The organism is Vibrio ulleungensis (assembly GCF_016900875.1).
In the GTDB taxonomy this organism is placed as follows: domain Bacteria; phylum Pseudomonadota; class Gammaproteobacteria; order Enterobacterales; family Vibrionaceae; genus Vibrio; species Vibrio ulleungensis.
The window spans coordinates 115344-230686 of record NZ_JAFEUM010000004.1 but is presented as its reverse complement, the minus strand read 5'-3'; the positions used below and the strand labels follow the sequence as shown (position 1 = coordinate 230686).

The window sequence follows — 115343 nt, the reverse complement described above, 5'->3', positions numbered from 1 at the left end:
ATAGTGATTATCGTAAAGTCGGAGAAATAGCGATTGATGGAATAGGCCCGCATCAAATTGCACGTTTGTCTGGAGATCGGTTGGTGGTTGCGGTAGGTGGGATCCATACAAAGGGGCGAGAGAAAACCAATTTAGATACCATGTCGCCTAGCCTTAATTATTATCATTTCGACGGTACGTTCATTGAACGCCAAAGCTTAGATCTTTCGCAACTGTCTATCCGCCATTTAGATGTTGCCGCTGACGACACTGTTTTTTTTGCCGTTCAATATCAAGATAACGATCCATTGTTCGAGCCTCTTGTATGGTCGCATCAACTAGGGAAGAAGCCAATGCCGTTGTCTGCGAGCGCAACTCAATGGCTTGATTGTAAGGGATATATCGGTAGTGTAATGACCAATAAACACTCAGTCATTGCAACAAGTCCTGTGGGGAATCAACTGTTAGAATTTGACCGCGGGACGTTAGCAATCAAAAGAGTCATCCAGATCCCTGATGTGTGTGGAGTTGCGACTAACGAGACCCAAGGGTTTGTGTCAACGGGGTTTGGGAATGTTGAGCAGATCCAGCGCGGTGTGATGCGTACCGTTCACCACTCTGCACTGAAGTGGGACAATCATCTCATTTGGGTGTAAATTATTATATACACTCCGTGTAAACTTTACTTTTTGCTGTTTTATTGCCTTTTGACTAAAAAAGTGTTTGCACATCTTGTTTTAAGTGGTTAAGTTACGAGAAACAGATCACAAATGACCTAGTTAATTTGATCTGAGTACAATAATTGAGCGACTAACTAAAGGAAGCAGTGTAGATGTACCAAACCGATGACGTAAAAATTACCAGAATCAAAGAACTCTTACCTCCAGTAGCGGTTCTGGAACGATTTCCTGCAACAGAAACAGCTTCTTCTACTACTTTTAACGCTCGTAAAGCGATCCACAACATTCTCAATGATGAAGATGACCGACTGCTGGTTATTGTTGGCCCTTGCTCAATCCACGATACTGAAGCCGCTCTAGAATATGGCAAAAAGCTAAAGGTGCTGCGTGACGAATTAGGTGATCGCCTAGAAGTCGTGATGCGTGTTTACTTTGAAAAACCACGTACTACTGTTGGATGGAAAGGTTTAATCAACGACCCGTACCTAAACGATACCTTTAAAATTAATGATGGACTAAGAATTGGTCGCAAACTACTGCTTGACCTCACTGACATGGGTTTACCTACTGCCAGTGAATTTCTAGATATGATCACGCCGCAATACGTCGCGGATCTGATTAGCTGGGGCGCTATCGGTGCAAGTACTACCGAGTCTCAGGTTCACCGTGAGTTGTCATCAGGTATCTCTTGTCCAGTGGGCTTTAAAAATGGTACTGACGGTAACATCAAGATTGCAACGGATGCGATTCGCTCAGCAGAATCGTCGCACCATTTCTTGTCAGTAACTAAGTATGGTCACTCAGCAATTGTAGAAACGGCTGGTAACCCAGATTGCCACATTATCCTACGTGGTGGTAAAGAGCCGAACTACAGCGCGGCGCATGTTGCCGACATTAAACAGCAGCTAGAGGCGTCGAAACTACGCCAAAAAGTGATGATCGACTTTAGCCATGCAAACAGTTCTAAACAGTACCAGCGTCAACTGGTTGTGTCTGACGAAGTGAGTGAACAAATCGCATCAGGTGAGAACGCCGTGTTTGGTGTAATGATTGAATCTCACCTTGTTGAAGGTCGCCAAGATTTGGTGGATGGTAAAGCAGCAACCTACGGTCAGTCATTAACTGACGCATGTATTGGCTGGGATGATACCGAAAAAGTATTGCGCCAACTTGCAGATGCAGTGACGGCTCGCCGCAACAAGTAATTAGACAACAAAAGACAACTCGATACTGTCTTTAGAATCTCGCCGCTTTTGTAAGCATCATTTACAATGCGGCGTGATTTTTTTGTTTTTATTGCTGCACCACAGTTTTCATTTTAGAGGTATCGTATAGTCGCATTGCCGTTTTTAGGAGTGTGATATGTCTTTGACCCACCCATCGTTTTCTGTTGACCAAACAACATCTGTTCACTATCTACGTGACACCAATATAAGCCAATTTGAAGATCGACAGATCCGTCAACTTCTGAGAGTTTGCTTTAATGATGATGACCAAGCGTGTATAGAAGAGCGACGATTTTTCTTTGAATCTCCAATGCATCGATTTGTCATTTGGGACGACAGCAAACAATCTTTACTGGCTCATGCGGCTTTCCACGAAAAGAAATTGTATACCGCTTCTTCGTCATTTGTCATAGGTGGAGTAGCGGAAGTAGCCGTTGCACCTACGGCCCGAGGCCGTGGATTGGTGAAGCAATTGGTGACCGCGGCAGAGCAAAAAATGCTGCAGTTGGATATTCACCATTCGGTGTTGTTTGGCGACATTGAAGTGTATGGTTCGAGTGGCTACATTGCGAGCGAACGGGTGCATATTCTCTCAGACAGAAAACCCACTTCTGGGAAATGGGTTTCTGTAAAAACACTGCATAAGACGTTAAGCGGTCGCAGTTGGCCTGACTGTACTCTGTATTTAGCCGGAAAAACCTTCTAAGAGTTTAGTGATTAGCCTGGGTGTCCATCAACGCGAGGCTTAACCAGCATAGGCGCAATCTTGATCAAATAAAATCCATAGCCAATGATCCACAGCAGCGCAGAGATATCGACAATCACCAGTAGATTGGCGCTGAAGATACCCGCGCCATAGCTCCGAAGCAACGCGGCCACCAAAATGGACAAATAGCCAAGCGCTATAGAGGGCCCTTGGTAAATGGGAAACCCAGTATGTCCCATGCTTACCCTAGTGATCATCGCGAGTACAACCCCACCAAGCCCGCCTATGGCCAATAAATGCATGACGCTATGATTGAGCATGGGTGAGATATCAAGCGCGAGCGTGAGAAGCGTGAGTGGTATTGCTAAGTAGCCAAAGTGTAGCGACCACACCAATGGCTCGCTAAGGCTAATAAACGGTTTCCAACGCACCCAACGAATTAACTGAGCTACCGCTGCTATCCAGCAGATATAGATGGCTAATTGACCTTTAGCTACCGGGAAAAAGGCAAGCACCATTAGCAGAACAAATGGAAGGTTCGCTACAAAGTCTAACCATAAAATGGGTTGGTTTTTTTCGACTTGAAACTTCTTAGCGGTAAAAAACGGAATGACTCGACCACCCATGACAGAAAGTAGCAGTGCAAACCACCACAACATCGCTTCCCACACAGCGATAGGGGGAAAAGGCGGCATTCCTTTGATGGAAGCGTAACTTGCAAAGTTAGCAACAATAGCCACTGCGAAAAGCGGAATAAAAAATAGGTTCTTCCACTTTTTAGCTTTAATCACGCGAGCACCAATCTCAAACGCTGCAACGGCTAAGAATGCACATTCAATTGAGGAAATAAGCCAAAGCGGGGTGTCTGTCCAAAACAATATTCTGGGTAGGCACCATAGCAAAACGATGAATCCAAGCCGCCAACTTTTAACACTGGGTATTCCTGTCCAGGTTTGCACGGCAGTAAGTACAAAGCCCACAACAATAGCCATGGCAAAACCAAACAGCATTTCGTGTACATGCCACCAAATTGCTGGAACTTGCAATTGCGCAGGTTGACCGGTTCGAAATGCGATAACCCAAACCATAATAGCGATGATGGAATAAAGCGACCCAAGTAAGAAAAATGGTCGAAACCCAAGTCTAAATAGTGGCCAAATCGCCTCTTCTTTGGATTTGTCAGTAATATTGATCATGGTTATTTCTCAGTAAATAGGTACGGGAAAAGCGCCTGTTTTTGTTGGTCCGTTAACTCTGAGACCGTATCCATATTGGTTTCAGGAATGCTTTCAGGATCTTTAAACAGCTTCAGTACACGTTCCATACTGGCTTCACGGATGATATGAATTGTTGGGAAGGGGGAGCGATTGGTTAAGTTTTCGCTGTCTTCTTGGTGAGCGCCATGGAAACAATACTCAGGATGAAATGATGCGATCTGGAAAACGCCTTCCCACTGTTGCTGTTTTATCAACGCATCTACCCAATCCAGGAACATATTATAATCCCAGAAATCGTTAAGCATATGAGGGATAACCACTAAAGTTGTATCGCGCTCGGCAGCCGAAATCGAGTTCAGCTGCTTCATCTCTACCAATATATCTTCCAGCAAGCTCTCTTCTGTCGTGGCATTACTTTGCGCAATGTGAATTTGTTCTTTTTTGTAGGGTTTCGCAGCAAAAGGACACAAGTTTAAGCCGATGACTACGTCTAGCAACCATTTTTCTGTTTGTTCGATCGGGGTTTGGGACGACAAAAGCAATTACTCCAAAACTAGTTCTTGGAGTGGCCACCCCAAAATGTAACGGTATGTTAGCCAGTATGTTACCTCAGTTTTCGGTAAGGCTCATCATTAAAAAACCGCTAAAGGCCGCATTACTAGGGGTGAGGATGGGATCGACCAGCGTTTTCATCTGTTGTATCTGCCGACGGTACTCCTGATAAAATTCGTAACTTGGTGTGGGTTTGTAAGATAAGTTCTCTAACTCAAATAGACGAATCACCCCTTTTGCGGTGGTGGGCTTTACAAACACTTCATCGTCGGGTTTAACATAGTTGGGGATAATGGTCATTAACGACCACTTTGCCAGTTTCACCGGTAAGAGTAAGTCTCGCATGGTGTGAAAACCATACTCCTGATCCCCGTATAAAAAGTCTTTGAGCGAAAAGGCTAGCGCTTCTCGCTCATCGTGAGTCATCGCTTTGACATAATCTCGAAACTTGGGCTTTTCAAACAGTGAAACCATGGAAGAGCGACTGACCGAGCGCACCATGTCTTCTGCGATTTGCTGTGGGCGCGTAAAAGCTTCTTCTGCAAACATAGCTTGTGCATCTGCCACCATTTTGTCCATCTTGTGTTTCTTGGCGATTTGCTCCATTTCAGGTGACGAAAATCCTTGAGGATATCGGATCAGAAACTCATTTTCTGCGGCTTTTAATCGATCAATGTTCATTGAATAGTCGTGGTTGTCATTGGTTTATTGATACTATTAAACATAGCGTAATCGTACCTGTGTAGTGGAGTTATTTGTGCAACTTGGGAATACACCCGTGACTAATCATCAATTTTGTGGATTACATTTCTACTTAAAGCGTGACGATTTGCTGCATCCTCAATTTAGCGGAAACAAAGCCCGAAAGTTTCTCTCCCTGCTTGAACAGCCGCCACAAGACATCGAAAAAATCGTCGGCTATGGTTCGCCACAGGCTAATTCGCTCTATTCGCTCGCGGCGCTAGCGCATCTACAGAATTGGCATTTTGATTTTTATGTGGACCATATCGCATCGTATCTAAAGCAGAACCCCAATGGAAACTATGCCAAGGCGTTAGAACTCGGTGCGCGGATTATTGAGGTACCGCCTGAGTGGAAAGTAGGCACTGACAATACGGAGTCGGCACTAAAACGATATTTATGTGAATCTTCCGATGTACTGATGGTTGAGGAAGGCGGGAGAATGCCGATTGCTGAATACGGCATTAAAGGTTTAGCCAACGAACTCATTGACTGGGTAGCGTCGCAAACTAATTCTTGCGAAGACGGTCCCTTAGAGAGTCGGCAGCAGTGGGTTGTGGCGCTGCCATCAGGAACGGGTACTACGGCTTTTTATTTGCACAAGTATCTACAACCTTATGGTATCGAGGTGGTTACAACCGCTTGTGTCGGGGGAGAAGACTATTTAAAGGCGCAATTTTTGCAACTTTCTTCAACTCAGAGTCAGCCAACCATTTGGTCGCTAGATACTAAACATCATTTTGGAAAGCTGTATCAAGATGATTTTCAGATTTGGACAACTCTAATGGCGCAAACTGGAGTAGAATTTGAGCTGCTGTACGATCCGCTCATGTGGAGAGTACTGTTAATGCACAAGCAGAAATTATCTGGAAAGAATCTGTTGTACATTCACCAAGGCGGACTTTTGGGGAACGAGTCTATGCTACCAAGGTATCAGCGAAAATTTGCGAATTGCTAGCTAATTAATAGCAGTGAACAGCGATGAATCTGCTCATTAGTTGTGCAAAAATTGTCGCAAACCCTGATATTGCTCAGTTTTACGAATAAAACTGGTCAAGGATCGCTGTTTAGCTCTATCTTTTTAGATAAAGTTTTGATTTACTCGGCAAAGTTATCCGTAGGATGACAAGTTTTTACAGACGTAACGGACGATATCGGAGATGCCAATGAATACGGATTGGGATGACTACGCAGAAAATTGGGAAGCAGATCTAGCCACACATCAGTTTGCGGATCAGGTTTTTGATAGCTTAGTTCAACAGGTGTCTATCGACAAAAAGAACATTTTGGACCTTGGCTGTGGAACGGGTCTCCTTAGCTTGAGGATGTCACCCAAAGCGCGCTCAATTGTTGCTGTTGACGCATCGGAAGCGATGATTGAAGAGCTAGATAAGAAAATGCTGCCAAATGTAGAACCTGTTGTCGACATTCTGTCACGCGGTTTAGCCGCACAGCACCCAGCATTTCGTGGTCAATTCGATATCATTGTGGCTTCGTCGGTTTGCAGCTTCATTTACAATCTCACAGACACATTGATTGTCGCTCACTCTATTCTTGAAGAGGACGGTGTGTTTATTTCTTGGGATTGGCTGAAGCAAACTCCAGATGACCACGGCCTAACAGAAGCCGAATTGCAATCCAAACTCACCGATGCTGGATTCAGTGCGTTTAAAACACAAATAGCCTTTGAAATGCCAACTGCTAAAGGTACTGCGCCGGTGGTTATGGCCATCGCCTTTAAATAAATACTCTTGAAAGCAGTGCAATGAACCATATTGCGCTGCTCCTAATTCCTAACTTCTACATTCTCTCACTTCGAATACCTCCAATTACAAAGGCCGTTTTTACTGCGTATTTTCGCCGTTACTATGGTGATTACCCATCGCAATAATTCCTTGCTCACACTTTCCAACTGCATCAAAAGTGACAGATAGTTCGCAAACACTATTTTTGACCGCGAGCAAATATTTGGTCGATCCATCTACCCAAAATCCGATCAATGTCATGTTTATGTCGAAATGTTACAAACTGTACGTGATCTATTATGTCTTTTTTCATTTCATAGCTACCCTGTAACTTAGTGAAATACAAAACAGCCCTACGTTTAAGTACACAGGGAATACATAACAACATTTCACTAATTTCCGTCGATCTGAGCAGTACGGCGTAAGCAAACATAGAAGTGAACGGAAATAACTATTATGGATAAGAAAATATTAGCAATCGCAGTGGCCACAGCAGCAGTGGCAAGTCCAGCGTTGGCGCTAGATGTTTACGACAACAATGGTTCAACATTCTCAGTTGGCGGACATGTATCTGTCAATATTAATGGTTCGAGCGAAGGAGACCTCGCTGTCGGCAGTAACTCCCCTCGGATTAACTTTAATTTCACTCAGGACCTTGGTAACGGTTATACCGCTGATGCTAAAGGCGAGTGGGCGCTTAATATGTTGGATGGAGGCAGTAATTCATTTGATACGCGTCTTGGATATATTGGACTTACCAATGACGCTATGGGGCGTTTCGTATTGGGTACGCAGTGGGCGCCATATTACGATGTAGCAGGTGTTACCGATAAGCCCATCGCTTATGCTACCGATTTCTTGTACTCCAACCACGGCGCAACGGGTACTGGCCGTGCAGACAAGATGTTAAGTTACCGAAAAGGCTTTGATTTTGGTGGTTCAATGTTGTCGCTTGGTCTTGCTTGGCAGGGGGCTACAGGTGATCCTACGTTATTGAAGTATGATGATCGATTCCAAGTGACCTTAGCATATGATATCAGCGACTTTATGATTGGGTATGCCTTAAGCTCAGGTGATATTATCGAAGCTGGAGTCACTGACGGCGGTATGTCTCACGCGGTGAGTGCTAAATACGGTAACTTTGGTGATGGCTTGTATGCCGCAGCGGTATATACCATGAACGAAAAAGTATACGGTTACAGAACACCAAATGACTACGATGCCTATGATGAGTCAATTGCGTATGAAGTGTTGTTAGCCTATGGCTTAGGAAACGGTTGGAATTTCATTTGGAACCTAGAAAATCTCACTGAAGATGTTAATGATAAAACTACAGCAATCAATGAGACAGCCATCCAAGTCGAGTACTTTGTTACGCCAAACTTCGCGACTTATGCAGGTTACCAGGTTGATTTGGGTGATGATGAATCTGTAGATGATGACAAATATCTAATAGGTGCTCGTTACTTCTTGTAATGAGTTAATTGCTCTACTAAAAGCCACCTTAAAAGGTGGCTTTTTTGGGTCTTAAGCCCAAGACAATTCTAACGGCTCGTGATAATATTTTTCTAATTTCCCTCTCTAATTGAACCTATGTTAGTCGCAAAAAACCTAGAAAAAAGAGCACAAATCATCGAGTTGTCCCCAGGTGCTAAACCTGCAGAATTCAAGTGCGAAAAGTGCTTAAAATCACTTAATCCGATTCCTATTTCGGCGGATGATTCATTGATTGTCGAAGGACTCTACCGAAATGCATGCCCTTCGTGCAAAACCATCAATTACTATAAAGTTCAGTTTAAGTAGTCTGCAGCATCTAATATGAAATCAATTCCAAATGTATTAACCATTGCTGGCTCCGACAGTGGTGGCGGCGCCGGCATTCAAGCCGATATAAAAGCAATATCAGCAACTGGCAGCTATGCGTGCAGTGTGATCACTGCAATTACCGCGCAAAACACACTAGGTGTATCTGCTGTGATGCCTATTTCAACGCACATAGTGTCTGCGCAATTAGATAGTGTGTTTAGTGACTTAACGATTGACGCGGTAAAGATCGGCATGCTTGCGGATGCCGACATCATTAAAACTGTGGCAGACAAACTACGGCAATATCAACCTAAGCATATTGTTCTGGATCCAGTGATGGTCGCGACCAGTGGTGATAGCCTGATCCAAAGTGATGCGGTTCAAGCGTTAATTGATCAGCTAATATCATTGGCAACAGTGATCACACCGAACATCCCGGAAGCTGTAAAGCTTAACGGAAAGCAAACTGAACAAGGGTTTAATGCGGCAGAAACAGCAAAAGCTTTATTAGAAAATGGCGCTAACGCCGTCCTAGTGAAAGGTGGCCATTCGCAAGGCGCTAGCAGTGATGACATTTTGGTCACATCACAGGGGCAGCACCTTTATAGAGCCGAGCGTGTCGAGACCAACAATACTCATGGAACGGGATGTACGCTGTCTTCAGCTATTGCCTCGTACCTCGCACAAGGTTATGAGTTAGCACCAGCGTGTGATATGGCGAAGCAGTACATTACCAAAGCGATACGTGCCGCAGATCGACTCAATGTGGGTAAAGGGCATGGCCCAGTAAACCATTTCTATCAACTTAATCATTAGTAAACGAATTTCGTTGATTAGACTGAATACAGAGCTATTAGGCAAATGTGGCTAAATATATAGCGTTCTTAAAGTGTTTGTTCTAACCTTAGCGCTTGATTTATAAATATTAATCAAGGAAAACGTCAAGGATGAAAAAAACACTATGGATAGTGTTGGGTTTGGCTGCATTGCTTATTGCCGTCCCACCGTATTGGCTGGGCTTTTCTGTCTTTCAGTTAGGCCATACATTTCAAGTTGCGAGCAGTATGACGGCTAAGTTGGCGTGTTCTGCCAAGTTTGTTAGTGGGTTTAGCCAGCAACAAATCATCGATGATGTTGCCTCTTATTCATCGGTGACAAAATTGGTAGACATTGAGTATGACTTAGAGCAGCAAACCGTCCAAACAGACATGCTTGGGATCAGCCAAAGTACCGCTCAATATGTACCCGGTCTGGGATGTTATCTTACTCATTCGGATCTGCCTAAACTTGAGCTGACTCCGTCACTGTCCTTTCCGATGCAACAAAATGCACCTTGGCCAGCTGGCAGTAAAATAGATACTGATTTAAGTGTTCAGGCCATTACCGATGAGATCATTCGTCAAGATAACCTAGCAGGGCATAATACTCGGGCGCTGGTGGTGATCAAAGATGGTAAGCTCGTTGCAGAGAGCTACGCACAAAATACCCATGCTCTGACTCCGTTATTGGGTTGGTCTATGGCGAAAAGCGTTACGGCGATGACGTTAGGGCGCATGGAACAGACCCACTCTGTTAACATCAATCAAACTCACCTATTCCCACAGTGGAACGATGAACGTGGTGACATTCAACTCAAACAGTTGCTGACAATGACTAGTGGGCTAGATTTTTCCGAAAAATATGCGCCGGGAAGCGATGCCACCAAAATGTTGTTTAGTAGCGCAAGTGCAGCGTCGCTACCATTAGACAGCGCTGTAGCGTTTCCTGCCGGAGATCACTTTTCTTATTCATCCGGCACCAGTAACCTCCTAGCAGATTGGATACACACTGTACTGGGCGACTCGCTGCAAAGCAGTTACGACTATCTTCATTCGCAGATACTAGAGCCTGCAGCTATCCACAGTTTAGTATTTGAAACGGATGCTACAGGCGTAACCGTAGGCAGTTCTTATCTTTTTGCTACTGCGCGGGATTGGGCGAGGCTGGGGTGGATCATGGCAAACGAGGGTAGCATAAATGGTCATCAATTATTGTCTGAACAGTGGGTTAGCGATGCGCAGCAACCTAATAGCAGTGACAATGAAAAAGCGTATGGTTACCAATTTTGGTTAAATAGTGGTGATACTGAACTGCGCTGGCCGTCTCTACCGGAAGATGGGTTCGCGATGCTTGGCAGCAGGAAACAGTCGGTGATGATGATCCCATCTCAACACGCAGTTTTAGTCAGGCTTGGGTGGAGTCGCGGAGAGTACCCAATGGAGCAAAACTATCGTCGGATCTTGGACGAGTTTTAGCGAAATGCTGTCACTGCAAATTTGTGAACGGAGTATCCGTTGATGAATACTCCATCAACGGATACTTGGTGGACTTAGCGATTTTCAAATCGATTATAGTCTAATAGTCCAAACTCAATAGGCTGGTCGTTTTTGTACCATTCATGCAACTTATCGCTTAATGGCCAAAATTCTTCACTACTGCGACGGATTGCAAAGCGATCGAGCAGCGCAATATAGTCTTCTTCTGCATTGATAGAGCGTATCATGCGTGCCAATTCTCCAGCCTCACTCTCTTTAATACTGAGAAATGCTGCTGGGTAACTACCCACTATGCCTTTTACCAAAGTAATTCTATCGTATTGAGGATCGCGATTACTTTCTTCGTTAAACAAACTGGAAATATTAGTGTGTGCATTGTTGTGCAGCAGGCTAAAGAACTGATCTTCACCGTTTTCTAGCTCGACATGTAAAGAGATGATCTGCGGCACAGGCTCGAGCCCCGCACCGGTCACAAAGTTGATCTGCTTAAGACTATGCTCGTTTTGTGGAAGCATCCCTGTGTTGGCAATCTCGTAGCGCGGTATTAATGAAGGTGCAACGCGCGCTTTCAATAGAGATGTGAGCTCTTGCTTGGGGTTTATGGTCTTGTATTCGACGCCACTCTCTTGCAAAAACGGCTTCGCATTGCGTGTGAGGTAGTCCGAAAACTCGATAGACTGCCCTTGATACCAACTTGATAACGTTTGGTGGCGGTTATCCAAAGGTAAAAATGCGATGAATGCAGTCTCACCTTCAATGCGTAGCAAATCCATGTACATGCGTGTGATAAGTTGGTGACCAAAGTTTCCATAAACATCAAACCCAGCGACCAACAAGTAGTGAATTCGTTCTAATAACGCATAGTCAATGACCCAAGCAGTTTTGGGTTGATGACCCACTAAGCCTTGAACAACGCTGGCACTGTCAAAGTGGCGGAATATGGTCAGTGCAGCATTTGGGTTGCCTCCCCCTGTCCATATAGACTCTAAACCTAAATGCCGGTCGTCGGTGAATACCTCATTCATGAATGCCATTTTGTCGCTGAGGTACTTAGATTGGGCGCGAGAATACTTAACCCAGTTTAATAGAGGAGTGGTATTACTGTCGAGCTCCCCAGGCAGTCGCATATTGGGGGCTTGGGCACGATAGAAATCGCCAGCAAGCTCATTATCTAATTGCTCGGGATCGACAAAGAACACCCAAAAATGGTCGTTAATTACGTTGAGCGCAAGTTGACCTCTGCAGACAGGTCCTTTAATGAACGACATGATAGTGCTTTGCGCTTCATCGAGTAAGAACTTATAACGTGATTGAATAGGAATGTCGGCAAACGCCATTATTGGGTTACTTGCTACAATAGGACGGTAGCTTGGTAGCTCGGTGACGTCATATTCGGCGTCAAACCATTCGCTCCATTTGTCCATACGTTGCTGGTTAAACGCGTAGGGCATGTGCGTTTTGTCCACAATGGTTTCACGTTCTGGAATCAGTCGATAGTAGACTCGCTCAACGCCAGGGTCTTCATAAGGACGACGGGTCACTATGGGGTCAAATTCTTCTCCAGGAGGGGTTGTAGAGCGAACCAACTTGAAAAAGCGAAGAGTATTTTGCTCAGAAAAATAGATATGATTTAGGAACAAGTGCTCATAGATATAACGGCTGGTTAATTGACGCTTCAAATCGGGTTGATTAAGGTAGCTTTCCCACTTGTCGACAGCATTTTTCTGCTCGATTGTCAGTGGTTCAACATCCGACATTTTCGCACCACTGCGTAACCAACCTAACAGAGTGTTGTGCTCTGAGTTACTAAGAGCAGGCAACCCATATGGCATTCCCCAGGTGGGGTGCTCAGCACGATATTCGTCAATCGTGTCACTAGTTGGGCAAGTTTGGCTGCGATAGATGCCGAAGTCGAAATCATCCAATTGATCTTGTTGAGGTAAAGGGAACTGTTGTTTTTGCAGAAGTAATTGCGCCATGACACCTGCTTGGACATTAGCGTCGGAGCGCTGAACTCGTTCGTTCAATACCGGAAAGAAACCGGCGTCACGCCACTCTTGGGTATTATGAGCATCTTCATACAACCTAGTAGGCGTCGTAGCTGTGAGTCTAGAGCCTTGATATACCTCAGCCAAACTTGAGCCTCTGTCGATTCCCTCAGGGGAGGTCAACTTAAGCTGACAGGGAGCATCATAGCAGGCATGACAAACTACGCAGCGGTTGTCTAATATGGGTTTGACTTCATCAACAAAATATTGAGATTGACTGTGATCGTAGGGTTCTATGCGAGCTTGAACTTGTTCGGGGCCAAACAGTTCATCAAAATTAAGACCTGCGTAAGTGGCACAACCACCCGCAATCAAAAGCAGCGAGGCTAATAATACACGTTTCATCTATATCGATTTGTTGATTGAGATTATTGGTAAGTGTAGCGGAAATAGTAGAAAAACCAGAGTAAAAACAGCAAGAACGCTTTTAGTCCCTGCTAAATTAACCTCAAAGAGTTATACCGGCAGTTTAAACAAGCCTGCTTGTTGCTGGGGTAATTCGCGTAGGTTTATTTGCTCGCGATCGGTTACACAGAAGTTGTCCACTTGATCGGCAATCCAGTTATGAAATGCCGTGATTTTTTGGTAGCGGAAATACCCCTTTGGAGCACATAAAAAGTAGCTGTAGCGAGATTGAACCGCATAATTATCTATGCGCACCAGCTTACCTTCATTAATGAACCGCTGCGCCAAGCTATGTTTGACTAAAGCAACGCCCTGGGAAGCCAAGACACCTTCCATAACAAACTGAGACCCATCATAACGGATTGGACTTGGTGATTTTTCCTTGTCCAACATATCAAACCATATCTCCCAGTTCATATCCGGTAAAACGTCCTCAATGAGCTCCGCACGGACTAGATCATTCAAGGTATAGATACCATGTTGGCGTTGATAGTTGGGGTGACACACGGGATAGAGGATCTCGTTCATCAGCCAGTGGCTATCGAGATTTTCATAAACGCCGTGCCCATAGCGAACACAAACGTCAATGAGACCATCTTGAAAGTTTACTAGCTCATTTTTTGGATCAATAAGCAGCGATAAGTTTGGGTGTTGGGTGCGGAAACTGGATATACGCGGTATTAACCAGTGCTGGGCAAAGGTTGGGTGGGTAGAAATCGATAATCGGTTTGGATTCGGATCGCTGTTTAGCTTTCTTACCCCATCTTGTAAGTGACCAAAACCAAGTTTAGCCGATTCAAGCAACAATTCTCCTTCTGTGGTGAGTGTTACTTGTCGGTGCTGACGGATAAATAGCTCACATCCTAACCACTCCTCGAGCTGGCGTATTTGTTGGCTGATCGCAGCAGCGGAAACAAACAGTTGCTCGGCCGCTTGTTTAAAACTGCGATGTTCAGCGGCTACGAAAAAATAGTACAAACCTTGCAGGGGAGGGAGTCGCTCTTTCACTTAAGTTTTCCTTAACTAAGTATCGAAATTGATCGTTTGTGAACTTATCTGGCTTGTTTGATTATTAACCACTCAAACACCAAGTTCAAGGAGGACTTATGACAGAGTTTATTGTTAATTTACGTCGCTTACCTTTCCCTTCACTTGTCGTTGAACCTGCTAGGTTAGCTAAGAGATTCTTACTCGTGTTGCTAGGCTGGCATCGAAATTACCGCACGCGAAAACATTTAGACTCACTCCCGACTTATCTACTGGATGATATTGGTATTGACCGCCAAACTGCCAATCAAGAAGTGAGCAAACCTTTTTGGAAGTGAAGTCACCACTATTTTGATGGGTGATTTCTGTACAGCAGAGGTTGGTGATGGCACAGTAACCGCTAGAGGTTTTTGTGCTAACACCAACTAGGACGATTAAAGATGCAATGGATTGCAAAGCTTGAACACCCACAAATGCTTAAAGAACTAACGTCTCAGCGGCTCGAACAACCTTGCGTTGAAGTGCTAAACCCCGCAACGCAAGAATCGCTTGGCTGGTTAGCCGCTGATAGTTTAGAGCAGGTTGAGAGCAAAATTGTCGCCGCCACGCTCGCTCAACCAAAATGGGCGGCTCAAACCGCCAAATATCGCAGTAAATTATTGCGTAAATGGTTTGACCTCATAGAGCAACATCAGCAAGACCTAGCGCTAATATTAACTATGGAGCAGGGCAAGCCTTTGTCGGAAGCACTATCCGAGGTCGCTTATGGTGCTTCTTTCGTCGAATGGTTTGCCGAAGAAGCAAAACGGGCTTATGGAGTGACCATTCCTGCGACCTTCGATGGCAAATCTATACGCACTATAAAACAGCCAATTGGAGTTTGTGCGTCTATTACTCCATGGAATTTTCCAGTGGCAATGCTGACACGTAAACTCGCACCAGCGCTCTCTGCGGGCTGCGCGATGATCAGCAAACCTGCTGTAAATACGCCGCTATGCGCCATCGCCTTGCGACATTTAGCGCTTGAAGCTGGAATCGATGGTGAATTGCTTCCCGTTGTTATTAGTGAGCAAGCCAGCGATGTTGGGCTGAAATTTTGTACCCACCCAAGCATCAGAAAGCTTTCATTTACTGGCTCAACCGCTGTGGGTAAACAGCTTATGCAGCAAAGTTCACAGCAAGTACAGCGAGTGTCGATGGAGCTCGGTGGCAACGCACCTTTCATTGTGTTTGGTGACGCTGATATTAATGAGGCCGTAGCCGGCGCCATTGTGTGCAAATTTAGAAATGCCGGACAAACCTGCGTCTGTGCAAACCGTTTTTATATACATGACAGTGTATACGATGAGTTTGCTCAAAAGCTCCATGCGGCGATGAGTAAGCTGTCGCTAGGCGCAGGTGTCGATGGGCATGATATTGGACCGCTAATCGATGAAAAAGCGCTGCAAAAAGTTGACCAGTTGGTACACGCCGCGACGCTCGCTGGCGCAGAGTTGGTATGCGGAGGCAAGGTTGCGTCGGATATTGGTACGCTTTATTACCAACCGACATTACTTAGTAATGTTGCGCACGATAACCCTGTGATGAAGGTTGAGCAGTTTGGGCCCATCGCCGCACTGTGCAGATTCAGTGATGTTGACGAGGCAATACATTTTGCTAACGATACCGAGTTTGGTTTAGCCAGTTACTTTTTTACTCAAGACTTAACGTTGGCCGAGTATGTTTCGAACAAACTTCAGTATGGCATCGTCGGTATTAACGAAGGAATCATTTCGACGGAAGTAGCGCCATTCGGCGGTGTTAAACATTCTGGAGTGGGTCGAGAAGGCAGTGCACTAGGGCTAGATGAATATTTGGAGACCAAATACATTGCGGTTGGTGGGTTGCGATAACGCATTTAAAAGCTTGTGGTACATGAAACAGTTGCACAGGCAGTGATCTGCACGGAAGCAACTGCACTGTTTTGGGTCTATAACGGGTAAAAACTCACACTTTACTTGTCGCACACTTGAGAGCATAGGGAAGCCGATTAGACTGAAAGACACTGCTAATTATGAGGTGTATATGACTCAATTTACCGAGAACGGTCAACGCTTTACCCTAACGTCACCGACGTTGCTGCCTAATAGCGCTAGCTATTTGTGGAACGAGAAAATGATGCTTCACATGAATTGCCAGGGCTATGCCGTTGCTCAATACATGGATCCTGAACCTCGCAAATATGCTCACGTCCCCAATCTAGCGGCAACCAGTTTTATGCAGCCAGAGCAGCCGTACTTCGCGCACCATCCAGGCCGCTTTTTTTACGTTCGTGACGAAGACACAGGAGAGCTTTTTAGCGCACCCTTTGCGCCAATCAAACAACCCTTAGACAGTTATGAGTTTAAACCAGGCATTAATGATATTCAGTGGGTGGTGAAGCATCGAGACATTGAGTTAACTATTACTCTTAGTTTAAGCCCAACTCATGCATTAGAGCAGTGGTCTGTGACCATCTCTAACTTAGGCGTGTCAACGCGAAACGTTTCTCTGGTGCCTTATTTCCCTGTCGGATATATGTCTTGGATGAACATGGGGGCGCATTTTGATGATGAGTTGAACGCAATCGTGTGTACGTCAATCTCGCCTTATCAAAAACTCGAAGATTATCCGGAGATTAAAGAGCGTCAAGACATGACGTTCTTCGCCTGTAGCCATACGCCCGATCACGTCGAAATGAGTATAGAGGCATTTGAAGGGCAAAGCGGTTTGCACGCACCACACGCTCTCGTCTCTGGTAATCCACTTTCGGACAGAGAGGCGCATTATCAAATGCCTGCGTGTGCTGCGCAATATGAGCTGAGCTTAGAGCCACAAAAAACCGATTCGGTTCATTTTCTATTTGGCCCAGCTAAAGATAAATCTCAAATACAAGAGACTATAGCCGGACACTTTGACAAGGGAGCTATAGCTAACAAACACCAACTGGCTACTCAACCCATACTGTCTGTCAGCACACCTGACGCTAACCTCGATCACGTCATTAATCACTGGCTTCCAAGACAAGTTGCTTACCATGGTGAAACCAATCGACTGACAACCGATCCGCAAACACGTAACTATTTGCAAGATGGTATGGGGATGGCTTACCTTGCACCAGATGTGGCGAAACAAGTCATCGTGACGTCGCTGTCACAACAAAAGCGTTGTGGGGAAATGCCCGATGGTATTCTGCTGACGCCAGAAGCGACGCTAAAATACATCAACCAAATTCCTCATACTGATCACTCAGTTTGGCTGGTACTCATATTGGAAAGCTACCTCAATGAAACCAATGATTGGGCTCTGTTAGAAGAGGCGATTCCTTGGGCAGACAGTGAAGAGCGTTCTACGCTGCTAGAGCATATGAACCTTGCGATGCAGTCTATGGTTGAAGCGCGTGATGAACGCGGGTTGCCTTATATTCTCCAAGGAGACTGGTGCGATCCTATGAATATGGTCGGGCCAAAGGGGAAAGGGGTTTCAGGGTGGTTAACACAAGCGCTTTGCTTTGCATTGCGCCGCTGGAATCAAATAAGTAAACCGCTCAATCAAGCTAAATGGACCGCGCAATTTGACCAGATCGCGACAGAGCTTGAACAAGCTTGCCAAAAGCATTTTTGGACCGGTGGGTGGTTTGCTAGAGGTATCACCGACGATGACGTAACCTTTGGCGTCCCAGAGGACAAAGAAGGACGAATATTCCTAAATACCCAAAGCTGGGCGTTACTGGCTGACATCGCTTCACCGTCGCAGCAGACTCAACTGCTGAGTAGTGTGGACGAGCAGTTACTCACCCCCTATGGTGTGATGTTATGTGCTCCTGCATTTACCGCTATGCGTGAAGATGTTGGTCGAGTCACCCAAAAATGGCCTGGCTCTGGTGAAAATGGCTCGGTGTATAACCATGCAGCTGCATTTTATGCCGCAGGTCTTTACCACATCGGTGAAAGTGAGCGTGCCTATCACATCCTAAAAAGCATGTTGGCCGACCCTCAGTGTGAGACGTTTGAGCGACGAGGGCAATTGCCAACTTACATTCCCAATTATTATCGTGGCGCTTATCATCAATTTCCAGACACTGCAGGAAGATCGAGCCATCTATTTAACACCGGCACATCGGCTTGGTATTACCGATTGGTCATTGAAGAGTTATTTGGATTAAAAGGCACGCAGCAAGGGCTGAAAATTGCGCCAAACTTGCCTGTGGAGTGGGACAAAGCAGCGGTGAGTCGACACTTTAGAGGGGCTATCGTAAACCTGTCTTATCAACGACATGACGATGTACAGGAAATCACCATTTTGTGTGAAGACGGTGATGTTGTAGATGGAGAACTCCGCTCACCAGAACAAGGGAAAACGTATTCAGTCACTGTTTTATTGCCAATTGAGACTCACACACATGACGAATAGCATCTATTTAGTTATGGGGGTTAGCGGGAGCGGTAAAAGCAGCATTGCAGCTCAATTGGCACAGGCATTGGACGTGGCGTTCGTTGACGGTGACGACCTCCACCCACAAAGTAACATAGACAAAATGAGCGAAGGCATTGCTCTGGATGACAGCGATAGAGCGCCCTGGCTGGCGATTATTAACCAGCAACTAAGGGAGTGGGTTTCAGAAGGGCGTGGTGGCGTCATGGTATGCTCTGCGTTAAAACAGATCTATCGTGAGCAACTCAGGGCAGGGGTTGACCTGCAATTTGTGTTTTTGGACGCCCCTATAGACATTATTGCTCAACGCATGCAGAAGCGGCAAGGTCACTTTATGAAAGCCCATATGTTGGCCAGTCAATTTGACACCTTAGAGCGGCCAGACAATGAAGCTAATACTTGGATCATTGATTCTCGAGAAAGCGCTGCAACCGTTGTGCAGAATATTTTGAATTACATTGAGCATCAATAAAGGTCGTCGCAGATGTTAGCGGGGTGCAAATCAGTAAAACGAATATCGATGTGGTGCTTTGATTTGCACCACATCGTCAAACACCAGCTTGTTACTTGGCGTCTCGCACTAATCGAACCCAGTTTTCAATAGAGATATAATCTGACGCCATATCCGACGCAAGCTCATAGTCGGCAGGGTTACCTGATTTAGGGTCACTACGTTGCGCACCCGCACCGTGCCAGTCAAAGTATTCAGTAGCGTCTGAATTCTTTTTGCTCCACGCCTGTCCAAACGCCACGTACGCAGCTGTCCATTTGAAGTCGCCTTGAGTGGTGCTTGTCCACACGTAATAAGCATCTTCCATAGACTCAAATTTTGTCACGCTGGTTGTAAAGAACTCAGTATTGATCGCAGGGAAAGTGGTTTTTTCATAATCGACCAGAGATTGGAGCTCTTTAACGTTTGGTAAGCGCCAGTCACTGTATCCCGCGAGATCCGCTTTATCTGCATACTCTAGGGCATCAACCCAATCCATTTTTTGGCCACTGTCCGCCTTAGCCCACATCAGGTTTGTGGATTGGTCGGTAACGGTACCATCACTGTTATCGACATAGTCCATATCGTATAGGGTTGTTGTGCCACGCACGGCGCGGACAAAACAGCCTGGAACCATAATGCCGTCACTGTCAGCGATTTCGGTGCCATCGATGTATAAGCCGGTTTCGTATGATTTTATGTGCCCATCAGAGAAGTTAAATCCGAACGCACCCTGCAGACCACCGTGTTGGGTATAAGTTTGCACGCCGTTTTTCACATAAGTGGTGCTTGACCAGAACTGCCCAGCAAACGGCAAGCGCTTGTCATACTCATGTTCAAAATAGTCAGTATTGATGTAGGGTTTACTTTCGCCACCGTCTTCTGGCTTAAGCAGTTCACCATCGAAATTCGCTAACGAGTAGAGCTCTTTGATCGTAGGAACACGCCAATCTGTATGGCCAGCCAATGTCATCTCTTCAACGTGTTCAACGGTTTCGGCCATATTACGTCCTGTATAGTCGTGTGCTTTTTGCCACATCAACCCGGTATTAAGGTCAGTGACCGTGCCGTCACCATTATCAAGGTAGCGCGGAGCATTGCCTTGTATCGACGCATCTTGTCCGGTGTAGAAGCTAGAGTCTGAAGCCGCCAACACATCACCATTAGTATCGTATTGAACGCTTTGTCCTGAATCAGGAAGAAGCGGTGTCTCGACGGAAGTGGCATTTGCCATTGGGATAGTTACCGCCAAAGCAGCGCTGGTTAATGCTGTTGCGATTGCTGTTTTATGAGTTGTCATGTACGTGTTCCTTGTCGTTGCATGCCGTCACTATGGTGGAACTTTGTGCAGGAAATGTGGAGACAATATGGAGTTTAGTCACAAACTGGGCATTGCGATGTTTTGTACAAGGGGAAATAACCCTACAAAGATTATACCTTAGTCGTAATTGTCGACAATATTGTTGTTTTTTGCCCTGTAATGGCGTAAAAAATAACCACAAACCTATTATTGTCGACAATGTAAATGCAAAACGTTCATGCACTTCCCAGTAATGAAAATAGTGAAAACACCAAATCTGCAAGCCTAACCGAGCGGCTTGTGGACGCTATTGTGGCGGGTACCATTCGACCAGGCAGTAAAATTTCTGAACCAGAACTGGCTAAGCGGTACCAAGTAAGTCGAGGTCCATTACGTGAAGCGATTATGCGTTTAGAGGGCTTAGGGCTAATTGAGCGCACCCCCCATGTTGGCGCAACCGTAGTTGAATTTAATGTCGATCGACTTATTGAGCTGTATGACGTGAGGGAAAGTCTCGAAGGGATGGCGGCTCGATTGGCAGCCACTCACATTACTGAGGACCAACTGTCTGCTTTAGAGGCACTTATCGAACAGCACAGTGCGTATTTAAACCAAAGCGCTGCCACCAGTAAAACCTACGCCGCTCAAGAAGGTGATTACGACTTTCATTACCAAATTATTCAGGCCAGCGGAAATCAAAAGCTAATATCACTGCTGTGCGATGAGCTTTACCACTTGATCAGAATGTATCGCCATCAGTCGCGCACAGCACGAACCGATCCCGCGACCGCGCTGCAAGAACACCGCTTTATTTTAGACGCGATTCGAAACCGCGATCCAGAGCTGGCTGAGATGCTAATGAGAAGACACATTTCTGGCAGTCGCAAGCTCATTGAAAAGCAGCTTCGCCCAACTGCATAAAGACACTTAGAAAAACGGATAAAAGAACGGAGAAAGACCATGTCCCAAGGATTGAAATTTAGACAGACCGTAGCCGAGCACTCCCCTCTACAAATCGTCGGAGCCGTCAATGCCTATAGTGCAATGATGGCCAAAAACAGTGGTCATCACGCCATTTACCTATCAGGTGGTGGCGTGGCCAATGCGTCGTATGGTTTACCTGATCTCGGTATTACATCACTCAATGATGTGCTGGTGGATGTAGACCGAATTACTAATGCATGTGATTTGCCTCTGCTGGTCGATATCGACACGGGGTTTGGTGGCGCATTTAATATTTCTCGCACCATCAAATCGATGGAAAAAGCAGGCGCTGCGGCAGTGCATATGGAAGACCAAGTGGCACAAAAGCGCTGTGGCCACCGACCCAATAAAGCCATTGTAACGCAGCAAGAAATGGTTGATCGCGTCAAAGCGGCTGTGGACGCACGCATCGATGAACAATTTGTGATTATGGCGCGTACCGATGCACTAGCAGTAGAAGGAATAGAGCGCGCCATCGAGCGTGCGGTTGCTTGTGTTGAGGCTGGAGCAGACATGATTTTCCCTGAAGCCATGACCGAGCTTAGTCAGTATCAGCTGTTTGCCGATTCATTACGTGAAGCAACAGGTAAGTCGGTGCCAGTTTTGGCCAATATCACCGAATTTGGCCAAACCCCGCTATTTAGTAAACAACAATTAGCTGAAGTGGATGTCGATATGGTGTTGTACCCGCTCAGCGCATTTAGAGCGATGAATCAAGCGGCTGAACGCGTGTACAACCAAATATTACAAGACGGTCACCAGCAAGCCGTTGTCGACAGTATGCAAACGCGTAAAGAGCTGTATGCGCATCTCAATTACCACGCTTACGAGGATAAATTGGACCAGCTGTTTTCTGGCTAGTCGCACTGTCGCGTAAGTGAAATTTAATAACTTAAGTTCGAATACAACATTAATCAATAACGTGAAATCAAAGTCAACGCGGCGAAAACCGACTCACAAAGAGTAGGGCGCACCTACCAAACACGGTTATTCGCTACGCGTGACAGAAAAGGAGTTCAATATGCCAAATAATCAACCTATCGGCGGAGCCGGGCTGCGTGGCCAAAGCGCGGGTGTTACCTCTTTATGTACTGTTGGAGTGAGCGGAACTGGGCTTACCTATCGAGGCTACGACATTACGGATCTTGCCCATCATGCAGAATTTGAAGAGGTGGCGCATTTATTACTTATTGGTCACCTTCCAAATCAAGCTGAACTGGACAACTATAAGACACGTCTAATAGGCCTACGCGGACTTCCGCAAGCATTGAAAGAGGCGTTAGAGCTTATTCCAGCGGACGCGCACCCAATGGACGTTATGCGGACTGGCTGTTCAGTGTTAGGTAATTTAGAGCAAGAGCAAGACTTCTCAGAGCAAGGAGGCGCAACAGAGCGCATGTTAGCGCTGTTTCCTGCGATCATCTGTTACTGGTATCGCTTCAGCCACGATGGGGTCAGAGTCGATACCGAAGATCACAGCGAAGACTCGATCGGTGGCTACTTCTTAAAATTATTGACCGATAAAGCGCCATCCGAACTGCACAAAAAAGTGATGCACTGTTCGTTAATTTTGTACGCAGAGCACGAGTTCAACGCGTCAACTTTTGCCGCGCGCGTGTGCGCTTCAACATTGTCGGATCTGCACTCGTGCATTACCGCCGCGATTGGCACGCTACGTGGCCCTCTTCACGGCGGAGCTAACGAAGCGGCCATGGCGATGATTGAAGATTGGCAAACACCCGATGAAGCTGAAGCCAACATCCTTACAATGCTTGAAAACAAAGACAAGATCATGGGCTTTGGCCACGCGATATACCGCGAAAGTGATCCTCGCAATGCATTGATCAAGCATTGGTCAAAAGAGCTTGCAGAGCAAGTGGGTGATACTCAATTGTACGCGGTGTCCGAGCGGGTTGAAGCGGTGATGAAACGTGAGAAAGGACTGTTCTGTAACGCAGACTTTTTCCACGCATCGGCGTACCACTTTATGGATATTCCGACCAAATTGTTTACTCCAATATTTGTGATGAGTCGTTTAACCGGTTGGGCTGCGCACGTGTTTGAGCAGCGCGCCAATAACCGTATTATTCGCCCAAGCGCGGACTACGATGGCCCAGAGGCTCGTGATTGGTTGCCGATTGACAAGCGTTAGGAGTGACGTATGACAAAGCCCAACGAAAGTACACACAAAGACCCTATCCATCAAAATGCATTTGCAAAACTATTACCTAGTGGTGCGTATTACATTGACGTTGAAGCTGCAGTAAATTCAGTGCAGCAAGGCGCCTACGAATCTTTGCCTTACACCTCTCGAATTCTTGCCGAGCAGTTGGTTAGAAATTGCCCCGAAGCAGAATGGAAAGCAGGTCTAGCCCAAATCGCCAGTGGCGCTCAGCAGCAGGACTTTGCATGGTATCCGGCTCGCGTTGTTTGCCATGACATTCTTGGACAAACAGCTCTTGTTGACCTAGCCGGTTTACGTGATGCTATCGCAGACCAAGGGGGCGATCCTGCGCGTGTGAACCCAGTCGTAGAGACGCAACTTATTGTTGACCATTCGTTAGCGGTTGAGCACGGTGGTGACGATCCCGAAGCCTTTGAGAAAAACCGCGCCATTGAAGACCGACGTAATGCCGATCGATTCCATTTCATCGAGTGGTGTAAAACAGCGTTCGAAAACGTGAGTGTTATTCCTGCGGGCAATGGCATCATGCATCAGATTAACCTCGAGAAAATGTCACCAGTGATCCAGTTTAAGCACGGTGTTGCCTATCCGGATACTTGCGTAGGAACCGACAGCCATACCCCCCACGTAGACGCGTTAGGTGTGATTGCGCTTGGGGTGGGCGGTTTGGAAGCTGAAACCGTTATGTTGGGTCGCCCTTCAATGATGCGTCTTCCCGATATTATCGGCGTTAACTTAACCGGAAAGCGTCAACCTGGGATCACCGCAACGGATATCGTATTAGCTCTGACTGAGTTTTTGCGTAATCAACAGGTTGTTTCTAGCTACTTAGAGTTTTTTGGCGAGGGAGCGGCAAACCTGACCATTGGCGATCGCGCAACTATCTCTAACATGACCCCAGAATATGGGGCATCTGCAGGTCTTTTCTACATTGATCAGCAGACCATTGATTACCTAAAACTCACCGGTCGAGAGCCTGCGCAAGTGGCGTTAGTTGAAGAGTATGCCAAAACGGTTGGGTTGTGGGCTGATAGCCTCACTAAAGCCAAATATCCTCGGGTATTGGAGTTCGACTTGTCGAGTGTCGAGCGAAACCTTGCAGGGCCGTCGAATCCACATCGCCGGTTGCCAACGGCTAAGCTGTCCGAGCGAGGCATTGCTAAAGCGTACAACACGGACGGCGACGCAATGCCAGACGGCGCAGTGATTATTGCAGCCATCACTTCGTGTACCAACACCAGTAATCCACGCAACTTGGTTGCTGCGGGACTTGTGGCTAAAAAGGCCAATCAACTAGGGCTGGTTAAAAAATCTTGGGTGAAGTCGTCGTTTGCTCCGGGCTCTAAAGTGGCCAAACTCTATCTGGAGAAAGCCGGTTTGCTGCCTGAACTTGAAAAGCTTGGATTTGGTATCGTGGCGTACGCATGTACCACCTGTAACGGTATGAGTGGGGCGTTGGACCCAGCAATACAGCAAGAAATCGTAGACAACGATCTGTACACAACCGCTGTACTCTCTGGAAATCGTAATTTTGATGGTCGTATTCATCCCCATGCTAAGCAAGCATTTTTGGCGTCACCACCGCTGGTTGTCGCCTACGCACTGGCGGGCTCAATTCGCTTTGACATCGAAAAAGACGTATTGGGCATAGACGCAAATGGCAATGACATCCTACTTAGCGACTTATGGCCAACCGATGAAGAGATCGATGCGGTTGTCAGTGAACATGTTAAAGCCGAACAGTTTAATCAGATTTATGTGCAAATGTTTCAACAAGACGAGCATCAGCAAGCAACTAGCCCTCTGTATGACTGGCGCGCACAAAGCACTTATATTCGCAGGCCGCCATATTGGGAAGGAGTACTGGCGAAGCCGCGAACAATGCGCGCGATGCGACCACTAGCCATTTTGGGCGACAACATTACGACCGACCATTTATCACCGTCAAATGCGATCTTGGCGAGCAGTGCTGCGGGCGAGTATTTGGCGAAAATGGGATTGCCGGAAGAAGATTTTAACTCCTATGCCACCCACCGAGGCGATCACCTCACTGCGCAACGAGCGACTCTCGCAAACCCCAAATTGCTTAACGAAATGGTGAATGAAAACGGCGAGGTGGTGCAGGGCTCGCTGGCTCGAATAGAGCCTGAGGGTAAAGTCACTCGTATGTGGGAAGCCATTGAACATTATATGGTTCGTGAGCAACCTCTGATCGTGATTGCTGGAAAAGATTATGGGCAAGGATCGTCCCGTGACTGGGCAGCGAAAGGGGTACGACTCGCTGGCGTCGAAGTCATTGTTGCTGAAGGCTTTGAACGTATCCACCGAACCAATCTTGTTGGAATGGGTGTTCTGCCGCTGCAATTTGAGGCAGGTGTTGATAGGCACACTTTAGCGTTAGATGGCACCGAAACCTTTGATATAGAAGGGCAGATTTGCGCTGGAAACGCAATGACACTTCTCATTCATCGTCAAAATGGTGAGCAGCAACGAGTGACTGTTATTTCACGTTTGGATACCGCAGATGAAGTGAAGGTGTATACCGCAGGTGGAGTATTGCAAAGATTCGCACAGGACTTTTTAGCCACCAGTGAAGCGATGGAGCAGGAGGTTGTATGAGTAAACAGATTTCAATTTCTGCAACCTACATGCGTGGTGGCACCAGTAAAGGGGTGCTATTTCGACTCGACGACTTACCGATCGAAGCGCAAGTACCGGGCCCTGTTCGCGATGCGTTGCTCATGCGTGTGATCGGCAGCCCCGATCCATATTCTAAGCAGATTGATGGATTGGGTGGGGCGACGTCCAGCACCAGTAAAGTCGCTATCGTCTCTAAAAGTGATCGCGACGATCATCAGGTTGATTACCTGTTTGGTCAGGTTTCTATCGATGGTGGCAGCGTGAAAGGTGGCTTTATTGATTGGAGCGGTAACTGTGGCAACCTCACCGCAGCAGTCGGCGCCTTTGCGGTGCACAGCGGCCTGATTGAGCAAGACGTACTGCCTAATAATGGCAAGGCACTGATAAAAATCTGGCAAGCCAACATTGAAAAAACTCTGCAAGTGCATTTGCCAATTTGTGAGGGTGAAGTTCAAGAGCTAGGCGATTTTATGTTGGATGGTGTGGCCTTTCCTGCCGCCGAAATTGCCGTTGATTTTCTTGAGCCAACATCAGGAGTGCTGTTCCCTACAGGCAATGTGATGGACGATTTAGAGGTTCCCGATGTTGGAGTGCTGAGCGCCACGATGATCAACGCAGGGATCCCAACGGTTTTTGTGACCGCGGAAGAAATTGGGTTAACGGGCGTAGAATTACAATCCGACATCAACAGCGACACCGCTCGCCTTGAGCAACTGGAGTCGATACGAGCGCATGCCGCCTTGGCGATGGGCCTCATTACTCATCTCGATGAAGCAAAAATTCGCCAGCACACCCCAAAAGTTGCGTTTGTGTCGAAAGCCAAAGACTACGTAACCTCAAGTGGTACAGAGGTGCATGCAGCGGACATTGATCTTAATGTTAGAGCCCTGTCTATGGGGCAACTTCATCATGCCATGATGGGAACCGCAGCAGTGGCGATTGCCAGTGCTGCGGCCATAGAAGGGACGTTGGTTAATCGTCTCTGCTCTGGGGAAGGCAATCAATCACAGAGCATCACATTTGGACACCCTTCAGGCTGCTTAAAAGTTGGCGCCATCGCATGCAATCCCGATGCAAAGCAAGGTGTCGAACATTGGAAAGTTAAGCAAGCCACCATGAGCCGTAGCGCACGCATTCTTATGCAAGGGGTGGTTAAAGTGCCGCCGAGAGTTTTGCTCGCAGAGTCGGGTGACAATCAGGAAAATTCAGGAGCAAGTCATGTCTAATTACGAAAAACAGTATCAGTGGGCCAGTGAGCAACCCGAAGCGTTTTGGGGTGAGCAGGCCAAAAGTATTGCTTGGTATAAAGCACCGACTAAGATGCTAGAAAACGATGACAATGGCATAGAACGCTGGTTTGTCGATGGCACATTAAACACCGCCTATCTAGCACTGGATTATCACTGTGAGCAAGGGCGCGGCGACAATATCGCCCTCATTTATGACTCACCGGTTACATTAACCAAGCGTCAGTACAGCTACTCTATGTTGCGCGACCAAGTCGCGCAAACCGCAGGTATGTTGGCCAACTTTGGCATCGAGAAGGGCGATCGAGTAGTGATTTATATGCCGATGATCCCTGAAGCCGCCATTGCGATGCTGGCCTGCGCGCGATTAGGTGCCATTCACTCTGTGGTGTTTGGTGGGTTTGCCTCGAACGAGCTTGCTGTGCGCCTTGAAGACGCCGAGCCGAAATTACTATTGACCGCATCTTGCGGAATCGAAATTGATAAGGTGTTGCCTTATAAACCTCTTGTCGATAAAGCGGTGATGGAAAGTCGCTGGAAGCCAGAAAAAGTCTGTGTGCTGCAACGTTCGCAGTGTCCAGCAGAGCTCAATCAAGAGCGCGATGCAGATTGGTTGAGTGAGCTTGAAAAAGCCACACCGCATGACTGCGTCCCTGTTTTAGCGACCGACCCTTTGTATATCCTCTATACCTCAGGAACTACGGGTAAGCCGAAGGGCGTTGTGCGAGACAATGGCGGTCATGCGGTTGCGATGAAATACTCTATGAGCGCCATTTATGATATTCCGCAAAACGGGGTATTTTGGGCCGCCTCCGATGTGGGGTGGGTGGTAGGGCATTCCTACATCGTTTATGCACCTCTCATCCATGGGTGCACCAGCATCATGTTTGAAGGAAAGCCGGTACGAACCCCCGATCCCGGCGCATTTTGGCGAGTTTGCGCCGAGTATCAAGTGGATGCACTGTTTTCTGCGCCAACGGCTTTCAGAGCGATTAAAAAAGAAGATCCACAAGGGAATTTAATTGGCCAGTACGATCTGTCTAAGTTAAAAACCATCTTTATGGCCGGTGAAAGGCTTGACCCACCGACACTAGAGTGGGTAGAGCAACATACCGACAAACCAGTGGTCGATCATTGGTGGCAGACAGAAACGGGTTGGGCCATTGCGGCCAATCCAACAGGTTTAGAAACACTGCCGATTAAGCCTGGCTCGTCCACCAAACCTGTACCGGGTTACCATGTTCAAATACTGGATGAACTGGGTGAGATTGCCCCAGCTAATCAGCAAGGTTATGTAGCCATAAAACGACCACTACCGCCAAGCTGCTTGCCCACAATATGGCGAAATCACGATCGATTTGAATCTGGGTATTTGAGTCAGTTTGAGGGGTACTATGTGTCGGGTGATGGTGGCTGTATCGATGATGACGGTTATCTGTTTATTATGGGGCGTATCGACGATGTAATTAATGTTGCAGGACACCGCTTATCCACCGGTGAAATGGAAGAAATCGTCGGTGCTCACCCCGCCGTTGCCGAGTGTGCCGTGGTCGGTATTCACGATGAGCTTAAAGGTCAACTGCCTATGGGACTTGTGGTGCTTAAAGACGGTGTCGATACCAACGATGAACAGCTCAAAGCGCAATTGATCGCCGAAGTGCGTAATAAAATTGGTGCGGTTGCCTGCTTTAAAGAAGCGCATGTGGTGGACCGATTGCCGAAAACCCGTTCTGGAAAAATCTTGCGCCGCGTGATCAGGCAAATCGCCGATGGTGAGCAGTATGTGGTGCCTTCCACCATTGATGATCCGCAAAGCCTAGGTGAAATAGAGGCAGTGCTGCAAAACGATTAGTGTGGAAAATGGGGTAAAAACTAGTGGGGGTCAGAGTCATTCGACTCTGACCCCCACTAGTTTTTACCCCATTTTTATTGGAATTTCGGATATTCCAATAAAAATTGTCACTATTGGTATTCTGTTGAACGTTCATTAACGCACATTCAATTGGGTACTTCACATGTCAAAAACCACTGTCGTGGCGGATTCAGCATGCTCGACAGGACGTCCAACATTGCAAAGGATCCGCAACGCATTTTTTAGACTGTTTAAAGGTACAGTCATTGTTGGTTCATTCACCCTTATCTCCGTTTTGCTGGGTAAACTTGGCAAGATTCATGGTAAAGACTTACCCGAATCTTATTTTCTAGATGGCTATCCGGTTATTTTGGGATTACTCGATTCCGAAGTGTTCATGGGGATCATTTTTACCATCACACTGTCGATTATCGTCTACGTACTTTATTTGCTTTGGCAACTTCATGAAGTTGCCGTGCACAAAGCGCAGCAAAAGTCTTCAGCCCATACTCAAATCGTTTTCGCTCTTTCTTTGTGCGGACTGTTTATTGACAAAACCTGGTGGGTACTGGCAATCATCATTGCATTTACACGCTGGGACATTATTGGCAACGGGATCGTCAATATTATTCGTAAAGGAACGTCGCAAACAAATGCTACACAACCGAACGCAGGAGAGTAAGCCATGAAAGAGATTATGTTGCCTTACATATTGATTTGCTGGTTGTTAGTGAAAGTGGGATGGGTGCAGTGGACCTTGCGCAATGCCGTGGTGATGGTTGGTACTGGCTGCTTCATTGCTGTCATGCTGTTCACTGCACACCGTTTCTGGTCACCAGCCGATTTAACCGACAGCACTACAGTTAAAGCACCACATGCAGTGTTAAGTCCTTTAATCGGTCAAGAGGTGGAACAAGTATTGGTGACGCATAACCAATACGTTGAAAAGGGTCAGACGATCTACGTATTAAAAACGGAAGATACTGATTCGCAATTGCAAGGTTTAGAGGCTCAAAAACTGGCGGCCGAAGCTGAAATTGTGGCACTGAAGCACCAAATCGAAAATGACGCTAAAACGCTCGATCGCTTATACAAACTGAATGATTTTGCGCAAGAGTCTCAACGAGATGAGATGCGTACCCGCATCGACGCGAATGAAGCCAAAGTGGCAGCGGTATTTGCTCAAATTAAGTCAATAGAAGCGCAAATGGCTAACGCAATTTGGCAGCACGAACGACGCGAAATCAAAGCGCCGTTTGATGGGCAGATTTCGATCGCTAACTTAGCAGAAGGCACACGTGTAGGTAACATGCATGTCTACGACACATCGAAAAAATTTGTAGAAATGCGTATACCGGATCAAACCTTCCGCAACATCGAAATTGGCCAATTTGCGGAGTTCTATGTTGATGCTTACCCGGGAGAAATCTTTCGTGGTCGCGTTCACAGCGTCACAGCAGGCACCGGTGAGGCCAGTGTTTCGGTGATGAGTGGCGAGCAATCGGTACGTCGTCACGTTGGGAATAATGCTGGCAGCCACGGTCGAACCGTTGTGATCGAATTTAACGAGCCAGACGGGTATAACGTGCCTATTGGTTCGACAGGCTCGGGTTGGATTTCGGCAACTAAGCCGCACGAAAACCTTGGCTTTATGGACATAATTGGTGGAGCTACTGTTCGTTTAAAAGCGTACAAAGCTTATTTTTCTGCAGTGTAGGAACTGTTTTATTCATGTTGTGTTTTGGCCCAATTTCATAATGAAATTGGGCCTTTTTTTAAAACTCCATAGTATTAAGTTAATACATTCTAAAACAGTTGGCTCTTGATTATATTTCCTTACGCAATTAAACATTAATCCGTAATTAAAAATTGACAACGATTGAAAAAAATATGATCGAATTTAAAAGCTAAGGCGTAAAACTCCGTGCTATCCAAACAAACAGGAAAGGAATACAGCATGTTGACTAAATTTAAACTGACTATCGCAACGCTTTTTGCCACACTCGTCGTCGCAACTACAGCACACGCTGATCATCACGGCATGAAGAAAGACATTGTTGATGTCGCAGCAGGAAACGAATCGTTTACAACCCTAGTCGCTGCTGTCCAAGCTGCAGATCTAGTGGATACTCTGAAAAGCGACGGGCCCTTCACCGTATTCGCTCCAACTAACGAAGCCTTTGCCAAACTGCCTGAAGGCACTGTAGAAATGTTGCTTCTTCCGGAGAACAAAGACAAGTTAGTCGCTATTTTGACCTATCATGTGGTGAGCGGTAAGGTAATGTCCGCAGATGTAATGAAGATTGATATGGCAACAACCGTTCAAGGTCAAGACGTCAAAGTATCGACGGACAATGGCAAAGTAATGATTAACGATGCAATGGTAATATCTGCAGACATTAAAGCAAGTAACGGTGTTATTCATGTTATTGATACAGTAATTATCCCTGAATAATTACCGGATAACACTACGTTATTAATATATGCCCTGCTTATAGCAATCGTTTTAAATATGACTTGCACGGCGAAAAAATAAACCCCAGTACATTGCTGTGCTGGGGTTTTAAACTTTAATTTGAGCTTGCTCGAAATGATGACATCTAAAGTAACCCGATCTTTTCGATTAGGCGGTGTCTAATTGTTTACACACCTCCTTTTGGACCAAAGGTGGTGCGGGTTCATAGTGACTAAACGTCATCGTAAACGTGCCTTCGCCACCAGTCATTGCTTTAAGTTTTCGAGAGTAATCTTGCAGCTCGTTGAGGGGGGCTTTAGCCGATATTTGAGTTTGGCCATTACTCATACTTTCACTGCCTTCCACTAGGCCGCGATTGCCCGCTAAGTCACCGGTGACATCCCCTACGTTGTGGATGGGTACTTCAAGTGTAAGCTGGATTATCGGTTCAAGAACAATTGGGTTTGCCGCTTCAACCGCCTGCAAAAAGGCTTTTTTCCCGGCAATCACAAAGGCGATCTCTTTCGAATCGACCGAGTGATGTTTACCATCATAGACGGTGACTTCAATATCTTTGATTGGATTGCCTGAAATTGCGCCCTCATCGAGAGCTTGGTTAACGCCTTTCTCCACTGCTGGGATCAGCGCGGTGGGTATTGCGCCACCGACCACCTTATTCACAAACTTAAAGCCAGCACCAGACTCGAGAGGGCGAACTTTAAGTTTAACTTCGCCAAACTGTCCTGCACCGCCACTTTGTTTTTTGTGCCGGTAATGACCTTCTGCGGGTTGGGTAATGGTTTCAAAATACTCCACGCTAGGCTGTGATACATCGACTTCTAGCTTGTAAACAGACGCCATTTTCTCTAATGCAACTTTTAGGTGAAACTCTCCTTGTCCACTCAATAAGGTTTCATTGGTGCGTAGGCGATGCTCTATGGTTAAGGTAGGATCCTCACAAGCGATGCGATTGAGTACTTCGCTGAGTTTTTGTTCGTCACCTCGTTTTTTAGGAGTCACACATAACGAATACATGGAACTCGGAAAATCGAGCGTTTGTAGAACAACACCATCTTCATCGTGGGAATCGTGTACGATGGAATCAAACACTAGATCATCCACTTTCGCTATTACACAAATATCGCCTGCGCGAGCGTGAGCGATTTCAGAACGCTCTTTACCTTGCAGTTGATAGAGGTGGCCAATCTTAAACGCTTTGTTGCTTTCTCCTACATAGAGCTGACTGCCCGCATGCAGGTCTCCTTGGAACACTCTAAGATACGCAAGCTTCCCTAGGTAGGGGTCAACACTGACTTTAAATACATGCGCAACACTGTGCTCTAAGGTCTCGCAATTCACGGGTATCTGTTTGCCGTCTCTTTCTAAAAGGGGAGGGTTGCCTTCATTGGGCATCGGCATAATTTCGCCCAATGTTTTGAGCAGTAATTCGCAACCCGCGCCAGTTTGCGACGACACAAAGCAGATTGGGACAATATGATGAGTTCTCAGAGCCTCTTCAAAAGGGTCGTGCAGTTGCTTAGCCGATAGTGCAGAACCCTGCTCTAGATAAACCTCCATGAGCTCCTCGTCCAACTCAATAACTTGGTCTATGAGCGCTTCATGAACCTCAGCCACGCTTGAAAATTGGGTGTTACGGTTTTCTTGTGGATCAAAATAACAATCAATCACTTCACTGCCATCTTCGCTAGGCATATTTAGCGGTAGGCAGCGTTCACCAAACAAGGCTTGGATCTGATTAAGTAATGGCTCGAGGGTCGCTTGTGCAGTGTCGAGCTTATTTATGATGATCATTTGGCACTTGTCGCGCTGCTTGGCAAATTGAAATAAGCGTTCAGTTGTTTGGTTGAGCGGGGTTTGAGGATCAATGATGAGTGCGGCTGTTTCGACGGCAGGAAACACGCTGAGCGTTCGACCTAAGAGTTCGTTTTGTCCTGGGGTGTCGATGATGTTTAAGCGGTGACCTTCATGGCTTAGCATCACAGGTGTGGCTTCAATGCTGTGATGATAACGTATCGATTGTGGATCAAAATCGGTAACGGTGTCACCTTTGTCAACACTGCCTAAATTCGGTGTTGCGTTGCAGTGATACAGTAATCGTTCAACAAGTGTGGTTTTCCCGACACCGGTCTGACCGGTAAATACAATATTGCGGATCTTATTGATAGGCATAGCAGCCTCCTTGCAATGACTAACTGGTGGGAAGATGAGCGCTAAATGTGGCGATCATCGAAAGTGAGTCTGGGCGGGAAATCCCGCCTACTCGTCTTCCAAGTCATTTTGCGAAACAGGCTTAGCATAGGCGTACTCAATCAGTGTTGAACACCCTATTAGCATGACTAATTTTTGGCTTCGTTGGTGTGATCCTGTCGGCTGTTGCTCTGATTAAAAATTAATCTAAATCAAACAAAAGTGTATTAGCTCTTGGGGAGAGGACTTGTCAAAGAGCTACTTTGAGTTCCCGTGACCTTAAAGCGCAATATGATGCCCATATCGTCGTCATAAAATGGCTCTAATGCCATTGCACCAATACTTTCGATCACGTTTATGGAAGCGATATTGTCTTGCTCAACACTAATGAGGGCATCACCAATGAGGTGGTGGTCAATGACCCAGTTGAGCAATGTCTTAGCCACTCCAAGATTGCGCGCACTTGGTCGGGTTTCATAGCCAATGTGGCCTATGATGTTGTCCACCTGATAGTTGCTACCGCGTCGAACTCGGATCGCACCAAGGATAAAATCGCCGTCCACTGCATAAAAGGTCGCACTTGGAAGAAATCCGCCATTCAGGTAGTCAGGGTTACCTTTATCACGCTCCAACAATCCGTGTATATAAGCACTGGGGTCGTGCCTTGCGTTATGGTACATTCGGAGTCCTGATTGATAACACTCATCGGCATAATCACTCAGTGATTGCGGCTTGATTTGATCAGGTGGAAGTACTTGCATTACCAGACTCTTGGAGATCACAGACCATCAGTTATAGCACTCATCAAAACCTATAATCAATGGTTTAGCGATTAGCGATGAACTATTACCACAAGTTGTCGTATAGTGATTTACAACAGGAAGCGATAAGAACACAAGGACCATTAATGCTGAATATGGATTTTCGAGAGAGGCTTGTCATTGATACACAAGCAGCGAATTGGGTGCAGAGTCCATCAAAGGGCGTGAAGCGCAAGCCGTTAGAGCGAGAAGCCAAAGAGTCCGGCCACACCACGAGCATTGTTGAATATGCACCTGGGTCTAAGTTCGATACGCACCCTCATCCGCTGGGTGAAGAAATCTTGGTGTTAGAGGGAGTATTTTCAGATGAGAATGGTGATTACCCTGCTGGGACCTATTTGCGTAATCCTCCCGGAAGCTCGCATGCGCCTTTTAGTCGAGATGGGTGTGTTATTCTGGTTAAACTGAATCAGTTTAACGCTGACGACAGACTCGAGGTGCGTATCGATACCAAAGTGCAGCCATGGCTAGATGGACTGGGAAACCTCAAAGTGATGCCGCTACACGATTTTGAGCACGAACATGTTGCGCTAGTAAAGTGGCCTAAAGGGGAAAGGTTTCAAGCTCATAGGCACTTTGGTGGTGAAGAAATTTTTGTCGTTTCTGGAGAGTTTATCGACGAGCAGGGACGTTACCCAAAAGGTCATTGGATCAGAAGCCCCCACATGAGTGCTCATACACCCTATGTTGAGCAAGAAACGATTATCTGGGTGAAAACGGGGCACCTGCCATTAAAGAGTCATGGCTAAGAATTCGCTGCCAAGCCACTCGCTTTCGTGAGTGGCTTAACGATCGCGCGGTTAATCTTTATCGATGGATAACCCTTCAGACTCGCGCTTTTTCAGTAAATAGTCTTTTTCTAACAACGCGCTATGTTGTCTCGTCCAGTCAGGTTGGGCAAAACTTAACTCGTCGAGAATGGGATAGCTCGCCGAGCTTAGCACGCTCCATTTCGATGGCTCAACATTGACATCCCATCCATTGCAACCATCAAAGTGACAATCTAAAAGGGGCGTCTGTTCAATATCGCATTGAAGCGACAGGCATTGATGTTGATGCTCAATTTCTAGATAAAGACTCAAGCCTCTTGGTGGATTTTCACAGCTGATAGAGTAACTAAAGCTGTTACCCACCTTTTGATACTTAACAAACAATGCAGACCCCATACCAAAGGGTATTCGAGCATTAAACTCTTGCCATTGTTCTGGGATTTTAGGTCTAAAGATAATGTGGTTTTGGCTCAGTTTAGGGGTAAAACCTAAGTAGTCTTGCTGTGCGTTTCGAGCGTATTCAGAGACAGACCAAGCTTGAGAGTAAGTGCCTGTTTCACTTAGGCGGTTAGGGTCTTTTTGAAACGCGTCTAAGTTTTCACTCATGGTGCCTAAATGGCCCATAGTGAGAATTTGTTTGGCTAAATTTTTACTCAGCTGGTATGCAAGTTCAGTCTGTCTGAACTTTAGAAGAGCACTAATGGTGAATCCCGCATTCCAACCCCAGATAGTACCGTTATGATAAGCGGCATCTTTATGATATTCGTCGCGCCCGTCATGGTAGGGATGAAAATCGTTATGACTCTGCTCTAGAGAGCAAATGCCCCATGGAAACAATAAGCCTTTAACACAGTTTCGCAACATGTGCTGCCCAATATCAGCAGCCAAGAGCGGATTTTGTGGAATGGTCAGTGTCATTAGTTGGTTAGGACGCAAACTGTAATCGGCAAGGTCATTTTCTTCCAGCCTATCTGCCAACTGCTTTGTTTGACCATCCCAAAACTTAGTGTGAAAACTGCGTTTTACTTGCTCGGACAGTGACAGCCAGTGCTGCTGTATGTCGGTTTGCCCGCAAAGCTCAGCTAATTGTGCTCCACAGATCAACGCTTCGTACCATAAAGCCTGAATATCATTTGCTTTTGGTCCTCGAGGGGACCAAGGTACTTGTCCTGCGATTTTTGCGTCCATCCAAGTATCAGGATGTCGATGTTTAAGCAGTTTATCATCGTCCAGATAGTGTGTTTCTACTCCCTCGATAAAACGTTGCATTACAGGGAACATCTTACTGGCAAAGGCCATGTCGCCACTGTAATTAATGTACTCCATGATTTCACGTATCATCCAGGGAGTACCGTCGGTGGTGTTATAAATGATATTGGTTTTACTGGTAACACGGTTGGGGATCCGCCCATGGTTGACCGACTGACTGTCATCCAATTGCATCTGAGCAAAATTCTCTATAATGGCTTTGGCTTCCTCCAACTTACCGTTAATGAGACTTGTGCCAGGTAAAGCAATAAACGTATCTCGGCCCCAGCAATCTTTAAACCACGGCAATCCAGCCCAAATACCTGTACCAAACTCATGACTGACAAACATCCTGCTGGATAGTCGAGCCCACATCACTGCCTGATTGTATTCATCGTCATCGCTCCAAAGATAGTTGGAGACTAAAAAGTCATACTGACTTTGTTGAAAGCCGCGTAAGGCATGTTGAGTTTGTGCCTCTTGAGCTCGTTGAAGCGCAACGTCCCTTTGGTGTTCGAAACAGAGGTAAACAGACAGGCTTTGCGTCGGGTTGACTGTGTGGATTAGTAACGCAACGTTTGATGCCGATAGAGAAGGGGCGAACTCTAGTTTGCCAATGTTTTGTGTCGTCTGTTCTTCAAACCGTGCGCTTTCGCTGGTTGAGATCGCGATGTATTGAGGGCACCCTTCAGGACACACGCTTTTGTCTAAAGAATAAAGTAAAACATCGCCGATGACTTCTACCTTTGAGTGTGCCAATGCAACATTAAGTTCAGGCAGGACGCCCAATTGGGCAGGCTGTGAGCTTTCAACGCTTAAGATGGCCATACGCTGACCTGCAACAATGGAAATACAATCGCGGCTGTCTGTCTTTGAGTAATGATGCTGCAGCCCAAACGCTTGTAGGGTGGCCGCGTGAGCACTGCTCCTGTCGTTGTATTGCCCATTAACTAATGAAGCAAAAGTACCGAGATACCAACCTTGATGATGTCGATAACGACCTCCGTCACTCAAGCTGTGTGTTTTACCTTCATAATAGCCATCGACATTGTCACCAAATACAAAGGGAAAAGTCTCTGTACGTTCGATGGCAATAGCATCAAACAGTGAATCAGCCGCTAATGCGTGTGGTGCCGAGCGCAGTAAGGTCGGCTGGGAGGTAGGTACTGAGACTGTTTTTGATATAAGGCGGCGTGTCGCTTCATCGCCTGTCGTCGCTTTAATGATGGTAAGGCTAGGTTTTTCAGAGAGGGTAACCAATACTTGGAATCGCTGGGTTTCTGGGGGTATAAAACAGAGATCATTACCAATGCCCTGACTGGCAATGAGCGGCTGAGCTTGGTCGACAGTTAGTGTGGTACGTTGTGTTGGGTGCGCCGTTAATGTCCACTCATCACTGCCATCGTGGTCGGTGATTTTGAACTGATGTTCATCGGCGGAGAGCACGATTTCCGCTTCTAATTGTCCGTTACCGTTCTGCGTGAGTGGCGTGTCTAGCCCCCACCCGTTGAACGTACCTTTTACATACAAAACAGGTTGATTGGTCATTGCTTTATTGGAATCTGAAAACGTTAGCGCAATTTTTATCAAAGCTTTGGCAAGAGTGTTAGTGTTTGCGCACATCAATGTAGGTTTCTATTAGTAATCTCACACTTGGTAGGGGTATCCTTATTGATTCCGACACGATTAAAGCGCCTCATTGATGCATAACCATAAAGCGAACAAACTGACACTAACCTTAATTCGAGGAATTCCTGGCTCTGGGAAGTCGACACTTGCACAGCACTATGCCGAGCAGATAGGTGCGCGGCATTTAGAGACTGACATGTACTTTGTGACAGAGCGGGGGGAGTATCTATTTCGCCCAACGAAACTCACAGAGGCTCATTACTGGTGCAAGCAGCAAACGCTAAAGGCGCTGCAGAAAAATCAATCGGTGGTGGTGTCGAATACCTTCATTGAGGAGTGGGAGTTGCACGACTATTTGGCGATGGCAGGTCGACATAAAATCCCAGTCGCGATCATCGAATGCACACGGCAATATGAATCCATACACGATGTACCACTGGCCACAATAGAAAAAATGCGCCGAAATTGGAGTGAGCTGTCGATTGAGAAACTGATGCGGCAGTATGGGATAGTTGAGTTAACATTACGTCCAGACTTATAGACGACTTGTACGCTCAAGCTAGCAAGACACTGCACACCAAGAGCGCACTCTCACTGCAAAGAATATGACGGAAGTCATTGAAATAGCGTTAAACTATAGACTTTCTAGCACAGGCTAGGGCGTTGTTTGCACAGTGCGCTATGCTCACACCACTGCTCGTAAAGTTGGTAATAAATAGGAGGTGGCATGTCTATTTCTGTGGCGTTAAAAGCTCTGCTTACTTGGCTACTCATTTTAATTATGGCTGTCCTTAATGGCGGATTGAGAGAGGTGGTTTTTAACCCCGTTTTGGGTACGACAACCAGTTTAGTTCTGAGCGGAATCTTACTTTCGGCGGTGATCCTTATTTTGGCCTATTGGATGCTTCCTTGGATGAGCCCACAAGGCTCGAATACCTATCTATACATTGGAGGAGCCTGGTTGATATCAACAGTGGCTTTCGAGTTCGCTTTTGGGCTTTGGCAGGGTGAAGCGTTACGCGCTTTGTTGGAGGCGTATACATTTAAAGATGGAAATATTTGGCCTATCGTATTAGCAGTAACCTTATTCGCACCTTGGATAGGCGCTAAGATGAGGCATTATATTTGATAGTCGTAATAGTTTAGGTCGGAAATTCTATGTTACTGTCTGTCTATTATTTAGAATGAGTAGAGTACAAAAATGTCCGGAATTACTGAACTCGATGAGTTGCTCGCATCAATGCAGCCTCAATTACTTGCTGAAGAATATGTGTTTTGCACGGTATCAGGCTCGATTGCGCACTATGCATCTCTTAACCCGATTGCCACGTTTATTGAAACTGAAGGGTTAACCTTAGTCCTTGAAAGACAGAATGCCGAAAAAGCTAACCTAAGTTTTGACAGCGTTTTTCGTCAAATTACCCTTACGGTTCACTCAAGTTTAGAAGCCGTAGGGCTTACTGCAGCAGTATCATCAAAGCTTGCTTCAAAAGGCATTAGTGCCAATGTCATTGCCGCCTATTATCACGACCATATATTTGTTCAATCCTCAAAAGCGGATCAGGCACTTAGCGCGCTCAATGAGTTTACCAAGAAGTGATAGTCCTGAGTTTCAACAACGTCGCTTTGCTTAACAACCCATTCAGCTTTTGTTCATATCCCTAATCGTAAACTGGCTCCGTTACCAAATGAACCCTCGGAGCCAAATATGTCTATTAGCATTGTTGTTATCACCTTAAACGAACAGAAACGAATTGGCGCGCTGTTGTCAGACTTAAGCGAGCAAACCTATCAGGACTTTGAAGTGATAGTGGTCGACTCAGACAGCGATGACGACACTCGTACTATTGCACAGAGCTTTGATGATCGACTACCTCAATTACGTGTGCACAATATGGAACAACGTGGGGTAGGGTTAGGTCGCAATACTGGGGCTGAGCTCGCTCAATTTGAGCGTCTTTTGTTCCTTGATGCTGACGTTAGACTTGACCCAGATTTCTTAAGCTCTGCCATTACTCAACTCAATCGCAATAAATTGGATATCGCGGGTGTTTATATGGGCGCTCGTCAAATGCCGCTAAAACATAAGCTTGGGTACCGACTGTTTAATCTTGGATTTTTCACCACACAATACGTGTTTCCAACGGCTGTTGGAGCTTGTCTATTCTCAACTCGCCGCGTCCACCAAGATATTGATGGGTTTGATGAAGAGATTGTGCTGTGCGAAGACTGTGACTATGTGAAACGCGCAGCGATGACCTGGCGCTTTCGATTCCTAAACTTGAGCTTTCAGTTTGATCCCCGCAGGCTCGACCAAGACGGAGTATTTAAAACCGGTGCCACGTATTTAAAAGCCAATGTTCGACGTCTTGTTAGTGGTGAAATGCGTAATAACGAAATGAACTATCAGTTTGGCCATTACGACGATCAACAAAACTCTTCGCATTCTCAGCGACCTGGCCAAGCCTAATTAGGCTCAAGTTGATTAATGATGATAGACACTCTTAGCCTCTTTTTAGGCGCACTGTTTGACGCACTGATTGGTGTAAACCTTTTCGTCATGGGGGAGCCGTTCTTTTTGGCGGCGGGGTATCAACTCTTTCAGGGTGTGATGAGTGCGCTTTTTATGGTGTTGCTAGGCGGTTTTATTGGCGATCAGTTAAGTTTCCTCATTGGTCGTCACTGGGGCAGGGCGTTGCAGTCAACATTGCTGGCTAAATATGGTCAGTTGCGTCGCCCGATCGCTCGCTGTCGTTATTTACTTAAGCGCTACCCATCTAGAGTGATTATTGGGGCGAGGCTACTTGGCCCAGTAGCGTGGTTTATGCCCTTTATAGCAGGTAGCCAATCGGTCACTTGGCCTCGTTTTGCCATCTTAAGCGCCATTGGGGTGACCATCGGTATTGGTCAGTTTGTGGTGTGGGGGTACTTCCTGGCTTATGGCGTAGAGCAATTTACTCTATTGCATACCATCAAACAGGCGTTGGATGAGTATCAACTATTGTTATTTTTACTGTTTGTGACGACAACATTTTTTATTGCAGCACGCCGCTTAAAATGGCGCAACGTAAAACGTACCTCTTTGGGGATATTGCTAGGAGGTTTATGCTATATCAATTACGTGCACTTTTTTTATAATGCTGACGACTTCGAACCTGTTGTAAATCTTCAATCAACGATTGCTCCCGTAGATATGCTCGACATCGACTATAAAGTGTATCCTGGTCATGTTTCGCTCAACGATGCCCAAGCGCTAAACCTTGTCTACGTTGGGGACTCACCTAGAGTGCTTATGGCTGAGTTAGGCTGGATAGAAAACCAAACCTTTTCTCGCGACCAGATTGGCTTTATCGACTATTTAGGGTTATTGAAGAACAAAACTCCGCCTATTTCGGATCTGTTTTGGCAAGGGGAACCGCAAGCGATGGCGTTTCAAGATGCTGGGACATTAAAGACACGAAGTCATGTGCGGTGGTGGATTGCGGGAGTGAGCGAACAAAACCAGCAGCCGATTTGGGTTGGAGCGCTCAGTTATGATGATGGATTGAGTATCACTTTCCATGCGGGCATCATTACGCTGCTTCACTATGTTGACCCAAATGTTGATCAAGAGAGGGCGCGTTTTGCCAGTATGATACAAAGCAAAACAACTCATGCTCAAGCCTTGAAACGACTGGCGCAACCTGTGGTGTTAGATGACAAACACGAATACTTTACCGATGGTGGCATACTCGTTGTAGAAGCGCAGGAAGGTTTAATTACTGCGATGGCTGACTACGCGATAAAGCCCACTGATTGAGGCACAAAAAAGCCAGCACCGAAGTGCTGGCAAAAGGTTGCTAAGGATGAACCCTTTTACTTATTTGTATGCACGATCATAAGCTGATTGCATTACCTTGATTACGTCGCTGTAACCCATCTTCTCTACTTGCTTGATGTAGTTATCCCAGTCAGCTTCGACATCGCGAGAGCCTAGGATCCACGCTTGTTGCATTTCTAGCATGTAGTCACGGATAGTTACCCAGTTACGGTCATAAGTCGATTTTTCACTGTTGTTCATAGAAACACCCATGAACGGAGTAGGCAACAAGTAGTCACCTTGGTCGTACAGTGCAATACCTTCTAGAGCGTATTTGTTTGACCACTGGATCTCGTAAGAGTAATCCATTGGGAAACCACGTGGGATCTGAGCACCAATTTCCCACATTTGTGCGTTCAATGGTGTTTCAGATTCTAGCATCTCTTTCTTAAAGGTAGGCTGACCGTCTACTACGGTGTAGTGCTCACCTTCAATACCGAAGTTAGCCAAACGGCGACCTTCTTGAGTAAACCAGAAATCAAAGTACTTGATGGTTTCTACAGCATGTTCGTTGGTGTACGAAATTGCCCAACCTTCTGGTTTAACACGTGCACGTTGGTGTTCTTCGATGCGAAGACCTGCTTTAGACGCTGGTGGCGCGAATGCTTTGAACTCAAAACCTTCAATGTCGTCAGCCAGTGAATCGTTGTAGCCAGAGGTAGAAGCAAACCAGTCGTGCGTCATACCGCCTAAGTCGTTAGACAGTAGGTATTCACGAGAGCGGCTTCCGCGAGTGAATACTTCCGCATCGATCAGACCTTCTTTGTACCACTTAGCCAGGTTCTTAATACCTTCTTTGTATCCATCACCAACGTAACCGTGGCGAATTTCACCATCAACTACGTGGAAGTCGTGGAAGGTGTCGGAGCCAGACGTACGACCGTCCCAAAGAGTTACCATACGGATCAGCTCTTCCCAGTGACGCATGAACATTGGTACTTCGTCTTTCTTGCCGTTGCCGTTTGGATCTTGGTCACGGAAGGCAACAAGTACTTCATACAGCTCGTCTACGTTGTTTGGTACTTCAAGGTTAAGCTTGTTTAGCCAGTCGTAACGGATGAAGTAACCACGACCGTATTTGCCGTCTGGCAAGTAAGGGATGTAGTACACGTTACCGTCAGCGGCTTTGATAGAAGCAAAGATGTCTGGGTTTTTGTCAAAGAACGCTTTGATGTTTGGTGCATGCTCATCGATAAGATCGTTTAGAGGTACAAATGCCCCTTCTGGACCGTAACGGTTCACATTGTCACGAATGCTTGAGCCACCTACGATGTCTGGCAAATCGCCAGATGCAATCAACAGGTTAAACGCCTCTTCACTTTTGGTTGTTGCCATAGATGCAACGTTGTTCAAGCTAACATTAGTGAGTCGAGCAGCCTCTTTCTCTACCGGCCATTCATTGTTATGCACATACTTTTTAGTATGGAAGTGAATGTCCAAAGTCAGAGGTTTGTCTGTCACTTTACTGTCTGCATAAGCACCTGCTGATGCTAATAGCGAAGCTGCAACCACAGTGGCAAGACGCGTTTTCATTGTTCTATCCATTATTATTTCCTTTTTGTTATGGCGTAGGGGCGGGATTACTCTTTAACACCACCTAACATAATCCCTTTGTTAAAGTATTTTTGAATGAATGGGTAAATCAGCAGTACTGGGATGATTGAACACACCATGATCGCGGCACTTACTGTCTCGAACGAATATGCCGAGGTCAAAAGTGTACTTGCGAAGGTATCGTCATCCGTCAACTGGGTGATGATTTGGCGTAGGTATACCTGTAGAGGTACTTTACTTTCGTCACGTAGGAGTACCATTGCCCAGAAAAATCCATTCCAGCGAGCAACAATACAGAACAACGTAACGGTAGCGATGGCCGGTTTTGCGAGTGGAATAAATACCTTCCACAATACCTGAAAATCGTTTGCACCATCCATACGTGCCGCTTCTTCAAACGATGAAGGTACACCTTCAAAGAAATTACGTAGGAGGATGATATTAAAGGCATTACACGCAAAACCAATGATGATACCAATGTAGCTATCAAGCAGGCCCAAATCTCTCATGTTTAGGAAGAAAGGGATCATGCCAGCGTTAAACCACATGGTAAAAGCAATCATAATGTTCCAGTACTTACGACCTAAAAGTTGAGGTCTAGATAAGGCGTAAGCGCCAGGAATGATGATTACTAAACTGGTTAATGTACCAAAAACTGTATAAATGAATGTGTTCTTATAGGCGGTCCAAAACGCAGGATCCCACAGAACTTTTTCATAGGCGGCAAAGGTGATGTCGACAGGCGTCATCACAACTTTACCAGCGGTAACCGCATCACCGGCACTCATTGATAGAGAAGCGACATAGATGAATGGGTAGAGCGTACTGATCGTAAACATCGCGACCAGAAACATATTGAGATATACAAACGTTTTGTCACCACGTGAGTATAGGTTCATGTTCATTGAGTTAGACATACGGCTTCCTTACCAAAGTGACGTTTTAGACACGCGCTTACTGATTGTGTTTGCAGTCATTACCAACAAGAAGGCAATTACAGCATTAAACAGACCAGCGGCTGCTGCGAGGTCGTACTTCGCGGCTTGCAGACCTTGGCGATAAATAAAGGTACTGATAACGTCAGCAGTCTCATACGTAGCAGGTTGATAGAGCATAATGATCATCTCGAAGCCCACTTCCAAAATGTTACCAATTCGGATGATTAGCATGATGAGTACTGTTGGTAAGATGCATGGAAGAGTGATTTTCCACATCATTTGCCAGCGTGATGCACCGTCAACTACCGCAGATTCGTACAGCGATGGGTTAACCCCCGCAATGGCTGCTAAGAATACGATGGAGCTAAAGCCCGCCTCTTGCCAGATACCAGTACCAACGAAGATGGTTCTGAACCATTCAGGCTTGGTGAGGAAGTAGACAGAGTCGTATCCAAAGGCATTGAGCATTAAGTTAACCACACCGGTAGAGGGTGAGAACGCTGTAATGACGATACCTGCAATGATTACCGCCGAGATGAAGTGTGGTAAGTACACGATGGTTTGCGCAGTACGTTTAAATTTAGCGTTCAATATTTCGTTGAACATAAGCGCTAAAATAATCGGAACTGGGAAGCCAAAGATAAGACTGGCACCACTGATCATTACGGTGTTTCGGATGGCACGTATAAACTGTTCGTTTTCGAAGAGAGTATAGAAATGCTCAAAACCTACCCAAGGACTGTCGGTTATCCCGCGGAATACACTGTAGTCTTTAAAGGCGATTTGTAAGCCGTACATCGGCTTGTACAAGAACAGCACAAACCAAATGATGGTCGGTGCAAGCAGCAAGTACAATTGCCATTCTCTTTTTAAGTGCTGGATAAACCAGTTCACTTTTAGACGCAACTTGCCGTGGTTGGCGGCTATCCGTGCGTGTTCAGCCCGTTCAATACTGTTCATAATCCACCTCTACTTCTCAAGCAGCGCTTGACCGCTATGGCGATCAAAGACCGTAATGGCTTCTTGGCGGAAATACAGCGTATCAACGTTATGAAGGTGTTCGACTTTGCCGTGAGTTTCTACTTTCGTTACAAAAGCGTTCTGGCCTAAGTGGCAGTGTAGTAGTGCTTCTGAACCCAAAGTCTCTACAAGTTCCAAGTCAATTTTTACTGGGCTTGAATTCTCTTGTGGTGTGATGTCAGTGTATTCAGGGCGAATACCGATTGTGATCGCTTTGTTGTGCTCAATGCCTTCAACATTTGGCAGCAGAACTTTTTGATCATCAAACGTACCGTACCACTTGTCGTCTTCTTGAACGGCGATGCCTTCAATTAAGTTCATCGGAGGTGAACCGATAAAGGTTGCTACAAAGGTGTTCTTAGGATTGTTAAACAAATCCATTGGCGTACCGATTTGCTCGATGCGGCCGTTGCTCATTACAACAATACGATCAGCCAGTGTCATTGCCTCAACTTGGTCGTGGGTAACGTAAACACTGGTTACCCCTAGGCGGTTGTGAAGACGCTTGATCTCAGCACGCATTTGAGTACGTAACTTAGCATCAAGGTTAGAGAGAGGCTCATCAAATAGGAAAACTTTTGGGTGACGAACAATTGCACGCCCCATTGCAACACGTTGACGCTGACCACCAGAAAGGTCGGCTGGGCGACGCTCTAGTAGTTCTGTTAGACCAAGAATTTCAGCAGTGTCTTTTACTGATTTTGCGATTTCATCTTTTGGCACTTTACGGATACGTAAGCCAAAGGCGATGTTTTCTGCAACGCTTAGGTGAGGGTATAGGGCGTAGTTTTGGAATACCATCGCTACATCACGATCTTTTGGCGCTACGTTATTAACCACGCGATCACCGATAGCAATATGACCATCGCTGATTTCTTCTAGACCTGCCATCATACGTAGGGTAGTTGATTTACCACATCCTGATGGACCAACCAACACAACAAATTCCTGAGGTTTCACATCCAGGTCAATGCCATGAACTACTGTCATCTCGTCGTAACTCTTGACGACGTTACTTAATTGAACTCCTGACATCCTTTATCATTCCTTATTCAATTTCACATATTTTGTAATGGGCCGGTGAGTCTGTCATCACACCGAAATGTTAATTTGGCCAATTCGGCCGTTAAGCTTGTTTATTTGTATTATTATATTTATTGAGTATAAAAGCAGCGTGATGGTTGTGTATTGGACAATTTGGGGAGTGCGATCGGGGTTAAATTTTTATTAGAGATTGGGGCTAAAAATATGAAGGCTGTCAAACTTTGTTACCAAAGTATTACGAAATTTACGGGTGCTTAATGGCCTCGGAAGCCACATTAAATGTGAGGTTGGTCAATTTGGTTCATATTTTGGCTTGTTTGGTGCAATGCTTGGAAAGGGACTGACAAAGCGGCAATGTTAATGCACTAATATGGGGCCGCAATGGCGCACTCGGATGAGATGTAGCGCAGAAAACACCCCATATCTTACTGAGTCTATTGTATTATTTAATGTTGGTGTGCGCACTGCGGTAGAGTCGACTAAGCTGATTGAATACAGTTCCGGCCTTGGCTTTTGGCTTCATACAGTGCTCTATCTGCTGAGTCCAGAACTGAGTCGAAAGTCAGACCATTAGTGTTAATGGCAATGCCAATCGAACAGGTTACTTCTCGTCCATCGAAGCGTTCTTTTTGTAACATTGTTTGTTGAATTGACTCTGCTAGTTGAGTGCAATCATCCAAATTGGTGTTTTCAATGATTAAGATAAACTCTTCGCCACCCCACCTGACAAAATGAGAACTCGGTGTGGTGAACTCTTTCATCATGTGACTAAATGCCTTTAGTACGGTATCTCCTACCTCATGGCCATATCTATCGTTAAGGCTCTTAAAATGGTCTAGATCAATGTATAAGATGCCAAATGGGGAATGTTCAAGTGAGCGGATAATACTCATGCTGCCATGGCGATTAAGTGCACCCGTTAGACTGTCAAAAGACGCGAGTGTCTGTATTTGCAGGTTGCTTTTTTTGAGTTGCTTATTCTGCACTTTTAACTGATACACTTTATGCTTAGTGAGTGTGTAAGAAAAGACTAGGTAGACAGCTGCTGCTATTATCCAAACGCAGAGAAGCAGCAAATATAGGTATTGCGCTGAGATCCATGGACCTACGATCTCTAATTTTGAAATGGTTAAGCTATATAGGCCTGGTGCCGCATTGCTGGGTGTCGCGATAGACAGGTGAATAACATTCGTAATGTCAGCAAAGCTCTTTTCTAACGGAATTTGATGGTCTTTTTTCCACCAATCGGCGACCTGAAGATACGCTAGTGGTAGTTCTACGGTTGCGTTACCTTGTTCCACAAAAAACTCAATGTGATTGGTTTTAATTTTGGATTCGGTTGGCAATTCACGGTCATGATTTTTTGCGTGTAGTCTAAGTGCTTGATCTGCCATCGGCTCTTCGTTGTATTTCGCGCGCAGTCCTATGACCACTTTGTCCATATTGCTTAGATTCAAGCCAACCAAGCCTTTATTGCGAAGATCAAATTCGAGCTCGCAATAAGGCCAGCTATACTGGGTGTCGAGCAAGCAATCCACTTCTACATTGGGATGACTTTGCGTGATGGCAGAGGTGGAATTGCCGTTACTGAAATCTGAGTCGTCAAAAATCACCATAGGTTCACCAATAACCGAAATAGACTTCGTGACCATTTTTTGTAGTGAAATTAACGCTAAAGAGGAGAGAACTAAGGTTAATATTATTGAGCGAAAGTAGACCACAGAGATATCCAATAAACCAATCTTAGTTACTATATGTTGTTCTGTATGTTGAGGTCAAAGTCGTAGGGGTACTAAATTGTAAATTAATTACACTGTGAGTGAGTATTGTCGAAATAAATACAAAAAAAAATCCACCGCTTAAGCAGTGGACTTATATGTCTTTTTGTCGAACTAAGTGGGGATTATGCCCAGAAAGAACCTACAGCGATGAGTGCTATGGCTACTGCACCTACCATTTTCATGATCGCAGCCATTTCAGAGCTAGCGAGTGCTTTGTTCATTTCTTCAACAAGAGAGGTGGTGTAATTAATGTTTGTATTTTCTACTTTTGCGTTCATCTGATTATCTCTTATCGTATCTGTCTTTGTGATTCTGTTCACAATAATACTCCAGTTGTGATTTAGGTCAACAAAAACTGTATAAAAATTACAAAAATAGATCAAAAAAGCAGCCTTTCACCGATCTGTTAGGGTTGATAATAAAGATTATGTGGTTTTATTACTACTTAAGTGGCAGAAAGCCCCGCATTTTAGCGAGGCTTATGGTTAGGGAGTCGGAGGAGGATAGTTTATTGCAATTTGGCCGCACCTAGAGCGACAATCACTTGCCGTTTTGTTTCACCACCGTAAGAGCGTCTTCCATGCATCGCCAGGTTGTTGTCCACCAATGCCACATCACCGGCTTGCCATTCAACATCAAATACTAACGTTTCTGACAATTCACACATCAACTCTAAACCGTCCTTTGGCAATTGGGAATCATCCCCAAAACGCAAGGTTGGATGATGTTGTTCACGCACTCCTTTCCAACCTAAGTAGGCAGCGATCAATTGATTAAAAAATACTTTGTTACCGTTGCTTGCCACTTTAATGGCTGGCAGAGGGCAGGTGGTAGTCTTGATTGAGCCATCAAGTTGCCATTCCCATGTATAGCCTAGTTCGGTTAAGCGTGCTTCTGCTTCGTCAATGTTCGACACTGACAAGGTGCTTTTCCATCCACGGCCTTGGCCTGATCCTGCGTTATCTTCAGCAGGCATATGTGTGGTGTACTTTACTCCTTTCTGCTCAAGTTGTTCTGTGAAGCTTGGAGAGGCTTTCTTGAGCGCTTGGTACATCATGTCTCCCCGCAAGATTGGTGACGCGCCGCCAGTGTCAGCAGGGACGAGGCAACTAAAAAAGATCTTATCGGGAAATATTGGGGTTTGTGCCATTTCGTTATGTAAGTTTATCTCTACTTCTTTGGGTGCTTCGTTGGCGGTGAACACACGCTCGGTGAAGTTAATGCGAACCGCATTGGACAGTGAATCTTGATAGGTAAAATTAGGGTAACCAAAGCTAGCACTAAACGCGTCAAACATTTCTGCACTGGCAATAGGGAAACCTCTAAATAAAATCGCTCCACTTTTGTCGAGCAATGTTGCGATATCTGACAATCTATCATCAATCCACTGGCAAGCCTCTTCAATGGTGGTCACACTGCCATCGTTTACGATCACGGCTGGAAATACGTCATCGGGATTGACGAATTGGTTGTCAATTGAAGTCAATTTCAGCATGGGTACTCCTAATCGTATATGGGGCAGTGGGTATTAAAGGCTTCACCACAAAAGTGGCCAGGGTCGTTGAATCGATGGTTAAGGTTTAATCCACTGATTGCCTCCATTTCGATCTCTGTAAGAGAGAAGTTAAATAGATCCAAGTTCTCAGCCAAGTGCTTTGGATTGGTACTCTTTGGAATCACTGCATAACCGCGTTGAACGCCCCAACGCAATACCACTTGAGCGGGTGTGACATCGTGAGCCTTTGCCGCATTCAGCACTTCTTCTCGCGTAATTACGGCTTGAGCTTGAGTCGCCATGTCTATTTCTACATACGACTGTGCGCCAAGTGGTGAGAATGCAGTGACAGGAATGCCTAAATTGTTGGCGAGGGTGAGTAGACGCTGCTGAGTGTGGTAGGGGTGTATTTCAACTTGCAACATAGAGGGTTTGATTCTTGCGTAGTTAACTAAGTCAAATAACAATGCTGAGTTGTAGTTACATACGCCGATGTGTTTGACACTGCCTAAGTCGACTAAAGCCTCCATCGCTTGCCATGTTTGATGCAGTGGGACTTGTGCAAATTCCATTTTCGGGTCAGCGGCTAGAGGATCATGGAACCACTCAGGTGGGTAGCGGGTCTCAAAAGGAACAAAGGCCTGTGCAATTGGGAAGTGAATAAGATAAAGATCCAAGTACTCAAGCCCTAGATCATTAAGAGTACGCTCTAACGCAGGTTGAACGTGCTCCGGTGCATGATAAGTATTCCAGAGTTTAGAGGTGATCCATAAGTCTTCACGTGTGACTAGACCATCGTCTATGGCGCGTGCAATTCCCTGTCCAACTTCTTTCTCATTCCCATAATCACAAGCGCTGTCGAGATGTCGATAGCCAATTTTTATGGCATTGTAAACTGCATCAGCACAGTCGTCTTTTGACACTTTCCATAAGCCTAGGCCTACTCGTTGTTGTTCCGTTTTAAACATAGTGTGTTCTCTTTTTTTTGGGCAAATTGTTCGTCAGCATTAACGCATTAGTTATAGTCGTTGGTCTGAGTGAAAAAGGCACCTTAGCTAAAGGTGCCTATGTAACGTTATATGCCAAACTGTGTGTTGTTACGCTGTTAGTTAAACTGTATGTCGTAGCTTGCTTGAATACTCATTTCACAGGTTTTGATCTCGGATTCAAAGCGTTCTAGCCACATCTTGCCTTCGTCACCCGTGGTTTCAATGAAGTAATCTTTAACTGGAGCTGACGCCATTTGGAACGCTTTGCGCTCTTCTGCTGTTGGGTTATAGATGGTTCCCCCCGCCTTACGGAACTCTTCGTAAGCGGTAAATTCGCGGTGTTTAGGGTAAGCGCGTAGGTATTGGTTTTGTGCACTGATACCATCAACGATCACTTGTTTGAGATCATCTGACATGCTCTTAAACTTCATGTCATTAAATACCCAAGCACCACCCATGTATGCGTGGCCGTCTAGGGTCATGAAGTTTAGGCTTTCGTGGAACTTATTCTGAACAATATCGACGATGCCGTTTTTGGTGCCATCGACCACGCCCGTCGAGAGTGCGGTATACACTTCAGGCCAAGAAATTGGTGTCGGTGCACCGCCTAGCTCTTTCACCAACTCTTGCTGAATCTTCGCTGGAACGGTTCGGATTTTTAAACCATCAATGTCCGCTGGAGATTTGATCATCTGCTTGGTCGTTGCAAAGTTACGCCAACCGCCAGAGTTTGACACCATCATTAAACGCGTATTGGGTGCTTTTTTTAGTACTTCATTTCGAACATCACCGAGGAATTTTTCGTTGCCGTATACACACTCAGCGACTCGATCGTTCGGCAATAAGTAAGGAAGATCAAAAGCACCAACAGGTTGCCAGTAGTTACCTAACTCAGCAATGGTGGTCTGAAAGTAGTCGAATATGCCGGATTGAACACCGGCAATACACTCTTTTGCCGTACTACATAGCTGTCCCGCAGGGTAAATTTCTACTTCGATGGCGCCATTAGAACGCGACTCAACAAAGTTCTTAAATACCAACAATGACTGATGGTTGTATCCATCAATGTTCGTCACATGTGGCACCGTCAGTTTGTAATCGGCGGCTTGTGCTGCTCCAGCACTAAGAAGTGCCGTTGTAGTAAGTGCTAAAAGGGTTTTTTTCATTGTTTAAGTTCCTTTTAAGGGGTGGTTTCACGTTATTGTTATGGCTGGTTTTTGGGTTGCACTTGTTTGGAGCAAAGCTATTGCATTACGCCAAGCAGTTTCGGTAACCCAATGACCAACTCTGGAAAAATTGAAATTAGAAAGATGATGACAAACTCGATCGCGATAAAGGGAATGATGGCGCGAGAGATTTTTTGCAGTGGCATGCCAGACACCCCAGAGGCAACAAACAGCACCAAACCCATTGGTGGTGTCGCGAGCCCAATCGAGAGGTTTATGCACATCACAACGCCAAAATGAACCGGATCAATACCTGCATTAATCATTATAGGGCCAATGATGGGAGCAAAAATTAGGATCGCGGGGCCAGCGTCCAAGAACATCCCTACCACGAATAAAAAGAGATTGACGATCAAAAACAGTATCAGCGGGTCTGTTGTGATTTCGCCAATAAACTTCGTTATGTCATTCGAAATGCCCGAAAAGCTAATGGCCGACGCAAATCCACTTGCTGCTGCAACAATAATAAGCACGGCTGCAGCATTTACCGCGACCTTGGCAAATAGTGCATAGGTCGCTTTAATATTGGTCACTTTTAACACATACACCGATAAGAAAATGGCATAGGCGACCGCAACCGCAGCAGCCTCAGTGGGTGTGAAGATACCTCCATAAATACCGCCCAAAATAATGACCGGAGTCATTAGAGGCAGGATCGCCATTTTGAGACTTTTACTTCTCTCTAAATTGTTGGCTCGTGGCATAGGTTGAATATCGGGGTAGTGTCTTATTTGAAAACGATTTACCACCATTAAGCCAACGCAAAATATGATCCCTGGCACAATGCCTGCGATAAACATGGCAGCGACGGAGGTGTTCATGACAAATGCGTAGATCAACATAATGCCAGACGGTGGGATGACATTGCCTAACACCGTTGCGGCGGCCGTAAGTGCTGCAGAATAAGATCGGTCGTATCGATATTTTGTCATTTCTGGAATTAGCATATTACCAATGGCAGATGTTGCTGCCACGGCTGAACCCGTTAAAGCACCAAACAGAGTCGACGCTAAAATAACGACATGGCCAAGCCCACCTCGTAAATGCTGTACTCGTGTTTGAGCAAAAGACACTATCCTTGGGGTGATCCCTCCGGAAGACATGCATTCACCAGCTAGCATAAAAAAGGGTAAGGCGAGCAGTAAAAAGTTGTCTAGCCCTGCGTAGAGCCTTTGGTAAAGCATGTTGATGAACATCACTTGGTCATTTTGAACAAAGGTTATGATGGGGGACAGACCTAACGCGAATAAAACCGGAACACCAATCAGTAAGAAGGTCAAAAAGTAGAAAAGAAAAATCGGGGAAACCATGATAATGTCCTATTTACCGTGAGAGGTGGAGTTTGGAGCAGATGATTTGGGCTCGCTCGCTTTTGGGGCAAAAAGTCGATGAATGGACCCAAATAGCTTTTGTAGAGCAAACGAACAGGACACTGCCAGCATGACAGGTGGCACCGCGTACACGACATACATAGGAATCGGCAGGCTGTCGGCCATAACTGAGCCGCTTTTTAAGAACGCCAAACCAAAATAAATCCAAAAGCCAAACAGTATTAAAGCGGTCAAGTGTGCGAATAGCATTAACAACTCGTATAGGCGTGTGCCTTGCAGTTTGTCGGTAATAAATGTCATCGCGATATTGCGATCATCTAGGTAGATGATGGGTAGGCACAAGTAGGTCATATAGATCATCAAAAATCGAGACGATTCGTCAGTCCAACTGAGCGGCATGTTTAGCACATAGCGAAATGCAATTTGTATTAGAACAATCACTGTCATCGCAAATAATAACAGGCCCGCTAATTGCGATGTGACGGCTGCAATTGGCTTATTAATGATGTTAAGCGCGCTCTCTAACTGCTTGAACATACGTGTTAGATACTCCATTACCCATTAGTGATTTGAGTTTAAAATGACATACAATGTCGATTTTGTTTCGAACGAACACAATATTGGCTCGTTTGAACGTTGGCTATTACACTAACAGCTTATTTGTTCAATTCTGTGAAATAGTTATCATAATGTAACATTTTGGTTAACCGTTGCAATCGTTTGAGGCGGTGGAAAGCGTATAAATCGCAGTAGCAGTGAGCAATTTACTGACCAATGCATGGTCATTATTGGTCGCTTATGCTCGTTTATTGTTATTTGATACGAGATGGCTAGGTGAGCGGAAAAGAGTACTCTACAGGTGTTTTGTTGCCTTTTTGTTAAAAGTGCGCTTTGCTAAACTGTCTTGATTAACCAATGTTTTGAGCGAAAATGCGCAAATCAATAAACAATGCTTTTCAATATAAAACCTAAAATTGTGAACTGCGCTGCCTTCTAATCATTAGATTAGGTATAGTAAACCTATAAGACCATTTCGGATTAATACTATGGATCTCAATCTGTTAACAACGTTTCTGTCAGTGTATAAAAATCGTTCAATTACACTTGCTGCTGAAGAGCTCGATGTTTCTCAGCCGGCTGTTAGTGCCTCATTAAAGCGTTTGGAAGCCGTTGTTGGAAAGTCCCTCTATGTTAGAGAAGGGCGGGGTATTGCACCTACAGGCGCCGCGGTAGCTCTTGCCAATAAAATTCAGTCGCCAATGTCTGTGCTTGAAACTGTGGAGCAAAAGCAAGAGCAGATTAACCTCTATTGCAGTGAAGTAGTGCTCCATAAAGTCAGCCACATAGAGCAAATGCATACGGTCGTCACTCCTCTTAACGAGCAAGAAGTGATTGATGATCTTAATACACAAAAAGTGGATTTAGTGATTGATGCCATGGTGACTCGCAAGCAGTCGGTTATTGTGGAGGAAATTTATCAAGAAGACGGAGTGTGCGTGACTCGTAAAGACCATCCTCGCATTGGCGATACGATGACGCGCGAGCAATACTTTGCAGAAAGGCATATCGCACTGAAAATTCGACGCAACAACATGGGAACGCTTGAACATATTGCGAATGAACCCATTGAACCGCGAAAGGTGTCTATCGAGACAGAATCCCTTGCCAGTATGATCGGCCTTGCGGCAATCACCGACTATATAGGATCGACCACCCGCTCATTTGCTGAAACCTTTGCACCACGATTAGGATTAAACATTCATGAGATTCCTTTTGGTGTAAAACCCATTCCCTTGAGTATGCTTTACCACCGTCGCTACGCCAGCGATCCATTCCATAAAGCCAAACGTAAGGAAATAGTTGAAGCAATTACAGGTCGAACATATAAATAGCATTTATATCTCAACCAAAGTCCAGCGTATATATTCTCTACAGTGGTAACGCCATAATCAGCGCTCACCAACCAATTGTAGAGAATTACAATGAAACTAAAAACTCTTACAGTAGCAACAGCAGCCCTTTTCACTACTGGCGCGATGGCAGCATCGACTTCAGTTTACCTAGAGCAGCAAGTAGATTCTAACGCTACTAAAGAAGGTGTTTACGCAACAGAAGTTGGCGCAAACATCAACACTTCCGAAAATGGCAATGTATTCATTGGCATGGATGACCAAGGATGGTTGGCAGCAGGTTACGGACACGACTTTTCAATCACTGACCAATGGGATATGAACCTATATGGTGAAGTGGGTAAATGGGATGAAGCTGAAGAAGCATTTCTAGAAGCAACTGTCATTTATCAAGCTCATTCTAACTTCAACGTGTTTGGCGGATTGGGTTACAACCGCTCAAGCATCACGGATTCGGCGTATTCTGATATCGACTCTGATATTGGCACAGGCAGCATTTACGCTGGTACGCATATGAATTTCGGTCAGGTTTTCATTGACTATAAGTACACCTACGAGCAAGTAGAGGGTATTTCTGACCTGTCTCAAGAGGATTACTCTACTCACGAACATGAAGTGATCATGGGCATGAGCTTTGACGACTGGACTCCATATGTTAAGTACACATACTACGATAACAACGGTGTGTTTGATGGTGCAACCATCGAATCTGACAGCATTTGGACACTTGGTATCGCATACCAATTCTAATTTGACGTAATCTCAACATTATTTAGTTTTCACAGCAGACGGAGTTGCATTCTTTTGAGGAAATACCATGAATCGCTCCCATTCACGACGTTTAACTTCAAACCTATCCATTGCTCTTAGTCTTGCAGGTTTGTTAGCACTGCCTAATACGGCATTTGCTCATAACATTCTATTTGACGAGTCTCAATATGACCAGTCTGAGTTCTCCGTGGATTATCGACAGTGTGAAGCCATGCTTGACAATGTGGGTAATAACGAAGGCGCAGGCGCGGTAGAGCAGGGGGTTAAACGCGGTGCAAGAGGCGCAGCAGCAGGTGCAGCTGCAGGCTCGATTTCTGGTAACTCTGGCTCTGAAGCCGCTAAAAAAGGTGCCGCTATCGGTACCACCGTTGGGATACTAAGTGGTCGAGGCTCAAAAAATGCCGCGGCCAGTCAAAACCAAAAAGAGCGCGATGATCTAATGAGAAATTGTATGAGTGGAAGAGGGTATCAGCCGCTGAACTGATACACTTTTGGGAGCACCACAAACACGTTTTCTGTCCCTTAACGTAAGGTCATCGCGCTCCCCTATTATTCGACAATATAAGCAGCTGCATTGTGCAGCTGCTTTTTTGTCTTTATTTCATTGTCATGCTTTAAAAAACATTTTAAAACAATGTGTTACAAGTGCTGAAGTTCTTAAATAACTATCGTGATATCAATGGCAATTATTACATGTTCGCTGTTGATGGCTCGATCTAGAGAACATAATATTTCTCGAATGAGCAGGTATTCCTGCGAATGGGAACGCATTTTTTGCGGCGAAAGATACAGTAGCCGTGATTGGAAAGTGTAGTTAGTTTATCTTATTTCACACGAGTAATTAGCAAGATATGTATAGAAGAATTAAACGCAACAGAATACAGAAGCTGTTTCTGAAAGCCATCTACGAACATACAGAAACCAATGAGAAAAAATACCTATTTCGTTGGAATAACTAGCAGCTACTTTGTTCGCAAGACGACGTCGGTTGCATTAGTTGTTTTTTTGATTTCGACTAGCTTATTTGATTAGTATGTTATGTAAACTTGCTCCTAATAATTTGGGAGTAACTCAATGAAGACCGAAAAAGAAAAAATGCTGGCTGGAGAGCCCTATCTAGCCTGGGATAAAGAGTTATACAGTGAACGCATCCGTTGTCGTCGTACTCTGCAAGTGTTAAATGACAGTATCCCCAACACTAAGAGCTGGCGTGCAGCAATAGATGAACTTCTGCCTGAAAACGATAATGCTTATCTAGAGCCACCCTTTCGGTGTGACTATGGCAGTAATATCATCGCCGGGAAAAACTTCTACGCCAATTTCAACTGTGTCATTTTAGATGTCGCGAGAGTGTACATTGGCGACAATGTCATGCTTGCACCTAATGTTCAAATTTATACCGCTGGGCATCCGCTTGAGAAAGTAGGTCGTGTCGACGAAGGGGTTGAGTTTGGTACTGAAATTCACATAGGCGACAACGTGTGGATTGGTGGCGGCGCAATAATTTGCCCTGGAGTCCGCATCGGTGATAACAGTGTTATTGGCGCAGGAAGTGTTGTGACAAAAGACGTTCCAGCCAACATGGTTGCCGCAGGGAACCCTTGTAAGGTAATTAAAGCCATTGATAACAGCTGATAATTAGCCGTTTTTGCACAGTGATTAAATAGACTTTTTCAATCACTGTGCATCCATTTCCCCCTGTCACTGCTTTTCCTTGCCATTGTTCATCCGTCCCCTTTACATCTCGCTAATTGTGACTCGAATCGCTTTGCCCTGACCAACCTTTGCCACTGCCTGTTTAGAATTGACGTCGTCAACAGAAAGGCTAGGTGCTTTAATAAGTCACAACACACCCTTTTTCATAACCCTACGGGGCAATCCAAAATAATCCATGACCCGACTGCAATTTACTTAAGTTTTGGTGGGATTTTTAACAATTGTCGATTTCTTGAGCTATATGTTAGTAGGAGAAACACAACGCTGACTGGCTTAAATTGTTCAAGGAGAGATAAACAATGTTTAAAAGCACCAAAAGAAGTGCATTGCGACTCACGCTGCTCGCAGGAATGCTAGGAGGGGTGGCGGCTAACGCTGTTGCTGCCGAGAAGCCTAACATATTGGTGATATGGGGAGACGATATCGGTCAAACTAATATCAGCGCCTATACCTTCGGATTGATGGGGTACAAAACCCCAAATATCGATAGCATTGCAGAAGAAGGGATGATGTTCACCGACTACTACGCTGAGCAGTCTTGTACAGCTGGGCGTTCTACCTTCATTACTGGTCAAAGTGTTTTACGGACTGGTTTGAGTAAAGTGGGGCTGCCTGGGGCCGATCTTGGTTTGCAAGCTAAAGACGCCACAATTGCAGAAATGCTCAAACCTATGGGCTACATGACGGGTCAATTTGGTAAGAACCACCTTGGCGATAAAGATGAGTTCTTGCCAACCAACCACGGTTTCGATGAGTTTTTTGGTAATCTTTATCACCTAAACGCCGAAGAAGAACCTGAGAATATCGACTATCCAAAAGACCCAGAATTTCGCAAAAAATTTGGGCCACGTGGTGTAATTAAATCTTTCGCCGATGGAAAGATAGAAGATACTGGGCCATTGACTAAGAAGCGCATGGAGACGGTGGATGAGGAAACTCTAGAAGCAGCGGTCAACTTTATTGAACGAGCGGTTCAAGCGGACAAGCCTTTCTTTGTATGGTGGAACGCAACACGGATGCATTTTAGAACCCACGTCAATGAAGAACAGCAAGGAGCTTCAGGGATCAGTAATTATGCTGACGGTATGATGGAACATGATCGCCATGTCGGTGTATTACTAGACACGGTTGATAAACTGGGCATAGAGGACAATACCATCGTGTTCTACTCGACCGATAATGGGCCTCATATGAATTCGTGGCCAGACGCTGGTACCACCCCGTTCCGCGGTGAGAAAAACACCAACTGGGAAGGGGCGTATAGGGTACCCGCTATGGTTAAGTGGCCAGGTAAAATCGAAGCCGGCGTTGTCTCTAATGAAATTATGCACCACATGGATTGGATGCCGACCTTCGTTGCTGCCGCAGGTGATGACCAAATTAAAGACAAATTGCTTAAAGGCTATAACGCTAATGGCAAAGACTTTAAAATTCACCTAGACGGGTATAACTTCTTGCCTTATCTGATGGGAGAGGAAGAGAAGGGACGCCGTGCAGAAATCTTCTACTTTACTGATGATGGTGATTTGGCCGCACTGCGTTACAACGCTTGGAAAGCGGTATTCATGGAGCAACGTGCGACTGGCACCATGCAGATTTGGGCCGAACCGTTCGTCACTTTGCGCTTACCTAAGCTGTTTAACTTACGAATGGATCCGTACGAAAATGCGGATATAACCTCAAATACCTACTATGACTGGTTGCTGGATCATGCCTACATGTTTGTCCCTGCACAGGCTTATGTTGGGGAGTTCCTAGCGACCTTTGAAGAGTTCCCACCAAGTCAAAAAGCGGCGAGCTTTAGTCTCGATCAGGTTATGGAGAAGCTACAAGAAATACCGAGTAAATAACCTCTCTAAAACTAAAGGCTCGTAAGAGCCTTTTTTATTGGCGACAAAACTCAAAACCTAATAGGATCCTATCGCTAAAAATTAACGATGACATTCGTGATTTATTGTAAGATTGCATACAATTGTTGGCGAAATCTGGCAGCCTATTGTTTTATGGATGGACATGAAAAATACTGAGTTAAATTTAATCCCTATCTTTATCGCAATATACGAAGAATCGAGTTTGTCCAAGGCTGCCCTCAGGTTGAATATTTCGCAACCTGCCGTCAGCAAAGCCTTAGCGAAGCTGCGTGAGTTGTATGGTGAACCGCTATTTCATCGCACCCCAACTGGAGTCAACCCGACCAACTTTTCTAAAGATATCTATCCAGCGTTATTGGCTTCTTTAACCAATTTTAACTCGACACTCAATGCCACAGCAGAGTTTAACCCTAAAAAGTCTGAGAAGGTGTTCTCAATTGCGTGTGTTTCCCTTATCAGTTACACACTGATCCCTATCCTAATGCGTAATATTCACAAAGAGGCGCCACAGGTTACGATTGAAGTTCACCCGCTATTCACCGAAGATTATGAAAGCGATTTGCGTTTACAGCGCTACGATTTGGTTATAGACCGCACTCCCCCTGAGCACTCTCATCTTCAGCACAAAGTGATCAGTCAAGAAAACCTGGTTGTACTGTGTAGTCGCAATCATCCACGAATACAAGATTACATTACTTTTGAGCAGTTTTTTGAGGAGCAGCATGTGGTGTCTTCGACTTGGCAAAGTCGAAAAACCACACTGGACGAAGTTGATTTCCCGGAACTCAGCCAACGATTGGTTCGCTGCAGCGCAGCGGGTTTTGTAGAGATGCTTGCGGTTGTTGAAGACAGTGAATATGTCTGTTTGTCTAGCCACACCATTCATGGCCTATTTGGTGCGCATTATAACTTGAAAAAGGTTTCTTCTCCTGCGGACAAGTTTACTGTAGATGTGGCGATGATTTGGCACCCAAGCAGGACGAATGAAACCGCGCACATTTGGTTACGCCGTGAAATTGAACGAGCGGAAACAAATCGACTTCTTACCGACACTGGTTCGGACTAATCGTTTCGCTATCGAATGTCCTTGCAAATTAGTTACGAATGTATGAATTGCTAAGATTGGGCAAGTTGGCATGCTACAATTGTGTCATTTTGACATTTACTGCAAGTAGGCACAGGTGGTTATGCATCAATTAGGTAATGAGTGGACTCAGGTAGCGTTGGATATAACGTCAGGTATATCCGAGCAAGATCGTTTTGAACGGCTGCTGGCGACCGTGCGCAAAACATTAAACTGTGATGCATCGGCGTTGCTGCTGTTTTCTGAGCAGCAGTTTATACCACTCGCCATAAATGGACTGAGCCAAGATGTACTGGGTCGTAGGTTCGATCTTTCTAAGCACCCGAGGTTCGAAGCTATCGCGCGAGCGGGAGATGTAGTGAGGTTTCCTTCAAACAGTGAACTTCCTGATCCTTACGATGGTCTTGTCCCAAACATGGCCGGTGCGTTGGAAATACATTCGTGTATTGGATTGCCATTGCTATTCGATGATCAACTTATTGGTGCTGTGACCATTGATGCGCTCGATCCTACCCATTTTGATACCTTTAAGAATGCAGACCTAAGAATTATTAGTGCGCTAGCCGCAACCAGCCTGCACACGGCACTGCTGATGCAAAAACTGGAACGTCTGGTTGGCATCGATTCGTCCTCACCCTCTCACCCAGCAAAGTTGACCCATCATGTCGATATGATTGGTCAGTCAAAGGCGATGCAAGAGCTTAAGCAACAGATTGATGCTGTAGCCGACACTGACCTTTCGGTATTAATAACTGGCGAGACTGGTGTAGGCAAAGAGCTGGTAGCAAATAATTTACATACCTTATCAAGCCGTTCAAAGGTGCCTTTGGTTTATCTCAATTGTGCTGCGCTCCCAGAGTCGGTGGCAGAGAGCGAGTTGTTTGGTCATATCAAAGGCGCGTTTACCGGCGCTATTAGTAACCGCAAGGGCAAATTTGAATTGGCGGATAACGGAACGCTATTTCTTGATGAAGTCGGAGAGCTGTCCCTTCCATTACAAGCAAAACTTCTTAGAGCCTTGCAATATGGCGATATTCAGCGCGTCGGTGACGATCGCAATATTAAGGTTAACGTGAGAATTATCGCTGCAACCAACAGAGTGATGCATGAAGAAGTAAAACAAGGCCGATTTCGCGCCGATCTTTACCATCGGCTGAGTGTGTTTCCGGTGTTTGTACCACCGCTGCGTGATCGCGAAAGCGATGCAATATTATTGGCGGGCTTCTTTGCAGAGCGCTGCGCGCATAAATTAGGTGTCGTGTCGATTCGACTGGATGAGGCAACAGTTTCTTTAATCAAGAAGGCTCGTTGGGAAGGCAACGTTCGAGAGCTTGAACATGCGATAAATCGTGCGTCGGTATTGGCAAAATCGACCTACAAACAGCGCCACTTGCTGCTAACGCCTAATCACTTTTCACTGGCCGATGAGCCCCAAACAGTCACTGACCATAAGGTAAATTCCGTTGATGCGACTTCGCCCTCTTTGAGTTGCGAGATCGGCCTTAAACAGGCGGTTGATGAGTTTCAGTCACAGATCATTCTAAATGCGGTGAAAGATAATAATGGCAATTTATCTTTGACTGCTAAACAACTTAAAGTGGATCCTGGAAATTTACATCGGTTAATGAAAAGATTGTCTCTAAAGTGATACTCCTGTAATAGTCAATATGACAAAATTATGTCATATTGACGTCATGCGGGGTGTGTCTTTATGACATTGATAGGCTCGGGTTATAGGTTTTACCTATAATTATCAATATCTTATATAATCCATTTTTATTGGCTCGAATTATGCTCTTAGGCAATAGACTTTCTATTGTTTTATTAAGGGTATCAAATGAGCATTCACGTGAAATCAAATGTTGACTGGGTTGGAATCAAAGATTGGGAAACCGAGTATTTCCACGGCACAGAATATAAAATGGGTCGAGGTACCAGTTATAACAGCTATCTGATCCGTGAAGAAAAAACGGTGCTAATTGACACGGTTGACCATCAGTTTAGTGAACAGTTCATTGCTCAGCTAGAACAAGAAATCGATCTTAACCAAATCGATTACATCATCACGCAACACGCAGAACATGACCACGCTGGAGCACTTTCTGCTCTTATGGCCAAAATTCCAAACACCCCAATCTATTGTACAGAGGCCGGGGTAAACAGCATTATTGGACATCATCACAACCCCGATTGGAATTTCAGAACCATTAAAACTGGTGATACGTTGGACATTGGCAACGGTAAGGCATTGGTGTTTGTGGAGATGAAGATGCTGCACTGGCCAGATTCGATGGCAACCTATCTGACCGAAGACAATATTCTATTTTCTAATGATGCTTTTGGTCAGCATTATTGTGATGAGCACCTATTCAACGACGAAATGAATCAACAAGAGTTGTTTGAAGAGTGCCAACGGTATTTCTCTAATATCTTGACGCCCTTTGCTCCGCTAGTTAAAGCAAAAATCGAAGAAGTGTTATCGCTGGGCGTACCCATCGATATGATCGCGACTTCCCATGGATGTATTTGGCGCACCCATGCAACTCAAATTGTTGAGAAGTATTATGAGTGGTCACAAGCTTATCAAGAAGATCATATAACGGTTGTTTACGACAGTATGAGTGGCAATACCCGTATGATAGCCGATGCGCTAGCACAAGGGATACGTCAAGCAAGCCCAAACACTTCGATAAAAATATTCAACGTTTCGCGACATGATAAAAATGTCATTCTGGCTAACATCTTTCGCTCTAAAGGGATCTTAGTGGGCAGCTCAACAATGAATAATGTCATGATGCCAAAAATTGCGGGCTTAATAGAAGAAATGCATGGCTTACGATTTGCTGATAAAACAGCCGCTGCATTTGGATCATCGGGTTGGACGGGTGGTGCAGTAACGCGCATTGACGGACGACTAAAAGAGGCCGGATTTAATACGCTGGAGCCAATGCATGTACATTGGAAGCCAGACAATAATGCGCTAAAAAGTTGTGTTGAGTTTGGTCAAAAGTTTGCCCAAAATTGGCAAACAGAGACCAACGTTGAACACACGCAAACAGTCGTGGAACAACAGCACCCAAATGACTGCACCTGCATGATTTGTACGGTGTGTAACTGGGTATACAATCCTACATTGGGTGAACCCAACCAACAAGTAGCCCCCAATACTCTTTGGAAAGATGTGCCAGAAACCTTTTTGTGTCCAGAATGTCATTTAGGCAAAGATGTCTTTGTCGAATTTGAGGGCTAAGGTATGCGCAGCGACATTGTCATTATCGGCAGCGGATTTGCCGCCTATCAAGTTATTAAGTCTTTGCGACGGATAGGTAGTGGCGCGTCCATTACGGTATTAACTGCAGATAGCGGGGATGACTACAATAAGCCTGATTTGAGTCATGCATTTTCAGCAAAACAGTCTCTTGATGATCTGATTGTGAGTTCTGCAGCAGAATTTTCGAACAAGTATCAGGTATCGGTGATGAGCGATCATCGAGTTGATCGCATAGACGTTGAGGCAAAACTGGTTTACGCCAATGGGCATCCATTTGGGTACGACAAATTAGTGTTGGCTACAGGGGCGAATACCTTTAAACCAGCCTTTGTAACCAAGGGGTTAAGTAAGCTTTACAGTCTGAATAACCTAGAAGAATTCGCTCAAGCGAAAGGGGCAATTGACCGTAGCAAAACTGTGAGTGTGATTGGTGGTGGTCTCATTGGGGTGGAGCTAGCGCTTGATCTTGCTAAAGTGGGTAAAAAGGTAACAATCATCGAACCTCGCCCACGCTTGCTTGCTGCATTGGTACCAGACTATGTTGAGTCGAAATTGCGACGTAATTTAGAGCAACAAGACATCGATATTTTGACCCATGAGAGTGTCGAGAGTGTTGACGATCAAGTGGACATGCAGACACTCGCACTGTCGAGCGGCAGAGAGTTGAGCTGTGACGCTGCTCTTTTATGCACAGGCTTAGTACCAAACATCGAGCTTGCAACGCAAATTGGGGCTAAAACCGATAAAGGTATTGTTGTCAACAAGGGCATGCAAACCAGCGTGAGCAGTGTCTATGCTATTGGCGATTGTGTTGAGCTCGACGGGCAGGTTCGAGCATTTTTACAACCTATAGTGCTGTCTGCCACGGTGTTAGCTAAAAATCTCGCCGGCCAACAGGCCACTGTGACACTTCCACCCATGATGATAAAGGTAAAAACGCCAAGCTATCCGATTCAGTTGGCGGGAACAACCGTGGGCGAAAGAGTTGATATGTGGAGATTTGAATCAAGTCGGGATGGGGTAGTGAGCAAGGCTTATGACCAAGATAGTCGACTTATGGGTTTTGTCGTCACAGGCAAAAAAGTTGATCAGGCTTTTCCACTATTGAGAGAGTTAGCGAGCCAATAAGTTTGGTTGAAGGGAGGTGACTCCCTTTGATTCATCTGGATAAAACGACGAGGAGCAACTGTGCTCAATATTACAGATAAACAAGTAGAAGAGGCACTTCCACCTATTTTACGATTGGGCTTTAGGCCCTTTTTCTTGTTAGGTAGCGTTTACGCCGTTTTGGCGTTAGCCCTATGGCTTTGGATGTTTCAAAAAGGACCATTACCGTACCTCCAAGTGTCTCCATTGTGGTGGCACGCCCATGAAATGCTGTTTGGTTTTGCCATGGCGATTGTCATTGGGTTTGTGTTAACTGCGGTGCAAAACTGGACAGGGGTACCTGGAACTAAGGGGAAGCGATTAGGCGCTATTGTGGCTTTATGGTTAATCGCGCGTGTCACTTTTTGGTTGCCTATGAGTCCGTGGGTAAGCTTTGGCCTTGAGACCTTGCTTCTTATAATGGTTGGTGTTGAAACAGGCAGTCGCGTTATTGCAAGCAAGGGCTGGCGCAATGCGTTTTTTGTTCCTTTGTTTGCGTTAGCGATTGTGGCGAACGGTGCGGCATATTGGGCTTTACTCGAGCAGACTTACTTTAGCTCATCACAAGTGTGGCAGTCGATGTTGTGGTGGTTCACTTTGCTGCTGTCGGTCATGGGCGGGCGTGTGATCCCATTTTTTACCGCCTTGCGTTGTAAGTTTGATAAGCCCGCGCCAATTAAAGCCTTGGAGCTTTTAGCGAATCTTCCTTTACTGATGCTGTTTCTGTGTAGCTTTATCGAAGACGTCTCTGCTCTTTTAACAGCGTCGTTAATGTTTGTATCGGGTATCGCTCAGTTGATCCGCATGTGGCGCTGGAAACCGATGAAAGCGTTAAAAGAGCCTCTGTTATGGTCACTGCATCTTACCTATTTATTTATACCTTTAGGTCTAATTTTAAGAAGCGTTATACAAGATCCATTTATCAGCCATAATCTACTGCACCTGTTTGTTGTCGGTGGGATTGGTGGCGTTATTTTAGCCATGATCACCCGAGTCACCATGGGGCATACGGGGCGCGCAATTTACGAAGGGCCAAATATGTCCATTGCCTTTGCGCTGTTGATTTCGTCGGCTTTGGTACGTGGGCTGGGCGTCGGTTTGTTTCCGGCGCACATGATGGACATGATCACTTTAAGTGGCGCACTTTGGATGTTCGCTTTTGCGCTCTACATTGTGAAGTTTTCGTTTATGCTGCTAACTAAAAGGGCAGATGGCCATCCAGGTTAAACTCTATATTGAAGTCACCTGACTTGGTTTTATTTAGTTAGGTTCGCTCAAGCTTGGTCATGTTTAACGTAGTCCTGGTTAGGGTGGAGGCGTCATCGCCTCCACCCTAATGTAGCTTTAGCTAGTTTTTGTTCCAACGATCAACATATGCTCCGCTGTAATCGGGCTCGGTAATATCGTCTTCTAGTTCTTCTGCGGCAATCAGCGGTCCCACTTTGGTCGAGTAAGGTAAATACCCTGCCCAGACCGGATGAGTCATATCCGCTAAATCATCATTGACGGGCTTATCGCTGATTTTTACTGACGCTTCATTTAATGGCATACGCAGTAACATAGTGGCAGCTAACTCTTTGGCATTGCTTGCTCGAGCCTGTTCGGAACGACCAGGGGCTATTTGCTCGATGAAGTGATCCAAAAGGCGCTTTTTGGCCGATGATTCATCAATGGACTCAAAGGCTCCAAAAACCACTGCGCTTCGATAGTGCGCACTGTGGTGAAATGCTGAACGTGCAAGAACCCACCCATCAAACAGCGTAAATGTAAGGCAAGTTTGCCCGCCGCGATGTAAGTGTCGCATTAACCGACTGTTATTAGCACCATGAATATACACATAGTCATCGACGCGCCAAGCCAGCATGGGTATCACTATTGGGCCACTCTCCTCAATGATGGCAATGTGGGCTATCAATGACTCATCGATGATGGCGTGCAACGATATTGTTTCTGTTGACGCTTTGTGAGCGGCTTTTTTTAGTGTGGTGCGCAATGACTGTCCTAGCATGTTTTCATTCCTGTATTTGTTGAGCGTTATAGCAATGTACTGTTTATCTGGTATGGTATTTAGCACCAGTTTCAACAAATAGTAGGATCCAGTTTGGCGCTGATTGATATTGGCGATCTTTGTATTACAGAAGCGAGTGTGTCGAAGCAAGAGGGTTTGCAACGGGCAATTCGCATAAAGATCGTAAAAGGACTTTGGGTTCGCGGGGGAAAGCTCCCTTCGACACGTAAAATGGCCGAAGCAATGAAACTAAGTCGAAATACGGTCATATATGCCTACGAACAACTGGTTGCCGAAGGCTACATCGAAAGCCGGCAAGGATCGGGGTTTTATGTGGTGCCTAAATTGCCGGATCACTATCTTCAGGTGTCCGGCACACAAGCTAAGCGTCCAAATGTACAAACCAAGATAATCGATAAGCCTTTGCCTGATCTTAACCGTCCATTTTCACCAGGCGTGCCAGACTTGGCTCAGTTCCCTCACACCAAGTGGCAGCGCTTTGTTTCTCGCCACAGTGCTAGCAACAATCTGATGGGTGCACAGCCGATTGAAGGGTCGCTGGCGTTGCGACGCGCTATTGCAGATTATCTGCGAGCCAGTCGATCTGTTCATTGCAGTGCTAGCGATATCATTATCACTCAAGGGGCTCAACAAGCGCTAACCATCTCGCTGATGGCGACGATGAACAATCAAGATGACCAAGTCGGTATTGAGCAACCCGGATATACTCAACTAAGAAAAATCATCTCTTTGCTTGGGTATCAGTCTCAGGCATTTCCGGTGCGACCTGCTACTGGCTTGGATTTTGATAGGGTAACAGCGAGCGCTGTAAAAACCCTTTACATTACGCCAAGCAATCAGTACCCCCTTGGAACAACGTTAAATACAGAGCAGCGGTTAGAGCTGATTGCATGGGCAAAGCAACATCAAAGTTGGATCATCGAAGACGATTACGACAGCGAGTTTCAGTTTACACATCAGCCCTACCCATCGTTACAAGGTTTGGCTGACACACTTGGAGAGCCATCACGTGTGCTGTACGTTGGTTCATTCAGTAAGATCATGTTTAATGGGTTGCGCTTAGGCTATATGGTGGTGCCAAAAACACTGTATGATCGCTGTCTAATGATAAAAGAAGCGCTCACTGGAAATACGCCCAGTCATACCCAAGCAGCCTTGGCCGACTTTATTGCGGAAGGAGAGTTGCTTAGGCACATACGAAAGATGCGGCGTGTCTACAACGAAAAGTATCAGCGGTTAGCCCTAAGTTTGCATACCTATTTTGGTGATGACATTGAAGTGATCAGTCAAGCAGCGGGTTTGCACGTGACACTGCGGTGGTATGGACAACTTAGTGAACAGACATGGGCCGAACGAGCGTTAAACAAAAACATCGTGATTAGACCAATGACGTACTACGAAACAGCCCAAGCTCCTGCTCGCGACTGGCAAGGAGCGGTTCTAGGGTTTGGCAATATCGCGTTAGACAGTATTGATGAAGCCGTGTCTGTTTTAGCGGAATGTTTTTACTCGAAAGACGCGCACAAGTAATCTGATTGCCCTAGTTTTGCAAAATTCTAAGAATCGCTTATCGAGCAGCAATACCACCCATCAAATAAAAAGGGCCGTGCAGCGACGACCCATTTAAACGTTAGTCAGCGTTCTATTTTTGCATTGTTACCTCTTCCAATACTTTCCCGATGGTACCGCTAGGTTGGGTGATACCAATATAGTGAGACAGTGTTGGGGCAACATCGTATGGAGTGATTTCTCTTGCAACTTTAGATCCTTCAATTGCCATGCCAGCAAATATTACCGGGACATGTGTATCGTATCGCCACGGTGAACCGTGCGTCGATGCCGTGGTTAAGCTGCCCATATTAGCGACGTAATTTCGTGGGTTCATCACGACATAGACATCGCCTGAGCGTAGAGGATGATGATTATTTTGGATCATTGTTCCCAATCGATTGTTGGGGATTTGATTGCGTTCAATATCTTGACTTGCTGCAGCGTAGAACACTGAGTTGAGTTTGGATACCTGATCGGCGACTGCACGTTGGACATCGCCTAAATCTGCACCACTTTTGGTGATTACATCGTGATTAAGATAAATATAAGGATGCGAAAATAGCCTGATGGCTGTTTCATCGAGTTTAAATTCTCTATCAAGTCGCTGCTTGACGGTGTCTCCTATCAATACGTTGGTGTCGACATAATTGGCATCTCGCAAGCCTAAGGTTTGAGCGACTGGTGCTGACTCTGGGACCCCATGATCAGCAGATAGTACAATTAAGGTGTTGTCTAATCCGACTTGAGCGTCGATAGACTTAAACAGCGATGCCAAAGTGCGATCTAAACGAATGAGGTTGTCTTCGGCTTCCAAACTCTCTGGGCCGTAAAGGTGAATAACATAATCGTTAGACGAAAAGCTTACTGCCAAGTAATCGGTGTACTCTAACTGTCCCAGCTTTTCTTGCAGCATTAATGTTTGAGCAAAGTCAGCGGTGATTTCATCACCGGCTGGACTTACGGTTAACATCGTTGAGTAGTACTTATAGCTTGCAGGCCCGTAAGGGTGGGGGAAGGTTCGGGCAAATCCACCTAAATCAAACTTGTGCTCTTGCATCACTTCTTGTTGGGTATATTGATCTTGAGGCAGTGAAAGCTCCCAACGCTGTTTCGAATATTGCTGAGGAATGTTTTTTTCATTCCACCTGTCGACCCAATGCGGGGTTTTCTCATAATAGTATTCACTGGTAATGAACTCGGATTTTGCTTTAGAAAACCAAAACGCCTTGCCTGTGTGACCTGCCAATGATATCGCGCCTCGGTCTTTTACCGAAACAGAAAACACTCTTGAATTACCGTTATTAGAAAGATGTAATTCATCACTAAAGGTAGTGGATAAGATAGGCTCAGGAGATCGACCTTCTACCTTGGCTGCTTTTTGTGTAGGGTCAATTTCGGTGTTTTGATCGACCCCAGCATCGGAGGTGAGTAGTGGAAATGTTTCGTCCTCGACGTTGTATACGATGCGTTCAAGTTGACGATCATACCAAACATTGCCCACCATTCCATGAACCGCGGGTGGTGCGCCGGTAGCCAATGATACATGTCCGACTATCGTTTCTGTATTGCCATGCTGGTAGTGAGCATTAGTGTAATGTACGCCTTGATCGAGTAGGTAGTTAAACCCGCCTTCCCCAAAGTTGTGTTGATATCTTGTCAGTAGGTCACCGCGTAAACCGTCTACTGTTATTTGTAAAATGAGTTTAGGTTTATTGTCGTTTGCAGCTTGTACAAATAATGGGCAAACACAGAGTAAGGTCGTCGCGATCCAACGCTTTTGCATGAAAATTCCTCGCCAATGGTTGTTTATGTCTAATCAATTTCTTTAGTCGTGTGAAAATTGTTTAGAAGCAATGTACAGACACATTACTTGTTTCCACGAATCAAAAGCTCGTCGTCAAAAAAGTAAGGTGTGGCAACCCTTTCGTCGCTATTTTGCACGTTCTCGGGCTAGTTTATTCACATAGAGGGTATGAGTATCATGATGGGGATGTTTTTGGTTCATACACCTAATAGCCACTATGTTACTCAAGCCTAGTCTAGTTGAGCGTATTTGCATCATTGGATGTATCTGATATTGATACCGATTATTAGAGTTTTCTAACTGAGAGAGGCGGTGAGTATCAGTGATTGGGGCAGGTAAACACGCGTATGCTGGCGGCGATGTCCACACGCGCTACACTGTATGAATGGTTTTTTCTCGGTGAATGGGTAAGGCTTGCTAGTTCGCCGCGATAGTTCTGCAAAAACGTTGTGTAAAAAAGCTAAGCCTCACCAAAGGTGTATATCTTCAATATGGCCTATGCGTCAATCCATTCACGGCTGTCGCTTGTCCAGATCAACTCGCATGTTTCAACAATGATTTCGCGATAGACCTCTAAGGTAATGGCTGAGATCTGGCTGGAAAGTTTGTAGAGTTGCACCGCAATCTCATCCTCGTTACCCTCAAGACCGTGATAATGATTAACCTCATCCAGTTTCCCGAGAACATTGGTTTGGTCAAACTTAGTGAGCTTGTGAATGTCATTGACCTCTCGAAGCTTATTTTGCAATACCAGTCCTCGTCCAGTGACACGCAGCAGACTGATGCCATTACTATCGCTAAGCGCGATTCGATATTGCGTTAATGCTTCGATGGCAGACATCACTCGCATCCATTTTTCGTTATAATCGCCGACAAGAAATAGTTTGCCAGATTGGCTCATAAACTGAACGATCTGCTTATCAAGTAGATAGATCATGCTACGGATAATGCGACCGTGCTGAATAAGATTAGAGGCAAGGGTGTTGTCTGAGATGCTAAAGACAAGCGCTTCAACTTCTTGTTTTAACATTCTGCGCTCGCTCAGTGATGTTAACTGCCTGTCACGACACATGCGTTGGGTATGATGAATAAGCTCTTTGCCAGCTTGTTGAATCAATTTAGATTGTTGACTCGCATTTTGTTGGGGTCTCACACACAATGCACGTAACTTGCGGGTCAAATCGATGCATCCGAGTAAGTCATCAATGCGCTGTTGAGAGCGTTTCAGGGTTGAATGTCCGTCAAACAATTGATGTGGGCTAATTCCGTTAAATAATTGGCTTAAGTTTCCTGTAACGATAAAACTCATAATAACTCCTCGTTTTTACTACTACTTAATGGGTAGCATAAGCTGTGCCATAATTAAGTTATTGTTTTTATAGGAGTTTGATTGGCTTGCTGGTGACTTTGCCTTACAGTTAAGAGTGCAATTGCACCAAGTTGGTCAAAAATTTGAGTGCTAATATCCGTTTGTTCATAGTGACGGCGATACATTTCTGAAACAAACTGTTATGTCAGAATTGCAGATCACAGAGATAAAGTGTTAACTTAACAGCATGTGTGATGGTAAAAGTGTGGTTAGCGCTTGTGGCAGCCGTCGCAAAACTTTCAAGATTTTGTTCAGTTTCGATACTTTATTGATTGAAAAATCTGCTATTGAGAGTAATATCCCCGCGAAACTATAGAGTAATAGCTTTATTCGTGGTGAGGAAGTTCCACTTAGTTAACTGCAGTTTTCAGCATGGAATTCAAGGACGCTGAGCCCAGTCGAAGGGTGCTGTGTTACTCACTATAAATAATTAGAAGTATAAATGATGAACAGTTTTTCGGTTTCTCGATCAACGCTCAGACAATGGCTAAAATATATAATACATAGTGAGACTTTGACTCAAACAACAATCGCAGTCTTCGTTTCCTATAAAAATAATGCTCCCGTGCAGTTGGACAGTTCCAACGGCCAATACATACAAAGCCTATTGCAACAATTTGCAAAGGATTTTCCTGCACCATTAACTAATGCTCCCACCGAACACCTTTCTTTTGTTAGTGTTCTGCAAACGATTGCGCCATGTGGAGCAAAGATTGATTTAGCCGTTTCCTCGGAAGAACCGCTCAATAACTCTCAGCGAATTGGCTTAGATAAACTCATTTCCACCATCGAGATCAGTTTTTGTACCAGTCAAGAAAATGAGCCAGAAGTTGATCTCATCGACTTTATTAACAGCCTTAATGATCACGTCTGGATCAAAAATAATCAGGGTGAGTACACCTACTGCAACAATGCTGTTGAAGACGCATGGGGGCTCCCAGTAGAAGAAATCATTGGTAAGCAAGACCATGAAGTGTTCGATGAGAGTGTTGTCGAAACGTTTTTGCGTATGGACAAAATGGTTGTAGATCGCGACGAACAGATGGTGGTTGATGAGTGTTACCGATCAGAAAATGGCAATGATCCCAATTGGTTGGAAACAATAAAAGCGCCGATTAAAGACAGTCATGGACAATTACTTGGTGTCGTAGGCATGACGCGTAATGTCTCTGAGCGTAAGTTTGCTCTCGATAAACTGGATATGGCACGCTCTTTATTGGATAAAACCAAAGAAGCGCTAATGATCACCGACAGCAAAAATCGTATCATTGACGTGAATGCTGCATTTAGCGAGATTACTGGGTATACCGTTGATAATGTCATCGGTCTTAATCCACGCATCTTAGCGTCAGGACACCACGACGACGCATTCTATCGAAGAATGTGGACCACATTGAATGGTAAAGGGACGTGGCAAGGAGAGTTTATTAACCGTCGTAAGGACGGCACAATCTATTATCAACAAACCACCATTAACTTGATTAGCCATAAAGATAGCTCTCAGCCTCCTCATTTTTTGTGTGTGTTTGAAGATGTTTCACAGCGTAAGGAAGACGAAAAAAGGCTTAAACACCTTGTAGAAGTCGACCCTGTGACGTCTTTACCCAATCGAAACAAGCTCATTGAGTTGATTGAACTGTGCATCGAACAGTATCACGCGCACAATAATCTGTTCACGCTGATTCAATTAGATTTGGACAACTTTAAGCTTGTTAATGATCTAATAGGACATGCTGGTGGTGACTTGGTCTTGCAAGAGGTCGCAAGTCGTATTAAAAAGGCCACACCCGCTGGTAGCTATACTGCTAGAGTCAGTGGTGATGAGTTTATGGTATTGCTCCCAGGACTGTCAGAGCGAGAAGGTATCGTAAAGGTTATCAGTGAGATTCAAAGTAAGCTGCTGTCACCGGTACAGGTGCTTAATCACGAATCCATTCGACTCACCTCAAGTTTCGGCATCGCGATCTTTCCAAAAGATGGAATTTCTCCGGCAGAGCTAATGAGAAACGCGGACTCGGCAAAGTTTGTTGCGAAGCAAAATGGTCGAAATGACTTTGCATTTTATGATCCCGAGATACTTCAAGGGTCGGTATCGCAATTGCGAATTCAAAGTGCACTGGTTGAGGCGATTGAAGATTCCCAATTCCATTTGGTGTATCAGCCTCAATTTGATATGCAAACCAACAAGGTGTCTGGATTTGAAGCACTGCTGCGTTGGAATCACCCAAAACACGGTTTGATTCCACCTTCTGAGTTTATACCGATTGCTGAGAGTTCTGGTTTGATTGTACCTATTGGATTGTGGGTGCTTGAAGAAGCGGTTAAACAGGCGAAAATGTGGCTCGAACAAGGCTATGAGTTTGGTCGCGTCGCGGTTAACGTTGCTGGCCGTCAAATGCTGCATGAAGATTTTGTTTCTCAGGTTGACCAGGTATTGCTCAAGCACCAATTACCAGGGCAGTACTTAGAGCTAGAAGTTACCGAGAGTTTTACGTCGACCAATACCGAAAAAATCATCGATGACCTCAATGGTTTGCATCAACTTGGTATTCAAATTGCCTTAGACGATTTTGGTACTGGGTATTCTTCGATGTCATATTTGAAAAAATTGCCCATCGATAAGCTCAAGATTGATCGTTCGTTTGTTATGGATACACCACATGACACTGACAGCAATGCTATCGCAAATGCGATCATTCTTATGGGACAGGCGCTGGGCATGAAAGTGCTAGCGGAAGGTGTTGAAGAGCACGATCAAGTGAGCTACTTACTGTCTAAAGGGTGCTTTTTGGCTCAAGGTTATGTTTTTTCGAAGCCGTTACAGGTTAGTGATGCGGAAGCTTTGCTTGCAGAGCTTCCACAAACCGTCAAATAGAGAAATGGGTAGCTCAAGCTACCCATTTCTCTCTGACTAAAAGAAGCTTTTTAGTGCGTTCCCGAGCTTACTCGCTTTCTCTACATTCTCGACTAATTCATCAAATTCGTTACCTTCGACTTCTTTATCCTCAGGTATCGTCTCGGCACTGTTAGGAATTGAGTCTTGATGGACAATGGCGGTACTAGGTGACAAGACTTCTGGGTTGATCGCCACTATCTCAACGCGTCGATTTTGAGCACGTCCTTCCTTAGTCGAGTTATCCGCAACCGGCATTGATTCGCCAAGTCCCTCAGCTTCTAAACGATTTGAGGCGACAGCGTGTTGGACATTAAGCTGCTTTCTTACGGCTTGCGCGCGCTTTAACGATAATTTTTGATTGGCTGAGCTTGAGCCATTGCTATCGGTGTGACCAATGATTTCAATGTTTAAGTCTGGGAATTGCTGCAACACTTCAGCAAGCTCTGCCAGCTCAGTGCTTGATTCCGCTTTTAAGGTTGATTTACCTGAGTCAAAGTAAATGCCATAGAGGTCAATGCTACCGCTTGCTTGTAGCTCGTACGCCATTGGGGATAAGAGGTCATCGTTTACTTCGCCAGACTCGACAACAAATTGCCAAACGTGGGTACGCTGATTCATCACATTGACAAATAGTGAAAGATATAAGTTACCTTTTTGCGCCGCGAAATATTGAATCTCTTTACTGCCGTTTAAATACACACCTCGATGATTTTGGATCAGTTCATCAAAGTCACCGAGATTGCCTCTATAACACGTTCGTTCACAAGTATATAAAACGTCCATTCCTTGTCGTTCAGCAAGTTTTTGATAATTTCGAAACGTTTGGAGACTGGAGTACTTTTCAGGCAAAACATAATGAATGTGGGTTAACTTACCTTCTAGGTCGAGTGTCTCGTCTGCGTAGGCTCGATCATTTTTCTCGTAAGGTTTACTTAAAATCAGCGTGGCGACTTCATAATCCACGGAATCATAATGTTTAATGACAGCGCCAGGCATAGGGTCAAAGGCAGGATGATCTTGTGGTGTTGTTTTGGCTACACCTTGGAATGACAACAAAGTCGCAGCTCCTGTCAAAAACATTAACCCTAAATGAGACAGTTGTTTACGTGAATACCTAACCATTACTCTTCTCCACACATAAAAGTTCGATGCTTCTATGTTTTCTGTTTTTAATATGCAAATGTGAGCTCAGCATAATAGAGTGCAATTAATGTACTAACATCGCACAAATAAGAATCATTTTAATTTAGGGTGACAAGCACGGTTCAAGTTCTCAATAATAAATATCTTTTTATTTTTATAGGCTTAGATGGAATTAAAAAAAGGGGGCAGTAGTGTTCGAGGACAACTTATGTGTGTGACGTAGCGCACTGTGCTAATATGAACCTCTCTCAATTAGCCAGCTTTGGCTAACAAACGTACGACTTTGCGAGACGCTTTTATTCATGACTCCCTCAAAACCTGTTGCCTCGGCTTTTGTTCCGCGCGGCGTTCATTATATGTTGATCTCCGCACTTGGGTTTGCGCTTATGTCTGCGACGGTAAAATACGTCAGCGAATATGGCATCCCTGTTTTTGAGATTGTAGCGGCTCGTGCTCTTGTTTCTTTCATCTTGAGTTACATGGATGTGAAACGGAAAGGCTTGTCAGTGTGGGGGAACAACCGTCCGCTACTGCTTACGAGAGGTTTGGTGGGCACATTGGCTTTGTTTTGTGTCTACTATGCGGTGACAACGCTGCCCTTGGCTGAAGCGACAATTTTGCAATATGTTCATCCACTGTTTACCGCAGTGATCGCTTATCTATTTCTAAAAGAGTCGATCCAGGCATCTACAGTCATGTCGATTTGCTTATCTATTATTGGTGTCGCGGTCATGGTCTATCCTAACTGGGATAGTAGCATAGCCGCTGACTTACCCCTGTTTAGCGTAGGGGTTGCGCTATTGGGCGCTTTAGGTAGCTCAGTCGCTTATGTAATTGTTCGAAAACTGAGTCGTACCGAAGATCCTTCGGTTATCATATTCTACTTTCCACTTGTAGCCTTGCCAGTATCACTGTTTGCCATTGGCGATGATTTTGTGATGCCAAGTGCCCTAATAACTCTCATGCTAGTGCTGGTGGGAATCTTCACTCAAGTTGGACAGTTAGGTCTGACCAAAGCGATGCAAACGGAAGCTGCGGGCAAAGCCTCTGCGTATTCATATATCCAAATTGTATTCTCTGCATTATTGGGTGTGGTGATATTTGGAGAGTTGCCAACGATATGGACAATCATAGGCGGCGGTTTGATCGTATCTGGTGCATTAGTTAATTTATTTTGGAAAAACAAAAACTAATCTCATCATAGTTGGTTAACGTATACGCTATAGTTGCTATAGAAAGTACCGTATACAGAAAGCCTTTGCGGAGATGAGATGTTGCACGATGAGCCAAACGATCACCAATCACCCAGCGAGTCCTTTGTTGCCAATTTATCAAACGTCAGCAAAGCATTTGAAGATGGTGATCAACGTCATCAAGTGCTTGAGTCTGTCGATTTTAGCCTATCTCAAGGTCAAAGCGTCGCGCTTAAGGGCGCGAGCGGCAGTGGTAAAAGCACCTTACTTAATCTCATCGCGGGCTTTGAGCCGATTGACTCGGGTGAGCTAACATTACTGAATCAATCAGTGCAGCGGTGGGATGACGATCGCTGGAGTGATTTTCGGCTGCGTCACTTGGGCGTCATCTTTCAGCAGTTCAACCTGCTAACCCCGTTAAACGTAAAACAAAACATTGCTTTTTCGTTGCAACTAAATGGCCGAAAGTGGGACGATTGGTGTGATCATCTGTGCGACAAGCTAGGGTTAAACACGCTACTGCATCGCCATGTGTCTAATTTGTCTGGGGGTCAGCAGCAACGAGTGGCAATCGCTCGAGCGCTGTCTCATAAACCGGCACTGCTTTTGGCGGATGAGCCGACAGGTAACTTAGATGAGCAATCCGGCCAAGAGGTGATGTCACTCATTAGCGGCCTAGCACACCAGTCTAACAGTGCGGTTTTGTTAGTCACTCATAGCCAACAATGTGCCGATTTTATGCAGCAGCAATACCACTTGGACAAAGGTAGTCTGCATGTCAAATGAGGCTCCTACTTGCAAAGTTCGCTCATTCATAACGACACTGTTCATTTTCGTTAGGCACTATCGTCAATCGCCATTACAGGCGGGTGCTATATTGTTGGGAATTACTCTTGCTGTGACTTTGTTTGTCGGTGTTCAGGCCATTAACGCCAATGCTAAGCGCAGTTACATCGAGAGTAGCGAACAGTTAAGTGCGCGAGCAAGTTATCAAGTGCTCCCTATGGCGGGAAAAAGAACATTTGATGAATTGGTGTACTTTAAGCTGCGAAAGCAAGGTGTGAGTTTGTCACTACCGGTTATAGAAGGCGTGCTCACCGATGACCAAGGCAAACGTTGGACCATTCAAGGCAGTGATCTATTAGCCGCTCTCACCAGTCTACAACCTCAAGATTCAAATGACGACGTGCAAACGGGCCTTAATCGTACCTGGTCAGAACAAATACCGTTGGGAAAAATGCTTGCAGGTGAGGCGGTAGTTTTAGTCAGTCAGGCAGAGTTGGCGAGCAGAGGTAAGTGGCGAGTCAATGGTATTGAATTTGAGGTTGTCACGCTGCCAGAATCGAGTGAATTGGGTAATCGTTTGTTGATGGACATATCCTTAGCCCAACGATTATTAGACAGGCAAGGAGAGCTCAGCTATATCGCGCTATTTACGACACAGCTCCCCAGCGGAATTGACAAGTGGATTGAGGGACAAGCAACACTACAACGCAATGAAAGCGGAAATGATCTTCAAGCGCTCACCGACAGCTTTCACCTTAATCTTACTGCTATGAGCTTGCTGGCTTTTTTAGTCGGGCTGTTTATTGCGTACAACGGCGTTCGTTATAGCCTACTTAAACGCGACAGACTGCTTATGCAGTTGCAACATGTCGGCATAGCTAAGAAAACGCTGTTAAGTGCATTAGTGGTCGAACTCACACTGCTGGTTGTACTGGGCTCGGCAATTGGTTTTGTTTTAGGCTTACAGTTAAGCCATTGGTTACATCCGTTGGTGGCGATCACCTTAGAGCAGCTCTATAGCGCCACGCTATTGCCAGGTGAATGGAAGGTCGCTTGGTTCATCCAAGCGATGTTGCTTAGTTTGATTTCGGCATTAGTGGCGTGCAGCGCTCAATTTGTAAAAATGATCAATACTCCGCTGTCTCGGTCGGTGGGTTATTATCAGTTTCGCGAGAGCTCTGCACAATTTAAATGGCTGTTTAGTATTAGCTCGATACTGCTGGTTAGTTCGCTTATTGGGATCAGTATCAGTGATCACTACCGTGTCACGTTATTTAGTATTGGTTTGATGGTCATTGGTGCACCTCTAACGTTGCCATTGCTGTTACATATTAGTTTGCAGTGGTTAGCAACTCGCGGCTTTTCTGGACTTAACTCCTATGCCATTTCTGAGGCCAAAGAGCTGGTTGCTCCGCTATCACTTGCGATGATGGCGATGCTAATTGCGGTGAGCTCAAACATTGCGATTAACACCTTGGTTGGAAGCTTTGAATCGACACTTCGTAACTGGCTCGATGGGCGTCTGCATGCGGAGCTCTATATTGGCTCAGTGCAACAAGACCATACTGTCGTGCTAGAGTACCTCGAGACACACCCTCAGGTGTCTAAGGTTTATACACAAACCTACCTACTTACTAACTATCGCGGATTGCCCATAAATGTTGGTACTAAGGACCAATATACGATGGCAGAAACCACGTTGTTTCGATCCTCGCAAAAGGATGCGTGGGAGTCTTTTTACGATAACCAAAGCGTGTTTATTAGCGAGGCAACGGCGGTAAAACTAAATTTAACCGTAGGCGATCAACTGGCGCTTCCTTTTCTTAATGAGGTTCCGCTCACCGTTAGTGGTATTTTCTACGATTATGGTAATCCCAAAGGCGAGGTTCTCATTGCTCCGTCATTATGGCGTCAGTACGGATTTACCTCTGTACCGAGCAGTCTAGGTGTGGGTGTGGAAGGCGATGTAGCCAGGTTAAAATTCGCGCTAAACCAAGATTTAGGTCTTTCCAATAATCAAATGATCGATCAACTAAATTTGAAGCAGCTGGCCATTTCGATCTTCTCGCGAACGTTTGCCATAACGCAAGCGCTCAACGTCCTGACATTGATGGTCGCGGCAATAGGGTTATTTACCGCTTGCTACCTGATTGGGCAATCGCGGGTTTCGTCTGTAGCTAAGCTTTATTGCTTGGGGGTTAAGAGGCGCTCGATGCGCATGATGCTCATTGGACAAATGGGTTTGCTGGTTGGACTTACTTGCTTAATGGCTATCCCAATAGGCTATGTGCTAGGCATGTTGCTGACGGAAAATGTCACGCTTCAAGCCTTTGGTTGGACACTATTTTTTGAGTGGGATTGGCCAAAAGTAGGGATGACCATTGGTATCACATTATTGGCAAGTTTTTGTGCCACGCTTTTTCCACTGTTGCAGCAGACAAAGAGGCCCTTGCTTGCCAATCTACAAAGTGAGGTGCTGTAGTGATCAATGACTATCACGGCTGTTATTTGAAGAGTGCTTTGTTACTGTGTTTGACATGCGCGTCGCTATTCACTCTTAGTGGGTGTGACGCTGATACTCCTTCGACATCCGATGAACCTTCGTTTAGTTCAATGATGTCTAACCCAGTCCAGGCTTACGCTAAAGTTACTCCCGAACGTGAATTTAGTTTTCCAGCAGATCATCAATCTCATGACGACTTTCGCCATGAATGGTGGTATTTAACCGCGAATCTGGTTGGAGAGTCAGGAAGAGAGTATGGCGTTCAGTGGACGCAATTTCGCTTTGCAACATTTGCGGACGCCGCAGACCCGTTGCGAACTGAGAATCAGTCAGATATTGGGTGGAATAGTCGCCACGTGTATATGGCTCACAGTGCTTTGACTACTCGGGATGCCCACTATGCTGCTGAAAAATGGTCACGTTCACACTCACAATTGGCGGGCGTAGATCGCGAGCCAATTGCTGTGTATTTAGACGACTGGCGCTGGCAATCATCAAGCGAAAAGCTTTTCCCTGCAACGCTCTCGGTGACCCACAAACGTGATGGGGTACAGCCGAAGAACGAAAATTTTAGTTTTTCATTAAGTTTACAATCAGTCGCGCCATTTCAGCTCCAAGGTGATAGAGGCTACAGTGTAAAAAGTGCCGATGGTGCAGTGGCATCGTACTACTATAGCCAACCTTATATTGATGTAGAGGGGGAGGTGATCGTCGATGGTGTTGCTGACAAGGTGAGTGGCAAAGGGTGGCTAGACAGAGAGTGGAGTAGCCAAATATTGTTGGACTCGCAGCAAGGGTGGGATTGGTTTGCGTTACGCCTTTCTAACGACCTTACCTTAGTGCTGTTTCAACTGCGTCCTACTGAAGATGGGGAACTTTTTAAGAGTGCTCGGTTAATGGATGCACAAGGCAATGGGTTTGCCATAAACGGCGAAGAGATTGTTCTTGCTCCTACAGACCAAACCAATCAGCAACCAACGCAATGGCAGGTGAGTATTCCAAAGTACGATATCAACCTTATGGTTACCGCGCTTAACCCTAATGCGGCAATGACGCTGTCCATTCCTTATTGGGAAGGTCCAGTACGCTTTACCGGAAGCCACAGTGGTAAGGGATACCTAGAAATGACAGGATATTAGCGGTAACAGCATTGTGAGCGTTGCTCGCCCTATAAGTCGCTGCTGTTTCTGTTAAGTCACTCTAAAATTGTGCTACGGAATGTGAATCGCTGCGACGTTATTCAAAGGTAAGTGTTACCATAGTTAGAATCACCTTTCGTAAAATTTACTCATGTATAACACTCCAAAAATATACAGTTTTGATGTCGCACGAGTTGTGGCATTGGTCGCCGTTGTGCTGATCCATGGTCAATTTTTTATGGACTATGCCATTGTCGATGGCGAACCTTGGCTGAATTACCTGATTAATCAACTTTGCCGCTTCGCAGTTCCGCTGTTTTTTCTCATGGCTGGCTACTTAATCTACCCATCTTTGTCTCAGAAACCATTCAAAAAAGCCCGTTCATATTGCATGCCTTTGATGGTTATTTGGGCACTTTGGAGTGCGATCGCTCTGGTCATGCCATTTAACCTTGGCACACTAATCCAACACGGCTATCTCGCGGAAAGGGAAGGTTATTGGGGCTTCTTAGCCAGTACGCCACTCAACTCTCTTTTTGAAGGTGGCTTGGTTCATCTGTGGTATTTGCCTGCGCTGGTGAGTGCGGTCATTATCATTGCACTTTTTGAACGACTAAGAGTGTATGGGTTGCTATTGCCTGTAGCCATTGCGCTGTATGTGTATGGAGTAGGTGCTGGTAGCTACGCGATCATAACTGAGTGGAGCGCGCCTATTTTTACTCGTAATGGTCCCTTTTTCAGCTTGCTGATGGTATCAATAGGCTATGCCATTAGACGGAATGATTGGTCTTTACCGGCTTCCTCTGCTCGCGCTATTGCGCTGCTTGGTCTGTCTATGCACTTTGCAGAGGCGCTGTTTTTACACGGTAAGGGACAGTTGTTTAATATGAACGACTTTTTGATTGGCACTGCGGTTTGGTCTGTTGGGTTATTTTTTTGGTTATTGGCAAAACCAAACCTAGGGCAATCCCCAATTTGGGCTCGTCTGTCGCAATGGGTCTTTCCAATGTATGTCACTCATTTATTTGTCATTATTATCTTGTTTAACCTAGCCGGAGTACTTGGGTTTACTCAAGGAGCCAAAGACGCGTTGGTGTTTATAGGAACGCTACTTGGGTCTTACTTATTAGTGGTCGCTGTTGATAAAACGCCAATGTCTTTTGCCCGTTTAAGATTGCGCTTTGCCTAGCAAGATTTGGTAAAGCGCAAACTTTGGCGATTATGATGTTGTTAATTGCAAAAGAGCCATTTCATCGTGCCCATTGCTAAACAGCTCTACAAGGAGTGACGGATCCAATGCCGCATTAATATTGGCGCAAACCCACATGGCATAGCGCTTCTCTTGTTTGTAATTCAGACTGGTAGTAATGCGATTGCCAGCAAGGATTGATTGATATTGCCGGCCGCGAGTATCCTGAAGCAGGTTTTCAACAGTTTGAATCAACCCATTTTCATCTCGGCTTGATTCAATGATGTAGAGATAGCCTTGTGGGACTTTTTGTTTTACCCAATAATCCAACTCAGCCGAGCCAATGACATTTTGATCAATCGATGATTGAGTGATCACTAGAGCGTGGCTTTTATGATCGCACCTCGCAACACTAACAGGCGTGTGTTTAAATTCAGGTTGACCTGAAAATGGGTCGGCATTCGGTGCAATCACGCTACAAGGTTTACTCTGTCCTGCTGTTTGCGCGCTCCAATGTATTGGGGCGTATACCTGCTCGGGCAGTACGTCTTCAGTGATTGTTGCACGCGCTTTAAATTCGCCATAAGGGCTCGAAATAGAGACTACTTGATCGCTTTCTATGTCTAAGTACTGCGCCGTCGAAGGGTGAACTTGTAGATAGGGCTCGGGATCGAACTCTGCCAATTTCGCCGATAAACCTGTGCGGGTCATTGTGTGCCATTGATCGCGTGAGCGGCCACTGTTTAGCAGCAAAGGAAATTCCTCGTTACTGGCAGAAATAGGCTCTCGATGAGAAACAGCAACAAAGTTGGCCTGGCCGTTAGGCGTATAGAACAGACCATCGTTAAAGAATCGCTTATTGACGACATCCGTTTGCAACTCGAATACTGGCCATTGTTGTGGCGCTAAGGTGCTGTAACCTCGCTCATCCAGTTGCGTGAGGCCAATTAAGTTGAGATCGCGTTCGCCGTGCTTATTTCCTAGGGTGGTCAATTTAGCGTATTCAGTAAATATCTCTCCTTCATGCAGATAGTCAAACGCGTCAGCAAATCCCATTTTTTGAGCTACTTGAGAAATGATCCACCAATCAGGTTTCGCTTCACCTGGACTGGGTAAAAGACGGCGCTGTCGAGAAATTCGTCGTTCTGAGTTGGTCACTGTACCCGATTTTTCGCTCCAGCCTTGGGCAGGCAATAAAAGGTCGGCGTACTGGGCGGTTTCTGTTCCTTCTATACAGTCAGACACCACCACAAATTCACATTTCTTTAAGGCGCGAGCAATTTTGTCGCTGTCAGGTAAGCTTACCGCGGGGTTGGTTGCCATGATCCAGACTGCTTTTATCTCTCCACGTTCCATCGCATCAAATAAATCGATGGCTTTGAGGCCCGGTTGAGTGGCTAAATTTTGCGTACCCCAAAACTGGGACAGTGCGCTTAGGTGCTCTGGATTATCAAACTCCATGTGAGCTGCGAGCATGTTTGCCAGAGCGCCCACTTCACGTCCACCCATGGCATTTGGCTGACCAGTTACAGAAAATGGGCCACAGCCTTTTTTACCTATTTTTGCACTGGCTAGGTGGCAGTTTAAGATGGAGTTTACTTTATCTGCGCCACTACTCGACTGATTTACACCTTGAGAATATATGGTGAGTACTTTTTCCGTCCTAATAAAGTCGTTAACAAACTGGGCAATTTGTTGCTGAGATAATCCGGTCGCTTGAGCTGCATCTGCGTAGTCATCGCCGCTATTTTCAGCTTGAGCAGAAGAAAGCGCTTGAGCAAAGCCATTGGTGTGTTTGTCGATGAATGGGTGGTCTATGGCACCTTGTTTTTCCATCTGAGCGAGTAGCGTGTTAAACAATGCTACGTCGCCACCCGATGATATAGGAAGGTGTGAATCTGCGATGTCACAACTTGCCGTGACTCTAGGATCAATAACCACAATGTTGAGATTTGGGTTACTTTGTTTTGCACTTCGTAGTCTTTGAAAGAGTACAGGGTGACACCATGCGAGGTTGGATCCAACCAGTACAACCATGTCAGCGTGTTCGATATCTTCGTAACAGATTGGCACGGTATCGCTGCCAAACGCTCGTTTGTGCCCGACAACGGAAGACGCCATACAAAGACGTGAGTTACTGTCTATGTTACTGCTTCCCATAAACCCTTTAATCAATTTATTGGCAACATAATAATCTTCGGTAAGCAGTTGTCCTGAAACGTAAAAGGCAACAGCTTCAGGTCCATGATCCTTAATCACTTGCTCAAACTTGCTAGCGACCATGTTGGTGGCAGAAGGCCATGACAGCGGTTTTTTCAGTCCCTGCTGCTGAACGGTTGGCGTCAGTAATCGACCATCTTGAATCACGGTATCGCCAAGCGCGATCCCTTTGGTGCAAAGCTTGCCATAGTTAGATGGATGCTGCTGATCGCCGCGAACTTCTAGCTCTCCCGTTAATTTTGGGCGAGCCTCTATGCCGCATCCTACACCACAGTATGCGCATGTACTTTTAATCCATCCTTGATCCGCTTGACTCATTCATCTATTCCTTAAATTCACCAATTAGCCTTCACTTGGACAATTGCACAGTGAGCAGGTCTATTTGGATTACAGCTCGTTACAAACAGTAAAGCAACTAGTACGCCAATCCCCCGAAATCAGTTGAAAATTACAAATTAATCTATTTATTTCAGTTGGTTAAGTTGCTGAGCGTTCGGGTATGACCCAGGGGAATTGGCTCTGGCATAGCGAAATAGGATACTTTTGCACCATTTTAAGCGTTTTATCTATTTTAGGTGCACCATGTTTGTTCAATTATTGTTACAGCACGTATCAATTTTGTTAACTCCAAAGTGGTATATTCGAATATTATTTGCTTTTAAGTTGTTGAATAATAGTAAATAAAATGCACTAGGGAAGTGTGTCTTGTCTATTGGCATTCTCCTTGCTGACTTAAGGTATACCCGCAGTTTGGGAGTGAGAGGAATGAATAAACAGTCAACAGCTAACTACAGTCAATTCGGTCATACAATAGGCAATGTGAGTTTAGTCGGAGCCGGTCCCGGAGACCCTGACTTACTGACTATAAAAGCGTTACGAACCATCCAACAGGCTGACGTGATTGTTTTTGATAATCTGGTGAGCAAGGCTATAAGAGAGCTTTTCCCTATCGATACGCCTACGATTTATGTAGGAAAATCAAAGGCCTGTCATAGTGCTACTCAAGATGAAATTAATCAAATCCTGGTGACATTGTCTTATCAAGGTAAAAAAGTGTGCCGATTGAAAGGTGGAGATGCATTTGTATTCGGGCGAGGCGGTGAAGAGATGCTTGAGCTGCTCACTGCAGGTGTTGATGTTGATGTTGTTCCTGGTATTACCGCAGCGTCTGGTTGCACCACGTACGCTGATATCCCTTTAACCCACAGAGGTTTGACACAAGGGTGTACCTTCATCACGGCTCACGCAGGAAAAGAACTCGAACACAATTGGCAAGCGTTAGCACAACTCAATCAAACACTGGTCGTCTATATGGGCGTATCGAAATGTGAACTGGTCATGGAAGCATTAATTGGCCATGGCCTCGATAGCCTCACTCCCGCCGCTTTTATTGAGAAAGGGTGTACGTCCGAGCAACGAACCCTCATCGGTACCTTAGGGAGCTTAAGTGACTTGAGAGACAAAAATAATGTTGTCTCCCCTGCACTTATCGTGATTGGTGAGACGGTTGCAGTCGCTGGGCAAGTAGATCAATTGAGGCAGCAAATGTTGGAATCGGTAGAGCCATTGCCATTGACCGCTTAGCGCCATAAAAAACACATTCAAATTATAAAATTTAAATTAAAGACAGGAAGTAAGCCATGAGTAAACAAAGGATTGTTGTAGTTGGAAACGGGATGGTTGGTCATAAGTTTATTGACAACTTAATTGCCGCAGAGCGTTCGGATATTGATGTTATTACCTTTTCAGAAGAGCCGAGATTGGCTTATGACCGAGTGCAGCTGACTTCTTACTTCGAGGGAAAAACCGTCGAAGATTTATCACTTACCGACGAAACCTACTATGAAGAAAATGGTGTGAAATTTGTCGTTAATGAGAAAGTCACTCAAGTGGATACCAACAGCAAAAAAGTGATCACACAAAGTGGTCGAGAAGAAGCCTATGACAAACTGGTATTGGCGACGGGCTCTTACCCATTTGTTCCTCCTATTCCGGGCAATGACTCAGAGCATTGCTACGTATACCGAACTATTGAAGATCTCGATGCGATTGAAGCGGGCAGTAAGGTCAGTAAGAGTGGTGTTGTCGTTGGTGGTGGTTTGCTGGGGCTAGAAGCGGCGAATGCAATCAAAAACTTAGGACTAGAAACTCATGTGGTCGAGTTTGCGCCAAGATTGATGGCGGTTCAGCTAGACGAGGGTGGTGGCGCGCTATTGCGACGCAAAATCGAAGCTCTTGGTGTTGGCGTGCACACAGAAAAGGCCACCACAGAAATCGTTGCTGGTGAAATATCTAGGTACCGCATGAACTTTGCTGACGGCAGCTTTTTAGAAACCGATATGATCGTGTTTTCTGCCGGTATCCGTCCTCAAGATGAGTTGGCTCGTGGTGGTGACATCGCCATAGGTGAACGTGGTGGCATCAGTGTAGATAACCATATGCTGACGGACAAAGAAGATGTCTATGCTATTGGCGAATGTGCCTTGTGGGATAACAAAATTTTTGGACTTGTTGCCCCCGGATATCAGATGGCCAAAGTCGCGGCGCAGCATATCCTCGAACCTACCGAAGCCAGTGAGTTTACGGGTGCAGACATGAGTACCAAGCTTAAGCTCATGGGCGTTGATGTCGCCAGTATTGGTGAAGTGCACGGTCAAACACCGGGCGCGCAATCATACACTTATCATGATGAGATTGATCAAGTCTATAAACGTCTTATTTTGTCTGAAGACGGGTCAAAAATCGTGGGCGCGGTATTGGTTGGTGAGGCCGAGTCTTATGGAACATTGCTGCAAACCAAACTTAATGACATGCCGTTACCGAGCAACCCGTCTGTATTGATTCTTCCTAATGCTGCAGAGGATGAAGGCGCAGCTATGGGGATTGAAGCACTTCCAGACGGCGCCCAGATCTGTAGCTGTTTTGATGTGACCAAAGGGGACATCAAACAAGCGGTTGCCGACGGTTGTACAACTATGGCTGCATTAAAGGATTCAACCAATGCGTCCACCGGCTGTGGTGGATGTAGTGCGCTGGCCAAGCAAGTGCTCGATAGCGAACTTGCTAGTCTAGGTGTAGAGGTAAATAACGACCTGTGTGAGCACTTCGCTTATTCGCGTCAGGAGCTGTCCGACATCATTCGAGTCAACAAAATAAAGACCTTTGACGAGCTTCTAAATTCTCACGGAACGGGGCTTGGTTGTGAGTTGTGTAAACCTGCGGTCGGGTCAATTTTGGCTTCATTTTGGAATGACTATGTGCTGCAAAGTGAGCATATGGAACTGCAAGATACCAACGACATTTATCTTGGAAACATGCAGAAAGACGGTACCTACTCAGTTGTTCCTCGAGTTGCAGGTGGCGAGATCACTCCAGACAAACTTATTGTGATAGGTGAAGTAGCAAAAGAGTTTAACCTCTATACAAAAATCACTGGGGGCCAGCGGGTTGACCTGTTTGGTGCACAACTCAATGATCTACCCGTAATTTGGCGTCGATTGGTGGAGGCTGGATTTGAAACTGGCCATGCCTATGGCAAATCGGTGCGAACCGTTAAGTCATGTGTGGGTAGCACTTGGTGCCGGTTTGGTGTGAAAGACTCAGTTGGCTTTGCCGTGGATATTGAAAATCGATACAAAGGCTTGCGTGCACCACACAAACTGAAATTTGCCGTATCGGGCTGTACCCGTGAATGTGCCGAGGCACAGTGTAAAGATATAGGCATCATCGCCACCGAAAATGGTTGGAACCTCTATGTGTGTGGTAATGGAGGGATGCGACCACGCCACGCCGATCTATTTGCCACGGATCTGGACGATGAAACCTTGATCAAATATGTCGACCGCGTATTGATGTTTTATGTGCGCACCGCAGACAAGCTGCAGCGTACATCTGTGTGGTTAGAAAACTTAGAGGGCGGCTTAGACTATCTAAAACAAGTGGTTATAGAAGACAAATTGGGCATCTGTGATGAGCTTGAAAAAGAGATGGCAGCCAGTCTTGCGAACTATCAATGTGAGTGGAAAACAACCATTGAGTCTCCAGAAAAACTAAAACGCTTTAGTCACTTCATTAATAGCGATCAGCGCGATGAAAAACTAAAATTCATCAGTGTCCGCGACCAGTTAATCCCTGCAGATAAGGTGGACGAATACGCTGAAAATGCCATAGAGGTGGTTGAACTTACCTAAGACCGATCACAACTAAATTTGTTGAGTGCCAATTGACCAAGATTGGCACTCAAATACCCATTATCGATGACTTCTAGAAACAAGGAAGATAAGGCCCAGCCTTAATAAGGAGAACTACTATGCAAAACTGGCAAGCTGTATGCAGCGTAACTGATTTAGCGCCCAATGTTGGAGTGTGTGCATTAGTCGAAGGTGAGCAGGTCGCAATATTCAACTGTACTCGTACACAATCGATTTATGCGATTTCAAACTATGACCCATTTGGCAAAGCCAATGTGTTGTCTCGAGGACTAATTGGTGGCATTGGTGACCAACCACACGTCGCGTCACCACTTTATAAACAGCACTTTAACCTAAAGACTGGTGTATGTTTGGAAGATGAATCAGTCGTCCTCAAAACCTATCCGGTAGAGATAAAAGATGGCGTAGTCCATATTGCCTTCTTGGAAGAGATCGCAGCATAGACCGCAGATACTAATACTTAGGCTCTACCGTTATTCGGTAGAGCCTTTTTTTTGTTTTGCGCTCTTCATTCATGTTTGGTTCACTTTTGATTAGGTATACTCACTACAAGTTATCTCAAGATGAAAAGCCTATGAATTCAATACTTAGACACCTATGTGCGGTTTTTATCGCTTCATCAATGCTGTTTTCGACAACGACGGCCTTTGCCAAGCAAGGTCACGAGTTACTGCAAGACGTGGTTTCTCCAGATACCAAAGTTGAGATCGAAGAGGGACAGGACAAAGTGTATAACGCGGTTAAAAATGGTGAGCTGCGCCCTTTCTCCGAACTATATGCGGTGGTAGAAAGTCAACTTAAAGGTCGTGTGATAAAGGTCGAGCTTGAGAAAAATCGCAGCGGTTGGGAATACGAGCTAAAGTTGGTTGAGGGTGAGCAAGTCTTTGAAGCTAAGTACGATGGTGGCACCTTAGAACTGTTAGAGTTAGAAGGAAGAGATCTTATAAACTTGATAAAGCGACCAGTAACACCATGAAAATTCTAATTGTTGAAGATGACCAAGCGCTATCAAACAATATTGCTCAAGTGATCGAAGAGAACGGGTGGACGCCCGACGTCTCGTTTGATGGGATCGACGCACTCTATCGTGCAACGTCAGAAGAGTGGGATCTAATTATTCTCGACTTGGGCCTTCCAAAACTAGATGGCATGACCGTGTTAAAAAGTTTGCGCAATGAAGAAATCCATACGCCAGTTATTATTCTCAGCGCACGGGGTGCATTATCGGAGCGTGTTGAGGGACTCAACTCTGGCGCCGATGACTACGTGACAAAGCCCTTTGAGAATTTGGAGCTCATTGCTCGCGTTCGTACTCATTTACGCAGAGCATCAGGGAACACATCTCCGGTGATTTCATTAGGTGATCTCAGCTTGGATACACGCAGTTCCAAAGTGCTGTGGCAAGGCGAGGCTGTGGCGCTTACGGCATTAGAGTACAAGGTGGTCGCGTACTTTGTGCATAACTCTGAAAAAGTGATTTCAAGAACAGAGTTGGTTGAGCACATTTATAAGCAAGACTTTGATCGAGACTCCAACACCATAGAAGTGTTCATTGGCCGTATCCGTAAAAAGATCTCTCCAAAAGTATTTCAAACAGTGCGAGGTCTGGGTTATCGACTCAATGTTGATGCGTAATCTGAAAAAAGTGCAGTGTATGGAGCCAATGTTTGATGGCTAAATCTTCTTTACGTGAACGTCTAACCCACATTGGACGTAAGCTTACTCCCCGCCATCTTAGCCTAAAACAACGTTTTTATGCGACGACGCTTTTATGGTTAGCCTTACTCGGCGCAGTTGCCGCTGTTGCGATCCCAACGATTGTCGACCTTTTCTTGAGGCAAAACAGCACCGAGCAATTGGAGCTTGTGTATGACGATTTATTGGCGAATTTAGAGTGGGATGCAGAAGGTCAACTGCACTTAACGGGCAATGTCAGTGACGCGCGATATCAACAGCCTTACAGTGGATTCTATTGGAGAGTCGCCGCGAATGATCAGGTGCTTCGTTCGAGATCATTGTGGGATACAGACATAACCCAACCCGAAGAAAAATCTCACAACAGTCGTGAGAACGCCCAAGCCTCCACATATTGGTATGATGATGACGACCCAATTATTGGGGCTAAAGGTGAGGTACTAATTGCACTTTCAAAAACCATCACACTGGTAGGTGATAGCGCGCCAGTATACGTTATTGTGGGTATAGACGAGGAGCCATTGGAACTTACGGTACTCAAAATCTCCAGTTCGATAGGGTTTATATTAGTTGCAGTCGTGTTGGGGTTATGTGCGGTATTGTTTATCCAATTAGAGTGGACCTTTAGGCCATTAAAACAGCTCCAAAACAGCGTAAACGATCTCGAAAAAGGCAAAGCCAACTCTGTAGTAGGGCGTTATCCGAAAGAAATCATGCCGCTTGTGGACGATCTTAATGCGCTGCTGTTTCACTATCAGGATCTACTTGAACGCTCCAGACATCATGCTGGGAATTTGTCCCACGCGTTGAAGACACCTTTGACTGTGCTCAAGCAAGACGCTAGTAATCTAAGCCCTGATGTTCGAGCGCCAATTTTACAAAGCATTGCACAGCTCCAAACTCACATTGAATACCATCTTGCTCAGGCTCGCGTGGCGGGTGCAAAAAATATACTTGCGGTAGAGTCCAATCCAAGCAATGTCGTGGATAGTCTTTCTATGGCATTTGACAAGGTCTATCAGCAGCGTGACATATTATTGGTTAATGAAGTCGATGACGAACTGAGGCTGGCCGTTGATGAGCAAGACCTCAACGAAATCATTGGCAATATTATTGAAAATGGCTACAAATGGGCAACGACTCAAGTGCGGGTATCGGCCTCCAATGTTGGTCAACATGTCACCATCAATGTAGAAGATGATGGGCCAGGGGTGGATGAGAAACAGTGCCAAGAGCTTGCGACTCGCGGTCGTCGGTTTGATGAGACAACGTTAGGCAGCGGGCTAGGATTGTCGATCGCTAAAGTGGCAGCAGAAAGTTATTCAGGTCAGGTGGAGTTTAGTCGCAGTCAGCGTGGCGGATTGTGTGTCGCTGTTACATTACCCTGTAAATAAACAATCTCTCCAAACCAAAAAAACGGCAGCTAAATTCGCTGCCGCTAAACCTTTTAAGTTAAAGCGCTAAAATGCGTTCTACTTCAATCTCTGGTGTTTTACCGCCTTCAAATTCGCCATAGATTCGAACGTGAGTATCAGGCGTTAATGTCCCTTCAAATCGTGCTCGTTTTTCGAGCTCTACTTGTATCTCGCTTTCACCATCACTAAAAATATACGTATCTTCGTTTAACTGTTTGATGAAGTAACCTTCGACGATGGCGTCTCTTTCTGAGAAGAACCCTGTGTCTTTAAGAAGCTCAGAAATTGGAGTCAATTCTGCAGGTCCTGCAAATTCAATCTGTGCCCTGTGGCGTTTGTCGCCATCGTCATCCCCTTTAGCGTAAGCGCTCGCCGTTGGTAAAATGATAAGAGCTGCTGCAATGGCGGTAATCGTATATTTAATCGTTTTCATAGGTTTTTCCTCACCGTTTGGTTAACGAGGTCTATTAAAACGCAGTGCGATTGAATCAGTGCTGAGTAGGACGTTCATATTCCATTCATCTATCATCAACGCATTGCTTTGTACAATAAACCAACGGTGGGGAGCCTGCGAAATTTGCTTTGATGTCGAAAGATATGGTGAGATAACACGGAGCCTTACTGGTCCTCTCGTTGCTGACTAAGTCACCGTTTTTCGCACAATTTGGCATGATATTTCTCTATTTTTACCGGGCCAATACTTAATTTTAACCAATAATTAAAACGTGAATTTAAGGAATTAGTTTGAATACTAACGATTGGTTCGGTAACCTAGTTAGGACATTAAGAGAAAGGAAACTCATTATGAACTACAAAATGCCGTTAATTCTAGCGGCTGGACTTCTATCGACACAGGCTCATGCGAGTGAATGTGGCACAGTAACCATCGCCGATATGAACTGGAACTCAGCCAGTGTCATGGCCAATGTGGACCGCTTTATTCTAGAACACGGTTACGACTGTGATGCAGAGCTTATCCCAGGTGACACAATGCCGACCGGCACTTCAATGATCGAAAAAGGGCAGCCTGACATCGCTCCAGAGCTTTGGAGTAACGCGCTAAAAGATGCCTTAGATCGCGGTGTAGAAGAAAAACGTATTCGTTATGCAGGTAAATCACTCATTGACGGCGGTGAAGAAGGTTTTTGGGTTCCAGCTTATCTTGTTGAGAAGCACCCAGAAATGGCAACTATTGAAGGTGTAAAAAAACACGCGAAATTGTTTGAACACCCAGAAGACCCAGACCGTTCTGCATTTTACTCTTGCCCAGCGGGTTGGAACTGCCAGATCAGTGCAGCAAACTTGTATCGTGCAATGAATATGGAAGATGCAGGCTTTGACATTATTGACCCAGGTTCGGCAGCAGGCCTTTCTGGCTCTATTGCGAAATCGTACGAGCGTGGTGAAGCTTGGTTGGGCTATTACTGGGCACCGACTGCAGTATTGGGTAAATACACTATGGTCAAAGTAGACTTTGGCAGTGGCGTTGATTTGGACGAGTTTATTAACTGTACCACTCAAGCTGAGTGTGACGATCCAAAACCAACGATGTACCCACCATCACCTGTGCATACCATCACAACTGAAAAGTTTGCGGCTCGTGCACCAGAAGCGTATGAGTACTTCACAAAGCGTGGCTTTAAAAACAACGATATGAACCAAGTGTTGGCATGGATGGAAGATAACCAAGCCAATGGTGAAGAAGCCATGTACCACTTCCTAGAAGAGTACCCTCAAATTTGGCAAGAGTGGCTACCACAAGATATCGCACAGAAAGTGCAAGACGCACTGTAAATATTTTAGAGCGGTAACATTCCGCTTTGGTTGTACACCAGGGCCCTCACGGGCTCTGGTCGTTAAAGGTTGTAAATCATGTCCGATACAAATTGGCTGAACGAATTTCCAGAAATGAATCGTGAAAGCCTACGAACTATTCGTAAAACACTCGACGGTGCATACCGTGATTTTTCTCGTGAATATGGCGAGATGATCGAATCTTTCTTTGACCCACTGCTTAGTTTTCTAGTCTGGTTTGAAAAACTACTTCTCTCTACACCTTGGGTTATTGTGTTAGCCATTTGTGTTGCATTGGTGTATGCCGCTAGTCGCTCGTGGAAATTGTCTGTGAGCTGCTTTGTTTCTTTATTGCTGATCGGCTACTTTGGCATGTGGGAAGATACCATGCGAACGCTGAGCATCATTACTGTGTGTACCATGCTAGCTATAGTGCTAGGCATTCCTATTGGTATTGCGATGGCGCGATCCAATCGCGTTCAGTCCATTGTGACGCCACTATTAGACGTGATGCAAACGATGCCAGCATTTGTGTACTTGATCCCCGTGGTCATGTTGCTAGGCATTGGCAAAATACCAGGATTGATTGCGGTAGTAATCTACGCAATTCCGCCGGTAATTCGATTAACCAACTTAGGCATTCGCCTCGTTGACAAAGAAGTGCTAGAAGCTGCGCAAGCATTTGGTGCGAGTAAACGTCAACGATTGGTCGGTGTGCAACTACCTTTGGCAATGCCAACTATTATGGCTGGGATTAACCAAACCATTATGATGGCACTGTCGATGGTTGTTATTGCATCTATGATCGGGGTTAAAGGGTTAGGGCAACCGGTGCTTAAATCCATTACTAACCAGTACTTTACATTAGGTCTTCTAAACGGCTTGGCGATTGTGGCACTGGCGATACTGTTTGACCGCTCCTCACAAGCTTATGCAAAACGTACCCAGGCGCACTTAGGAGATCTTAAACATGACTAAGCCTCTCATTGAAATAAGTGACCTGTACAAAATCTTTGGACCGAAACCTCAATCGGTTGTCGATCGAGTAAAATCTGGTCAAAGTAAAGAGCAAATTCTCGCTGAAACCGGCCACACTGTCGGTTTAAAAGCGATAGATATGAAAATTAATAAAGGTGAGATTTTCGTGATTATGGGGCTTTCAGGCTCTGGAAAATCGACCATGATCCGTCACTTTAACCGCTTAATCGATCCTACTTTGGGAAAGATATTGGTTGAAGGTGTGGACGTAATGGAACTGTCCAGTAAAGAGTTGGAAGAGTTTCGCCGACAAAAAATGTCGATGGTGTTTCAGCGCTTTGCGCTTTTGCCGCACAGAACGGTACTAGAAAATGTCGCGTATGGCCTAGAGATCCAGGGTATCGCAAAAGCCGATCGTCATGCTAAAGCGATTGAGTGGATGGAAACGGTTGGACTGAAAGGTTACGAAAAACAGTACCCTGCGCAATTGTCCGGTGGCCAACAACAACGTGTTGGACTGGCTCGTGCTTTAGCCACCGATGCAGAAATACTACTGATGGATGAAGCATTCTCGGCGCTAGATCCACTGATTCGTAGTGAGATGCAAGACCAATTGATCGAGCTGCAACAGAAACTGCACAAAACCATTATTTTCATTACACACGATTTGGATGAAGCGCTTCGCTTAGGTGACCGTATAGCGATCTTGAAAGACGGTGAATTGGTCCAACAGGGCGCACCGGATGAGATTTTACTCAGTCCGGCTGACGATTACGTTGAAGCCTTTGTTAAAGATGTAAATCGCGCACGTGCACTGAGTGTTGAGAATGTAATGCAACCGCCAGCGTATCGCATTACTGCAACCACCATCGAAGAAGCGCTTAAACAGATGAAAGGCGTGAAGCAGGATTACGCGTATCATGTGACTGACGAAGGCTATCAAGGCGTGGTCACGCGTGAAAGCCTAATCGATGCACAAAACGATGAACAAAAAGATCTAGAGCAAGATATTTATGAAGAGGTGCCTACGGTATCGGCTGACTCGTTCATCGAAGAAGTATTGCCTGAATCACTCGTCTCTGATTATTCATTGCCAGTTGTTGATGAAGAAGGTAATTTGCAAGGCGAATTAGAGCGTAGTGCAGTGGCCGAAATATTTACTGACTCTACCGATGAACAATCAACAACCAATAGTTCGCAAAATGGAGACCTTTCTAAAGACAAGGAAAAATCTCCGGCGAGCTAAGGTCCAAAGCACCTGAAAATCAATAGGTTGTGATTGCCTTAAGCATCACAACCTATTTGTATAGGTAATGAAAGAGAACCGACGTGAATAATATTGAAGAAGTTTTAGTCGCATTAAGACGTGTGATTAGAGCAACAGATCTACATTCGAAGCATCTATCCAAAACAACAGGTCTGACTGCACCTCAAGTATTGTTGTTGCAAACATTGCGTGACAAAGGATTGCTCACCAACGGTGAACTGGCCAAAGAAATGAGTTTAAGTCAGGCTACCGTAACCTCTATTCTAGATCGACTTGAAAAACGCGGATTCGTCGTTCGTGAACGGTCTAATACCGATAAGCGCAAAGTACACGCAATCCTAACGCCATTGGGTCGAGATACACTGTTTGACGCACCTATTCCCCTACAAGAGCACTTTGCCAGTCAATTTAGTGATTTGCAGAGCTGGGAACAGACGATGATAATTTCGTCGTTACAACGTATCGCTTATATGATGGATGCAGACCATATTGACGCATCTCCTGTGTTGGATATTGGTCAACTCGATCGTCATAGCTCTGCACCTGATAAGACAGACTGACACGGTTTTAACTCTTAAACCGGCAACAGATGATTTTTCATGCGCCGTTTCGTTGGATATTTGACCAATCAAACGGTTGAGTCTCTCAATTGCACCACAAAATCGCCTAATCCTTCTCATCGTCTTGATAAACTTAAACTAATTGGGTTTCTATAGGTTAATCGACACACCATTTGTCTTAATGTTGGGGAATCTCGCCAAGTTGGCGTCCTTCGATTGTCTATTGTGTATACTTTTAGAAAAGAGAGGATGAAGTTATGGGGATAAATAAGCTAGTTGCTTCAGAGGTATATCAACACTCAGACCTAACTAACCTTCCTGCTAAGTCGACAAAAGATATTGTTCCTATAAACGAAATCGTAGGACAGGAACGCGCGCAAAAAGCCGTAGAATTTGCCATGTCGATCAAAGAAAAAGGCTACAACATTTATGCGATTGGTCGCAATGGGTTGGGTAAGCGCACCATGATCCTGCGTTATTTAAAGCGCAATCCACATCAAAATGGCGAATTAGCCGACTGGTGTTATGTGGCTAACTTCGACGATATACGAACCCCTAAAGTTCTCAAACTGCCAAGTGGTATTGGTTCGCTGTTAAAAACCGATTGTGAAAAGCTGATGGAGAAGTTGCTTAAAGCGATGCCTTTAGCGTTTGACAACGAAATGTACTTTTCTCGCTCCGAACAACTCAAAAATCAACTGGCCACCAAACAAGCTCAAGAGCTTGAAAAAATGACTGCTATGGCCAAAGAAAAGGCCATTAGCCTTTCTATCACTCCGCAAGGTGACTATCAATTTGTGGCGCTAAATGGCGAAGAGCAACACACCGAAGAGTCTTTTGATCAACTTCCTAAAAAAGAACAGGAGTTGTTTGATCAAAACATTGATGAGTTGGAATCGCTGCTACGTGAAATGGTGAGAGTATTTACCGATTGGGAAGAAGACTACGCTAACAAGATTAAGCGCCTCAATAACCAACGCGCAGATCAAGTGGCAGGGCACTTAGTTGAAGAGTTGATCACTAAATACGAGAACTACTCCGAGATAAAACACTACCTTAAAGCCCTGCGAACTGATGTGATTGAAAACGTCGATATATTTCTCGAAGAAGGCAACGAGCAAGCGGATATTGCTGGTGCATCACTCGATAAACGTCTTCCAAGGCGCTACAAAATTAATGTGTTAGTCAGTCAAACTGAGTCTCAACTTCCTGTTATTGTGGAAGAAAGTCCAAACTATCACTCTCTGTTTGGTTATATTGAAACAGCAACATTTAAGGGCACGGTATTTACTGATTTCTCTTTGATCCGTCCTGGCGCACTGCACCGCGCTAATGGCGGTGTGCTGTTAATGGATGCGGTGAAAGTGTTAGAACAGCCTTACGTGTGGGAAGGTCTGAAACGCGCACTTCGCTCACGCTCACTCAGCTTGACCTCACTGGAAAAAGAAGTGACCTTGACCGGCACTGTATCTCTTGATCCAGAGCCGATTCCACTAGACATTAAAATTATCTTGTTTGGCGACTATCGAACTTATCAGCTTTTGCAGCAGTACGACGCGGAGTTCTCTGAGTTATTTAGAGTTACGGCTGATTTTGAAGACGAAATGGATCGTAACGAGTCGAGCGAAATGCACTACGCTCGTTTTATCTCAAGCATAGTCCACGACAATAAATTGTTGCATTGCGACGTCAAAGCCATTGAAAGAATCATCGAGCACAGCGCTCGTCGCAGTGGTAGCCAAACAAAATTGTCGCTTCACTCGGCGCATATTGCCAATTTGCTTCGCGAAACCAACTACGTTGCGAAAGCGGCCAACGCGAAACGGATCGTAAGCTCGCACGTGGAACAAGCGTTGGCGAATCAGGAATCACGTGTTAGCCGAATGCAAGAAGGTGTTATGGAGTCGTTTGTTAACGGCACCACACTGATGCGTACTGAAGGTGTGGCAGTTGGACAAGTGAATGCGCTGTCGGTTTTGGCAACAATTGACCATGCCTTTGGCGCGCCAAATCGAATCACCGCCACCACGTCATACGGTGAAGGGGAGGTGATCGATATTGAGCGACAGGTCGATCTTGGGGGCAGTATTCATTCTAAGGGTGTGATGATCTTGTCCGCTTATATGCGTACCGTCTTTGGAAAAACCGCCAAAGTACCACTGACTACGACGATAACCTTTGAGCAATCTTATGGAGGCGTCGATGGTGACAGCGCAAGTATGGCAGAGTTCTGCGCCGTCGTGTCGGCCTTTGCCAAGAGAGAAGTGAGGCAGGAGTTAGCGATCACCGGTTCCATGAATCAGTTTGGTGAAGCTCAGCCAATAGGTGGCGTGAATGAAAAGATCGAAGGTTTTTTCGATGTTTGCCGAATAAAAGGGCGGAATAATGCTCAGGGAGTGATTATTCCAAGGTCGAATGTGCAAAATTTGATGCTGCGAAGTGATATTGTCACCGCGATAGAGAAGGGTACATTCACTATATACGCTATAGATCGTGTAGAAGAAGCTGTTGAGCTTTTCATGGGAATAGAAGCTGGCGTTGCAAGTGACGAGGGCAGCTATCCAATCAATACGGTTTATGGGATTGCGCAAGCAAAACTGAACGCACTTAGAAAGTAGTTTTACAGTGTAAACTAGAACTTAACTTGGCTTCTGGGAGGCGGTTGGCTTAATATAACATCTTGATTGTGTTAGGCCTTGTGACGCCAACCAGCATCCAGTTGAGGGAAATTTTGCATGAACGCACAGACAGATAAACCGATTGAAACGCTCTCATTTCTAGAGGGTCAGCAATCATTGAGCTTACAGCAGCTTTTCAAACGCTCTCAGCACGTCTATGCACAGCAACGTTACCCTAGTTTAGAGACCCGAACAGAGCGAATCCGCACTTTACAGCAAAATTTGTTGGATAATAAGCAACGGCTTGTCGAGGCTCTGTGCAAAGATTACGGTCACCGAACTGAATTTGATTCGCTTATGGCGGACGTCATGCCAAGTGTTCAGCAGGCGAAGTATACGCAAAATAAACTGTCTAAGTGGATGAAGCCCGAGAAACGTCATGCTGGGCTTATGTTTACGCCATCAAGTGTCAAAGTGACTTACCAACCTTTGGGTGTTGTTGGGATTATCTCTCCATGGAATTTCCCGATCATTTTAGCCATTTCGCCTACGATCATAGCGCTTGCGGCTGGTAATACGGTGATGATTAAGCTTTCAGAGTTTACGCCTCACACCAATTTAGCATTACGCTCGTTGTTTAAAGGTTTGGAAGACGTAGTCTGCCTAATTGAAGGTGGGCCCAATGTCGCAAGTGAGTTTAGTGCATTACCTTTTGATCATCTGTTGTTTACTGGGTCTACTGCAGTTGGCAAGCTCGTGGCAAAAGCGGCGGCTGAAAACCTCACGCCAGTGACTCTAGAGCTAGGCGGTAAATCACCTGCTATCATCACGGACAAAGGGAAGCTCGACAAAGCTGTCGACGCCTTGTTGTTTGGAAAGTGTTTAAATGGTGGCCAGATTTGTGTATCACCTGATTACGTTTTGCTGCCAAAATCGCTTGAAGACGCATTCATCGAAAAATTTTCCAAACGCTATCTTCAATCGATGAAAAAGAGTGGCGAACTGACGGCCATTATTAACCAGCGTCAGTGGGAGCGCTTGCAAAGCTATTTACCTGATGCTGAGCAAAAAGGGGCACAATTAATATCGTTAGATGCTTCGTTATCAAACGCCGACCAGCCTTATTTGATGCAGCCAACGTTAGTTAAGAACGTAAACGATAGCATGACCATCATGCAAGACGAGATATTTGGTCCGTTACTGCCTATTGTGACTGTTGACTCACTGTCTGAAGCGCTGGACTATGTTAATGAGCGTCCCCGTCCACTTGCTCTCTATCTTTTTAGTGATGATAAACATGAACAATCACAAGTGCTTAAGCAGACCCACAGCGGAGGCGTCGCGATTAATGACACGGTTATCCACGTTGCTTTAGAAGATGCTCCTTTTGGTGGTGTCGGACCATCAGGTATGGGTCACTATCATGGCGTTGAAGGTTTTAAAACTTTCAGTAAAGCAAAAACCGTCATGCATACACCAAGTTGGTTACCAAGAAGCGCACTATTACTTCTGCATAAGAAGTTTGCAGTGTCATTTTTCAGTCGATTTTTTGTTCGTTAAGGATAGTTATGAAAGCATCGTGGTTGTTATTTATCGGGATAGTAATTGGATTATCGGGCTGTGTAACAACGACGGTAGAGCCAGAAATCCCTAGTTTACCTATAGCGACGATCACTAGTGGTGATCTTAGTTTTATCCCTAATAATGCGACCCGATACGCATGGCACCCTCAGTCTGGAAATAATTTTCTAGACGACAGTTACAACGAGCAAAGTATTGATGCTCACCTGTTACAATCTATTCGTGCCAAATTAGCCTATAAAGGCTATCAAGAAGTATTGCTCTCGCAAAATCCAGATTTTCTTATAGGCTATGGCGTTGCGATTGAATCGCAACTGTCTGACGTGGCGCTGTTTGCAAAAACGTTACTCAATACGGGAATAAACATTGATGGTAGCGAGGAGATAGAAGGTGTGCAGGTCGAGAAAGGTACGGTGCTTCTTGCGCTATTTTCTGCAAACCCTGATATGCAAAGCCGTTGGGTCGCGATGTCTCAGGGACCGGTCTCTCCAGAATACGAAGAAAACGGTTTGATGCAAGATAGGATTGAATCAATGTTACGCTATCTAAATTCAATGCCTGATGCTGCGCAATAGATTACAAGGTAAAGGATGACTACAACGTATTTACTTTCTGAGCTTCCGTCAAATACTCGACTGGCATTTTTGGCACTGACTCAACGCAGTACGCCAGTAAGAGGGCAGCCGTTATCGGCAGGTAAGTGGTCTATTAACGAGTTTAAATTTGAGTCTCAGCAACTTGAGCGTTACCGTCAATGCTTCAACTTTTCAGATAACTCGATACCGTTAAGCTTTTTGTTTGTGGCCACACAGCAAGTGCAACTGAGCTATCTATCTCAAAAAAGTTTGTCCATTAAACTACTTGGCTTAGTGCATGTATCCATTGAGTTTGAACAGCATGCCTTGCTGGATCCAAGTGCAGCCTACCAAGTCGAAGTATCGTTGGGGGAGCAATGTTGGAGTGAAAAAGGTCTGCAATTTGATTTGGTGGTGAACTTTGTTAACGAGCAAAAGATCGTGGCAGGTTTTGTGAGCCGATATATTCAAATTACCAATAAGACATCGGCAAAACGGCGGCCTCGCCAAAACGAAACTGCTCAGCAGTCATCAGATTGGACAACGGTCAAAGAGATTTCATTTTCGTCGCGAGTTGGCCGAGATTATGCTTCTATATCAAAGGACTACAACCCCATACACCTGACGCCTTGGCTCTCCAAGTTGTTCGGTTTTAAGCGCCCAATTGTTCATGGCATGTATTCAGTCGCGGTGATTTTGAGTGCGCAAAAAAACCAACAGCTGTGCCGAGCAAACTTTCGCTTCACCAAGCCTATATTAATGCCAAATAGTGCAACGCTTCTGGTCGATGGGAATCGCTGGGCATTATCGCTGGAAGGTGATCGCACAGCTGTAGAAGCAGAGGTTATTACTAGCGCTAGCTAGCAGCATAGAGCCGATAGTATTGGCTTAACATCTGCTGTTTGCTGTAACTCTGCTCCACATGCTCTCTGGCATGCTTTGCTATTCTTGCTCTTGTGAGCGGTTCACTGTACAGGGTCAATATGGCTTCTGTGAGTTGCGGTCGGTTCTCACTTTCGATCAATAAACCATTGTGCTGATGTTTTATTACTTCTTTAATTCCGCCAACGTTTGTCACTACAGGCGCCACCTTCATTGACATTGCCTCTAGTAGAGTGACGGGTATCCCTTCGGCAATTGAGCTAAGAATAAACAGGTCAAAACTTTGGTAGTAAGGTTTTACATCCATCTGCGCACCAGCAAATACAACCTCCCCCAGAGGTGGAAGAGCCTGTTGATACTGTTTCAACGCTGTGAGTTCAGGTCCGTCTCCTACGAGCACTAAGCGACTGTTGATCGCAAAATCAGCATCTTGATGACAAGCCTGCGAGTATGAATCCAACAACATGGTTTGATTTTTTATGGCTTGCATTCGAGCTACGTGTCCGAGGGTGAATTTAGGGCTGCGCTGTTTGGTTTCGACATAAAAATGCTTAGTGTCGACGCCATTGTGAACAACCTGAACTTTTCTTAATGACAGACCCACATCTTGTTGTAGCCAGTCTCCAAGGTCTTTGGAAACGGCTACAAATTTATGTACTACGGGAGAGCATAGTTTTCGTAGCAGTCGATACTTGTTGTTGGAACCATCGGGATCGTAGCTGTCACGACCGTGTTCAGCGTGGATTCTTCGTGGGATCCTAAGTAGAGCGGCTATCCATTGATACTCTATTGTCGCGAGGTTATAGGAGTGTAGCGTATCTGGCTGAATGATTTTTAGTTGCTTATAGAGGGTACTATAAATCGACATACTGTGCCCAGACGCTTTGTTTAGCTGGTATATATGCACGTTGGAGGGAAGTAATTCGATCATTGCAGGGTCCGCTTGAGTCAACGTGACAATATGGTGCTCAAAGTGCTGATGAGAATCGCACACCATATCTAAGATCAGTTTCTCTAATCCACCAATTCCAAAGCTGTAAACCAGATGACAAATACGACTCATACTAAATACATTCCATGTTTAATGTCGGGCTTTAATTGGGTGAAGCGGTTTGCTGTGAAGACCGATTGCTAAGCGTCTGTTCAAATACGCGATAGAGTTTATTGCAGGTATCATCCCAAGAGAACTTTTCGGCATGTTGTCGCACTTTATGGCGCTTGCGCGGCTCATTGGTCAAACGTTGAATGCCGCGGGCAATATCGTCGACGGTTCTTTCGATTAGGACACCAGCATCAAATGTCGAAACTATTTCGGGTGTGCCCCAAATGTTTGTCGCGACAACAGGTGTACCGCATGCCATGGATTCGAGGAGAACGTTTGCCCACCCCTCTCGACTAGATGCAAGAATCGACATGTCAGCGGCACCAAACCAATCGCGAAGTTCAGATTGTGGTTTAGAGCCGACAAAATGACATCGCCTTTCAAGGCCAAGTGCTTTCACTCGCTGCTCTAGCATCGATTGTTGCTCGCCTGTACCAATAAAATACAGTTGTAGCTCGGGGCATTGAACCAAAGCTTCAACAATTAGATGTTGTCCTTTGCGTTCTACCAGCCATCCAACCGCAACCGCAATCGGCTGATTTAGGGGTAGATTTAACTGTTCACGTAAAACGTGTTGTTGTTGAAGGTCGGCATAGCGAAATAACTCCAGATCAACGCCATTTCTTAGTGTTACTGCTGAAGGGTCGCAGGGTTGAAGGTGATCGATTTCGTTTGCGAGTGCCTGACACACCGCTAGGTTGGCGTCGGATTGTCGAATCGCATACTGGATCATTTTTTTTGCCGGTTTGTATTCGGGGATGAGGTTAATATCCGTCCCACGAGCGGTAAGTGTAAAAGGGATCCGCAACATCTTGCACACTAACGCAATGGCAACACCATCTGGGTAGTAGTAGTGCCCGTCGACAATATCGTAGCGCTGCTTAATTTTTTGCGATAAGAAAAAGGCGACCAGTGTTAAGGCCATAAAAAAGGGCGTGAAATACATACCTACGACAGGGATCACCAAGTAGCGAGGGTGATGGACTGTAAAGCCATTTCGAGTTTCTTTCTTAGGCACAGCTGCATATTTTGCGTAGTCACCAAACCTGGGATGGGTTAAAGGAAACCACGGAACAGGAGCGACGACATCGACAGTCACATCAGGAAAACGTTGCTTTAACTGCTTCATGCGAGTTTCGATGAAAATACCCAACGAAGGCATGGTACTACTTGGGAACAGTGACGTCAGAGTGAGAATGCGCATAAGCTAATTACCTTTACCCCTTACCCTTGCGCTTGCAAAAACTGCGCGTACATCCAAAGCGACCACAAGCTTGCACTATGATCGCTTCGCCCAGATTGATGATCATTGACTAACGTGCTGAGTTGCTGGGAGCCAAACTGCCCGCTGTCTAACATCGCTTCGGATAACACGGTTTGACGAAGCTTATCTGCAAGTTCATGTCTAAACCACTTCGCAATTGGCATGCTAAAGCCCATTTTGGGTCGATATAAAATATCGTTGTCGACCCAAGGTTCTAAGCTTTTCTTGAATAGCGATTTTCCTTGTTCTTTCTGAATATTGAAATGAGAAGGTAAGCCAAAACCCCATTCAATAAAGTTATGGTCTAGCAGAGGGGCTCGCACTTCCAGTGAGGTGGCCATACTGGCTCTATCAACCTTAGTAAGGATGTCGCCAGGCAACCATGTTTTGAAGTCTAAATATTGGATTTGCTTCAGCGGATCATCGGGTAAGCTGTCTTTGTAGCGAAGCAAGTGCTCGTTAGCGCTATACCCTTGCAAATCACTCATATACTGCTGACTGTACAGCGAGTGTCTTAACGGCGCGCTCATCTTTGATATCCCGTGCGCATAGCCATCTAACATGCTCATGCCTAAGGATTGAAAGGTTGTTTTTGCCCTTAGTGGCTGAGGTGCCCAGTCCATTTTCGGGTACAATTTGCCTAAAGTACCAAACAGAGGCTGACGAATTGACGCTGGGATTTTGCCTTTGATCTTGTTTTCTGCAAGTAGCAGTCGATGACGGCGATAGCCTGCAAAAAGTTCGTCACCACCGTCACCCGAAATCGCGACTTTGACGTGCTTTCGTGCCATCTGGCAGACTTTCCAGGTTGGCAGGGACGAACTGTCGGCAAAGGGTTGATCATACATGTCCTGCAGCGCTGATAAATCCATTAGTTCACTGCTGTCGACTTCTTGAGAGTGGTGATTGGTTTTGTATCGCTTAGCCATAGCGGTTGCGTAGCTAGATTCGTCGTATTGTTTGTCGCTAAAGCCAATCGAACAGGTTTGCAATGGGCTAGACTGCTGCTGAGCAATTAACGCAACCATCGCACTCGAATCGACTCCGCCTGACAAAAATGCACCCAAAGGCACGTCCGCGATCAAACGGTAGGCAATGGCTTGTTGCAACTCTTCAATTAGCGCCTCTTTCGCTTGTTGTTCATCTAAAATCGTCGGCGAATAGGTGAGATCCCAGTATTGCTGCTGCTTAAATTCTTGACCAGGAGAGAGCAATAAAAAATGACCCGCCTCTAGAGTAAAGATATCTTGGTAGGCAGTGTAAGGATCAGGCACATAACCAAAGTGCAGAAAATCTTCAAGATGTTGCGTACGTTTTGTTCTACTGACCTTAGGGTGAGAGGTTAATACTTTTAGTTCCGAGCCAAATACGAACTGACCTTCAGCAGTTACCGTGTAGTGTAATGGCTTTTTACCAACGCGATCACGCGCGATAAACAGTTGGTGGCGATTTTTATCCCACAAAGCAAAGGCAAACATTCCTGTAAAGCGAGATAAGCATTGCTCTTGCCATTCTTCCCATGCGTGCACAATGACTTCAGTATCACTCACGGTCTTAAATGTGTGGCCAAGTTGCGTGAGTTCATCATAGAGGGCTTGGTAGTTGTAGATTTCGCCGTTAAACACGATAACGACGCTGTCGTCTTCATTGAAAATGGGTTGGTGCCCAGATGACAAGTCGATAATAGATAAACGTCGGTGAGCCAATCCTACATGCTCATCAATGTAGTAGCCTTCGTCGTCAGGGCCACGGTGGAGCTGAGCGTTATTGATCTGCGCAAGCAGTGTAGGCTCAATTGGATGAGGCTGATGAAGATTAAAGATACCAGCGATACCACACATACAACTTCCTTTGTTTATTTATTGTGTGCAAGCTTCAGTAAAGTCGACACGTCCGCAGACAATTGAGTCGGATCATTAATGTCGAGATTACGGCTCGCAAAAGCGACAACAGAGGCGTTTCCATCACCTTTGAACAGCCGCACAGCGCCAGAATAGAGCACAATTTCAAGCGGCTTTGCCGAGCAGAAAGAATTTACACAATACCAATAAACCACGGTGATAGGGTCTTGATATTGAGAGTTTAGCAGCAAGGCTTTTGCAGAGTGACCATCGATTGTAGTGATTTGGCTCGACTGCACATTCCACACTTCACCATCAAATAACTGGTTCTCACTGCTTAGAAGTTTCCCTTGGTCTTGAGCCAGTTGATAGGTTGCTGTGTATGAGTTGTATTGGGTCGCTTGATGCTCGTTAGCGTCAACAGAGACGGGGTTTGCAAATTCAATACCCCAATGAAAGGTGTCATTATTGGCATTAATCTTGGAGTTTGAGACAGTAGATACTTGTTTTTCAGATAGGAACACCTGGCTCCACACGAACGCGAAAACTAGCACTGAGCCGGCGATGAACAGCACTGACAAGTGAGTGGAAAAGCTTGGTGTAAAATAAGGTCGTTTGGTCGTCTTTGTCTTTTTAGTCGGCGTGTCAGAGAGGAAATAAGCTATTGCAAGCATCATTACGATGACCAGTGAGAAAAACACCCAGCCATAGATAAGGTGGTCAGCGCCAGTGGCGTATTTCATGTCGCTCAAATATCCGATCAGCACAATCCCAAATGCACGTAAACCATTCGCGATAATCGGTACAGTGACTGCGATTGCGAAATAGATGATGCGTTTCACGGGATGATGAAAGAATAGGTACGCAAACAGTGCACTAAGCGCGGTTCCCGAAATTAGGAATCGAATTCCAGAGCAAGCCTCAGCAACGTGGAAAACACCATTAGGAATATACAAATATAGCCCTTCTCTATAGACCGGTATATTGACTAAGTTGAGGTACATCACCGTAAAATCGGCGGTGATAAGCTGCAATTTAGGTACTAGCTCTTCGCCAAAAGGAATGGCAAACAGCAGAAATAGAATTGGGAACCACAGCTGTTTTGCGTTGTCGTTGCCTAAGACAAACCAGAAAATGGCTTGCAGCGCGACAACCGCACCGACATGCGAGAAAAAGTTGACATTAGATGCAATGCCGAATAACCAGATTATTACCGCCGCGCATAGCAGCAGTAGAGCCTGCAATGAAAACTGAGCTTTAGTGAGGTCTAACCAATCTCGGGCGTCCCAAATAAGCCAGATGGTGATGGGTAAGATGAGAAATCCATGCTCATAGGTTTTTGAGCCACCCCAAACTCTAATGAGGTCCAGCAGTGTCTCACTAAATAAGATCGCCCATAAGGGGACGAGCAGTAAACTGCTAATAGCTCGATTCATTGAGGTACTCCTGCAGTGGCGCCATTTTGCTTGGCCAACTATAGTTAGCGATAATCCATTCTCGCGAGTCTACTGCTGCGGTACTATTTTGCTTCAACTGCTCAATACACCACTGTGAAGCTAACGACGGCGTGTCGCACACAAAGTTGTGCGATTCTGGGTAGCCTGTAATCCCTTCAATGCCCAATGTGGTGGTAAATACCGGCTTGGCCATTGCCATCGCTTCTAATATTTTGTTCTGCACACCTCTTGCTATTTGCATTGGTGCCACAACGGCTTTGGCATGATGTAAATAAGGTCGAATATCGACAACGCGATCGGTCACCACAATACCTTGTTGTGTTTGCAACTGTTTAACTTCTGACGTTGCACCACCTCCGACGATGTAGAACTTCGCTTCAGGGTGAGCTTCTAGTACCGTTGGCCAAACATTATTGACAAACCATTTAACGGCGTCGACGTTGGCCCAATAGTCCATGGCACCGGTGAACACCAAATAGTTGTCTCGCTTGACGTCAAACTCTTCATGTAAGGTTGATGGTGCCTGTGGATCAAAGAAGGTGCTGTCTAAGCCATTTTCTAGAACGCAGACTCGTTGCTGTACCGCTTCTGGAACGATGGCTTTAAACGTTTCGACTTCTGCTGGTGTGACAAAACAGCTCACATTGGAACGTTTAGCAATATCAATTTCATAGCGTTGCAGCTGTTTATGCTCTCGCTGATACACAAATTTTGAGAGACCAGTTTTGCTATCACTGTATTGGCGCCATTTATCCGAATCGATGTCGACAAAATTCATTACCGTGTGTAAATCTTCGTGTTTATCAAAGACATATTGGGCCATCGCACCAGAAAAAATCACCACTTTTTTGATGTTATGCTTATCGATTGCTTGGGAAACACTGCGATCAAACTGTGGGCGATAATAGTAGGGAACCGTAATCGGCTGCTGAGTTAAAAACGCGGTGGCGCCACGAATAAGACTCGATTTTTTGCTCATCGAATGATGAAACTGAGAGGAACAATAATCGTCTAACTTGCGGATATACTGTTCGTCGAAGGGATCATCAATAAAATAGCCCAGGTGCACTTGGTAGTGCTGGTGAAGGTATTTCAGTATGTTGAACGCAGCAATTTTTTCACCTTTATTCGGTGGAAAAGGTATGCGGTGGCACAGAAACAATACAGCCGGTTTATTACTGCTGGACATAATATTGCCTATCCTAAAAACTTCGATATATGGGGCCCAATGGCCTTACTCACAGGCAATGGCAGCTTTTTCCATGTGTCAATGAGCAACTTATATTTGGGATTATTAGGCGACAGATTTGGCAGCTCTGTGGCTTTAATCAGAGCAATTTTGTAGTTTAGCGGTTGCTCTTTCATGCCCCAGTTCTTTTTGTATTTATAGGCGCCTGAGTCAAGTTTACTGCGTCCAAAGTCGAAACGATTTTTACCTTTTTGATGTGCTAAATGCATCAACTGGAAGTACATAAAGTCATTGCTCTTAAGTCCTCGAGCGGACAGGTTACCACCACCGTAATAAGGTAGTACTTCATCCTTATAGTAGAAACTGAGTACGCTGCTCACAGGCTCACCTTGAGCGTCTTTGATCACCAGTGTTTCGCTGCTTTCGGGAAACACATCCAACAGAGTTTTAAACAGCTTCTTACTGAATACAGGTGTCCCAAGGTTACGAACGCTTTCAGCGTATAAGTCGTAGCACTGAGAGAAGTCGTTGTCGTTACTCCAACTTAAGCTGTTTTTTTGTGAATGGCGGATAACTGCACGCTGTTTACGTTTTATTGAGGTTAATATTTGCTCTGGATCCTCTGGGATTTCAGCAAAAAATGTGGCGTGATTTGAGTGTGTTTGCCACACAGACGTCGACTCTGTTGGCTCTTTATCTCGCAACTCTACGTAATCTACTCCAAGGGCCACGCCTTTGTCGTAAGCGGCCTGTTCTAATGCGTGTCGAATTTCATCATCATTGGCGATCACGCCCCCATAAACGCAAAAAGGTGTTGATACCAATGAATGGCCAAACAACATACTTTTTTGTTGCACCAGTGGCAAAACGCCAACAATTTGCTCATGTTGTGTCGCGACAAGGTAATGAGGCTTGTGACCAAACACCTCATTAATCACCGTGATCCAACCGGTTAAATGAAAAAAGCTGCCTGATGGATGATTGTCTACGTACGAATCCCACTGTTTGGCATCTTGAGGTCTAAAACTACGCACGGATACTTGCTGCACTTTCCTTTCCTTGTATTGAGTACACATCTTTCATTGTCGACCACTGAAAATCAGAGAGAAGACGGCTCACTTTGTTTTCCATTCGACCAAGGTTAACGTAATGCCTAACCTTAGACTTGAGTGTTGCCTTTGCAATCCTTGGTTGGTCAGGGTCAATTTCCCATGGGTGGAAGTAGAACGAGTAAGGCTTTTGCTCGCCGACTAAGTAGCGCTCGATTAACTTATGGCTCAACGCATACGGAGCGAGTCGGAAGTATCCTCCACCGCCAATGGGAATATTGCGCTCAGCAATACGCAAAGTCGGAACAGGGATTTCTAAAATACCTTCTGGGCGTAAATGCGGAAACCTTGGCCAATTTGGAACACCATATAGGTCGTGCTTAACTGGATACGTGCTACTGCTGTATAAAAAGCCCGCCTTTGCCAGTGCGTCAAATGCCCATTGGTTATTTTCATTGATTGAGAAGCTCGGTGCGCGGTATCCATCAACAGAGACTCCAACAATGTCTTCTAAACAATGCTTTGCTGAAAGTACATCGTTGAGAAATACCTCAAAGGTTTGGGTGGTAGCTCGCTGATGGGCAAAACCGTGGCAGGCGACCTCGTGTCCAAGCGCTGCAATGTCTGCAATCAAGGCTGGGTAACGTTGTGCTACCCAGCCAAGGACAAAAAAGGTCCCATGGACATTGTGGCGTTCTAGCAAGCGTAAGATATTACGTGTGTTAGTGACCACACGAGTGGGATAATCGCCGTTATCCCACTGTTCTGGGCGGATAATGCTCTGGAATGCCTCTACCTGAAAATAGTCTTCGACATCGACAGTAAATGCATTGGTGATCGGCTCTACGATTTTCACTTCTACCTCGTCCACTATCGGCCTTTCCCAAATAGAACTATTTCTGATGTTCTGACCAAGATCAGAAGATCCAACAAAAAGCTGCGGTGTTTGATGTAATAGAGATCAAACTTAAGTTTTTCTGCCGCATCTTTACTATTTTCACCATAGGGATACTTCAGCTGGGCCCAACCTGTAAGACCAGGCTTTACATAGTTTCTTTGGTTGTAATATGGAATATCTTGCGAAAAGCTGGTGGTGAACTCTGGGCGCTCAGGGCGTGGACCCACAAAGCACATGTCTCCGCGGACAACGTTATAGAGTTGTGGTAGTTCATCAAGGCGATACTTGCGGATAATAGCGCCAACTTTAGTCACGCGATCATCGGTCTTGGTGGTCATTTTTGCGCCATCTTTTTCAGCGTCAATCTTCATACTGCGGAATTTATAAATATCGAACCGGCGACCATTTAATCCAATGCGCTGCTGTTTATAGATTACCGGAGCAAAAAGTCCATCTTCAATCTTGATGCTAATGATGGTGATTAGAATAAACGGCCAAGTTGCTAGGAAGATAAGCACGCTAAGCATGGTGTTGAAAATACTATTGAGCACAAACGAGAAAGAGAGTTTAACGGGGGACTGGTTAAATATCGCCCAAGAAGGATTGATGTGTTCAATGGCAATTTGTCCAGTTTCTCGCTCAACAAAATCGATGATGTCATTAACGAAGATCCCTTCTGCTTTACAGTCGAGAAGCTCTTTTGAGGGCAGCGTTCCTCGGCGCTCGTCAGCCGCAATGACCACCTCGTGAATATCGTTTTGCTGGCAGTAGCTGCCTAATTGTCCAGTTGTTATGTCTAGTCTGGGCTGAGTGTTGTCTACATCTGGGCAATCACCGTTCAAAGGTACATAACCTACTAAATCGAAATTTAATCGGTCTGTTTTTCGCTTCATCGAGCTATTAATCAACGATGCTCGCTTTCCAGCCCCTAGCACTAGCACTTTTGACTTTTTGATGTACTTTTTATCACCCAAAAGTAGAGCAGTACGCGTAGCAAATAAGCCCAAAATAATAATAAAATAAATAGATTCAATAACTAATAGTGGATTTTTGTCTAAAGGAGTAATGGCATATATTGATGCAACCGTGCAATACGAAAGAATTACGGATACTAATATTCTACTGGCTATTTCTCTTACACCACAACGTAATTTTTCGTTATATAGGCCTACCGCGATACAGCAAATTTCAATTGAGACTGTAACAAGAATGAGACGAATGTAGAAATATTGATCAAACGCCAAAACGTACTCTGGGAAGTAGGTTTTCATGATGGCTGCGCAGACCATAAACGCCAAGTAAACAACGCTTATGTCTATGATAAATAGCATTATTTTGCTTTTATTTATTATATGGTTTTGTGTGCCCATGCTAGTTCCTTAGTTGACACATAAGTGTGATTCCCTAATTTAAGTTTACCGCTGACATTTGTTTTCGTTGCAAATGAGGTGGCGTTAAAACAAGCATACTTGGATAAAAATAAACGCAATGTATGTTTTTTGAGACAAGATTATTGTTTGAAATTGTTATTCTTACTTAAGCAATCATTAACATGGACAAAAATATGGATGCTTCAATCAAAAATATTAGTAAAGGCCTTGTAATTATTGGTTCTTTATTATTAGTAACCGCTTGTAGTAGTGGCGGGGGATACCAAGAGTTGCCCTCAGCAAAAGCGCAACCCTCTCTCACGACCGACATAGACAACTACAACTATCTAATCGGACCACAAGACAATCTAGAGATTTTTGTTTGGGGTAACCCAGAAATTTCAGGAGTCTTCCAAGTTAGACCTGACGGAAAGCTGTCTACGTCTTTGGTTGATGATTTAGAGGCTAGCGGAAAAACACCCACAGAGTTGGCTCGCGAGATAGAGTCCTATCTGTCTGAATACGTTAGAGACCCTATAGTGACGGTAATTGTTCAAGGCTTTGTAGGGCCATTTAGTGAACAAGTACGAGTTATTGGTGAAGCGGCGCAGCCTCAGGCCATCAGTTATAGAGAACACATGACGTTATTGGATGTGATGATCTCAGTAGGTGGTTTAACCGAGTTTGCAAATGGTAATGGCGCAAACCTTATTCGTGTAGTGAACGGCAAGCAAGTTAAATACAGCATTCGTTTGGACGATTTAGTCAAAGAAGGTGAGATTGCGGCCAACGTCGACATTTTACCTGGCGATATTGTAATTATTCCTGAAGCTTGGTTCTAGGAAACTACCATGAAAGAGCAACTGAAAGCGCTACTTGATTTAGTTCAAGGTGCATGGCTAAAAAGACGCTGGTTAGTGATCTCACTGCTGTTGATTTGTCCTGTGGGGTGGGGTGTTGTCACTCTAATGCCCAACCAGTACACATCGGAAGCTAGGGTTTATGCCGATACTCGTTCAATTTTGCAGCCGTTACTCAAAGGTTTAGCGATCAATACGGATCCTTCACAGGAATTGTCGCTGATCGTTAAAACTCTGCTTAGCAGGACGAATCTTGAGACCATTATTCGATATTCTGACGCTGCGGCAACAGCCAAAACCAGCGAGGAATATGAGGCACTCATTACCGATCTTAAGAATAACATCAAGATCAAGTCGACTGGACGAGAGAACTTGTTCTCAATCAGCTATGTTGGCAGTGATCCTAGATATGTGAAAAAGATTGTACAGTCAGCGCTTGATGTCTTTGTCGATAGTGCCGTAGGTCAAAAGCGCCAAGACACCAGTAAAGCGGGTCAGTTCATTGACGACCAAATTCGTGAATACGAAATACGCCTAGAAGAGTCCGAAGCCGATCTTGCAGCATTCAAGCAACGATATGAAGGCTATACTCCGGGTAGTGAAGCCAATTACTACGCTAAGATTGAGCAGCGTAAAGGTATTCTCGAATCCACTGAGTTGGAAATTAAAGAAAAAGAAACTCAGCTGTTTACTGCACAAGAACGATTGGACACTGAAAAAGCCAAAGCGGCCAAAAATCAGTTTGGTGTAGAGACCGAGTTTGATTCGCGATTGGACCTGTTAGAAGCACGTTTGGACGATCTGTTGTTTAGATACACAGAAAAGCATCCAAACGTTAAAGAAACCAGAAGACAGATTGAAGACCTGCGTGCTCAAAAGCAGTTGTCGATTGCAAATGCGGCAAGTCGTGGTGAAATTTTAAATAGCGAGCAGTCTCAATACCTTTCGGTGCTCATTCAGCAGTTACGCACCGAAATAGCGTCACTGCAGGTTAGAGCCCAAGCGCAAGTTGCCAAAATTCTAGAGCTAGAAAATACGGTTAGTAACCTTCCAGATGTGGAAGCCGAGCTTACCTCGCTGACTCGTAATTACAGTATTACAAAAGAGAAATACGAAGAGCTTCTATCGAGACGAGAAGCGGCCCTAATATCACAACGCGTTGGCGCTGCCTCAGACGAGATAACGTTCCGAGTGATTGATCCACCACAGCTTCCGCTTAAA

Annotated in this window: 94 protein-coding genes (2 of these 94 cut by a window edge); 60 read left to right on the top strand and 34 right to left on the bottom strand. The window is 45.3% G+C overall.

What is annotated here, in order from left to right:
• The 3 genes from JQC93_RS11870 to JQC93_RS11860 all read left to right on the top strand — a co-directional run.
• Nucleotides 1–635 carry the 3' portion of a DUF1513 domain-containing protein gene (locus tag JQC93_RS11870; RefSeq protein WP_205158662.1) on the top strand. 448 nt of this gene lie to the left of the window's left edge, so 635 of the gene's 1083 nt are visible here — the last part of the coding sequence; the start codon falls outside the window, past its left edge; it ends in the stop codon at nt 633–635.
• 176 nt (nt 636–811) lie between these two features.
• Entirely contained in the window at nt 812–1864 is a 1053-nt protein-coding gene (gene aroG / locus JQC93_RS11865; protein WP_205158661.1) for a 3-deoxy-7-phosphoheptulonate synthase AroG, read from the top strand.
• Between the two features lie 157 nt (nt 1865–2021).
• Nucleotides 2022–2591 (top strand): GNAT family N-acetyltransferase, encoded by a 570-nt coding sequence (locus JQC93_RS11860; protein WP_205158659.1) that lies wholly within the window; start codon nt 2022–2024, stop codon nt 2589–2591.
• A gap of 11 nt (nt 2592–2602) precedes the next feature.
• Here JQC93_RS11860 and JQC93_RS11855 read toward each other — a convergent pair whose 3' ends face one another.
• The 3 genes from JQC93_RS11855 to JQC93_RS11845 form a co-directional block, all read right to left on the bottom strand.
• Complete coding sequence (locus tag JQC93_RS11855) at nt 2603–3787, bottom strand: NnrS family protein (protein ID WP_205158657.1); 1185 nt, start codon at nt 3785–3787, stop codon at nt 2603–2605.
• 2 nt (nt 3788–3789) lie between these two features.
• Nucleotides 3790–4344 (bottom strand): DUF1415 domain-containing protein, encoded by a 555-nt coding sequence (locus tag JQC93_RS11850; RefSeq protein WP_408068599.1) that lies wholly within the window; start codon nt 4342–4344, stop codon nt 3790–3792.
• 73 nt (nt 4345–4417) lie between these two features.
• Entirely contained in the window at nt 4418–5041 is a 624-nt protein-coding gene (locus JQC93_RS11845) for a hypothetical protein (protein ID WP_205158654.1), read from the bottom strand.
• 76 nt (nt 5042–5117) lie between these two features.
• Between JQC93_RS11845 and JQC93_RS11840 the strand changes: the two genes are divergently transcribed.
• From JQC93_RS11840 to JQC93_RS11820, 5 genes are all read left to right on the top strand, one after another.
• Nucleotides 5118–6059: a 1-aminocyclopropane-1-carboxylate deaminase/D-cysteine desulfhydrase gene (locus JQC93_RS11840; RefSeq protein ID WP_205158652.1), complete on the top strand. Its 942-nt coding sequence runs from the start codon at nt 5118–5120 to the stop codon at nt 6057–6059.
• Between the two features lie 208 nt (nt 6060–6267).
• On the top strand, nt 6268–6846 hold the full coding sequence (locus tag JQC93_RS11835) for a class I SAM-dependent DNA methyltransferase (protein WP_205158650.1): 579 nt from the start codon (nt 6268–6270) through the stop codon (nt 6844–6846).
• A 456-nt stretch (nt 6847–7302) separates the two neighbouring features.
• Nucleotides 7303–8322, top strand: coding sequence for a porin (locus JQC93_RS11830; RefSeq protein WP_205158649.1), 1020 nt, complete (start codon nt 7303–7305; stop codon nt 8320–8322).
• 342 nt (nt 8323–8664) lie between these two features.
• On the top strand, nt 8665–9468 hold the full coding sequence (thiD, locus tag JQC93_RS11825; protein ID WP_205158648.1) for a bifunctional hydroxymethylpyrimidine kinase/phosphomethylpyrimidine kinase: 804 nt from the start codon (nt 8665–8667) through the stop codon (nt 9466–9468).
• Nucleotides 9469–9599: 131 nt separating this feature from the next.
• Complete coding sequence (locus tag JQC93_RS11820) at nt 9600–10946, top strand: serine hydrolase domain-containing protein (RefSeq protein ID WP_205158647.1); 1347 nt, start codon at nt 9600–9602, stop codon at nt 10944–10946.
• 74 nt (nt 10947–11020) lie between these two features.
• On the opposite strand, the gene JQC93_RS11815 is transcribed toward JQC93_RS11820, so the two are convergent.
• Both JQC93_RS11815 and JQC93_RS11810 read right to left on the bottom strand, forming a co-directional pair.
• Nucleotides 11021–13360, bottom strand: a complete 2340-nt coding sequence (locus tag JQC93_RS11815; RefSeq protein ID WP_205158646.1) for a fatty acid cis/trans isomerase — start codon at nt 13358–13360, stop codon at nt 11021–11023.
• Nucleotides 13361–13471: 111 nt separating this feature from the next.
• A complete protein-coding gene (locus tag JQC93_RS11810; protein ID WP_205158645.1) occupies nt 13472–14428 on the bottom strand; it encodes a LysR substrate-binding domain-containing protein in 957 nt (318 codons plus the stop codon).
• 98 nt (nt 14429–14526) lie between these two features.
• Between JQC93_RS11810 and JQC93_RS11805 the strand changes: the two genes are divergently transcribed.
• From JQC93_RS11805 to JQC93_RS11790, 4 genes are all read left to right on the top strand, one after another.
• Nucleotides 14527–14745 (top strand): DUF1127 domain-containing protein, encoded by a 219-nt coding sequence (locus tag JQC93_RS11805; RefSeq protein WP_205158643.1) that lies wholly within the window; start codon nt 14527–14529, stop codon nt 14743–14745.
• 135 nt (nt 14746–14880) lie between these two features.
• A complete protein-coding gene (locus JQC93_RS11800; RefSeq protein WP_205158816.1) occupies nt 14881–16299 on the top strand; it encodes an NAD-dependent succinate-semialdehyde dehydrogenase in 1419 nt (472 codons plus the stop codon).
• A 172-nt stretch (nt 16300–16471) separates the two neighbouring features.
• Nucleotides 16472–18838, top strand: a complete 2367-nt coding sequence (locus JQC93_RS11795) for a GH36-type glycosyl hydrolase domain-containing protein (RefSeq protein WP_205158642.1) — start codon at nt 16472–16474, stop codon at nt 18836–18838.
• Nucleotides 18828–19331, top strand: coding sequence for a gluconokinase (locus JQC93_RS11790; RefSeq protein WP_205158641.1), 504 nt, complete (start codon nt 18828–18830; stop codon nt 19329–19331). The genes JQC93_RS11795 and JQC93_RS11790 overlap by 11 nt, the downstream gene beginning before the upstream one ends.
• Nucleotides 19332–19422: 91 nt before the next feature.
• On the opposite strand, the gene JQC93_RS11785 is transcribed toward JQC93_RS11790, so the two are convergent.
• Nucleotides 19423–20649, bottom strand: coding sequence for an Lcl C-terminal domain-containing protein (locus JQC93_RS11785; RefSeq protein ID WP_205158640.1), 1227 nt, complete (start codon nt 20647–20649; stop codon nt 19423–19425).
• A 225-nt stretch (nt 20650–20874) separates the two neighbouring features.
• On the opposite strand from JQC93_RS11785, the gene JQC93_RS11780 reads away from it, so the two are divergent.
• The 9 genes from JQC93_RS11780 (at nt 20875) to JQC93_RS11740 (ending at nt 32012) form a co-directional block, all read left to right on the top strand.
• Nucleotides 20875–21570, top strand: coding sequence for a GntR family transcriptional regulator (locus JQC93_RS11780; protein ID WP_205158639.1), 696 nt, complete (start codon nt 20875–20877; stop codon nt 21568–21570).
• Between the two features lie 39 nt (nt 21571–21609).
• A complete protein-coding gene (prpB, locus tag JQC93_RS11775; RefSeq protein ID WP_205158638.1) occupies nt 21610–22494 on the top strand; it encodes a methylisocitrate lyase in 885 nt (294 codons plus the stop codon).
• 160 nt (nt 22495–22654) lie between these two features.
• Nucleotides 22655–23785 (top strand): bifunctional 2-methylcitrate synthase/citrate synthase, encoded by a 1131-nt coding sequence (gene prpC / locus JQC93_RS11770; protein ID WP_205158637.1) that lies wholly within the window; start codon nt 22655–22657, stop codon nt 23783–23785.
• A gap of 9 nt (nt 23786–23794) precedes the next feature.
• Nucleotides 23795–26437: a Fe/S-dependent 2-methylisocitrate dehydratase AcnD gene (gene acnD / locus JQC93_RS11765; protein ID WP_205158635.1), complete on the top strand. Its 2643-nt coding sequence runs from the start codon at nt 23795–23797 to the stop codon at nt 26435–26437.
• Nucleotides 26434–27684: a 2-methylaconitate cis-trans isomerase PrpF gene (gene prpF / locus JQC93_RS11760; protein ID WP_205158634.1), complete on the top strand. Its 1251-nt coding sequence runs from the start codon at nt 26434–26436 to the stop codon at nt 27682–27684. Before acnD ends, prpF begins: the two co-directional genes overlap by 4 nt.
• Complete coding sequence (locus JQC93_RS11755) at nt 27677–29557, top strand: propionyl-CoA synthetase (RefSeq protein ID WP_205158633.1); 1881 nt, start codon at nt 27677–27679, stop codon at nt 29555–29557. Before prpF ends, JQC93_RS11755 begins: the two co-directional genes overlap by 8 nt.
• A 163-nt stretch (nt 29558–29720) precedes the next feature.
• Nucleotides 29721–30239 carry a magnesium transporter gene (locus JQC93_RS11750; protein ID WP_205158632.1) on the top strand — a complete coding sequence of 173 codons (519 nt, stop codon included), beginning with the start codon at nt 29721–29723 and terminating at the stop codon, nt 30237–30239.
• A 3-nt stretch (nt 30240–30242) separates the two neighbouring features.
• Nucleotides 30243–31274: an HlyD family secretion protein gene (locus JQC93_RS11745; protein ID WP_205158631.1), complete on the top strand. Its 1032-nt coding sequence runs from the start codon at nt 30243–30245 to the stop codon at nt 31272–31274.
• A 240-nt stretch (nt 31275–31514) separates the two neighbouring features.
• A complete protein-coding gene (locus JQC93_RS11740; RefSeq protein ID WP_205158630.1) occupies nt 31515–32012 on the top strand; it encodes a fasciclin domain-containing protein in 498 nt (165 codons plus the stop codon).
• 168 nt (nt 32013–32180) lie between these two features.
• Here JQC93_RS11740 and fusA read toward each other — a convergent pair whose 3' ends face one another.
• Nucleotides 32181–34202 (bottom strand): elongation factor G, encoded by a 2022-nt coding sequence (gene fusA, locus JQC93_RS11735; protein ID WP_205158629.1) that lies wholly within the window; start codon nt 34200–34202, stop codon nt 32181–32183.
• A gap of 245 nt (nt 34203–34447) precedes the next feature.
• Nucleotides 34448–34981: a GNAT family N-acetyltransferase gene (locus JQC93_RS11730; RefSeq protein WP_205158628.1), complete on the bottom strand. Its 534-nt coding sequence runs from the start codon at nt 34979–34981 to the stop codon at nt 34448–34450.
• 146 nt (nt 34982–35127) lie between these two features.
• On the opposite strand from JQC93_RS11730, the gene JQC93_RS11725 reads away from it, so the two are divergent.
• Complete coding sequence (locus tag JQC93_RS11725) at nt 35128–35790, top strand: cupin domain-containing protein (protein WP_205158627.1); 663 nt, start codon at nt 35128–35130, stop codon at nt 35788–35790.
• Between the two features lie 51 nt (nt 35791–35841).
• Here the strand turns inward: JQC93_RS11725 and JQC93_RS11720 are convergent, their stop codons facing one another.
• Nucleotides 35842–38607 (bottom strand): amylo-alpha-1,6-glucosidase, encoded by a 2766-nt coding sequence (locus tag JQC93_RS11720; protein WP_205158815.1) that lies wholly within the window; start codon nt 38605–38607, stop codon nt 35842–35844.
• A 154-nt stretch (nt 38608–38761) separates the two neighbouring features.
• On the opposite strand from JQC93_RS11720, the gene JQC93_RS11715 reads away from it, so the two are divergent.
• From JQC93_RS11715 to JQC93_RS11695, 5 genes are all read left to right on the top strand, one after another.
• A complete protein-coding gene (locus JQC93_RS11715) occupies nt 38762–39229 on the top strand; it encodes an ATP-binding protein (RefSeq protein WP_205158626.1) in 468 nt (155 codons plus the stop codon).
• Nucleotides 39230–39415: 186 nt separating this feature from the next.
• Nucleotides 39416–39817: a hypothetical protein gene (locus JQC93_RS11710; protein WP_205158625.1), complete on the top strand. Its 402-nt coding sequence runs from the start codon at nt 39416–39418 to the stop codon at nt 39815–39817.
• 72 nt (nt 39818–39889) lie between these two features.
• On the top strand, nt 39890–40288 hold the full coding sequence (locus JQC93_RS11705; RefSeq protein WP_205158623.1) for an ACT domain-containing protein: 399 nt from the start codon (nt 39890–39892) through the stop codon (nt 40286–40288).
• A 108-nt stretch (nt 40289–40396) separates the two neighbouring features.
• Nucleotides 40397–41158: a glycosyltransferase family 2 protein gene (locus tag JQC93_RS11700; RefSeq protein WP_205158622.1), complete on the top strand. Its 762-nt coding sequence runs from the start codon at nt 40397–40399 to the stop codon at nt 41156–41158.
• A 21-nt stretch (nt 41159–41179) separates the two neighbouring features.
• Nucleotides 41180–42487, top strand: a complete 1308-nt coding sequence (locus JQC93_RS11695; protein ID WP_205158814.1) for an LssY C-terminal domain-containing protein — start codon at nt 41180–41182, stop codon at nt 42485–42487.
• A gap of 60 nt (nt 42488–42547) precedes the next feature.
• Here the strand turns inward: JQC93_RS11695 and JQC93_RS11690 are convergent, their stop codons facing one another.
• The 11 genes from JQC93_RS11690 to JQC93_RS11640 all read right to left on the bottom strand — a co-directional run bounded on the left by JQC93_RS11690 (nt 42548) and on the right by JQC93_RS11640 (nt 54462).
• Nucleotides 42548–44092 (bottom strand): extracellular solute-binding protein, encoded by a 1545-nt coding sequence (locus tag JQC93_RS11690; protein WP_205158621.1) that lies wholly within the window; start codon nt 44090–44092, stop codon nt 42548–42550.
• Nucleotides 44093–44127: 35 nt separating this feature from the next.
• Nucleotides 44128–45018 (bottom strand): carbohydrate ABC transporter permease, encoded by an 891-nt coding sequence (locus JQC93_RS11685; RefSeq protein WP_205158620.1) that lies wholly within the window; start codon nt 45016–45018, stop codon nt 44128–44130.
• Nucleotides 45019–45027: 9 nt separating this feature from the next.
• On the bottom strand, nt 45028–45999 hold the full coding sequence (locus tag JQC93_RS11680) for an ABC transporter permease (protein WP_084884772.1): 972 nt from the start codon (nt 45997–45999) through the stop codon (nt 45028–45030).
• 9 nt (nt 46000–46008) lie between these two features.
• Complete coding sequence (locus JQC93_RS11675) at nt 46009–47094, bottom strand: ABC transporter ATP-binding protein (RefSeq protein ID WP_205158619.1); 1086 nt, start codon at nt 47092–47094, stop codon at nt 46009–46011.
• A gap of 488 nt (nt 47095–47582) precedes the next feature.
• Entirely contained in the window at nt 47583–48719 is a 1137-nt protein-coding gene (locus JQC93_RS11670; protein ID WP_205158617.1) for a GGDEF domain-containing protein, read from the bottom strand.
• Nucleotides 48720–49006: 287 nt separating this feature from the next.
• The gene (locus tag JQC93_RS11665; RefSeq protein WP_205158616.1) at nt 49007–49162 is read right to left on the bottom strand and encodes a hypothetical protein; all 156 of its coding nucleotides are present in this window, start codon (nt 49160–49162) and stop codon (nt 49007–49009) included.
• Between the two features lie 230 nt (nt 49163–49392).
• Nucleotides 49393–50379, bottom strand: a complete 987-nt coding sequence (locus JQC93_RS11660) for a TauD/TfdA family dioxygenase (RefSeq protein WP_205158615.1) — start codon at nt 50377–50379, stop codon at nt 49393–49395.
• Between the two features lie 8 nt (nt 50380–50387).
• The gene (locus JQC93_RS11655; RefSeq protein WP_205158614.1) at nt 50388–51347 is read right to left on the bottom strand and encodes an aldo/keto reductase; all 960 of its coding nucleotides are present in this window, start codon (nt 51345–51347) and stop codon (nt 50388–50390) included.
• Between the two features lie 137 nt (nt 51348–51484).
• Nucleotides 51485–52534, bottom strand: a complete 1050-nt coding sequence (locus JQC93_RS11650; RefSeq protein ID WP_205158613.1) for a TRAP transporter substrate-binding protein — start codon at nt 52532–52534, stop codon at nt 51485–51487.
• 77 nt (nt 52535–52611) lie between these two features.
• Entirely contained in the window at nt 52612–53904 is a 1293-nt protein-coding gene (locus JQC93_RS11645) for a TRAP transporter large permease (RefSeq protein WP_205158612.1), read from the bottom strand.
• A gap of 9 nt (nt 53905–53913) precedes the next feature.
• Nucleotides 53914–54462 (bottom strand): TRAP transporter small permease, encoded by a 549-nt coding sequence (locus tag JQC93_RS11640; protein WP_205158611.1) that lies wholly within the window; start codon nt 54460–54462, stop codon nt 53914–53916.
• A 509-nt stretch (nt 54463–54971) separates the two neighbouring features.
• On the opposite strand from JQC93_RS11640, the gene JQC93_RS11635 reads away from it, so the two are divergent.
• The 10 genes from JQC93_RS11635 (at nt 54972) to JQC93_RS11590 (ending at nt 66921) form a co-directional block, all read left to right on the top strand.
• The gene (locus JQC93_RS11635; protein ID WP_205158610.1) at nt 54972–55817 is read left to right on the top strand and encodes a LysR family transcriptional regulator; all 846 of its coding nucleotides are present in this window, start codon (nt 54972–54974) and stop codon (nt 55815–55817) included.
• 90 nt (nt 55818–55907) lie between these two features.
• The gene (locus JQC93_RS11630; RefSeq protein WP_205158609.1) at nt 55908–56585 is read left to right on the top strand and encodes a hypothetical protein; all 678 of its coding nucleotides are present in this window, start codon (nt 55908–55910) and stop codon (nt 56583–56585) included.
• A 67-nt stretch (nt 56586–56652) separates the two neighbouring features.
• Nucleotides 56653–57090 carry a glycine zipper family protein gene (locus JQC93_RS11625; RefSeq protein WP_205158608.1) on the top strand — a complete coding sequence of 146 codons (438 nt, stop codon included), beginning with the start codon at nt 56653–56655 and terminating at the stop codon, nt 57088–57090.
• A gap of 590 nt (nt 57091–57680) precedes the next feature.
• A complete protein-coding gene (locus JQC93_RS11620; protein WP_205158607.1) occupies nt 57681–58241 on the top strand; it encodes a sugar O-acetyltransferase in 561 nt (186 codons plus the stop codon).
• A gap of 431 nt (nt 58242–58672) precedes the next feature.
• A complete protein-coding gene (locus JQC93_RS11615) occupies nt 58673–60172 on the top strand; it encodes an arylsulfatase (RefSeq protein WP_236009540.1) in 1500 nt (499 codons plus the stop codon).
• 163 nt (nt 60173–60335) lie between these two features.
• Entirely contained in the window at nt 60336–61259 is a 924-nt protein-coding gene (locus JQC93_RS11610) for a LysR family transcriptional regulator (RefSeq protein ID WP_205158605.1), read from the top strand.
• Nucleotides 61260–61380: 121 nt separating this feature from the next.
• A complete protein-coding gene (norR, locus tag JQC93_RS11605) occupies nt 61381–62925 on the top strand; it encodes a nitric oxide reductase transcriptional regulator NorR (protein WP_205158604.1) in 1545 nt (514 codons plus the stop codon).
• Between the two features lie 189 nt (nt 62926–63114).
• Nucleotides 63115–64527: an anaerobic nitric oxide reductase flavorubredoxin gene (norV, locus tag JQC93_RS11600; protein ID WP_205158603.1), complete on the top strand. Its 1413-nt coding sequence runs from the start codon at nt 63115–63117 to the stop codon at nt 64525–64527.
• 3 nt (nt 64528–64530) lie between these two features.
• Nucleotides 64531–65676, top strand: a complete 1146-nt coding sequence (gene norW / locus JQC93_RS11595; protein ID WP_205158602.1) for an NADH:flavorubredoxin reductase NorW — start codon at nt 64531–64533, stop codon at nt 65674–65676.
• 60 nt (nt 65677–65736) lie between these two features.
• Nucleotides 65737–66921: an NnrS family protein gene (locus JQC93_RS11590; RefSeq protein WP_205158601.1), complete on the top strand. Its 1185-nt coding sequence runs from the start codon at nt 65737–65739 to the stop codon at nt 66919–66921.
• 121 nt (nt 66922–67042) lie between these two features.
• Here the strand turns inward: JQC93_RS11590 and JQC93_RS11585 are convergent, their stop codons facing one another.
• The gene (locus JQC93_RS11585; RefSeq protein WP_205158600.1) at nt 67043–67702 is read right to left on the bottom strand and encodes a pyridoxamine 5'-phosphate oxidase family protein; all 660 of its coding nucleotides are present in this window, start codon (nt 67700–67702) and stop codon (nt 67043–67045) included.
• Between the two features lie 93 nt (nt 67703–67795).
• Between JQC93_RS11585 and pdxR the strand changes: the two genes are divergently transcribed.
• The gene (gene pdxR / locus JQC93_RS11580; RefSeq protein ID WP_205158599.1) at nt 67796–69253 is read left to right on the top strand and encodes a MocR-like pyridoxine biosynthesis transcription factor PdxR; all 1458 of its coding nucleotides are present in this window, start codon (nt 67796–67798) and stop codon (nt 69251–69253) included.
• A 112-nt stretch (nt 69254–69365) separates the two neighbouring features.
• On the opposite strand, the gene JQC93_RS11575 is transcribed toward pdxR, so the two are convergent.
• Nucleotides 69366–71057 carry an alkaline phosphatase family protein gene (locus JQC93_RS11575; protein WP_205158598.1) on the bottom strand — a complete coding sequence of 564 codons (1692 nt, stop codon included), beginning with the start codon at nt 71055–71057 and terminating at the stop codon, nt 69366–69368.
• A 517-nt stretch (nt 71058–71574) separates the two neighbouring features.
• Nucleotides 71575–72387 carry a hypothetical protein gene (locus tag JQC93_RS11570; RefSeq protein WP_205158597.1) on the bottom strand — a complete coding sequence of 271 codons (813 nt, stop codon included), beginning with the start codon at nt 72385–72387 and terminating at the stop codon, nt 71575–71577.
• A gap of 574 nt (nt 72388–72961) precedes the next feature.
• Between JQC93_RS11570 and JQC93_RS11565 the strand changes: the two genes are divergently transcribed.
• Nucleotides 72962–75322 carry a sensor domain-containing protein gene (locus tag JQC93_RS11565; protein WP_205158596.1) on the top strand — a complete coding sequence of 787 codons (2361 nt, stop codon included), beginning with the start codon at nt 72962–72964 and terminating at the stop codon, nt 75320–75322.
• A 36-nt stretch (nt 75323–75358) separates the two neighbouring features.
• On the opposite strand, the gene JQC93_RS11560 is transcribed toward JQC93_RS11565, so the two are convergent.
• A complete protein-coding gene (locus JQC93_RS11560) occupies nt 75359–76465 on the bottom strand; it encodes an OmpA family protein (RefSeq protein ID WP_205158595.1) in 1107 nt (368 codons plus the stop codon).
• 377 nt (nt 76466–76842) lie between these two features.
• Between JQC93_RS11560 and JQC93_RS11555 the strand changes: the two genes are divergently transcribed.
• The 5 genes from JQC93_RS11555 (at nt 76843) to JQC93_RS11535 (ending at nt 83296) form a co-directional block, all read left to right on the top strand.
• Entirely contained in the window at nt 76843–77679 is an 837-nt protein-coding gene (locus JQC93_RS11555; RefSeq protein WP_205158594.1) for a DMT family transporter, read from the top strand.
• A gap of 78 nt (nt 77680–77757) precedes the next feature.
• Nucleotides 77758–78465 (top strand): ABC transporter ATP-binding protein, encoded by a 708-nt coding sequence (locus tag JQC93_RS11550; protein ID WP_205158593.1) that lies wholly within the window; start codon nt 77758–77760, stop codon nt 78463–78465.
• Entirely contained in the window at nt 78455–80947 is a 2493-nt protein-coding gene (locus tag JQC93_RS11545; RefSeq protein ID WP_205158592.1) for an ABC transporter permease, read from the top strand. Before JQC93_RS11550 ends, JQC93_RS11545 begins: the two co-directional genes overlap by 11 nt.
• A gap of 134 nt (nt 80948–81081) precedes the next feature.
• Nucleotides 81082–82107: a lipocalin-like domain-containing protein gene (locus JQC93_RS11540; protein WP_236009518.1), complete on the top strand. Its 1026-nt coding sequence runs from the start codon at nt 81082–81084 to the stop codon at nt 82105–82107.
• Nucleotides 82108–82258: 151 nt separating this feature from the next.
• On the top strand, nt 82259–83296 hold the full coding sequence (locus JQC93_RS11535; RefSeq protein ID WP_205158591.1) for an acyltransferase: 1038 nt from the start codon (nt 82259–82261) through the stop codon (nt 83294–83296).
• A gap of 30 nt (nt 83297–83326) precedes the next feature.
• Here the strand turns inward: JQC93_RS11535 and JQC93_RS11530 are convergent, their stop codons facing one another.
• Entirely contained in the window at nt 83327–85834 is a 2508-nt protein-coding gene (locus JQC93_RS11530) for a molybdopterin oxidoreductase family protein (RefSeq protein WP_205158590.1), read from the bottom strand.
• Between the two features lie 447 nt (nt 85835–86281).
• Between JQC93_RS11530 and cobA the strand changes: the two genes are divergently transcribed.
• The 6 genes from cobA to JQC93_RS11500 all read left to right on the top strand — a co-directional run bounded on the left by cobA (nt 86282) and on the right by JQC93_RS11500 (nt 92816).
• Nucleotides 86282–87100 carry a uroporphyrinogen-III C-methyltransferase gene (cobA, locus tag JQC93_RS11525; protein WP_205158589.1) on the top strand — a complete coding sequence of 273 codons (819 nt, stop codon included), beginning with the start codon at nt 86282–86284 and terminating at the stop codon, nt 87098–87100.
• A gap of 56 nt (nt 87101–87156) precedes the next feature.
• A complete protein-coding gene (gene nirB / locus JQC93_RS11520) occupies nt 87157–89706 on the top strand; it encodes a nitrite reductase large subunit NirB (protein WP_205158588.1) in 2550 nt (849 codons plus the stop codon).
• A 119-nt stretch (nt 89707–89825) separates the two neighbouring features.
• A complete protein-coding gene (nirD, locus tag JQC93_RS11515) occupies nt 89826–90170 on the top strand; it encodes a nitrite reductase small subunit NirD (RefSeq protein ID WP_205158587.1) in 345 nt (114 codons plus the stop codon).
• Nucleotides 90171–90301: 131 nt separating this feature from the next.
• Entirely contained in the window at nt 90302–90703 is a 402-nt protein-coding gene (locus JQC93_RS11510; protein ID WP_205158586.1) for a PepSY domain-containing protein, read from the top strand.
• On the top strand, nt 90700–91362 hold the full coding sequence (locus tag JQC93_RS11505) for a response regulator transcription factor (protein WP_205158585.1): 663 nt from the start codon (nt 90700–90702) through the stop codon (nt 91360–91362). The genes JQC93_RS11510 and JQC93_RS11505 overlap by 4 nt, the downstream gene beginning before the upstream one ends.
• Before the next feature lie 35 nt (nt 91363–91397).
• Nucleotides 91398–92816: an ATP-binding protein gene (locus tag JQC93_RS11500; protein ID WP_205158584.1), complete on the top strand. Its 1419-nt coding sequence runs from the start codon at nt 91398–91400 to the stop codon at nt 92814–92816.
• Between the two features lie 58 nt (nt 92817–92874).
• Here the strand turns inward: JQC93_RS11500 and JQC93_RS11495 are convergent, their stop codons facing one another.
• Nucleotides 92875–93270: a YgiW/YdeI family stress tolerance OB fold protein gene (locus tag JQC93_RS11495; protein WP_205158583.1), complete on the bottom strand. Its 396-nt coding sequence runs from the start codon at nt 93268–93270 to the stop codon at nt 92875–92877.
• A gap of 371 nt (nt 93271–93641) precedes the next feature.
• On the opposite strand from JQC93_RS11495, the gene JQC93_RS11490 reads away from it, so the two are divergent.
• The 8 genes from JQC93_RS11490 (at nt 93642) to JQC93_RS11455 (ending at nt 103074) form a co-directional block, all read left to right on the top strand.
• On the top strand, nt 93642–94631 hold the full coding sequence (locus tag JQC93_RS11490; RefSeq protein ID WP_205158582.1) for an ABC transporter substrate-binding protein: 990 nt from the start codon (nt 93642–93644) through the stop codon (nt 94629–94631).
• A 78-nt stretch (nt 94632–94709) separates the two neighbouring features.
• A complete protein-coding gene (locus tag JQC93_RS11485; RefSeq protein ID WP_205158581.1) occupies nt 94710–95609 on the top strand; it encodes an ABC transporter permease in 900 nt (299 codons plus the stop codon).
• The gene (locus JQC93_RS11480) at nt 95602–96855 is read left to right on the top strand and encodes a quaternary amine ABC transporter ATP-binding protein (protein WP_205158580.1); all 1254 of its coding nucleotides are present in this window, start codon (nt 95602–95604) and stop codon (nt 96853–96855) included. Before JQC93_RS11485 ends, JQC93_RS11480 begins: the two co-directional genes overlap by 8 nt.
• An 83-nt stretch (nt 96856–96938) precedes the next feature.
• Entirely contained in the window at nt 96939–97436 is a 498-nt protein-coding gene (locus JQC93_RS11475) for a MarR family winged helix-turn-helix transcriptional regulator (RefSeq protein WP_205158579.1), read from the top strand.
• A gap of 257 nt (nt 97437–97693) precedes the next feature.
• Complete coding sequence (locus tag JQC93_RS11470) at nt 97694–100054, top strand: Lon protease family protein (RefSeq protein ID WP_205158578.1); 2361 nt, start codon at nt 97694–97696, stop codon at nt 100052–100054.
• A 117-nt stretch (nt 100055–100171) separates the two neighbouring features.
• Nucleotides 100172–101614: a coniferyl aldehyde dehydrogenase gene (locus JQC93_RS11465; protein ID WP_205158577.1), complete on the top strand. Its 1443-nt coding sequence runs from the start codon at nt 100172–100174 to the stop codon at nt 101612–101614.
• 8 nt (nt 101615–101622) lie between these two features.
• The gene (locus JQC93_RS11460; protein WP_205158576.1) at nt 101623–102210 is read left to right on the top strand and encodes a DUF4136 domain-containing protein; all 588 of its coding nucleotides are present in this window, start codon (nt 101623–101625) and stop codon (nt 102208–102210) included.
• A 15-nt stretch (nt 102211–102225) separates the two neighbouring features.
• Nucleotides 102226–103074: a MaoC/PaaZ C-terminal domain-containing protein gene (locus JQC93_RS11455; RefSeq protein ID WP_205158575.1), complete on the top strand. Its 849-nt coding sequence runs from the start codon at nt 102226–102228 to the stop codon at nt 103072–103074.
• Here JQC93_RS11455 and JQC93_RS11450 read toward each other — a convergent pair.
• From JQC93_RS11450 to JQC93_RS11415, 8 genes are read right to left on the bottom strand one after another with little or no spacing between them, the layout of a single operon-like run.
• Nucleotides 103067–104155, bottom strand: coding sequence for a glycosyltransferase (locus JQC93_RS11450; protein WP_205158574.1), 1089 nt, complete (start codon nt 104153–104155; stop codon nt 103067–103069). The genes JQC93_RS11455 and JQC93_RS11450 overlap by 8 nt on opposite strands.
• 31 nt (nt 104156–104186) lie before the next feature.
• Nucleotides 104187–105398: a glycosyltransferase gene (locus JQC93_RS11445; RefSeq protein WP_205158573.1), complete on the bottom strand. Its 1212-nt coding sequence runs from the start codon at nt 105396–105398 to the stop codon at nt 104187–104189.
• A gap of 20 nt (nt 105399–105418) precedes the next feature.
• Entirely contained in the window at nt 105419–107299 is a 1881-nt protein-coding gene (locus tag JQC93_RS11440; RefSeq protein ID WP_205158572.1) for an XrtA/PEP-CTERM system amidotransferase, read from the bottom strand.
• A gap of 14 nt (nt 107300–107313) precedes the next feature.
• Nucleotides 107314–108735: an exosortase A gene (xrtA, locus tag JQC93_RS11435; protein ID WP_205158571.1), complete on the bottom strand. Its 1422-nt coding sequence runs from the start codon at nt 108733–108735 to the stop codon at nt 107314–107316.
• Entirely contained in the window at nt 108719–109945 is a 1227-nt protein-coding gene (locus tag JQC93_RS11430) for a TIGR03087 family PEP-CTERM/XrtA system glycosyltransferase (protein WP_205158570.1), read from the bottom strand. The genes xrtA and JQC93_RS11430 overlap by 17 nt, the downstream gene beginning before the upstream one ends.
• A gap of 8 nt (nt 109946–109953) precedes the next feature.
• Nucleotides 109954–110994, bottom strand: a complete 1041-nt coding sequence (locus JQC93_RS11425; protein ID WP_205158569.1) for a FemAB family XrtA/PEP-CTERM system-associated protein — start codon at nt 110992–110994, stop codon at nt 109954–109956.
• Nucleotides 110972–111865 carry an XrtA system polysaccharide deacetylase gene (locus tag JQC93_RS11420; RefSeq protein ID WP_205158568.1) on the bottom strand — a complete coding sequence of 298 codons (894 nt, stop codon included), beginning with the start codon at nt 111863–111865 and terminating at the stop codon, nt 110972–110974. The genes JQC93_RS11425 and JQC93_RS11420 overlap by 23 nt, the downstream gene beginning before the upstream one ends.
• Complete coding sequence (locus JQC93_RS11415) at nt 111865–113223, bottom strand: TIGR03013 family XrtA/PEP-CTERM system glycosyltransferase (RefSeq protein WP_205158567.1); 1359 nt, start codon at nt 113221–113223, stop codon at nt 111865–111867. Before JQC93_RS11415 ends, JQC93_RS11420 begins: the two co-directional genes overlap by 1 nt.
• Nucleotides 113224–113444: 221 nt before the next feature.
• Between JQC93_RS11415 and JQC93_RS11410 the strand changes: the two genes are divergently transcribed.
• Both JQC93_RS11410 and JQC93_RS11405 read left to right on the top strand, forming a co-directional pair.
• The gene (locus JQC93_RS11410; protein WP_205158566.1) at nt 113445–114104 is read left to right on the top strand and encodes an XrtA/PEP-CTERM system exopolysaccharide export protein; all 660 of its coding nucleotides are present in this window, start codon (nt 113445–113447) and stop codon (nt 114102–114104) included.
• A gap of 9 nt (nt 114105–114113) precedes the next feature.
• Nucleotides 114114–115343: the 5' portion of an XrtA system polysaccharide chain length determinant gene (locus JQC93_RS11405; RefSeq protein WP_205158565.1), read on the top strand. It continues 321 nt past the right edge of the window; 1230 of the gene's 1551 nt are visible here — the first part of the coding sequence; the start codon lies at nt 114114–114116; its stop codon lies beyond the right edge, outside the window.

Coding starts and splice junctions, on each gene's coding strand:
- JQC93_RS11485 (WP_205158581.1), top strand. CDS start 94,710: ATGTCCGATACAAATTGGCTGAACGAATTTCCAGAAATGAATCGTGAA.
- JQC93_RS11780 (WP_205158639.1), top strand. CDS start 20,875: ATGCAAAACGTTCATGCACTTCCCAGTAATGAAAATAGTGAAAACACC.
- JQC93_RS11790 (WP_205158641.1), top strand. CDS start 18,828: ATGACGAATAGCATCTATTTAGTTATGGGGGTTAGCGGGAGCGGTAAA.
- JQC93_RS11460 (WP_205158576.1), top strand. CDS start 101,623: ATGAAAGCATCGTGGTTGTTATTTATCGGGATAGTAATTGGATTATCG.
- JQC93_RS11530 (WP_205158590.1), bottom strand. CDS start 85,834: ATGAGTCAAGCGGATCAAGGATGGATTAAAAGTACATGCGCATACTGT.
- JQC93_RS11815 (WP_205158646.1), bottom strand. CDS start 13,360: ATGAAACGTGTATTATTAGCCTCGCTGCTTTTGATTGCGGGTGGTTGT.
- cobA (WP_205158589.1), top strand. CDS start 86,282: ATGAATAAACAGTCAACAGCTAACTACAGTCAATTCGGTCATACAATA.
- JQC93_RS11470 (WP_205158578.1), top strand. CDS start 97,694: ATGGGGATAAATAAGCTAGTTGCTTCAGAGGTATATCAACACTCAGAC.
- JQC93_RS11710 (WP_205158625.1), top strand. CDS start 39,416: ATGTCTATTTCTGTGGCGTTAAAAGCTCTGCTTACTTGGCTACTCATT.
- JQC93_RS11440 (WP_205158572.1), bottom strand. CDS start 107,299: ATGTGTGGTATCGCTGGTATCTTTAATCTTCATCAGCCTCATCCAATT.
- JQC93_RS11450 (WP_205158574.1), bottom strand. CDS start 104,155: ATGAGTCGTATTTGTCATCTGGTTTACAGCTTTGGAATTGGTGGATTA.
- JQC93_RS11615 (WP_236009540.1), top strand. CDS start 58,673: ATGCTAGGAGGGGTGGCGGCTAACGCTGTTGCTGCCGAGAAGCCTAAC.
- JQC93_RS11700 (WP_205158622.1), top strand. CDS start 40,397: ATGTCTATTAGCATTGTTGTTATCACCTTAAACGAACAGAAACGAATT.
- JQC93_RS11630 (WP_205158609.1), top strand. CDS start 55,908: ATGAAACTAAAAACTCTTACAGTAGCAACAGCAGCCCTTTTCACTACT.
- nirB (WP_205158588.1), top strand. CDS start 87,157: ATGAGTAAACAAAGGATTGTTGTAGTTGGAAACGGGATGGTTGGTCAT.
- JQC93_RS11745 (WP_205158631.1), top strand. CDS start 30,243: ATGAAAGAGATTATGTTGCCTTACATATTGATTTGCTGGTTGTTAGTG.
- JQC93_RS11685 (WP_205158620.1), bottom strand. CDS start 45,018: ATGTCTAACTCAATGAACATGAACCTATACTCACGTGGTGACAAAACG.
- JQC93_RS11725 (WP_205158627.1), top strand. CDS start 35,128: ATGCTGAATATGGATTTTCGAGAGAGGCTTGTCATTGATACACAAGCA.
- JQC93_RS11560 (WP_205158595.1), bottom strand. CDS start 76,465: ATGGTTAGGTATTCACGTAAACAACTGTCTCATTTAGGGTTAATGTTT.
- JQC93_RS11860 (WP_205158659.1), top strand. CDS start 2,022: ATGTCTTTGACCCACCCATCGTTTTCTGTTGACCAAACAACATCTGTT.
- JQC93_RS11570 (WP_205158597.1), bottom strand. CDS start 72,387: ATGAGTTTTATCGTTACAGGAAACTTAAGCCAATTATTTAACGGAATT.
- JQC93_RS11680 (WP_084884772.1), bottom strand. CDS start 45,999: ATGAACAGTATTGAACGGGCTGAACACGCACGGATAGCCGCCAACCAC.
- JQC93_RS11720 (WP_205158815.1), bottom strand. CDS start 38,607: ATGACCAATCAACCTGTTTTGTATGTAAAAGGTACGTTCAACGGGTGG.
- JQC93_RS11755 (WP_205158633.1), top strand. CDS start 27,677: ATGTCTAATTACGAAAAACAGTATCAGTGGGCCAGTGAGCAACCCGAA.
- JQC93_RS11505 (WP_205158585.1), top strand. CDS start 90,700: ATGAAAATTCTAATTGTTGAAGATGACCAAGCGCTATCAAACAATATT.
- JQC93_RS11750 (WP_205158632.1), top strand. CDS start 29,721: ATGTCAAAAACCACTGTCGTGGCGGATTCAGCATGCTCGACAGGACGT.
- prpB (WP_205158638.1), top strand. CDS start 21,610: ATGTCCCAAGGATTGAAATTTAGACAGACCGTAGCCGAGCACTCCCCT.
- JQC93_RS11610 (WP_205158605.1), top strand. CDS start 60,336: ATGAAAAATACTGAGTTAAATTTAATCCCTATCTTTATCGCAATATAC.
- JQC93_RS11620 (WP_205158607.1), top strand. CDS start 57,681: ATGAAGACCGAAAAAGAAAAAATGCTGGCTGGAGAGCCCTATCTAGCC.
- prpF (WP_205158634.1), top strand. CDS start 26,434: ATGAGTAAACAGATTTCAATTTCTGCAACCTACATGCGTGGTGGCACC.
- JQC93_RS11410 (WP_205158566.1), top strand. CDS start 113,445: ATGGACAAAAATATGGATGCTTCAATCAAAAATATTAGTAAAGGCCTT.
- JQC93_RS11455 (WP_205158575.1), top strand. CDS start 102,226: ATGACTACAACGTATTTACTTTCTGAGCTTCCGTCAAATACTCGACTG.
- JQC93_RS11510 (WP_205158586.1), top strand. CDS start 90,302: ATGAATTCAATACTTAGACACCTATGTGCGGTTTTTATCGCTTCATCA.
- norV (WP_205158603.1), top strand. CDS start 63,115: ATGAGCATTCACGTGAAATCAAATGTTGACTGGGTTGGAATCAAAGAT.
- JQC93_RS11495 (WP_205158583.1), bottom strand. CDS start 93,270: ATGAAAACGATTAAATATACGATTACCGCCATTGCAGCAGCTCTTATC.
- JQC93_RS11665 (WP_205158616.1), bottom strand. CDS start 49,162: ATGAACGCAAAAGTAGAAAATACAAACATTAATTACACCACCTCTCTT.
- JQC93_RS11800 (WP_205158816.1), top strand. CDS start 14,881: ATGCTTAAAGAACTAACGTCTCAGCGGCTCGAACAACCTTGCGTTGAA.
- JQC93_RS11640 (WP_205158611.1), bottom strand. CDS start 54,462: ATGTTCAAGCAGTTAGAGAGCGCGCTTAACATCATTAATAAGCCAATT.
- JQC93_RS11415 (WP_205158567.1), bottom strand. CDS start 113,223: ATGCTATTTATCATAGACATAAGCGTTGTTTACTTGGCGTTTATGGTC.
- JQC93_RS11650 (WP_205158613.1), bottom strand. CDS start 52,534: ATGAAAAAAACCCTTTTAGCACTTACTACAACGGCACTTCTTAGTGCT.
- JQC93_RS11785 (WP_205158640.1), bottom strand. CDS start 20,649: ATGACAACTCATAAAACAGCAATCGCAACAGCATTAACCAGCGCTGCT.
- JQC93_RS11740 (WP_205158630.1), top strand. CDS start 31,515: ATGTTGACTAAATTTAAACTGACTATCGCAACGCTTTTTGCCACACTC.
- nirD (WP_205158587.1), top strand. CDS start 89,826: ATGCAAAACTGGCAAGCTGTATGCAGCGTAACTGATTTAGCGCCCAAT.
- JQC93_RS11855 (WP_205158657.1), bottom strand. CDS start 3,787: ATGATCAATATTACTGACAAATCCAAAGAAGAGGCGATTTGGCCACTA.
- JQC93_RS11690 (WP_205158621.1), bottom strand. CDS start 44,092: ATGGATAGAACAATGAAAACGCGTCTTGCCACTGTGGTTGCAGCTTCG.
- JQC93_RS11715 (WP_205158626.1), top strand. CDS start 38,762: ATGCATAACCATAAAGCGAACAAACTGACACTAACCTTAATTCGAGGA.
- JQC93_RS11795 (WP_205158642.1), top strand. CDS start 16,472: ATGACTCAATTTACCGAGAACGGTCAACGCTTTACCCTAACGTCACCG.
- JQC93_RS11835 (WP_205158650.1), top strand. CDS start 6,268: ATGAATACGGATTGGGATGACTACGCAGAAAATTGGGAAGCAGATCTA.
- xrtA (WP_205158571.1), bottom strand. CDS start 108,735: ATGAATCGAGCTATTAGCAGTTTACTGCTCGTCCCCTTATGGGCGATC.
- JQC93_RS11635 (WP_205158610.1), top strand. CDS start 54,972: ATGGATCTCAATCTGTTAACAACGTTTCTGTCAGTGTATAAAAATCGT.
- JQC93_RS11820 (WP_205158647.1), top strand. CDS start 9,600: ATGAAAAAAACACTATGGATAGTGTTGGGTTTGGCTGCATTGCTTATT.
- JQC93_RS11535 (WP_205158591.1), top strand. CDS start 82,259: ATGTATAACACTCCAAAAATATACAGTTTTGATGTCGCACGAGTTGTG.
- JQC93_RS11670 (WP_205158617.1), bottom strand. CDS start 48,719: ATGGTGATTTTTGACGACTCAGATTTCAGTAACGGCAATTCCACCTCT.
- thiD (WP_205158648.1), top strand. CDS start 8,665: ATGAAATCAATTCCAAATGTATTAACCATTGCTGGCTCCGACAGTGGT.
- JQC93_RS11545 (WP_205158592.1), top strand. CDS start 78,455: ATGTCAAATGAGGCTCCTACTTGCAAAGTTCGCTCATTCATAACGACA.
- JQC93_RS11585 (WP_205158600.1), bottom strand. CDS start 67,702: ATGCTAGGACAGTCATTGCGCACCACACTAAAAAAAGCCGCTCACAAA.
- JQC93_RS11730 (WP_205158628.1), bottom strand. CDS start 34,981: ATGCAAGTACTTCCACCTGATCAAATCAAGCCGCAATCACTGAGTGAT.
- JQC93_RS11705 (WP_205158623.1), top strand. CDS start 39,890: ATGTCCGGAATTACTGAACTCGATGAGTTGCTCGCATCAATGCAGCCT.
- JQC93_RS11625 (WP_205158608.1), top strand. CDS start 56,653: ATGAATCGCTCCCATTCACGACGTTTAACTTCAAACCTATCCATTGCT.
- JQC93_RS11540 (WP_236009518.1), top strand. CDS start 81,082: ATGTCTAACCCAGTCCAGGCTTACGCTAAAGTTACTCCCGAACGTGAA.
- aroG (WP_205158661.1), top strand. CDS start 812: ATGTACCAAACCGATGACGTAAAAATTACCAGAATCAAAGAACTCTTA.
- JQC93_RS11465 (WP_205158577.1), top strand. CDS start 100,172: ATGAACGCACAGACAGATAAACCGATTGAAACGCTCTCATTTCTAGAG.
- JQC93_RS11845 (WP_205158654.1), bottom strand. CDS start 5,041: ATGAACATTGATCGATTAAAAGCCGCAGAAAATGAGTTTCTGATCCGA.
- norR (WP_205158604.1), top strand. CDS start 61,381: ATGCATCAATTAGGTAATGAGTGGACTCAGGTAGCGTTGGATATAACG.
- acnD (WP_205158635.1), top strand. CDS start 23,795: ATGACAAAGCCCAACGAAAGTACACACAAAGACCCTATCCATCAAAAT.
- prpC (WP_205158637.1), top strand. CDS start 22,655: ATGCCAAATAATCAACCTATCGGCGGAGCCGGGCTGCGTGGCCAAAGC.
- JQC93_RS11645 (WP_205158612.1), bottom strand. CDS start 53,904: ATGGTTTCCCCGATTTTTCTTTTCTACTTTTTGACCTTCTTACTGATT.
- JQC93_RS11830 (WP_205158649.1), top strand. CDS start 7,303: ATGGATAAGAAAATATTAGCAATCGCAGTGGCCACAGCAGCAGTGGCA.
- JQC93_RS11575 (WP_205158598.1), bottom strand. CDS start 71,057: ATGCAAAAGCGTTGGATCGCGACGACCTTACTCTGTGTTTGCCCATTA.
- JQC93_RS11675 (WP_205158619.1), bottom strand. CDS start 47,094: ATGTCAGGAGTTCAATTAAGTAACGTCGTCAAGAGTTACGACGAGATG.
- JQC93_RS11660 (WP_205158615.1), bottom strand. CDS start 50,379: ATGCTGAAATTGACTTCAATTGACAACCAATTCGTCAATCCCGATGAC.
- JQC93_RS11550 (WP_205158593.1), top strand. CDS start 77,758: ATGTTGCACGATGAGCCAAACGATCACCAATCACCCAGCGAGTCCTTT.
- JQC93_RS11805 (WP_205158643.1), top strand. CDS start 14,527: ATGACAGAGTTTATTGTTAATTTACGTCGCTTACCTTTCCCTTCACTT.
- JQC93_RS11430 (WP_205158570.1), bottom strand. CDS start 109,945: ATGTCCAGCAGTAATAAACCGGCTGTATTGTTTCTGTGCCACCGCATA.
- JQC93_RS11555 (WP_205158594.1), top strand. CDS start 76,843: ATGTTGATCTCCGCACTTGGGTTTGCGCTTATGTCTGCGACGGTAAAA.
- norW (WP_205158602.1), top strand. CDS start 64,531: ATGCGCAGCGACATTGTCATTATCGGCAGCGGATTTGCCGCCTATCAA.
- JQC93_RS11695 (WP_205158814.1), top strand. CDS start 41,180: ATGATAGACACTCTTAGCCTCTTTTTAGGCGCACTGTTTGACGCACTG.
- JQC93_RS11655 (WP_205158614.1), bottom strand. CDS start 51,347: ATGTTTAAAACGGAACAACAACGAGTAGGCCTAGGCTTATGGAAAGTG.
- JQC93_RS11500 (WP_205158584.1), top strand. CDS start 91,398: ATGGCTAAATCTTCTTTACGTGAACGTCTAACCCACATTGGACGTAAG.
- JQC93_RS11445 (WP_205158573.1), bottom strand. CDS start 105,398: ATGCGCATTCTCACTCTGACGTCACTGTTCCCAAGTAGTACCATGCCT.
- JQC93_RS11490 (WP_205158582.1), top strand. CDS start 93,642: ATGAACTACAAAATGCCGTTAATTCTAGCGGCTGGACTTCTATCGACA.
- fusA (WP_205158629.1), bottom strand. CDS start 34,202: ATGCCTATCAATAAGATCCGCAATATTGTATTTACCGGTCAGACCGGT.
- JQC93_RS11480 (WP_205158580.1), top strand. CDS start 95,602: ATGACTAAGCCTCTCATTGAAATAAGTGACCTGTACAAAATCTTTGGA.